The organism is Lysobacter enzymogenes (assembly GCF_023617245.1).
In the GTDB taxonomy this organism is placed as follows: domain Bacteria; phylum Pseudomonadota; class Gammaproteobacteria; order Xanthomonadales; family Xanthomonadaceae; genus Lysobacter; species Lysobacter yananisis.
This window is the reverse complement of the sequence record NZ_CP067396.1, coordinates 4665931-4781273: the sequence shown is the minus strand read 5'-3', so window position 1 is coordinate 4781273 and position 115343 is coordinate 4665931. Positions and strand designations below refer to the sequence as shown.

97 protein-coding genes, 1 tRNA gene, 3 pseudogenes and 2 riboswitches (2 of these 103 only partly in view) are annotated in these 115343 nt (G+C 68.8%); of the genes and pseudogenes, 61 read left to right on the top strand and 40 right to left on the bottom strand.

Features of this window, described 5'->3' with window-relative positions; all coding sequences use genetic code 11:
• Positions 1–524, bottom strand: partial view of a thiazole synthase gene (locus JHW41_RS19760; RefSeq protein WP_074864452.1) — the 5' portion only. It extends 271 nt beyond the left edge of the window; the window shows 524 of its 795 coding nt (coding positions 1–524); the start codon lies at positions 522–524; its stop codon lies beyond the left edge, outside the window.
• A 66-nt stretch (positions 525–590) separates the two neighbouring features.
• Positions 591–677 (bottom strand): annotated as a pseudogene (locus tag JHW41_RS27475) (DUF6053 domain-containing protein); the annotation flags it as partial.
• Between JHW41_RS27475 and JHW41_RS27470 the strand changes: the two are divergent.
• The 4 genes from JHW41_RS27470 (at position 637) to JHW41_RS19745 (ending at position 6699) form a co-directional block, all read left to right on the top strand.
• Complete coding sequence (locus JHW41_RS27470) at positions 637–756, top strand: DUF6053 domain-containing protein (protein ID WP_428995403.1); 120 nt, start codon at positions 637–639, stop codon at positions 754–756. The pseudogene JHW41_RS27475 and the gene JHW41_RS27470 sit on opposite strands and share 41 nt — an antisense overlap.
• A 102-nt stretch (positions 757–858) precedes the next feature.
• Positions 859–3471: a TonB-dependent receptor gene (locus tag JHW41_RS19755; protein WP_250444875.1), complete on the top strand. Its 2613-nt coding sequence runs from the start codon at positions 859–861 to the stop codon at positions 3469–3471.
• Positions 3472–3527: 56 nt separating this feature from the next.
• Entirely contained in the window at positions 3528–4754 is a 1227-nt protein-coding gene (locus JHW41_RS19750) for a phosphatidylinositol-specific phospholipase C1-like protein (RefSeq protein WP_250444873.1), read from the top strand.
• Between the two features lie 379 nt (positions 4755–5133).
• Positions 5134–6699, top strand: coding sequence for a CehA/McbA family metallohydrolase (locus JHW41_RS19745; protein WP_250444870.1), 1566 nt, complete (start codon positions 5134–5136; stop codon positions 6697–6699).
• Positions 6700–7043: 344 nt separating this feature from the next.
• Here the strand turns inward: JHW41_RS19745 and thiS are convergent, their stop codons facing one another.
• Entirely contained in the window at positions 7044–7244 is a 201-nt protein-coding gene (thiS, locus tag JHW41_RS19740) for a sulfur carrier protein ThiS (protein WP_057949975.1), read from the bottom strand.
• 516 nt (positions 7245–7760) lie between these two features.
• Between thiS and JHW41_RS19735 the strand changes: the two genes are divergently transcribed.
• From JHW41_RS19735 to JHW41_RS19720, 4 genes are all read left to right on the top strand, one after another.
• Positions 7761–9554 carry an autotransporter outer membrane beta-barrel domain-containing protein gene (locus JHW41_RS19735; RefSeq protein ID WP_250451138.1) on the top strand — a complete coding sequence of 598 codons (1794 nt, stop codon included), beginning with the start codon at positions 7761–7763 and terminating at the stop codon, positions 9552–9554.
• Positions 9555–9823: 269 nt separating this feature from the next.
• Positions 9824–9897 (top strand) — tRNA-Gly (locus tag JHW41_RS19730).
• Between the two features lie 342 nt (positions 9898–10239).
• A complete protein-coding gene (locus JHW41_RS19725; RefSeq protein ID WP_250444868.1) occupies positions 10240–10641 on the top strand; it encodes a hypothetical protein in 402 nt (133 codons plus the stop codon).
• A gap of 116 nt (positions 10642–10757) precedes the next feature.
• Positions 10758–11117, top strand: a complete 360-nt coding sequence (locus JHW41_RS19720) for a bleomycin resistance protein (RefSeq protein WP_250444866.1) — start codon at positions 10758–10760, stop codon at positions 11115–11117.
• A gap of 12 nt (positions 11118–11129) precedes the next feature.
• Here JHW41_RS19720 and JHW41_RS19715 read toward each other — a convergent pair whose 3' ends face one another.
• Positions 11130–12065, bottom strand: coding sequence for a hypothetical protein (locus JHW41_RS19715; RefSeq protein ID WP_250444864.1), 936 nt, complete (start codon positions 12063–12065; stop codon positions 11130–11132).
• A 124-nt stretch (positions 12066–12189) separates the two neighbouring features.
• Here JHW41_RS19715 and JHW41_RS19710 point away from each other — a divergent pair, with 124 nt between their 5' ends.
• From JHW41_RS19710 to JHW41_RS27465, 7 genes are all read left to right on the top strand, one after another.
• Positions 12190–12570 (top strand): VOC family protein, encoded by a 381-nt coding sequence (locus JHW41_RS19710; RefSeq protein WP_250444862.1) that lies wholly within the window; start codon positions 12190–12192, stop codon positions 12568–12570.
• A 148-nt stretch (positions 12571–12718) separates the two neighbouring features.
• Positions 12719–13387: a hypothetical protein gene (locus JHW41_RS19705; protein WP_250444860.1), complete on the top strand. Its 669-nt coding sequence runs from the start codon at positions 12719–12721 to the stop codon at positions 13385–13387.
• Positions 13388–13749: 362 nt separating this feature from the next.
• Positions 13750–14247 (top strand): ATP-dependent zinc protease family protein, encoded by a 498-nt coding sequence (locus tag JHW41_RS19700; RefSeq protein WP_250444858.1) that lies wholly within the window; start codon positions 13750–13752, stop codon positions 14245–14247.
• A gap of 103 nt (positions 14248–14350) precedes the next feature.
• A complete protein-coding gene (gene rimK / locus JHW41_RS19695) occupies positions 14351–15259 on the top strand; it encodes a 30S ribosomal protein S6--L-glutamate ligase (protein WP_057946467.1) in 909 nt (302 codons plus the stop codon).
• Positions 15260–15813: 554 nt separating this feature from the next.
• On the top strand, positions 15814–16494 hold the full coding sequence (locus JHW41_RS19690; RefSeq protein ID WP_057946468.1) for a response regulator transcription factor: 681 nt from the start codon (positions 15814–15816) through the stop codon (positions 16492–16494).
• A gap of 3 nt (positions 16495–16497) precedes the next feature.
• A complete protein-coding gene (locus JHW41_RS19685; protein WP_057946469.1) occupies positions 16498–17835 on the top strand; it encodes a sensor histidine kinase in 1338 nt (445 codons plus the stop codon).
• Positions 17836–17912: 77 nt separating this feature from the next.
• A complete protein-coding gene (locus tag JHW41_RS27465) occupies positions 17913–18056 on the top strand; it encodes a hypothetical protein (protein ID WP_428995582.1) in 144 nt (47 codons plus the stop codon).
• Here JHW41_RS27465 and JHW41_RS19680 read toward each other — a convergent pair.
• The 4 genes from JHW41_RS19680 to metF all read right to left on the bottom strand — a co-directional run bounded on the left by JHW41_RS19680 (position 18007) and on the right by metF (position 23447).
• The gene (locus tag JHW41_RS19680; RefSeq protein WP_078999633.1) at positions 18007–18921 is read right to left on the bottom strand and encodes a branched-chain amino acid transaminase; all 915 of its coding nucleotides are present in this window, start codon (positions 18919–18921) and stop codon (positions 18007–18009) included. The two genes, JHW41_RS27465 and JHW41_RS19680, sit on opposite strands and share 50 nt — an antisense overlap.
• A gap of 121 nt (positions 18922–19042) precedes the next feature.
• Positions 19043–19747: a DUF4124 domain-containing protein gene (locus JHW41_RS26010; RefSeq protein WP_057946471.1), complete on the bottom strand. Its 705-nt coding sequence runs from the start codon at positions 19745–19747 to the stop codon at positions 19043–19045.
• Between the two features lie 1245 nt (positions 19748–20992).
• A complete protein-coding gene (locus JHW41_RS19665; RefSeq protein ID WP_158229780.1) occupies positions 20993–22261 on the bottom strand; it encodes a M12 family metallo-peptidase in 1269 nt (422 codons plus the stop codon).
• A gap of 361 nt (positions 22262–22622) precedes the next feature.
• Entirely contained in the window at positions 22623–23447 is an 825-nt protein-coding gene (gene metF / locus JHW41_RS19660; RefSeq protein ID WP_057946474.1) for a methylenetetrahydrofolate reductase [NAD(P)H], read from the bottom strand.
• Positions 23448–23609: 162 nt separating this feature from the next.
• Between metF and JHW41_RS19655 the strand changes: the two genes are divergently transcribed.
• The 4 genes from JHW41_RS19655 (at position 23610) to JHW41_RS19640 (ending at position 29794) form a co-directional block, all read left to right on the top strand.
• A complete protein-coding gene (locus JHW41_RS19655; protein WP_250444856.1) occupies positions 23610–24326 on the top strand; it encodes a GNAT family N-acetyltransferase in 717 nt (238 codons plus the stop codon).
• A gap of 49 nt (positions 24327–24375) precedes the next feature.
• Positions 24376–24549 (top strand): LytTR family DNA-binding domain-containing protein, encoded by a 174-nt coding sequence (locus tag JHW41_RS19650; RefSeq protein ID WP_284499550.1) that lies wholly within the window; start codon positions 24376–24378, stop codon positions 24547–24549.
• A gap of 194 nt (positions 24550–24743) precedes the next feature.
• Positions 24744–29507, top strand: coding sequence for an RHS repeat-associated core domain-containing protein (locus JHW41_RS19645; RefSeq protein ID WP_250444855.1), 4764 nt, complete (start codon positions 24744–24746; stop codon positions 29505–29507).
• Positions 29498–29794, top strand: a complete 297-nt coding sequence (locus JHW41_RS19640; protein WP_250444854.1) for a hypothetical protein — start codon at positions 29498–29500, stop codon at positions 29792–29794. Before JHW41_RS19645 ends, JHW41_RS19640 begins: the two co-directional genes overlap by 10 nt.
• Positions 29795–30186: 392 nt before the next feature.
• Here the strand turns inward: JHW41_RS19640 and JHW41_RS19635 are convergent, their stop codons facing one another.
• Both JHW41_RS19635 and ahcY read right to left on the bottom strand, forming a co-directional pair.
• On the bottom strand, positions 30187–30930 hold the full coding sequence (locus JHW41_RS19635) for a hypothetical protein (RefSeq protein WP_250444853.1): 744 nt from the start codon (positions 30928–30930) through the stop codon (positions 30187–30189).
• 312 nt (positions 30931–31242) lie between these two features.
• Entirely contained in the window at positions 31243–32673 is a 1431-nt protein-coding gene (ahcY, locus tag JHW41_RS19630; protein ID WP_250444852.1) for an adenosylhomocysteinase, read from the bottom strand.
• Positions 32674–32734: 61 nt separating this feature from the next.
• A riboswitch (S-adenosyl-L-homocysteine riboswitch) is annotated at positions 32735–32811 on the bottom strand.
• A 311-nt stretch (positions 32812–33122) separates the two neighbouring features.
• Here ahcY and JHW41_RS19625 point away from each other — a divergent pair.
• Positions 33123–35762: a prolyl oligopeptidase family serine peptidase gene (locus JHW41_RS19625; RefSeq protein ID WP_428995402.1), complete on the top strand. Its 2640-nt coding sequence runs from the start codon at positions 33123–33125 to the stop codon at positions 35760–35762.
• Positions 35763–35878: 116 nt separating this feature from the next.
• Here JHW41_RS19625 and JHW41_RS19620 read toward each other — a convergent pair whose 3' ends face one another.
• Positions 35879–36589, bottom strand: coding sequence for a hypothetical protein (locus JHW41_RS19620; protein ID WP_250444851.1), 711 nt, complete (start codon positions 36587–36589; stop codon positions 35879–35881).
• Positions 36590–37018: 429 nt separating this feature from the next.
• Positions 37019–37104: riboswitch (cyclic di-GMP riboswitch) on the top strand.
• Positions 37105–37149: 45 nt separating this feature from the next.
• On the opposite strand from JHW41_RS19620, the gene JHW41_RS19615 reads away from it, so the two are divergent.
• Positions 37150–39615 (top strand): hypothetical protein, encoded by a 2466-nt coding sequence (locus tag JHW41_RS19615; protein ID WP_250444850.1) that lies wholly within the window; start codon positions 37150–37152, stop codon positions 39613–39615.
• A 34-nt stretch (positions 39616–39649) separates the two neighbouring features.
• Here the strand turns inward: JHW41_RS19615 and JHW41_RS27460 are convergent, their stop codons facing one another.
• Positions 39650–39844, bottom strand: a complete 195-nt coding sequence (locus JHW41_RS27460; protein ID WP_428995581.1) for a DUF6053 domain-containing protein — start codon at positions 39842–39844, stop codon at positions 39650–39652.
• Here JHW41_RS27460 and JHW41_RS27455 point away from each other — a divergent pair.
• From JHW41_RS27455 to JHW41_RS19605, 3 genes are all read left to right on the top strand, one after another.
• Positions 39807–39908, top strand: a complete 102-nt coding sequence (locus tag JHW41_RS27455; RefSeq protein ID WP_428995580.1) for a DUF6053 domain-containing protein — start codon at positions 39807–39809, stop codon at positions 39906–39908. The genes JHW41_RS27460 and JHW41_RS27455 overlap by 38 nt on opposite strands.
• 34 nt (positions 39909–39942) lie before the next feature.
• Positions 39943–40545 (top strand): TetR/AcrR family transcriptional regulator, encoded by a 603-nt coding sequence (locus JHW41_RS19610; protein ID WP_250444849.1) that lies wholly within the window; start codon positions 39943–39945, stop codon positions 40543–40545.
• Between the two features lie 119 nt (positions 40546–40664).
• Positions 40665–41699 carry an NADP-dependent oxidoreductase gene (locus tag JHW41_RS19605; protein ID WP_250444848.1) on the top strand — a complete coding sequence of 345 codons (1035 nt, stop codon included), beginning with the start codon at positions 40665–40667 and terminating at the stop codon, positions 41697–41699.
• 487 nt (positions 41700–42186) lie between these two features.
• Here the strand turns inward: JHW41_RS19605 and JHW41_RS19600 are convergent, their stop codons facing one another.
• The 3 genes from JHW41_RS19600 to metK form a co-directional block, all read right to left on the bottom strand.
• Positions 42187–42915: an HNH endonuclease gene (locus JHW41_RS19600; protein ID WP_250444847.1), complete on the bottom strand. Its 729-nt coding sequence runs from the start codon at positions 42913–42915 to the stop codon at positions 42187–42189.
• Entirely contained in the window at positions 42912–45245 is a 2334-nt protein-coding gene (locus JHW41_RS19595; protein WP_250444846.1) for an AAA family ATPase, read from the bottom strand. The genes JHW41_RS19600 and JHW41_RS19595 overlap by 4 nt, the downstream gene beginning before the upstream one ends.
• A 436-nt stretch (positions 45246–45681) precedes the next feature.
• Positions 45682–46905, bottom strand: a complete 1224-nt coding sequence (metK, locus tag JHW41_RS19590) for a methionine adenosyltransferase (protein ID WP_057946483.1) — start codon at positions 46903–46905, stop codon at positions 45682–45684.
• Between the two features lie 350 nt (positions 46906–47255).
• Here metK and JHW41_RS19585 point away from each other — a divergent pair, with 350 nt between their 5' ends.
• Together JHW41_RS19585 and JHW41_RS19580 are read left to right on the top strand one after the other, a co-directional pair.
• Positions 47256–49034 carry a lysophospholipid acyltransferase family protein gene (locus JHW41_RS19585; protein ID WP_082644325.1) on the top strand — a complete coding sequence of 593 codons (1779 nt, stop codon included), beginning with the start codon at positions 47256–47258 and terminating at the stop codon, positions 49032–49034.
• Positions 49035–49054: 20 nt separating this feature from the next.
• Entirely contained in the window at positions 49055–49888 is an 834-nt protein-coding gene (locus tag JHW41_RS19580; RefSeq protein ID WP_250444844.1) for a UDP-2,3-diacylglucosamine diphosphatase, read from the top strand.
• Positions 49889–50195: 307 nt separating this feature from the next.
• Here JHW41_RS19580 and JHW41_RS19575 read toward each other — a convergent pair whose 3' ends face one another.
• Positions 50196–50678: a hypothetical protein gene (locus JHW41_RS19575; protein WP_057946485.1), complete on the bottom strand. Its 483-nt coding sequence runs from the start codon at positions 50676–50678 to the stop codon at positions 50196–50198.
• Positions 50679–50927: 249 nt separating this feature from the next.
• Entirely contained in the window at positions 50928–51632 is a 705-nt protein-coding gene (locus tag JHW41_RS19570) for an aspartate/glutamate racemase family protein (protein ID WP_250444843.1), read from the bottom strand.
• A gap of 135 nt (positions 51633–51767) precedes the next feature.
• Here JHW41_RS19570 and JHW41_RS19565 point away from each other — a divergent pair, with 135 nt between their 5' ends.
• Together JHW41_RS19565 and JHW41_RS19560 are read left to right on the top strand one after the other, a co-directional pair.
• The gene (locus tag JHW41_RS19565; RefSeq protein ID WP_250444841.1) at positions 51768–52928 is read left to right on the top strand and encodes a metal-dependent hydrolase; all 1161 of its coding nucleotides are present in this window, start codon (positions 51768–51770) and stop codon (positions 52926–52928) included.
• A 175-nt stretch (positions 52929–53103) separates the two neighbouring features.
• The gene (locus JHW41_RS19560) at positions 53104–53610 is read left to right on the top strand and encodes a PEGA domain-containing protein (protein ID WP_250444839.1); all 507 of its coding nucleotides are present in this window, start codon (positions 53104–53106) and stop codon (positions 53608–53610) included.
• A gap of 332 nt (positions 53611–53942) precedes the next feature.
• On the opposite strand, the gene dusB is transcribed toward JHW41_RS19560, so the two are convergent.
• Both dusB and JHW41_RS19550 read right to left on the bottom strand, forming a co-directional pair.
• Positions 53943–54941: a tRNA dihydrouridine synthase DusB gene (gene dusB, locus JHW41_RS19555; RefSeq protein WP_057946488.1), complete on the bottom strand. Its 999-nt coding sequence runs from the start codon at positions 54939–54941 to the stop codon at positions 53943–53945.
• 230 nt (positions 54942–55171) lie between these two features.
• Complete coding sequence (locus JHW41_RS19550) at positions 55172–55507, bottom strand: YegP family protein (RefSeq protein ID WP_057949977.1); 336 nt, start codon at positions 55505–55507, stop codon at positions 55172–55174.
• A 199-nt stretch (positions 55508–55706) separates the two neighbouring features.
• Here JHW41_RS19550 and JHW41_RS27450 point away from each other — a divergent pair, with 199 nt between their 5' ends.
• The gene (locus JHW41_RS27450) at positions 55707–55886 is read left to right on the top strand and encodes a DUF6053 domain-containing protein (protein WP_428995579.1); all 180 of its coding nucleotides are present in this window, start codon (positions 55707–55709) and stop codon (positions 55884–55886) included.
• Here the strand turns inward: JHW41_RS27450 and JHW41_RS19545 are convergent.
• The 7 genes from JHW41_RS19545 to JHW41_RS19515 all read right to left on the bottom strand — a co-directional run bounded on the left by JHW41_RS19545 (position 55846) and on the right by JHW41_RS19515 (position 66072).
• Positions 55846–56967: a PepSY-associated TM helix domain-containing protein gene (locus tag JHW41_RS19545; protein ID WP_250444837.1), complete on the bottom strand. Its 1122-nt coding sequence runs from the start codon at positions 56965–56967 to the stop codon at positions 55846–55848. The genes JHW41_RS27450 and JHW41_RS19545 overlap by 41 nt on opposite strands.
• Positions 56968–56992: 25 nt before the next feature.
• Entirely contained in the window at positions 56993–59113 is a 2121-nt protein-coding gene (locus JHW41_RS19540; RefSeq protein WP_250444835.1) for a TonB-dependent receptor, read from the bottom strand.
• A 287-nt stretch (positions 59114–59400) separates the two neighbouring features.
• Entirely contained in the window at positions 59401–60381 is a 981-nt protein-coding gene (locus JHW41_RS19535; RefSeq protein WP_250444833.1) for a ribokinase, read from the bottom strand.
• A 4-nt stretch (positions 60382–60385) separates the two neighbouring features.
• Entirely contained in the window at positions 60386–61684 is a 1299-nt protein-coding gene (locus JHW41_RS19530; RefSeq protein WP_250444831.1) for a NupC/NupG family nucleoside CNT transporter, read from the bottom strand.
• A gap of 384 nt (positions 61685–62068) precedes the next feature.
• A complete protein-coding gene (locus JHW41_RS19525; protein ID WP_139381773.1) occupies positions 62069–63208 on the bottom strand; it encodes a GGDEF domain-containing protein in 1140 nt (379 codons plus the stop codon).
• A 146-nt stretch (positions 63209–63354) separates the two neighbouring features.
• The gene (locus JHW41_RS19520) at positions 63355–63945 is read right to left on the bottom strand and encodes a TMEM165/GDT1 family protein (protein ID WP_250444829.1); all 591 of its coding nucleotides are present in this window, start codon (positions 63943–63945) and stop codon (positions 63355–63357) included.
• A gap of 1185 nt (positions 63946–65130) precedes the next feature.
• Positions 65131–66072, bottom strand: a complete 942-nt coding sequence (locus tag JHW41_RS19515) for a hypothetical protein (protein WP_250444828.1) — start codon at positions 66070–66072, stop codon at positions 65131–65133.
• 76 nt (positions 66073–66148) lie between these two features.
• Between JHW41_RS19515 and JHW41_RS19510 the strand changes: the two genes are divergently transcribed.
• The 5 genes from JHW41_RS19510 (at position 66149) to JHW41_RS19490 (ending at position 71694) form a co-directional block, all read left to right on the top strand.
• Positions 66149–67114, top strand: coding sequence for a potassium channel beta subunit family protein (locus tag JHW41_RS19510; RefSeq protein WP_057946496.1), 966 nt, complete (start codon positions 66149–66151; stop codon positions 67112–67114).
• Positions 67115–67263: 149 nt separating this feature from the next.
• Complete coding sequence (gene hemP / locus JHW41_RS19505) at positions 67264–67512, top strand: hemin uptake protein HemP (protein ID WP_078995957.1); 249 nt, start codon at positions 67264–67266, stop codon at positions 67510–67512.
• Positions 67513–67800: 288 nt separating this feature from the next.
• Positions 67801–70116: a TonB-dependent hemoglobin/transferrin/lactoferrin family receptor gene (locus tag JHW41_RS19500; protein WP_250444825.1), complete on the top strand. Its 2316-nt coding sequence runs from the start codon at positions 67801–67803 to the stop codon at positions 70114–70116.
• A gap of 3 nt (positions 70117–70119) precedes the next feature.
• Complete coding sequence (locus JHW41_RS19495) at positions 70120–70677, top strand: Hemin transport protein (RefSeq protein ID WP_250444824.1); 558 nt, start codon at positions 70120–70122, stop codon at positions 70675–70677.
• 123 nt (positions 70678–70800) lie between these two features.
• Positions 70801–71694: a DUF6607 family protein gene (locus JHW41_RS19490; protein WP_078996007.1), complete on the top strand. Its 894-nt coding sequence runs from the start codon at positions 70801–70803 to the stop codon at positions 71692–71694.
• A 507-nt stretch (positions 71695–72201) separates the two neighbouring features.
• Here the strand turns inward: JHW41_RS19490 and JHW41_RS19485 are convergent.
• From JHW41_RS19485 to JHW41_RS19475, 3 genes are all read right to left on the bottom strand, one after another.
• A complete protein-coding gene (locus tag JHW41_RS19485) occupies positions 72202–73467 on the bottom strand; it encodes a PDZ domain-containing protein (RefSeq protein ID WP_250444822.1) in 1266 nt (421 codons plus the stop codon).
• Between the two features lie 133 nt (positions 73468–73600).
• A complete protein-coding gene (locus JHW41_RS19480; protein ID WP_250444820.1) occupies positions 73601–74530 on the bottom strand; it encodes a hypothetical protein in 930 nt (309 codons plus the stop codon).
• The gene (locus JHW41_RS19475; RefSeq protein WP_250444818.1) at positions 74523–75128 is read right to left on the bottom strand and encodes an RNA polymerase sigma factor; all 606 of its coding nucleotides are present in this window, start codon (positions 75126–75128) and stop codon (positions 74523–74525) included. Before JHW41_RS19475 ends, JHW41_RS19480 begins: the two co-directional genes overlap by 8 nt.
• Positions 75129–75233: 105 nt before the next feature.
• Here JHW41_RS19475 and JHW41_RS19470 point away from each other — a divergent pair, with 105 nt between their 5' ends.
• Genes JHW41_RS19470 through JHW41_RS19460 form a run of 3 tightly spaced genes read left to right on the top strand, consistent with a single transcriptional unit; the run spans position 75234 to position 77501 of the window.
• Positions 75234–76190, top strand: a complete 957-nt coding sequence (locus tag JHW41_RS19470) for an SPFH domain-containing protein (RefSeq protein WP_250444817.1) — start codon at positions 75234–75236, stop codon at positions 76188–76190.
• Between the two features lies 1 nt (position 76191).
• The gene (locus tag JHW41_RS19465) at positions 76192–76632 is read left to right on the top strand and encodes an NfeD family protein (RefSeq protein ID WP_078995960.1); all 441 of its coding nucleotides are present in this window, start codon (positions 76192–76194) and stop codon (positions 76630–76632) included.
• 2 nt (positions 76633–76634) lie between these two features.
• The gene (locus JHW41_RS19460) at positions 76635–77501 is read left to right on the top strand and encodes a hypothetical protein (protein ID WP_250444815.1); all 867 of its coding nucleotides are present in this window, start codon (positions 76635–76637) and stop codon (positions 77499–77501) included.
• Here JHW41_RS19460 and JHW41_RS27445 read toward each other — a convergent pair.
• The gene (locus tag JHW41_RS27445) at positions 77452–77577 is read right to left on the bottom strand and encodes a DUF6053 domain-containing protein (protein ID WP_428995401.1); all 126 of its coding nucleotides are present in this window, start codon (positions 77575–77577) and stop codon (positions 77452–77454) included. The two genes, JHW41_RS19460 and JHW41_RS27445, sit on opposite strands and share 50 nt — an antisense overlap.
• 239 nt (positions 77578–77816) lie before the next feature.
• Between JHW41_RS27445 and gcvT the strand changes: the two genes are divergently transcribed.
• From gcvT to JHW41_RS27435, 7 genes and pseudogenes are all read left to right on the top strand, one after another.
• Positions 77817–78953, top strand: coding sequence for a glycine cleavage system aminomethyltransferase GcvT (gene gcvT, locus JHW41_RS19455; protein ID WP_057946504.1), 1137 nt, complete (start codon positions 77817–77819; stop codon positions 78951–78953).
• Between the two features lie 217 nt (positions 78954–79170).
• Positions 79171–79809, top strand: a complete 639-nt coding sequence (locus JHW41_RS19450) for a 2-hydroxychromene-2-carboxylate isomerase (protein ID WP_250444813.1) — start codon at positions 79171–79173, stop codon at positions 79807–79809.
• A 136-nt stretch (positions 79810–79945) separates the two neighbouring features.
• On the top strand, positions 79946–80341 hold the full coding sequence (gene gcvH, locus JHW41_RS19445) for a glycine cleavage system protein GcvH (protein ID WP_057946506.1): 396 nt from the start codon (positions 79946–79948) through the stop codon (positions 80339–80341).
• Positions 80342–81599: 1258 nt separating this feature from the next.
• Complete coding sequence (locus JHW41_RS19440; protein WP_250444811.1) at positions 81600–82133, top strand: hypothetical protein; 534 nt, start codon at positions 81600–81602, stop codon at positions 82131–82133.
• Between the two features lie 582 nt (positions 82134–82715).
• Positions 82716–83138 (top strand): hypothetical protein, encoded by a 423-nt coding sequence (locus JHW41_RS27440; RefSeq protein WP_057946507.1) that lies wholly within the window; start codon positions 82716–82718, stop codon positions 83136–83138.
• A gap of 301 nt (positions 83139–83439) precedes the next feature.
• Positions 83440–83970 (top strand): SRPBCC family protein, encoded by a 531-nt coding sequence (locus JHW41_RS19430; protein ID WP_250444810.1) that lies wholly within the window; start codon positions 83440–83442, stop codon positions 83968–83970.
• 43 nt (positions 83971–84013) lie between these two features.
• Positions 84014–84067 (top strand): annotated as a pseudogene (locus JHW41_RS27435) (DUF6053 domain-containing protein); the annotation flags it as partial.
• On the opposite strand, the pseudogene JHW41_RS27430 reads toward JHW41_RS27435, so the two are convergent.
• The 4 genes and pseudogenes from JHW41_RS27430 to JHW41_RS19420 form a co-directional block, all read right to left on the bottom strand.
• Positions 84046–84096 (bottom strand): annotated as a pseudogene (locus JHW41_RS27430) (DUF6053 domain-containing protein); the annotation flags it as partial. The pseudogenes JHW41_RS27435 and JHW41_RS27430 overlap by 22 nt on opposite strands.
• 78 nt (positions 84097–84174) lie before the next feature.
• Entirely contained in the window at positions 84175–85599 is a 1425-nt protein-coding gene (locus JHW41_RS19425; RefSeq protein ID WP_078995966.1) for a serine hydrolase domain-containing protein, read from the bottom strand.
• A 142-nt stretch (positions 85600–85741) separates the two neighbouring features.
• Positions 85742–85837, bottom strand: coding sequence for a DUF6053 domain-containing protein (locus JHW41_RS27425; RefSeq protein WP_428995578.1), 96 nt, complete (start codon positions 85835–85837; stop codon positions 85742–85744).
• A gap of 117 nt (positions 85838–85954) precedes the next feature.
• Positions 85955–87589, bottom strand: a complete 1635-nt coding sequence (locus JHW41_RS19420) for a GMC family oxidoreductase (RefSeq protein WP_428995400.1) — start codon at positions 87587–87589, stop codon at positions 85955–85957.
• A gap of 396 nt (positions 87590–87985) precedes the next feature.
• Between JHW41_RS19420 and JHW41_RS19415 the strand changes: the two genes are divergently transcribed.
• The 7 genes from JHW41_RS19415 to JHW41_RS27420 all read left to right on the top strand — a co-directional run bounded on the left by JHW41_RS19415 (position 87986) and on the right by JHW41_RS27420 (position 94927).
• Positions 87986–89374: an NTP/NDP exchange transporter gene (locus JHW41_RS19415; RefSeq protein WP_250444806.1), complete on the top strand. Its 1389-nt coding sequence runs from the start codon at positions 87986–87988 to the stop codon at positions 89372–89374.
• A complete protein-coding gene (locus JHW41_RS19410; protein ID WP_250444804.1) occupies positions 89371–90255 on the top strand; it encodes a metallophosphoesterase in 885 nt (294 codons plus the stop codon). The genes JHW41_RS19415 and JHW41_RS19410 overlap by 4 nt, the downstream gene beginning before the upstream one ends.
• Before the next feature lie 67 nt (positions 90256–90322).
• Positions 90323–91459: a hypothetical protein gene (locus tag JHW41_RS19405; RefSeq protein WP_250444803.1), complete on the top strand. Its 1137-nt coding sequence runs from the start codon at positions 90323–90325 to the stop codon at positions 91457–91459.
• 180 nt (positions 91460–91639) lie between these two features.
• Positions 91640–93019, top strand: coding sequence for an NTP/NDP exchange transporter (locus tag JHW41_RS19400; protein WP_250451124.1), 1380 nt, complete (start codon positions 91640–91642; stop codon positions 93017–93019).
• Entirely contained in the window at positions 93016–94143 is a 1128-nt protein-coding gene (locus JHW41_RS19395; RefSeq protein WP_250444801.1) for an SDR family oxidoreductase, read from the top strand. Before JHW41_RS19400 ends, JHW41_RS19395 begins: the two co-directional genes overlap by 4 nt.
• A gap of 102 nt (positions 94144–94245) precedes the next feature.
• Complete coding sequence (locus JHW41_RS19390) at positions 94246–94596, top strand: DUF1304 domain-containing protein (protein WP_250444799.1); 351 nt, start codon at positions 94246–94248, stop codon at positions 94594–94596.
• The gene (locus JHW41_RS27420) at positions 94544–94927 is read left to right on the top strand and encodes a DUF6053 domain-containing protein (protein WP_428995399.1); all 384 of its coding nucleotides are present in this window, start codon (positions 94544–94546) and stop codon (positions 94925–94927) included. Before JHW41_RS19390 ends, JHW41_RS27420 begins: the two co-directional genes overlap by 53 nt.
• Here JHW41_RS27420 and wrbA read toward each other — a convergent pair.
• Complete coding sequence (wrbA, locus tag JHW41_RS19385; protein ID WP_250444797.1) at positions 94824–95423, bottom strand: NAD(P)H:quinone oxidoreductase; 600 nt, start codon at positions 95421–95423, stop codon at positions 94824–94826. The two genes, JHW41_RS27420 and wrbA, sit on opposite strands and share 104 nt — an antisense overlap.
• Positions 95424–95671: 248 nt before the next feature.
• On the opposite strand from wrbA, the gene JHW41_RS27415 reads away from it, so the two are divergent.
• The 3 genes from JHW41_RS27415 (at position 95672) to JHW41_RS19375 (ending at position 97838) form a co-directional block, all read left to right on the top strand.
• Complete coding sequence (locus JHW41_RS27415) at positions 95672–95752, top strand: hypothetical protein (RefSeq protein WP_428995577.1); 81 nt, start codon at positions 95672–95674, stop codon at positions 95750–95752.
• A gap of 239 nt (positions 95753–95991) precedes the next feature.
• Complete coding sequence (locus JHW41_RS19380) at positions 95992–97164, top strand: MFS transporter (RefSeq protein ID WP_057946519.1); 1173 nt, start codon at positions 95992–95994, stop codon at positions 97162–97164.
• A 71-nt stretch (positions 97165–97235) separates the two neighbouring features.
• Positions 97236–97838: a hypothetical protein gene (locus JHW41_RS19375; protein ID WP_250444795.1), complete on the top strand. Its 603-nt coding sequence runs from the start codon at positions 97236–97238 to the stop codon at positions 97836–97838.
• Between the two features lie 25 nt (positions 97839–97863).
• Here the strand turns inward: JHW41_RS19375 and JHW41_RS19370 are convergent, their stop codons facing one another.
• The 3 genes from JHW41_RS19370 to JHW41_RS19360 all read right to left on the bottom strand — a co-directional run bounded on the left by JHW41_RS19370 (position 97864) and on the right by JHW41_RS19360 (position 101609).
• Positions 97864–98247, bottom strand: a complete 384-nt coding sequence (locus JHW41_RS19370) for a hypothetical protein (protein ID WP_250444793.1) — start codon at positions 98245–98247, stop codon at positions 97864–97866.
• A gap of 110 nt (positions 98248–98357) precedes the next feature.
• Entirely contained in the window at positions 98358–98834 is a 477-nt protein-coding gene (locus JHW41_RS19365; protein WP_250451122.1) for a hotdog fold domain-containing protein, read from the bottom strand.
• A gap of 288 nt (positions 98835–99122) precedes the next feature.
• Positions 99123–101609: an acyl-CoA dehydrogenase gene (locus tag JHW41_RS19360; RefSeq protein WP_250444791.1), complete on the bottom strand. Its 2487-nt coding sequence runs from the start codon at positions 101607–101609 to the stop codon at positions 99123–99125.
• Between the two features lie 361 nt (positions 101610–101970).
• On the opposite strand from JHW41_RS19360, the gene JHW41_RS19355 reads away from it, so the two are divergent.
• From JHW41_RS19355 to JHW41_RS19325, 7 genes are all read left to right on the top strand, one after another.
• On the top strand, positions 101971–102651 hold the full coding sequence (locus JHW41_RS19355) for a TetR/AcrR family transcriptional regulator (protein WP_082644332.1): 681 nt from the start codon (positions 101971–101973) through the stop codon (positions 102649–102651).
• A 75-nt stretch (positions 102652–102726) separates the two neighbouring features.
• Entirely contained in the window at positions 102727–104493 is a 1767-nt protein-coding gene (locus JHW41_RS19350) for a phosphoenolpyruvate carboxykinase (GTP) (RefSeq protein WP_250444789.1), read from the top strand.
• 239 nt (positions 104494–104732) lie between these two features.
• The gene (locus tag JHW41_RS19345) at positions 104733–105320 is read left to right on the top strand and encodes an RNA polymerase sigma factor (RefSeq protein WP_057946524.1); all 588 of its coding nucleotides are present in this window, start codon (positions 104733–104735) and stop codon (positions 105318–105320) included.
• Complete coding sequence (locus JHW41_RS19340) at positions 105317–105988, top strand: hypothetical protein (RefSeq protein WP_250444787.1); 672 nt, start codon at positions 105317–105319, stop codon at positions 105986–105988. Before JHW41_RS19345 ends, JHW41_RS19340 begins: the two co-directional genes overlap by 4 nt.
• 18 nt (positions 105989–106006) lie before the next feature.
• A complete protein-coding gene (locus JHW41_RS19335) occupies positions 106007–106954 on the top strand; it encodes a DUF4097 family beta strand repeat-containing protein (RefSeq protein WP_057946526.1) in 948 nt (315 codons plus the stop codon).
• 377 nt (positions 106955–107331) lie between these two features.
• Entirely contained in the window at positions 107332–108603 is a 1272-nt protein-coding gene (locus JHW41_RS19330; RefSeq protein ID WP_231783956.1) for an aspartyl/asparaginyl beta-hydroxylase domain-containing protein, read from the top strand.
• A gap of 164 nt (positions 108604–108767) precedes the next feature.
• Positions 108768–109829 carry an IS30 family transposase gene (locus JHW41_RS19325; RefSeq protein WP_250444785.1) on the top strand — a complete coding sequence of 354 codons (1062 nt, stop codon included), beginning with the start codon at positions 108768–108770 and terminating at the stop codon, positions 109827–109829.
• Positions 109830–109918: 89 nt separating this feature from the next.
• Here the strand turns inward: JHW41_RS19325 and JHW41_RS19320 are convergent, their stop codons facing one another.
• Together JHW41_RS19320 and JHW41_RS19315 are read right to left on the bottom strand one after the other, a co-directional pair.
• Positions 109919–112822, bottom strand: coding sequence for a TonB-dependent receptor domain-containing protein (locus JHW41_RS19320; protein WP_078995984.1), 2904 nt, complete (start codon positions 112820–112822; stop codon positions 109919–109921).
• Between the two features lie 290 nt (positions 112823–113112).
• Positions 113113–115343, bottom strand: the 3' portion of a protein-coding gene (locus JHW41_RS19315) for a TonB-dependent receptor (RefSeq protein ID WP_250444783.1). The gene runs 613 nt beyond the window's last position; 2231 of the gene's 2844 nt are visible here — the last part of the coding sequence; the start codon falls outside the window, past its right edge; it ends in the stop codon at positions 113113–113115.

Below are 115343 nucleotides of genomic sequence, written 5' to 3'. Positions count from 1 at the left end.
TTGTTCTGCACGCCCAGGCCCGAGCCGATCGGCGCGGCCAGCGGCATCACCGCGACGCAGCCGATTTCCTCCAGGCGCTTGGCCAGGATCGGGTCGTCGGAGGTGTAGACCATGACGTCGAAACCGTCCTTGACCAGGGTTTCGGCCGCGGCGAGGGTCTGGATCACGTCGGGGAACAGGGTGCGCTGGTCGCCGAGCACTTCCAGCTTGACCAGGGTGTGGCCGTCGAGCAGCTCGCGGGCCAGGCGGCAGGTGCGCACCGCGTCGTCGGCGGTGTAGCAGCCGGCGGTGTTGGGCAGCAGGGTGTAGCGGTCCGGCGGCAACACGTCGAGCAGGTTCGGCTCGCCCGGGTTCTGACCAATGTTGGTGCGGCGGATCGCGACGGTGACGATTTCGGCGGCCGCGGCCTCGGTGGCCAGGCGGGTTTCGGTCAGGTCCTTGAACTTGCCGGTGCCGGTGAGCAGGCGCGAGCGGTAGGTCTTGCCGGCGATGACCAGCGGATCGGAGAAGGCGGTGTCAGTCATCGCGCAATTATGGCCGATGGGGGGCGGGCCGTGGGGCGTCGAGGTGGCCGCTGTGGCCCGACGGCTCCCTGTGGGAGGGCCTTCAGGCCCGACGCTTTCCGGTCCGATCGCGGTGATCTGGAACAAGAGCGTCGGGCCTGAAGGCCCTCCCACAAGGGCCGAAGCTGCTCCATCGGCAGCGGACTTGACCGGATCTGGCGGCAATTGCGCGCGCCGTGTCACGAATCTTTAAGCCTTGGCGTTCAGCATTCATCGCGGCTGCCGGGCGCCATGCACGGCTTCGGACGGAACCGACGGCAGCGATCCCTTCCTTCCGAATCCGCCGTCCGCCGCCATGACCTCTCGTTCCCGCCAGCTCACCCGGGCGATCCGCTTCGCCCTGGCCGCCAGCCTCGTTTGCGCTGGGTTTTCCGCCACCGTTTCGGCCCAGGAGGCGGCTTCGGGCGCTTCCGGCGCGGCGCGGGCCGACGCCGCAACGCCTGCATCGGCCTCGGACGACGAGGGCTCCGCCGCTGCGGTGGACCTCGACAAAGTCATCGTCACCGGCCGCTCCGGCACCCGCCAGCGCAGCAAGGCCGAGACCAGCTACTCGATCACCGCGATCGAGGAAGAGCGCCTGCGCCTGCAAGCGCCGACCTCGGTGACCGAGGCGATGAAATCGGTGCCGGGCTTCTGGGTCGAGGCCAGCGGCGGCGAAGCCAGCGGCAACATCCGCGCGCGCGGCATCCCGGTCGACGGCTTCGGCTCGGTGACCCTGCTCGAGGACGGCATCCCGGTGCAGCACGATCCGGCCCTGGGCTACCTCAACGGCGACCAGGCCTTCCGCCTCGACGAGACCGTCGAGCGGGTCGAAGTGGTGCGCGGCGGCCCCTCGTCGGTGTTCTATTCCAACGCCCCGGCCGGCGCGATCAACTTCATCCCGCGCAGCGTCGGCGACAGCGCCGAAGGCGTGGCCAAGCTCACCGTCGGCGACTACGGCCTGACCCGCTACGACCTGTTCTTCGGCACGCCCCTCGGCGGCGGCTGGAAGCTGGGCCTGGGCGGCTTCTGGCGCAGCGACGACGGCCTGCGCGACCCGGGCTATCCGGCCAACGACGGCGGCCAATACCGCATCAACCTGTCGCGCGCGTTCGAGCGCGGCAACTTCAGCTTCGACTACAAGCGCGTGGACGACAAAGTCGCGCTGTACCTCGGCATCCCGATGCGCAGCTACGCCGACGGCAAGATCCGCGGCGTGCCCGGCTTCGACGCCCACGACGGCACCCTGGCCGGGCCGCAGACCCGGCGCCTAGGCATGATCCAGGGCGACGGTTCGCTGTACGACTTCGACAACGCGCTCGGCACCCAGGTCAAGCGCGACCAGTACACGGCCAAGTTCGACTACGACCTCGGCGCCGGCTTCCAGCTGGCGCAGTCGCTGCGCTACAGCCGCACCCGCACCCAGCGCAACGGCGTGTTCCCGCTGACCCTGCAGAGCGACGCCAAGTTTTACGCCGATTCGGCGGTGAAGAAGCTGATCGCCTCGGTGCCCGGCGCGGTCGGCGCGCAGTTGCGCTACGTGGATGCGCCGGAACAAGCGTTCGCATCCAGCCAGAACGGCAACGGGCTGATGACGATCTCCGGCCTGCGCGGCGTGACCATGCCGGTCGACGAATTGATCAGCGACACCCGCCTGATGCGCCGCTTCGATTTCGGCGGGCAGAGCCACGATGTCACGCTCGGTTACTACTACGCCCGCTTCGACCAGGACTTCGATCGTTATTCGTCCAATGTGCTGACCGATGTGCGCGACAATGCGCGCCTGCTCGACCTGGTCGCGGTGGACGCCGCCGGCCGGCCGTTGCGCACGCTGACCGACAAGGGCGTGTACCGCTACGGCTACGAGTGGGAAAACGCCAGCGGCCGCTCCACCACCCAGGCGCTGTACCTGTCCGACGAATGGCAGGTCAACGACAAGCTGCGCATCGACGCCGGCGTGCGTTGGGAGCAGGTCAAGGTCGAGGGTTGGACCGAAGTGCGCAAGCAGGTCAACCTCGGCACCCCGGCGACTTCGCAGATACTCACCGGCTCGGGCAGCTTCGTAAGCTACGACCAGAAATTCGACAAGATCGGCTGGACCGTCGGCGCCAACTGGCAGTTCGATCCGCACCAGGGCGTGTTCGCGCGCTGGACCCCGGCGTTCCGCCTGCCGAGCCTGTCGAGCTACATCACCAAGTACTCCAACTGCGACCTGGCCAAGCTCGCCGCCTGCGCCAACGATCCCAACGGCCGCCCGGTCACCCAGACCATGGACCTGGGCGAGATCGGCTACAAGTTCAGCAACGAGCAGTTCGACCTGTTCGCGACCTTGTTCTACACCAAGTACGACAACGTCGGTTTCAGCAATTACGTGTTCGACCTGGGCAGCGGCGCCTCGACCGTGCAGCAGGGTTTCGCCGACACCAAGACCACCGGCCTGGAGCTGGAAGGCTTCTGGACCCCGGTGCGCTGGTTCGACCTGCAGGCGACCGCAACGATCCAGGACCCGAAGTACAAGGGCCTGCGCTACACCGAACTGGTCAACGGCGCGCCGGTGTTGCGCGACTTCGTCGACAACCAGCTGATCCGCGTGCCCAAGAACAGCTTCCGCGTGGTGCCGGGCCTCAACCTGCTCGACGAGCGCCTGCGCCTGCAGCTGTCGTACGAGCACGAAGGCGAGCGCTTCGTCGACACCGCCAACTCGGTGAAGCTGCCGTCGTACTACGTGATCAACGCCAGCGCGCGCTACGAGTTCGCGCCGGGGCTGAGCCTGTACCTGTACGCCGACAACCTGACCAATTCGCTGGGCCTGACCGAAGGCAACCCGCGCGCCGGCGAGCTGCAGAGCGCCGACGCCGGCAACAACACCTTCATCGCCCGGCCGTTGCTGGGGCGCGGCTACCGCGCGGCGCTGATGTACCGGTTCTGAGCGGCGGCGGTCGGGCGGTGCGCGTATCGTTGCCGGTTTCGATGCGGAGAGCGGACATGAAGGCTTGGGCATTGCCGATGTTGGCGTTGGGACTGTGCTGCGCGCTGGCGGGAACGGCGCGCGCGCACGACGAACCGGCCGCGCCGCGGCCGGTCGATCCGGCCTGCAAGCTCGACGCCGCCGATGCCGCGCAGGCCGGGCCGGACTGTGCCGAGGCCTGGATCGACCATAACCTCGGCCTCGCCGACGTCCAGGCCATCGGCACCCATAACAGCTACAAGCTGGCGATCCCGGCCGAGGAACTGGCCGCGCACCGCGCCCGCGACGCCGCCGGCGCGGATTCGCTCGACTACGTCCACGCGCCGCTGCACGAGCAGCTCGAACTGGGCATGCGCCAGTTGGAGCTGGACGTCTACTACGACCCGCAAGGCGGCCGTTACGCGCATCCGCCCGGCGCCTTGCGCCAGGGCTACGGCGAGGCCGGGCCGTGGCTGTCGGGCGTGGCCGCGCAGATGGCGCGGCCGGGGTTCAAGGTCATGCACCTGGCCGACATCGACTTCCGCAGCCAGTGCATGGTCTTCGTCGAATGCCTGCGGCAGATCCGCGCCTGGTCGCGCCAGCACCCGCAGCACGCGCCGATCCTGATCCTGATCAACGCCAAGGACGGCAAGGGCGGGCCCGGCGCGGCCGCGCCGCTGGCGTTCGACGCCAAGGCCTTCGACGCGCTCGACGCCGAAGTGCGCGCGGTGTTCGCGGCCGACGAGCTGATTACGCCCGACGACGTGCGCGGCCGCGCCGCGACCCTGCGCGAGGCGGTGCTCGCCGGCGGCTGGCCGAAGCTCGGCGCCGCGCGCGGCAAGGTCCTGTTCGCGCTCGACGAGGAACCGCGCAAGGTCGCGCTGTACCGCGGCGCGCGGCGTTCGCTGCAGGGGCGGGCGATGTTCGTCAACGGCGACGAAACCTCGGCGGACGCGGCCTATCTGACGATCAACGATCCGGTCGCCGACGGCGAGCGCATCCGCGCGGCGGTGCGCGCCGGTTTCCTGGTGCGCACCCGCGCCGACGCCGATACCGCCGAAGCGCGCCGCAACGATCCGCGCCGGCGCGAGGCCGCGTTCGCCAGCGGCGCGCAGTACATCTCCACCGACTATCCCAAGCCCGATCTGCGTTTCAGCCGCTATCGGGTGACGTTTCCGCGCAGCGAGGTGGTGCGGTGCAATCCGGTGCGGGCGGAAAGCCGTTGCGACCGGCGCGCGGTCGAGGCGCCGGAGAAGCATGACTGAGGGGCGGGTAGGGCGGGTTACCGATGCATTTTCGTCGGCTGTGCTAGCGACTAGCCTGCCGCCCGCGCACCCGCGCACCCGCGCACCCGCGCACCCGCGCAACTGCGCAACTGCGCAACTGCGCCACCGCCTGCGTGACTGTGCGCTCGGGCGACTGCGCCACCGAAGTTTTACCGAGTTGCCGATGCTTGCCAGCGAGTTGCCAATGAGCGCCGACCTGCCGATTCACCCGCGTTGTCTCAGCCGTCATTCCCGCGAAAGCGGGAATCCAGGGCTTCATCGCGGCATGACTCTGAAATTTCTGGATTCCCGCATTCGCGGGAATGACGGTCGGAAGACGCGTGGGACAAGTGGGGTCGAGCGCCGTCTCTCGCAGCCCGTGATTCGAAGCTTCGCGGCAGTCGCACTGCTGGCCGCACTGATCGCAGAGCCCGCATTCGCCCAACCCGTCGAAGCTCGCGATACCCCGACGCGCGCTGAGCCCAAATCCACCGACTCCACCGACCTGATCCTGCAAGGCCGCATCATCGGCGCCGACAACCAAACCTACCGCGAACTCCCGTTCCAGGTCCCGGCCGGCACCGCCCGCATCGAAGTCGAGTTCGACTACGACCGCAGCGACAAAACCACCATCGACCTCGGCCTGCTCGGTCCCGGCGAATTCCTCGGCCGCGACGGTTTTCGCGGCTGGAGCGGCGGCAACAAGCGCCGCTTCAGCGTCGCAGCCAGCGACGCCACCGCGTCCTACTCGCCCGGCGCGCTGACGCCGGGCGAATGGAAGCTGTTGCTCGGCATCCCCAACATCCGCGCCGGCGGCAACGCCGCTTACACCGCGCGCATCCGCCTCACTTCTGCGGCAACGCCGGATGCGGTGCCACGGGAGAGCAAGGCGCCGTTGCGCGGCGAAGCGGGCTGGTACCGCGGCGACCTGCACATGCACAGCGCCCACAGCGACGGCAACTGCGCCGGCCAAAGCGGCGCGCGCGCGCCGTGCCCGCTGTTCCTCAGCGTGCAGGCCGCCGTCGCGGCCGGCCTGGACTTCGTCGCGGTGACCGAGCACAACACCGTCTCGCACCTGCCGGCGTTGCGCGAACTGCAGCCGCACTTCGACCGCCTGCTGCTGATTCCCGGCATGGAGATCACCACCTTCCAGGGCCACGCCAACGTTTTCGGCGTGCGCGCGCCGGTCGACTTCCGCGTCGGCAGCGCGGCGGTGCCGGACTGGAACGCGGTGCTGGCGCAGATGCGCCGGCGCGGTTTGCCGGTGTCGATCAACCACCCGATCCGGCCCTCCGACGAGCGCTGCATGGGCTGCGGCTGGACCCCGCGACCGGCCGCCGACCTGGATCTGGTGAGCATGGTCGAGGCGATCAACGGCGGCGACGCCGACACGCCGGGCTCGGGCATCGCGTTCTGGCAGCGCGGTCTCGATGCCGGCCACCGCCTCACCGGCGTCGGCGGCAGCGACAACCACGACGCGCCGACCGCGGCCGAGGAACCCTTCGGCGCCAGCCGCATCGGCCGGCCGACCACGGTGGTGCACGCGCGCGAACTGTCCGAGGCCGGCATCCTCGACGGCCTGCGCGCCGGCAACGTGTTCGTGGACGCCTTCGGCAGCCGCGACCGCCTGCTGGAACTGCGGGCCCGGCACGGCGCGAACGAAGCCGCGATGGGCGGCGAACTGGTCGTGCCCGCGGTCCAGCGCGCGCGTCTGCGCGTGCAGGTGCGCAACCTCGCCGGCGGCCGGGTCGAGGCGACGCTGGACGGCGCCAAGGCGGCGTTGATCGCGCGGCCGCAGGTGAGCGCGGCGCAACAATCGTTCGAGTTCGACTGGCCCAGCGACGGCCGCCGCCATTGGCTGCGCATCGACGTGCGCGATGCGCAGGGGCGGTTGGCGCTGATGGGGAATCCGGTCTATTTCAACTGGAGCGCGCAGCGCCCTTGAGCTTGCGGATTCGGAGGGGAGGGCGAGAGCAAGAGCAACATGGATTCCGGCTTTCGCCGGAATGACGGTGCGAGGGGGCGCTGAGCAAGCGTACTCGTCGAGACGGCCGCGAGAGCCGCGCACTGTCTTACCGTCGTTCCGCTGAAAGCTGGAATCCACATCGGATTTTCCACCACGTAACCGCCACTAACGACGATCCCGCCCGCAGCCCCTGTAGGAGCGGCGCAAGCCGCGACCGCGCCACCGCATTCACGGCGAAAGTTCCATCGCCCGCGCCCCGCAGTCCCGGCTCGCGCCGCTCCTAGAGGTAGCGAACCCAACTACGCCGCCATCGGCCCCAGCGCTCAGCCCCCGCCCAGCGCGTGCACGATCTCGACCTTGTCGCCCTCGGCCAGCACCGTTTCGCCGTGACGCCCGCGCGGCACGATCTCGCCGTTGATCTCCACCGCGACCCGCCGCTCGCCCAGGCCTTCGGCCGCGAGCAACTGGAGCAAGGTGACCGGCGCGACCAGGGCGCGCGCTTCGCCATTGAGCAGAATATTCATGCCGGCATTGTCGCCGTTGCCGGGTGGCGCGGCCAGCCGCGCGGCCGAGCCGACATCGCCCGCTGCGCGCGCCGTCGCCGCGTGCCGCGCCTGTATTCGCCGCATCCGCCGCCGCCGCGCGTTCCCGGTTGCGGCGCGCCGCCGCCGCAACCGCCAAGCCCGGCAACACGGGCCGGCCCGGCCGTCGGCCCGGCCGCCGCCATTCCGCGCCGCCGCCCACGCTGCGTTCCCGCGCCGTGACCTCCGGCCCCGGTGCATCCGCGCCGGCGGGCGCATAATCCGCCGCCGGGAGCCGGCCGCGCGCCCGCGGCTTTGCCGCGCTGCGCCTTGCCAGCCTCGCCGTGACCGTGTTTCGATTCGCGCCATCCGCCGCCATGCGCTGCCGTATGCGCAGCGCCTACCGTCGGAAGCACGCCTGTCCGGCGCTCGCGCCGCCCGTTTCCGGGCCGCGGGCGCCGCCACCGCAAGCCCCATAAGAAGCAAGGAAGTGCATTGATGAAAACCGCTCGTACCGCGCTGGCCGCCGCCCTGGCGCTGGCCGCCGCCCCGGCCTTCGCCGGCGGCCCCTATTCGCAGACCGTCTTCATCGGCGACAGCCTCACCGACTCCGGCCACTTCCGCCCGGCGCTGATCCAGGCGGTCGGCCCCAACGGCGCGCTGATCGGCCGCTTCACCACCAACCCGGGCCTGGTCTGGTCGGAATGGCTGGCCGATTACTACGGCACCAACGCCGCCAGCGACAACCAGGGCGGCACCAACTACGCCGTCGGCGGCGCGCGCACCGGCACCAACACCAGCGGCGCGCTCGGCCCGATCGATTCGCTGGCGACCCAGACCACCAAGTACCTCGCCGCCAACGGCGGCCGCGCCGATCCCAACGCCCTGTACACCGTGTGGGGCGGCGCCAACGACCTGTTCGCGGTCGCCGGCGGCGCGCCGGCGCAGGCCACCATCGGCGCGGCCGTGACCGCGCAGGTCGGCGTGGTCGCCGCCCTCAACAACGCCGGCGCCCAGTACATCCTGGTGCCGAACATCCCCGACCTGGGCTCGACCCCGCAGTTCCGCGCCGGCGGCCCGGCGCAGATGGCGGCCGGCAGCCAGCTCGCCACGACCTACAACAACGCGCTCTACGGCGGGCTCAGCGCGGCCGGCCTGCGCTTCATCCCGCTGGACACCTACAACCTGATCCGCGAAGTGGTGACCAACCCCGCGCCGTTCGGCATCAGCAACGTCACCGGCACCGGCTGCAACCCGCAGATCACCGCGTCCTCGGTCACCTGCAGCCCGCTGAACTACGCCGCGCCGGATGCGCCGAACTCCTACGCCTTCGCCGATGGCGTGCATCCGTCCTCGCGCTCGCACCAGATCCTGGCCGACTACGCGATCTCGGTGCTGGAGGCCCCGCGCTTCGTCGCCGTCCTGCCGAACTCGGCCGCGATGACCGGCCGCGCCCGCGCCGACCAGGTCGCCAGCCACGCCGAACGTCCCGACGGCGACGGCATGCGCTGGTGGAGCAGCGTGCGCGGCGACTTCCAGCGCTACGGCCACGGCGACGTCTACGACGGCGCCGGCCCGGCGCTGACCGGCGGCATCGACTGGGCCCGCGGCAACCTGGTGTTCGGCGGCTTCCTCGGCTACGGCCAGCAGAAGCAGGACTTCGGCCTGCGCAACGGCGACTTCGAGCAGAAGGAAGCCAGCATCGGCGGCTTCATCGGCTGGTACGGCGAGCGCGCCTGGGTCAACGGCCAGCTGAGCTACACCAAGCTGGATCTGGACATCGACCGCAAGGCCAACCTCGGCATCGCCACCCGCACCCACCACGGCTCGACCGACGGCAAGAACGTCACCGCCGCGATCAACGCCGGCTACGAGTTCGGCGAGGCCCTGCGTCACGGCCCGGTGCTCGGCGTGGTCGCCCAGCGCATCGACATCGACGGATTCGCCGAAAGCGACCCGACCCTGTCGACCTCGCTGGCCTACCCCGACCAGAGCTACGACTCGCTGATCGGCAGCGTCGGTTACCAGGTCAACTACACCCACAGCGAGAAGTTCCGCCCCTACGCCCGCCTGACCCTGGACCGCGAGTTCGAAGACGCGCCCAAGGACGCCCACGCGCGCCTGCAGAGCCTGCCGGGCACCGGCTGGTACTCGGTCAAGAACCGCGAATTCGACCAGGACTACGGCACCCTCCTGTTCGGCGTGCGCACCAAGCTGTTCGGCCTGGACGCCAACCTCGGCGCCAGCGCCACCGTCCACCAGGACGGCGGCAACAACACGACCGTGTTCGCGCAAATCGGCGGCGGGTTCTGATGCTCGGCGCGGGCGGCTGCCGAGGCCGCCCGCGCTCGATCTCGGAGCGAGTAACAAGAAACCGGGCCGCGAGGTCCGGTTTCTTTTTGTAGGGATCGCGGCGGCCTGAGCCGAAAGCGTCGGGCTTGAAGGCCCTCGCACAAGCGCTATCGACGCTTCGGCTGCGCTTGTGGGAGGGCCTTCAGGCCCGACGCCTTTCGACCAGAACAGGACGGCCCCTCCGTCCCGATTTGCCACCCGCGCCGCCGCGTCATAGACTTCGACCCGACGCGGGTGTAGTTCAATGGTAGAACTGCAGCTTCCCAAGCTGCTAGCGTGGGTTCGATTCCCATCACCCGCTCCATCTTCTCGCTTCCCTGGCGCGCAACGCGCCGGACCGATCAGGAAGCGCATTCCAGCGTTTACGCACATTCTTCGACGACTCGCCTCCGGGCGCGGCAGCGGCTTTTCTGGCGTGGTCCGCTGCGACGGCAACGAGGCCTTCGAGATGATCCGCAAGCCGTATCGGCACATCCAGGCGCTGGTGGCGGCGCGGTACGCGCAACGTCGTCGAGGCGCGCGACCCGGACTCGACGCGGCAGGGTCGCCATGGAGCGATGTCGCCGCAATCGGCCAAGTCCGCTGCGCGTCGGCTGCCTGCCCGGCCACTATGATGAGGCCCGGATCGGATCGCTCAGGACGACACATGCAATCGAAAACGGATGCGAACGCAGCATGGGCGCTCGGTCTCCTGGACTGGAACCGCGCGCATCTGACCCACGACAGCGACTTGAGCGAGGCCGCGGTCGGCGAGCGGTTCGCGGATCGGCTCGTGGTCAAGGCCAACGGGCGCGTTTATGAGGCGGATCGGCGCGCTTACAAGGAATTCCTCGACGGGTTCCGGCGCACGATCGCGGCCATCGATTACCAAGTGCACGACACGGTGGCGAACGAGGCGTCCGCGGTCCTGGTCATGAGCGCCCGGGTCGACCGGCTCGACGGGTCGGTAGATCGCTTCGAGGCGATGCTGCTGTTGAAGTTCGACGGGTCGGGACGGGTCGAGCTTTGGCAGGAGGTCTACGTCAAGGCGGAAGGCCCGGCGGGCTGACGGGGCGACGAGGCGGCAATCGGCCACGAACCCTGGGGCGGCGGCATCGCGCCTGCCAGAGTGAGACACTGCGGCCGTAGCCCGCCACGATCGCCTCATCCCTCAGGAGCGTCCGCATGCGCCAGACCGTCATTCCGCAACTGCGCATCCTCAGCGCCGGGCGCAGCCTGCCGTTCTATGTCGGCGGACTGGGCTTCCGCGTGGATTGGCAGCACCAGTTCGAGCCGGGGTTCCCGCTGTTCCTGCAGATCACCCGCGAGGGCCAGACGCTGTTCCTGACCGAGCACCGCGACGATTGCGAAGTCGGCGGCGCGGTGTATCTGATGGTGCCGGACGTGGACGAGTGCCATCGCCGCTTCCGCGCCAACGGGGTGACGCCGACCGAAGCGCCGCACGACACGCCGTGGGGCAGTCGCGAGATGTCGGTGACCGATCCGGACGGCAACCGTTTGCGCTTCGCCACCGACGCGGACTAGCGCGGCGGCGGCTCAGTCCCGATCCGCGTCGTCGTCGGATTGCGGCCGGTCCACCATCGAGCGGATCTCGCCGCGCCGCCACTGCGCCAGGCGCTGCGAATAGCGCGGCGCGATGCGGTCGAAGTTTTCCCAATTGTCTTCGGTCATCGCTTCGTCGGGCTTGCGCCAGTAGTTGGCGTCGCCGAACAGATCGCGCGCGTCGTACAGGGCGCAGGCCGCGTCCGGCGCCATCAGGCGCTTGGCGTAGGCGTGGCAGAACGGGGCGTGGCGCGGGCGCACGTCGCCCTGCCACAGCAGGCCGCCGAGCGGACCGGACAGGAACGCGAGCGGGGTGGTCCGGCGTTCGCGCAGCGCGGCGAGGGCGTCGGCGTCGAGGCGGTCGTCGCGCAGCACGTCGTTGAGCGCGCACCAGGCGGCGAAGAAGCCGTCTTCGACCGAATGCGCGGGATCGCTGCCGGGATGGATCGTGGCGTAGTCGGATTCTTCGGCCACGCGGATCAGCAGATGACGCGGGCGGTCGCGGCCTTCGTCCAGGGTCGCCTTCGCTTCCAGCCCTTCGCGCGGCGGCGGCAGGGCGTAGCGCACTTCCTCCAGGCCGCCTTCGACGCGGCGGCGGAAACGCGCGCCCAGCGCGGCGTCGTCGAGCGACCAGTCGAATCCCGGCGGCAGCGCGCCGCGGTAGTTCGGGTAGAGGAAGGCGTGCGACACCCACGACACCCAGCGGCGGCCGTCCTTGCGCGGCGGGAAAAAGGCGCGGTTGACGATCCGCGCGGTGGCGGCCACTTCAAGGCCGAGTTTGCGGTTGCCGATATGCGCGCTGTTGTTCGGCGTGGCGTTCTTGAACGGCTTGACGCCCATCGCCTGCGCCAGGCGCGCGGCGGCGGGGTCGTCGATGCGCTGGCCGAGCGCGTCGAGCAGCAGCGCGGTGAGGTCGGTGGCGGTGGTCATGGCATCGTCCGCAGCGGGGTGTGGGCCGGTTCGCGCCGGCGGCCCGCGGATGATAGCGGCGGCGCGGTTGATCGCGGCGCCGCGCCGGCCCATTCTCGCGGTCGACTCCAGCAGGACATCGCGCATGAACCTCACCGTCGTCGAGATCAAGGCCTTCGTCCCCGCGCGCGATTTCGAGCGCGCCAAGGCGTTCTATCTGGCATTGGGCTTCGAGCTGCCGTGGTCGTCGGACGACCTGGCCTATGTGCGCCACGGCAACACCAGCTTCCTGCTGCAGCGTTTCTATGTGCCCGAGCACGCCGGCAACTTCATGATGCACCTGCTGGTGGAGAACGCCGACGACTGGCATGCGCGCGCGCTCGCCGCCGACGTGGTGGAGCGCTTCGGCGTGCGCCTGGAGCCGCCGCAGGACCGGCCCTGGGGCCTGCGCGATTTCGTCCTGACCGATCCGTCCGGCGTGCTGTGGCGGATCGGCCACAACCTGCCGCTCGCGGCGGCCGGCTGAGGCCGGCGCGGCAGCGGCGAGCCGGCGCCGTTCGGCGGCGCGCGCTGCTTGAACGCCAAGCAACCGAGGGCGTCGCCGGGCACTCGCGACGGCCCGCGCTTGTGCGCACACTCGCGCGGTTCGCACGACTCGCAGGGATGGCAGAGGGATGCAGGCTGAGCAATCGACGCCGGTGGCGCCGGCGGTGCGCGCAGGCGCGGCGCGCGACGTCTCGCGCGGCGAATCGGTGCTGGCCTGGACGGCGGTGGTGGCGTTCCACGCCGCGCTGTTCTGGCTGGCCGGCAAGGCGCTGATGCCGCGCGGCGCCGCGGTCGACGCGCAAGCGTTGACGCTGGTGTGGTTGTCGCCGCCCGCCGAGCCCGCGCCGCGCGAACCAGCGGCGGCGCCACCGGCGAACCCGCCTGCGCGTGCGCAGCCCGCGTCGCGCCATCGCGCGACGCCTGCGCGCATACCGGCCGACGCCGCCGATCCCACGACCGACGCCGGCCTGACCGCGGTGGCGATCGGTCCCGCGCCGCCAGTGCCGGTCGCGCCCGCCGCCACGGCCACGCGCGCGCCGTGGGACGCGCCACCGTCGCCGCCGGCCAAGCCCTTCGCCCGCCGCGCGCCGGACTTGCCGGGGCAGGGCGCGCAGCGTTTCCGCATGCGCCCGCCGCGTTCGATCGCGTCGACGGTCGGACAGATCGGTTTGCTGTTCGGCGGCGGCGGTCCGTCGGACTGCGCGGAGACGCGCAAGAACATCCGCGACCTGGCCGTGCTCGGCGCCGAGGCGGTAGCGCAGGAAGTGGAAGAGGAACGGCGCAACTGCCGCAACTGATCCGGCGGCCGGCGCGTGCGGGCCGGCGCTCGCGGATTCGATCGCGCAGGACGCGGCGGGGACGTCGGCGTGGCTGAATCGGTCAGCTTGGGGCGACGCCGCGGCCATCGCGGAGCGTGCCGGCCGATGTAAAAAAATCATTCCCGCCCGACGCCGCAACGAACGCATCGACGCTCGCAACGCGGCCGAGTTAGACTGCGCGCCCGGTCGCGCGGCCCGCCCGCCGTCGCGCATCGCATCGCAGCCACGGGCGCGGCGTGCGCGCCCGCTGCGCACCGGCCGGCGCGCGGCCGCGAAGCCGCCCGCCGCCGTCCCTGTTGTCGCCCCCGAGTCCTTTCAGCGTTCGCCACAACGGAGGTGCGATGTCTTCCCCGATCCTGTCTTCGCCGACGATCGCCGCGGGCCCGTCCGGCCACGCGCCGATCGTCCTGGGCTGGCGCGAATACGCCGCGCTGCCGGTCCTGGGCATCGCCGCGGTGCGCGCCAAGATCGACACCGGCGCGCGCAGCTCGGCCCTGCACGTGGAGGCGCAATGGCGCTTCGTCGAGGCCGGCGCGCCGTGGGTCGGCTTCCGCCTGCGCCCGGGCGCGGCCGGCGGCGGCGAGGTCGAGGCGCTCGCGCCGGTGGCCGACGAGCGCGAGGTCACCGACTCCGGCGGCCATCGCACCCGCCGCGTGTTCATCCGCACCGTGCTGAGTCTGGCCGGCAGCGAGCGCGAAATTGACATGAACCTGGCGGATCGTCGCGGCATGCGCTTCCCGATGCTGCTGGGCCGGACCGCGGTCGCGCACGCCTTCACCGTCGATCCCGCGCGCTCGTTCCTGCACGGCCGCGTGCGCCGCCGCCCGCCGCGCGCCTGAGCCGGCGCGTGCCGGCCGGCGCGTTCGATCCGGCATGCTTGAACCCGCGCGCACACGCCCCAACTCCGCCGAATCCCCTTCCCACCTTGCAGCCGACCCCGCCATGAAGCTCGCGATCCTGTCGCGCAACACCAAGCTCTACTCGACCCGCCGGCTGGTCGAAGCCGCGCGCGACCGCGGCCACAGCGTGCGCGTGCTCGACCCGCTGCGCTGCTACATGCGCATCGCCTCCGACGGCTTCCAGATGCATTACAAGGGGCGCGAGATCGCCGGCTACCACGCGGTGATCCCGCGCATCGGCGCCTCGGTGACCCGCTACGGCTCGGCGGTGCTGCGCCAGTTCGAGCTGATGGACAGCTACAGCCCCAACAGTTCCGACGCGATCCTGCGCGCGCGCGACAAGCTGCGCAGCCACCAGCTGCTGGCCGCGCAGGGCATCGGCCTGCCGGCGACCGTGTTCGGCGACAACCCCGACGACACCGCCGACCTGCTGTCGATGCTCGGCCCGCCGCCGCACGTGATCAAGCTCAACGAGGGCACCCAGGGCGCCGGAGTCATGCTGACCGAGAAGCTGTCGGCGTCGAAGGGCGTGATCGAGGCGCTGCGCGGGCTGTACGCGAACTTCCTGGTGCAGGAGTTCGTCGCCGAGGCCAAGGGCGCGGACCTGCGCTGCTTCGTGGTCGGCGGCAAGGTGGTCGCGGCGATGAAGCGGCAGGCGCCCAAGGGCGACTTCCGCTCCAACCTGCACCGCGGCGGCACCGCCAAGGGCGTGCGCGCCAGCGCCGCCGAGCAGGACGTGGCGGTGCGCGCGGCCCAGGTCCTGGGCCTGGGCGTGGCCGGCGTCGACCTGATCCGCTCCGCGCGCGGGCCGCTGGTGCTGGAGGTCAACGCCTCGCCCGGCCTGGAGGGCATCGAGGAGGCCAGCGGGGTCGACGTGGCGATCGAAATCGTCGACTACGTGGCCGGCCGGGTCCGGGAAAAACCGGCGCGTCGGCTCGCCGCGAGACGCTGAACGGGGCGTTTTCCCGGGGTCTGGCTTGCCCGATCCCCGGCAAATGGCAAGCCGGGCAGGTCATCTGTCGGCGACCCGCCGAACGGCAGGTCCCCGGCGCGGAAGGGCCGGGCCCGGACGACTCCAATTTCCGGTTGCGGATAACTTTTATTTAACACCGTTTTTAACGACGGTTTAATCGAAATCCGCGTAGCTTTGGCCCACCGAAGCACTGCCGCTCCACCCAATCACGCTCCTCGTCAGACGTCATCTGGGCGAACGCAGGTTACGGTAATCGGGGCAACACCTTTTGGCCCAGGCGCGGTGGCCCCGCGTCTGGGCCTTTGTTTTTGGCCGCGATCGGGGGCAAGGGGCGCGCGGACCCGGGGCCATGACTTCTGGCCCATTCGCCGCTTCGGCGCGATGCCGCCTGCTTGCGGGCAGGGGCGTTTCCCGTTCATTTTACAAACGCTCTGGCAGAATCCACCGCCTGCCGTCGCCGCTTGGCGCGCGACGCCTACGGAACCTGTTGCGTGCGGCCATGGTCGTACCGCCACCCCCATTGGGACGAGCTCATGCGCATCCTCGTAATCGAAGACAACCAGGACATCGCCGCCAACCTCGGCGACTTTCTCGAAGACCGCGGCCACACCGTCGACTTCGCCGCCGACGGCATCACCGGCCTGCACCTGGCGGTGGTGCACGACTTCGACGCCATCGTGCTCGACTTGAACCTGCCCGGCATCGACGGCCTGGAAGTCTGCCGCAAGCTGCGCAACGAAGCGCGCAAGCAGACGCCGGTGCTGATGCTGACCGCGCGCGACAGCCTCGACAACAAGCTCGCCGGCTTCGACTCCGGCGCCGACGACTACCTGATCAAGCCGTTCGCCCTGCAGGAAGTGGAAGTGCGCTTGAACGCGCTGTCGCGGCGCGGCCGCGGCGTGCAGACGCGGGTGCTCAACGCGGCCGATCTGGAATACAACCTCGACACGCTGGAAGTGCGCCGCCAGGGCAAGCTGCTGCAGCTCAACCCGACCGCGCTGAAGATCCTGCAGGCGCTGATGGAAGCCTCGCCGGCGGTGGTCACCCGGCAGGAACTCGAGACCCGGGTGTGGGGCGAGGAGCTGCCGGATTCCGACAGCCTGCGCGTGCACATCCACGGCCTGCGCGCGGTGGTCGACAAGCCGTTCGACACCCCGCTGATCCAGACCCGCCACGGCATCGGCTATCGCATCGCAGCGCCCGAAAACGGCTGACGCGTGGCCCCGTCCGATCCTTCCGCGGCGCGGCTGAGAAAGAAGAAGCGCTTCCGGCGGCGCTTGCGCAGCCGCATCATCCTGTCGTTCGTGCTGCTCGGTTTCGGGCTCACGACGATGTTCGCCTTCGCCACCAACTGGACCCGCACGCGGGTCGAGAACCAGTTGATCGAAGACGCGATGAACCGCAACATCGAGAAGGCCGCGCAGCAGTTCGAGCTGGCGCCGGGCAACCCGCAGTTCGGCTTCGACCAGGTGCGCGCGTTCGTCTATACGCCGGACAAGTTCGAATCGGTGCGGGTCAACCGGCCGGAGTGGTACGAGCTCAAGGACGGCATCGTCACCATGAACGGCGTCGGCGACGACGGCCGGCCGTTCGCCTACAAGCTGGCGGTGCGCAAGACGCCCAAGGCCTGGTTCTTCCTGGCCTACGACACCACGTCGTCGGCGCGCAGCGAGGCCCAGTTCAACCGCGCGCTGTATCTGTCGGTGCTGGTGTTCACCCTGTTCTCGCTGCTGGTGGGCTGGTGGGCGGCGTCGCGGGTGATGAGCCCGGTGTCGGAGTTGGCCAACCGGATCAAGCGCTCCGGCCGCAGCGCCCAGTCCGAAGCGCTGGCCGCGCACTTCCCCGACGACGAAGTCGGCCAGTTGGCCGAGGCGCTGGACGACTACGCGGTGCGCCTGACCAACGTGGTCCAGCGCGACCGCGAGTTCAACGCCGACGTCAGCCACGAACTGCGCACGCCGCTGGCGGTGATCAAGGGCGCGGTCGAGCTGTTGCTGTCGCGGCCGGATCTGGAAGAGAAGAGTCGCAACCGATTGTTGCGGATCCAGCGCGCCGAGCAGCAGTGCACCGACCTGATCAGCGCGCTGCTGCTGCTCTCGCGCAACGAGCGCGGGCACGGCTCGACCGACCTGGCCCGGTTGTCGGAGCAGTTGCTCGACGCGCACCGCGCGCAGATGGGCGCCAAGAACCTGGCGTTGAGCGTGGAAGGCGAGCGCGGGCTGGTGGTGGACGCGCCGGAGGCCGCGGTCGCGGTGGCGCTGGGCAACCTGATCGGCAACGCGGTCAAGTACACCACCGAAGGCAACGTGGTGGTGCGGCTGCATCCGGACTCGGTCGACGTGATCGACTCCGGCCCGGGCCTGAGCGCGGAGGACGCGGCCAAGCTGTTCGAGCGCGGCTATCGCGGCACCCATGCCGGGCACTCGCAGGGCGGCGGCATCGGCCTGTCGATCGTGCGGCGCTTGTGCGACCTGTACGGCTGGGACGTGCGGGTCAAGCCGGGCGAGGAGCGCGGGGTGGTGGCGACGTTGCGGTTCTCGCGCCCCGCCGAGTGAGCGCTGCGGCGGCTGTTGTAGGAGGGGCTTCAGCCCCGATGCTTTTCGCTCAGGTCGTCGCGATCTGAGACAAGAGCATCGGGGCTGAAGCCCCTCCCACAACAGCCAAGCGCAAAAGAAAAAGCGCCGCGTCCGCTCCCGGCGGCCGCGGCGCCCTTGTGCGCGCAGCGCTTACTTCACCGCTTCGAGCCAGCCGTACTTGTCGGCGGTCTTGCCGTTGAACAGGCCGAAGAACAGTTCCTGGATGCGCTCGGTGACCGGGCCGCGGCGGCCGCTGCCGACCTGGCGGCCGTCGACCGAACGGATCGGGGTGATCTCGGCCGCGGTGCCGCACATGAACAACTCATCGCACAGATACAGATACTCGCGCGGCAGGTCGCGCTCGATCACTTCGATGCCGGCGTCGCGGGCCAGGGTGATGATGGTGTTGCGGGTCAGGCCGTTGAGCAGCGCCGCGCTGACCGGGGTGGTGTGCAGCGCGCCGTTGAACACCAGGAACAGGTTCTCGCCGGCGCCTTCCGACAGCAGGCCGGTCGAGGCCAGGGCGATGCCTTCGCCGAAGCCCAGGCGGCGCGCTTCGCGCGCGACCAACTGACCGGAGAGGTAGTTGCCGCCGGCCTTGGCGCCGGCCGGGATGGTGTTCGGGGCGAAGCGCTGCCAGCTCGACACGCAGGCGTCGATGCCTTCCTCGAGCACGCTCGGGCCGAGGTACTGGCCCATCTTCCAGGTCGCCACGGCCACGTCGGTGGGCGTGTCGGCCGACAGGCCGAAGCCGCCGAGACCGCGGTAGGCGACCGGGCGCAGGTAGTCGGTGCTGTGGCCGTTGGCCTTGATCACTTCATGGCAGGCGGCGTTGATCTGCGCGAGCGAGTACGGGATCGGCATGTCGTAGATCTTGGCCGAGGCGAACAGACGCTGGTTGTGGTCGTTCAAGCGGAAGATGATCGGGCCGTTCGGGGTGTCGTAGGTGCGGATGCCTTCGAACACCGACGAGCCGTAGTGCAGCGCGTGCGACATGACGTGGGTGGTCGCTTCGGCCCAGCGCTTGATCGAACCGTTCTGCCAGATCCATTCGGGGTATTGCATCGTCGGCTTCCGTGGTCGGGTGGGGAAACCGCTATTGTGCCCTGCGCGGTGGCGCCTTCCCAACGCGACTGCGGCGTATGGGCTTGCGCGGCACGTCGGATGCGCCCATTCAGGCGCAAGTTCAACCGCCTTTGATCCACCAGCAGCCGAAGTGGCGGGTCAGTCCGAACACGGTGCGCGACGGGGTGACACCGTTGGCCAAGGTCTGCTCCAGGCGCAGCGCGACCGGCGCGGCGCGGCGATGGACCGGAGCCGGCGCGGCCGGCGCTTCGGCGACGGCGGCGGGATCGCTGGCGGGCGCCGGATCGCCGTCCATGCCCGCGGGGCGGCCCAGGCCGGTCGCGGGCGCGGGCGGCGGCGTGGCCGGCGGCAGCGGCGCCAGCGCGGCGTTCGGCGCGGCCGCCGGCAGCGTGGTCCACGGGCCGGGACGCGGCGGCGCGGGTTCGGGCGCGGCGCCCATCACCGGCGCGATGTCGAGCAGCGGCCGCTGGGCGATCGCGTCGAGGCGCTGGATCACCGCATAGCCCTGGTCGTCGGACATGCCGGCGAAGTGATAGACCGCGGCGAGCTTGTTGCCGTCGTGGGCGTCGATGGCGGTGGTGATCGCGCCGACCAGATCGCGCAGGTTGCGCGCGCAGCCGCCGGCGTAAGCCGCCTCGGGCTTGGCTGCCGCGGCGTTGCCGCGCGGCAGCCGATCCACGCCGCCGACCGCGGCGCAATCGCGATCGGTGTAGACCGAGTTGCCGCGCGCGTCGGTGCAGCGGTGGATCTGCGCCGATGCGGCGGTGGGCGACAGCGCCGCCGCGGCGAAGACGAGCGGCGGCAACAGGCGGAGGCTGGGACGGACGGCAGAAGGCATCGGCGAAGACTAGCGCCGGGGGCGGCGCAGGGACAGTGCAGCGGTCGCGGCGGGGGCGGCCGGCCGTTGTCGGGTTGGCGTGGTCGCGGCTTGCGTCGCGCCAGCGGTCGGTCGGGCGTATTGCGTTTTCTTTCTGCGCCGGCGATGCGGAGCGAGGCTGCGAGACGGCAATTGCGAAGGACCTCGACGGCCGTCATTCCGGCGAAAGCCGGAATCCATTTTCTGTTGCTGTTGCTGTTGTTGCATTTGCTTTCGCTATTGCTTTATCTCCTCCTGAAACGAGGCCCCAGCTGCGCAGACCCGGAGGGCGCGCGCATGGATGCGCGCGTGCGCCGTAGGGGCAGGATGCCCCTTACGGCGCATCCCTGCGCAAGGCGCTGGACCTGGTGGCTTGTGACCTTAAAAAAGCGTTTTTCTTTGGCTACTTTCTTTTGTCGCGCTGACAAAAGAAAGTAGCTCGGCCGCTTGCGGACGAAAGCATTTGATGGTGGCTTGTCATCGCGTGACATATCGATAACGGCGAAGGCAGCAGAAAAATCAAAATGGGTTCCGGCTTTCGCCGGAATGACGGACGTGGGGTCGCGTATCCGACTGTAGGAGCGGCGCGAGCCGCGACCGCGACAACACAATTACGACGAAACTTTCACTGTGTTTGCGATGGCGCGGTCGCGGCTTGCGCCGCTCCTACAGGGGGCGTGCCGCGGTGGTGGGATTCGTCTTTGCGTGTGCGTCCGCGTGATGACAAGCGGAGGTCCAAAGCTTCCGTCCGCAAGCGGCCGGGTCACTTTCTTTGTCTTAAGCCACAAAGAAAGTAACCAAAGAAAAGGCCTTGTTTTTTCGGATCAAGAGCCACTAGGGCTCGAAAGGGGCGCGGGGCCGCGCCATAAGGGGCATCCTGCCCCATGGCGCGCGTGCGCATCCATGCGCACGCCCTCCGGGGCTGCGGGACGACTGCATCGGGCTCGGGGGCGAGCACAAGCAGTGGCAACGGCAACGGCAACCGCAACCGCAAGGTCAAAATGGATTCCGGCTTTCGCCGGAACGACGGGAGCGGGGATTCGGGGGGGCGTGGTTCCCGGATGCGGCGGCGAGGCTGCGTCGCTTGGATCGATCGCAGCGGATGCGGCTCCGGCAGGGATAAGCGAACACGCACGGCCGTCGAAGCGCGCGATCCGCGCGCGGCGCCGGTGAGCGCCGCGCGCGGGGCGAAGGTCAGCGGAAGCCCGCGACCGTCGCGGCGCGCTGGTTGAGCACGCGGGCGTTGTTGCTCTTGGCCGTCGTGCCCATCGGCGAACCGTTGTAGGTGATGTTCGGGTTCGACCAGTAGTTCAGGCGCGGGCAGTTGCTGCCGCAGTTGTAGGCCATGATCGTGCGCCAGGCGTTGCCCGGGCCCCAGTAGCCGTGGCCGTAGGGGTAGATCGTGTTGTTGCCGTTGTTCGGATCGTGGTGCGCGCCGAAGTTGTGGCCGATTTCGTGGGCGAAGCTGTAGTAGCCGGTCATGCAGCTCGCGCCGACCACGCTGAAGGCGTTGGTCGCGCTCGAGTTGAGGTAGCCCAGGCCGCAGTACGCCGGGTCGGTGATGATCAGGACGTTGACGTCGGCTTTGATGGTGTTGCGGGTGGTGTGGTAGTTGTTGAGGTAAGCGTCGGTGGTGCCGGCGAAGCGGCTCAGGTCGGTGTCGAAGCCGGCGCTGACGTAGCTGTCGGTGTACTGGCCGGCCAGTTCGAAGCGCACGTTGACCGCGCTGTTGGCGAAGCTCTGGTTGCTCTCGGTGATGGCCAGGTTGGCCTTGGTCAGGGTGTTGCCGACCGCGTTGGCGGCGGCCTGGGTGTAGACCACCATCACCCGCACCACGGTCGGCGCTTTTTCGCCGGCCTTGGCTTCGTCGAACGCCGGATCGAGCTTGAGCGGCGGCATCGGCAGGGCGGCGTAGGAAGACGGATGGTCCTCGGGCATCTTCGATTCGTCGATCAGGCTGATCGCGTGGCCCTGGCCCTTGAGCGGGTCGATGCGGTACAGCTTGCCGCCGCTGCGCACGGTGCCGGAGATCTGTCCGCCCTGGCGCACCAGGATCGCCGACTCTTCCGGATCGTCGATCAGCTCGGCGCCGGTGAATTGGTTGATGCGCTTGAGCTGGGCGTTCGGGTCGCCGACCATGCCCTGCCAGACCACCACGCCGCCGGGCTTGGTTTCGGCCTGCAGCTTGTGCGCCTTGAGGCTGACGCCGGGGGCGAGGTTGAGCAGCAACTGGTCCTGGGTCTCGGTGATCTGCGCGGCGTCGGCGCGGACCAGGTCCACGCGCACGGCCGCGCGTTCGGCCTTGGCGGCCTTGAACGCGCTGTCGGCGTCGGCGCTGCGCGCGAGCGAGGCGGCCGGCGCGGCGAATAGCGGCGCCGGTTCGGCGGCCGATGCGGCGCCGGCCAGGCCGAGCGAAAGGGCGATGGCGAAGTTCAACGGCAAGAGCTTGTTGCGGACAGTCATGTGCGCACTCTCCATTGGGGACCGCTGCGCGCCGCGCGGCCCGTGGCCGGGCCGGCGGTGGCGGTCGCGAGGGCACCGCTCGTCGTGGCGATGCATCCTGGCGCCAGTGGGCGCGCGCGCGGTCGCGCGGCTCAAGACCGAACTTGTCGCAAGACAAACGCAAGCTGAGACCTGCGCGTGCAGTTCGTCATTGGTGCTGGGCAGCACGACGCATTTGTGTGCGTTGCGTCGTTTCGCTTCAGCTGGGTGAACGCGCGTCGCCGGTCGGGCGTATACGGTTACGCGCGCGCTTTCGCATCGCGATCGCCGCGAAAACCCGGCCGCCCGCAAGCGCGCGCGGGGACGCGCGCGTCGCGTCTGCTCAGGCGATGCGCGAGAGCACCGACAGCGTCGGCTTGGCGAGGTTGAGCGTGTAGAAGTGCAGCCCCGGCGCGCCGCCTTCGATCAGGCGACTGCACAGCCGCGCGACCACGTCGGCGGCGAACTCGCGGATGCTGTCGGCGTCGTCGCCGTAGGCCTGCATGCGCTGGGCGATCCAACGCGGGATCTCGGCGCCGCACAGGTCGGAGAAACGGCGCAGCTGGCTGAAGTTGGCGATCGGCATGATGCCGGGCACGATCGGTACGTCGATGCCGGCCGCGCGCACGTCGTCGACGAAGCGGAAATACGCGTCGGGGTTGTAGAAATACTGGGTGATCGCGCCGTCGGCGCCGGCGCGGACCTTGCGCTTGAAGTTCTCCAGATCCGACAGCGCGTCGCGCGCCTGCGGATGGGTTTCCGGGTACGCGGCCACTTCGATGTGGAAATGGTCGCCGGTCTCGGCGCGGATGAACTCGACCAGTTCGTTGGCATAGCGCAGGTCGCCGGCGCTGGCCATGCCCGAGGGCAGGTCGCCGCGCAGGGTGACCAGGCGGCGGCAGCCGAGCTCGCGGTAGAGCTCGAGCAGTTGGCGGATCTCGCCGCGGGTGCCGCCGACGCAGGACAGGTGCGGCGCCGCGTCGAGGCCGTGCTTGCCGCGCAGGCGGCGGATGGTCTCGGGCGTATAGCTCAGGGTCGAGCCGCCGGCGCCGAAGGTGCACGACACGTAGCTCGGCGAGAACCCACGCAGCTTGGCCGCGGTCTTGTCGAGCTGGCTGCGCTGATCGTCGGTCTTGGGCGGATAGAACTCGAAGCTGATCGGCAGCATGGGACGGTACCGTGGCGGGGTTGCCGGGATAATATCTCTTTATCGCGATGGATTGGAATATCGCCGGATGGGGCAAGGTCCGACCAAAGTCGCACTCCGCGCCGGCTTGAGTCGCCGCCGCCGCGCCGCCATTGCGATGGACAGTCCCCGCAGGCGGCCGGCATGAGCGAAGGCGATCTCGACAATCCGATCTGGGCTTCCCTGGCGAGCCGCCATCGCGCGCTGGCGCTGGGTGCGGGCGGCGTCGCCCGCTATCCGGCCGAGGTGGCGCCGTTCCTGGGCGTGGCGAGCGCCGATGCGGGCGAAGGCGCCGACGCCGATGCGGCGCTCGAAGCGCTGGTGCCCGCGGGCGACACCGCCTTGGTCCTCGGGGTGGCGCCCCGGCCCGGCCCGCGCTGGCGGTTGCGCCATCTCGCCGATCTGGCGCAGATGATCTGCCGCGCGCCGATCGCGGCGCCCGACGCCGGCGACGACGACGCGCCCATCGTCGAACTCGGCGCGGCCCGGCGCGAGGATGCGCTGGCGCTGACCGCGCTGGTCTATCCGCATTACTTCCGGCCGCGCACGATGGAACTGGGGCGTTACTTCGGCATCTACCAGGACGGCCGGCTCGCGGCGATGGCCGGCGAGCGCATGGGCACGGACGGCTACACCGAGCTCAGCGCGATCTGCACCCACCCGGATTTCCTCGGCCGCGGCCACGCGCGCCGGCTGCTGGCGTTCCTGGCCAACGACAACCACGCGCGCGGCCGCATCCCGTTCCTGCACGTGAGCCAGGAGAATCCGCGCGCGGTCGGCCTGTACCTGCGCAACGGCTTCGAACTGCGGCGCGCGATCCCGTTCTGGTCGCTGAGCCGGGCCGAGCCGGCGCGACCGTAAGCGCCGTCGTAAAGCGACGCAAGCTCAAACGCGGCGGCGATGGGCGCGGCTGGACCCGGCGCTGTTCTTCCGCGCCAACCGCAACACCCTGGTCAACCTGCGCGCGGTGAAATCGGTGGAACTGGCGGTCGGCGACGGCTACGAACTCGAACTCAAGGACGGCAGCCGGATCGAGGTGTCGCGGCGGCAGTCGCGGGAACTGCGCGAGCGGTTGTCGTTGTAGCGGCATGGCGATCGCGTCGGCGGGTCGATGCGATGGACCGATGCCGATGGAGCAGGAAACGGACGCTGCGAAGCGTCCGTTTTTCTTCGAGGTATCCATGCGGTAAATACGCCGGAAATCAGCAAAAAATCACTGTTTTTTCGAACTTGAACCGCGGCGGCGCCGGTAACGAAAATGTCGGCGGGCGATCAACGATGATCGCCCCGGCGTCGAGGCGACAGCTGTCGACGCCGCGCCCTTCGTTCTCGGGTTCGAACATGCTTACAGGGATTGGTTTCGCGCAGCGCGCCTTCGCACGCTGCGCCCGGTTTCGGTTTTCGCTGTCCATCGCGCTTTGGCTCGCGGCGGTCTTCGCTCCCGCTGCCGCCGCGCAGGAAAGCCAGATCGCATGGAAGATCGTCGCTCCGACCGGCCAGACGACGTCCTACAACACCTATCAGCAGGCGGCCGACGCGATCAAGGCGCTGCCCGGACCCAGTGACGGACCCAATCCCTATCCCTTCGTCACCGTCGTCAAGGACAACCTGCTGCGCGCCGACGGCAAAGGCACCATCACCTACTGGATGGGCTTGAAACAGCCGCTGGATCCGGACTGGGGCTACGACGCTATCCTGGGCGGCGCGCCGCACCCCAGCGAAGCGCTCGCGGTGGCGGAACTGGAGGCGTTCTACAACGATCAGGCGCCGGCCTGCCCGGCGACCGCGAAGGCCACGGCCACCGGGGCCTGGAGTCCGCCCGATCCGCAACACGCGGGGATGCTGGAGCATCGCGTGTTCGACATCGTCTACTACCGCGGCGAAAACACCCAGACCCAGCCTTGCGTGAAGGACGCGACGGATACGATGACGCTGTCGCGCACGCGCCGGATGCAGTGCCCCGCCGTCAATATGAACTGGAGCGACAAGTACGGCGCTTGCGCGAACGAGCGCGATGTCGCGACGATCAGCACCGACAAGATCCTCGAGTGCGGCGGTCACCGCGGTAATCCTTGCAACGTCAAGACCGGCGAGAAGATCGAGAACCAGACCGATTTCGACCTGGGCTGGATATCCCTCACGCGCAGCTACCATTCCGGTATCGCCGTGCGTTCCGGCAGCTTCGGTCCGGGCTGGACCCATTCGCTGGACCTGCGCCTGAGTATCTCGGCCGATACGCTCGGGCTCAGCGGCGGCAACGGCTACCAGGTCCGCTTCGCCAAGGTAGGCAACGCCTTCGTTGCCGCCGACAGCAGCGGCGACCGGATCGTCGCCTCGGGTTCGCAATGGCTGCTGCATCGCCCAGACGAGGTCTTGGTGTTCGACAGCCAAGGCCGTCTGGTGGAGCGGCAAGCCGAGGACGGAACCAAGCTGACCTATGGCTATGGCGCGTACGACCGTCTGGACTCGGTGACGCACTCGACCGGCCGGTCGGTGAAGTTCAACTACGCCGGCAACTCCGGCGACGCGCTGATCTCCTCGATCGCGTCGGGGAACACAACCCTGGCCAGCTACACCTATACGTCAGGGCGCCAAGTCGAAACCGCGGCGTTTCCCGGCGGCGGCCAGCGCAAGTACCACTACGAAGACAGCCGCTTCCCGCGCCACCTGACCGGGGTGACCCACGAAGACAACAAGCGCTACAGCACCTTCGCCTACGACGCCAAGGGGCGGGTGATCACCAGCCAGCACGACGGCGGCGCCGACAAGATCACGCTGGCCTACCGCCCCGAAGGCGGAACGGAGGTGACCGACTCGCTGGGCCAGAAGACGACCTATGGCCTGACCAGCGGCACCGGCGTGTTGCCGCGCCGGTTCGGCGACGTCGTGGACGAAAATGGCACGGTCAAGAATACGTACAACGCCGAGTCCACCGACTTCCGTGGCCGCCCGGCCGGCCTGACCGACCGCAAGGGCATCAAGTCGGAGTTCGCCTACGCCGAAGCCAACGACGCGGTGACCGGCGCGCTCGCGCGCACCGTCACGACGACCGAGGCCGTCGGCAAGCCCGAGCAGCGGGTCAGCACCGCGACGACCGATGTCGCCAGCAACCGCCTGATCCGCTCGACCGTCGGCAACCAGGAGACCCGGATCACGCGCAACGCCCGGCTGCAGCCGATCAGCGTGGCCGTGCGCGACACCGTCGCCAATGTGACTCGCACCACCGCCTACGCCTACTGCGAAGCCGCCGATGTCGCCGCCGCCAACAGCACCTGTCCGATCCTGGGCCTGCTGAAGTCGGTGGATGGCCCGCGCAGCGACGTCAACGACATCACCAAGTTCGAGTACTACGGCAGCGACGACAGCACCTGTGCTACCACACCGGCGCTGTGCACCTTCCGCAAGGGCGACCTGCGCAAGACCATCGATGCGGCCGGCCTGGTCACCGAAATCTCCGGCTACGATGCGCAGGGCCGGGTGTTGTCGGTGGTCGATCCCAACGGCGTGGTCACCGACTCCGAGTACAACACCCGCGGCTGGCTGACGGCCAGCAAGGTGCGTGGTACCGACAACGCGGTCGAGACGGACGACCTGGTCACCAAGATCGAGTATTTCCCCACCGGCCTGACCAAGCAGGTCACGCTTGCGGATGGGAACTTCACGACCTTCGCCTACGACAATGCGCAGCGGCTGACCGGCGTGACCGACCGCTCCGGCGCGACGGTGCAGTACACGCTGGACTTGGCGGGCAACCGCAAGGTCGAAGACACCAAGAACAGCGCCGGCACCGTGCAGGCGACGCTGTCGCGGGTGTTCAACGTCCTGGGTCAAGTGCAGACCTACAAAGACGGCCTGAATCACGCGACCGGCTACACCTACGATGCCGAGGGCCATCCGGACACGACCACCGACGCGCTCGGCCGCGTGACCGACCAGGACTACGACCCGCTTGGGCGATTGGTCAAAACCTTGCAGGACGTCGGCACCGGCCGGATCAACGCGGAAACCAAGATCGAGTACGACGCGCTCGATCAAGTGACCAAGGTGATCGATCCGAAGGGCCTGTCCACGGTCTACGCGCGCAACGGATTCGGTGAGTTGACCCAACTGACCAGCCCCGACACGGGCGTGACCGGCTACACCTACGATGCGTCGGGCCAGACCAAGACGCGAACCGATGCGCGCGGCATTACGACCACGTACAGCTACGACGCATTGGGCCGCCTGACCCAGCGTGCTTACCCCACCGCGGTGTTGGGCACGACCTACACCTACGACACGGTCGCGTCCGGCTGCCCGGCCGGAGAGACCTTTTCCAAGGGGCGGCTGAGCCAGTCCGTCGGCACCGGCGGCGCCTTGCGCTATTGCTACGACCGCTTCGGCCGCATGGTGCGCAAGATCGTGGTCACCACCGGGCCCGTACTGACCCTTCGCTACGCCTACACCGCGGCCGGCACGCTGAAATCGGTGACCTATCCGGACGGGAGCGTTGCCGACTACGTGCGCGGCAGCCATGGCCGGATCACCCAGATCGGCGTGACCCGTCCGGGAGCGTCGCGCGAAATCCTGCTGACCGCCGTAGGCTACGCCGCGTATGGTCCAGCGGCCGGCTGGGCATACGGCAACAGCCAACCGATGACGCGCAACGTCGACCGCAATTACGACATCTCGCGTCTGGTCGGTTCCGCGCCGGACGGCCTGTCGCTGCACCTGACCCGCAATGAAGTCGGCAACGTCAGCCGATTCAGCACCCAGAACCAATCCGCGATCCTGGCGCGCTACGAATACGACCGGCTCGACCGCCTGACCCAAACCCAGGATGGCCCCACCGCGACCCCGCTGGAGACCTACGGCTACGACGCCACCGGCAACCGCACCAGCTTCAAGAGCGGAGCGAGCGCCGCGCAGGCCTATGCCTTCCCGAACACCAGCCACCGCCTGCAAAGCGTCGCCGGCATCGCGCGCAGCTACGACGCAGCCGGCAACACCACCAGCGTCGGCGGCACGGCGAAGCAATACGTCTACAACGACCTGGGCCGCCTCGCGCAGTTCAAGGTCGACGGCGCGGTGAAGATGAACTACGCCTACAACGGGCTAGGCCAGCAGGCGCGCCGCTACAACGACACCAGCATCCGGCATTCGCTGTACGCCGAGGATGGCAGCTGGTTGGGCGAGTACGACAACGCCGGCGCGGCGCTGCAGCAGGTCGTTTGGATGGACGAGCTACCGGTCGGCGTGATCCAGGGCTCCGCCACGGCGCAGAAGCTGTACTACATCGAGCCCGACCATCTGGGCACGCCGCGGATCGTGGTCGATCCGGTGCGCAACAAGGCGGTGTGGACGTGGAACATCAAGAGCGAGGTGTTCGGTAACACGCTGCCGAATGAAGATCCGGATCTGGACGGTACGAAGTTCGTGTTCGATATGCGGTTTCCGGGGCAGCGGTTCGATGCGGCCAGCGGGTTGGTCTACAACTACTTTCGCGATTACGATTCAACTACGGGGCGATATATTCAGGGTGACCCCACAGGCCTGGATGGCGGGATCAGCTTGTATGCCTATGCACAGTCCGGTCCGTTGAAGTACTACGACCCCGAAGGTCTATGCCCCTGCGGAAATGTAGATACATTGTTGAAAAACGCGCGAGCCGATATGCGGGATTGGAGTCGCAAAGCTGATCGGAGCGAAGTCAATTCCAGTTTTGGTGCCGAAACAAACAAATGCAACTTGTTCGTAGATACTATCTATGAAGAATCAGGCTATGCGCTGCCTAATCTTGGAGGCTCGCTTTTCTCTGTAATGATGTTGAGGTATCCGCCGGGTGCCCAGACATTGTCTGACGCTAGCTATGACTTGCTTGGGTGGCCGAAGGTTTCCGGTCCTGCGCAACCTGGCGATCTGGTTGCGTATGAAGGACATGTTGGAATCTATGCTGGCGATGGAACGACGATTTCCGCATCTACCGATAAGGGAAAAGTTGAGAATAGCTGGGGCTTCAGGAAGGGGCAGAATCCGGTGATCAGGAGATGCAAATGTCCATGATTTCGAGACATATGTGGCTGTCCGTGTCGGGTGTTGCACTGGCTGTGGTGCTGCTGTTCCTCGTTTATTCGCATGCCAAGTCTTCATTTTTCCACGCGGGCTACAATGATGGATTATTGGCGGCCAATAGTGCTGTCCTCCAGAAGCTCCGTGAGCAAGGCAGCCAAAATTTTGATTGCAAGGGCTTTCCGGAAGCTGATCTTGAGGAACTGGTCAGTGTGAAAAGTGACGCCGTTTATTTGATCAAGTCAGGTGGTGCTTTGCGAATGTGTGAGTATCTGCATTGACGCGGATATCAAGAAAGAAGTTGCGCTGCATCTTTTCTTGAGTCTTTTCTTTGGCTGTCTGAGCTATGGCGCGCATGATGTCACTTCGTTCGATTGGCAGCCTGGTGGCGCGCGATGGTCGATCCTCATGAGGGCTCGCAAAAGACGGTGAATTGACCGTGCGAGGATCGCTTGGCGAATGAGGGTGGCAGATACGTACGGTCGCAGTACCGCGTCTGGTGGGAGCGGTGCTCTGCTTTGAAGTGAGCCGATCTTGGGCCTCGGGATGGCGCATCAAGAGCACGGCGCGACGTGGCAAGCGGTGCGCCGTGGCAGCAAAAAGCGGACGCTCTCGAGCGCATGTTTTGAGTTTTCGCTCGCTACCCAACCGAAGCAAGGCGACGGCAGGTGCCTCAAATAAATGGCACCCCCGGAACATCGTCCGGCAGATCGATATCCGGCACCAGATCGCGAATATCCGGCACCGCCACCGTCGGCAGCTTGTCGAGGCTGGGGAACCAGTCCTGCTCGGTCAAGCGGTCGAACAAGCGCTCGCCCTGCTTGCCCAGGCCGATGCCGAGGCCTTGCGGCGTGAACGCGAACGGGCCGGCGTCGTGCAGGTATTGCTCGGCGGTGGCGCCGAGGATGCCGGGCAGGTTGTCGATGTCGAGCTTGCCGATGGTGAGCTTGGTCTGGTCGATGCCTTCCTGGCTCAGCACGTCGTTGATGTCCGGGGTCAGCGCGATCACGGTCAGGTCTTGCGCCGACAGCTGGTACAGGCCCGAGTCGACGTAGGCGTCGGGATGGGTGCCGAAGGCGAACTCGCGGAATGCGGCGGGGTTGCGCTCCAGTTCGGCGAAGCCTTGCGGGTCGCGGATGCGGTAGTCCTCGATCGCGGTCTGCAACGCCAAGGTGGTGCGGTCGCGCCAGGCGAGTCCGGCCGGCGACAGGTCGGTGCTGTCGAGCGAGGCGAAGCGCTCCATGTACTTGTCGCCGTAACCCATGTAGTAGTCCGGCGGGGTCATGCCGGGGTTGCGCGTTTCGAAGTCGGCCAGGCGCTGCTCGTAGTATTCGCGCGTGCCGACCTGGACCGGCGCCGGAGTGTCGGCGGGCGGGGTGTAGGTCGGAAACGAAGGCGCGTCGATGGGGCGGACCATGGCGGGCTCCTGCGAAAGGATGGCGTCAGGGTAGCGGCGGGGGAGGGGGCTGCCAGCTCGGACAGACCCTAGGTGAAAGGCGCGGAGCGGAATCAGCGCAGGCGGTTCAGGTTTCGTCGGCGAGTCTTTTGCGCGCTCGCGGCTTGCGCCGCTCCTAAAACACGCGGCCCCGTAGGAGCGGCGCAAGCAGCGACGCGACCGATCGTTCGCCGACGCGATGCGAGGTCTGCACGAGGCATCCGCGCAAACGAAAAACGGGCGCCCGAAGGCGCCCGTCTTTCGTATCGGCGCATCGCCCGAAGGCGAAGCCGATCAGTAGCGGTAATGATCCGGCTTGTACGGACCGTCGACCGACACGCCCAGGTACTGGGCCTGTTCGGCGGTCAGCGTGGTCAGCTTCACGCCGATCTTCTCCAGGTGCAGGCGCGCGACTTCTTCGTCGAGCTTCTTCGGCAGGATGTAGACCTTCGCCTCGTACGTATCCTTGTTCGCCCACAGGTCGATCTGGGCGAGAGTCTGGTTCGAGAACGAGTTCGACATCACGAAGCTCGGGTGGCCGGTGGCGCAGCCGAGGTTGACCAGGCGGCCTTCGGCCAGCAGGAAGATCGAGTTGCCGGTCTTGAAGGTGTACTTGTCGACCTGCGGCTTGATGTTCAGGCGGGTCGCGCCGGACGCGTTGAGCGCGTCGACCTGGATCTCGTTGTCGAAGTGGCCGATGTTGCAGACGATGGCCTGGTCCTTCATCTTCGACATGTGGTCCAGCGTCAGCACGTCCTTGTTGCCGGTGGTGGTGACGTAGATGTCGCCGCGGCCCAGGGTGCTCTCGACGGTGTTGACCTCGAAGCCTTCCATCGCCGCCTGCAGCGCGTTGATCGGGTCGATCTCGGTGACCACGACGCGGGCGCCGTAAGCGCGCAGCGAATGGGCCGAGCCCTTGCCGACGTCGCCGTAACCGCACACCACCGCGACCTTGCCGGCCAGCATCACGTCCATCGCGCGCTTGAGGCCGTCGGCCAGCGACTCGCGGCAGCCGTAGAGGTTGTCGAACTTGCTCTTGGTGACCGAGTCGTTGACGTTGATCGCCGGGACCAGCAGCGAGCCGGCTTCGGCCAGCTGGTACAGGCGGTGCACGCCGGTGGTGGTCTCTTCCGAGACGCCCTTCCAGTGCTTGACCACTTCGTGCCAGAAGCCCGGGCGCTCGGCGTGGACGCGCTTGAGCAGGTTCTTGATGACCTGCTCTTCGTGGTTGCCCGACGGGGTGTCGACCCAGCCGTCGCCGTTTTCGAGCTCATAGCCCTTGTGGATCAGCAGGGTCACGTCGCCGCCGTCGTCGACGACCAGCTCCGGGCCCTGGCCGTTGGGGAAGCTCAGCGCGGCCAGGGTGCAGTCCCAATACTCTTCCAGCGACTCGCCCTTCCAGGCGAACACCGGGGTGCCGCTGGCGGCGATCGCCGCGGCGGCGTGGTCCTGGGTCGAGAAGATGTTGCACGAAGCCCAGCGCACGTCGGCGCCGAGGTCGCGCAGGGTCTCGATCAGCACCGCGGTCTGGATGGTCATGTGCAGCGAGCCGGTCACGCGCACGCCCTTGAGCGACTGCGCGGCGGCGTACTTCTTGCGGATCGACATCAGGCCCGGCATCTCGTGCTCGGCGATGTCGATCTCCTTGCGGCCCCAGTCGGCCAGGGAGATGTCGGCGACCTTGTAATCGCCTTCGGTCGAGAAGGTCTTCGGTACAGCGTTCATGCGGATTAGCTCCAGTGCGGGGGGAGCCGGCGGGATGCCGGGTCCGGCGAGTCGCGAAGACTCAAACCGGGCGCCGTTGGGACCTGGGCCTCGCCGAGCCTGGCCGTGTCCGTCACGGTCGCAGCGCCCCTCGGCGGGCTGAGCGCGAAGTATATCGCGCGGCCCGCGGCGGCCGAAACGCGGGCCTGAACGCGCGGCTCCGGCAAAGCTCGGCTCTGGCAAGGCTCGGTCCCGACCACGCGCGCGGCCTGCCCGCGACGAGCGACCGGCCCCAATGGCATAGGCGCCGCGGCGCGCCGGGCGGCTAAGCTCGAAGCGGGGAGCGCGCCGCCCATCGCCGCCGTCGCCGCGACGGCGCCGGGCCCGCGCTCCGACGTTCCGCATCCGCTGCGTTGCGCAGCGGTGCTTTCCCGCATCAGCGTTTTTTCGCATCCGAGGACCGACCTTCCATGAAGCCGCACGCGCGCCGCTCCGACCGCCGACCTTCCACGCCCGCGCCGGGCGGCCGCCGGCCGTTGCCGGGTTTGGCGTTGCCGGGTGTGTTGCTGCTCGCGCTGGCGCCGTGCCTGGCCGCGCAGGCCGCGCCGGCGGCCAAGCCCGCCGCCGCGCCGGCCGCCGCGAATGCGGCGTTCGGCGACGGCTACCAACTGCCGCCCAAGCCGCTGCAGGCCATCGTCGACGCGCCGCGCCCGCCGCAGATGTCGCTGAGCCCGCGCCGCGACTGGATGGCGCTGATGCGCACGCCGTCGTTGCCGGGGATCGAAGTGGTCGCCCAGCCCGAGCTCAAGCTCGCCGGCCTGCGCATCCATCCGCGCGTGCGCGCGGCCAGCCGTTTCAGTTTCGCCAGCGGCCTGGAGCTGCTCGAGATCGCCAGCGGCAAGACCGTGCAGATCGACGGCCTGCCCTCGCCGCTGTCGCTGGCGTCGCTGGAGTGGTCGCCGGACCAGCGCTGGCTCGCGTTCAACCGCGTCGACGCCGCCAGCGGCGCCAACGAGGTGTGGCTGGTGGAACTGGAGACCCGGCGCGCGCGCAAGCTCGTCGCCGGGCTCAACACCGTCGCCGGCCGCGGCTACGGCTGGACGCCCGACAGCCGTCGCCTGCTGGTGCGGTTGCAGCCCGAAGGGCAGGGCGACGCGCCGGCGGGCAGCGGCGTGCCCACCGGCCCGGCGACCCAGGAAACCCGCGCCGGCGGCGGCGTGAAGCAGATCCGCACTTACCAGGACCTGCTGCGCAACGAGAACGACGCGCGCCAGTTCGAGTACTACCTGCGTTCGCAACTGGCGACGGTCGATCTGACCGGCCAGGTCGCCAAGTTCGGCGCGCCGGACCTGTACACCGGCGTGTCGGTCTCGCCCGACGGCCGCCACGTGCTGACCACGCGCCTGCAGCGGCCGTTCTCGTATCTGGTGCCGGCGAGCATGTTCGCGCGCCGCATCGACGTGCTCGACGGCAATGGCCGGTTCGAGCACGAAGTCGCGCGCCTGCCGTTGGTGGACGGCCTGCCGACGGGTAACGACGCGGTACCCACCGGCGTGCGCGAGGTCGAATGGCGCAGCGACGCGCCGGCGACCCTGGTCTGGGCCGAGGCCCAGGACGGCGGCGACCCGGCGCGCGCGGTCGAGATCCGCGACGCGGTGTTCATGCAGGCCGCGCCGTTCGACAAGCCGCCGCAGACCCTGGCGCGGCTGGCCTCGCGTTTCGAAGGCGCGCACTGGGGCAGCGGCGAACTGGCGCTGATCGATGAGTTCTGGTGGAAGACCCGGCAGGTGCGCCAGTGGCGGATCGCGCCCGACCACGGCGATCGCGCGCCGGAGCTGATTCGCGAAGGCCGCAGCGAAGACCGCTACAACGATCCGGGCAAGCCGGTCAGCGTGCGCGACGCGGCTGGCGGCGAGCGCCTGCTGACCAGCGCCGACGGCGGCAGCGTGTACTTCATCGGCGAAGGCGCCTCCAGCGAGGGCGACCGTCCCTTCCTCGACCGCCTCGACCTCGCCGACAAGCGCCGCACGCGCCTGTTCCATTCGCAGGCGCCGTACTTCGAACAGCCGTTGGCGGTGCTCGACGACGCGGCCAAGTCCGTGCTGACCGTGCGCGAATCGCCGACCGAACCGGCCAACCTGCAGCGGCGCGAACTCGGCGGCGACGCCGCGCCGGTGGCGCTGACCCATTTCCCGCATCCCACGCCGCAACTGCGCGACATCAAGAAGGAACTGATCCGCTACAAGCGCAACGACGGCGTCGAACTGACCGCCAACCTGTACCTGCCGGCCGGCTACGACGCCAAGCGCGACGGCCCGCTGCCGATGCTGATGTACGCCTACCCGGCCGAGTTCAAGAGCGCCGAAGCGGCCAGCCAGGTGACCGGCTCGCCGTACGAGTTCAACGCGGTCAGCTACTGGGGCCCGCTGCCGTACCTGGCGATGGGCTACGCGGTGCTCGACAACCCGACCATGCCGATCGTCGGCGAGGGCGAGCGCGAGCCCAACGACACCTACATCGCCCAGCTCACCGCCAGCGCCCAGGCGGCGATCGACGAAGTGGTGCGGCGCGGCGTCGTCGACCGCAACCGGGTCGCGGTCAGCGGCCATTCCTACGGCGCGTTCATGACCGCCAACCTGCTCGCCCACACCCGTTTGTTCAAGGCCGGCATCGCCCGCAGCGGCGCGTACAACCGGACCCTGACGCCGTTCGGCTTCCAGGCCGAGGAGCGCAATTACTGGCAGGCGCAGAGCACCTACGAGGCGATGTCGCCGTTCAACTTCGCCGACAAGATCAAGGACCCGCTGCTGCTGATCCACGGCGAACAGGACAACAACTCGGGCACCTTCCCGATCCAGAGCGAGCGCATGTACGCGGCGATCAAGGGCCTGGGCGGCAACGCGCGGCTGGTGATGCTGCCGAACGAAAGCCACGGCTACCGCGCGCGCGAATCGATCCTGCACATGCTGGCCGAGACCAACCGCTGGCTGGAGACCTACGTCAAGAACGCGAAGCCCGGGAATGCGAAGGGCGAGGGCGCGAAGGCCGAGAGCGCCAAGGCCGAGAGCGCCAAGGCCGAAGCGGGGCGAGGCGCGAAGGCGGCGAAGTAAGCGCGATTCGGGCGCGCGCGGTCCGCGCGCGTCTGGCGTAAACGAAAAGCGCCGGCCGCGAGGGCCGGCGCTTTTCCGTTCTTGCGCTGCGGGATTTGGATGCGGACGGGCGGGGCTCAGTGTCCCTTGCCGTTGCCGTGTCCCTTGTCCTTGCCCCCGCCGTTGCCATGGCCCTTGCCGTTGCCGCCGCCATGGCCCTTGTCCTTGCCGCGACCCTTGCCGGGGCCGTCGTCGTAGCCGTGGCCGGAGTTGCCGTGCGCCTTGGGGCCGCCGTGGCTCTTGCCGTTTCCATTGGCGTTGCCGCGCCCCTTGCCCGGCCCGTGTTCGGCCCAATCCACCCGCACGCTCTGATCGACGCGGATCGGATAACCCCAGTGGTCGTAGGTCTGCACCGCGCCGCGCTTGAGCGCGTGGAAGGCGGGCGAGCCGGGCTTGATGCCCATGCGCTGCGCCACCGCGCCCCAGCCCTGGCCGGGATTGCGGTCGTACTCGCGCACCACGTTGAGGCAGGGCACGCCGAGCGAGCGGGCCAGGGCGCAGGCGTAGTAGACATCGCCCGGCGCCCAGCGGCGGCGGTCGAGCAATTCGTCGATCAACGAGCGCGGCGCGCCGTAGTAGCCGGTCATTTCCTCGATGAAGGGTTCGCGGTAACGGCGGCCGTAATCGTTGATCTCGCCCAGGCGGGTGTCGACCCAGACGTCGCCGGTGCGGATGTTGTAGCCGATGGTCTGGGCCTGGACGTTCGCGGCCAGGCCCAGGCCGATCAGCAGGGCCAGACTTGCGGCCTTGAGGCCGGTCCGGCGCGGGTTGTGCGGGGCAGTTCGCATTGCAGCACCTCGTCGTAGTGCGGTGGTGGCCGGGCGCCGGCTTGGGGGCGGCGGGCGCCGTGCGCGGAGCATAGCGGCGTTCGCGCTGGCGCGGACGTTGTTGGTGCCTGCGTTGCGTAGCGGTTGGGCTTCGTCCGCGCCAAGTGAATGCCAGCGGCGGGGCGCGTTGCGGCGGGCGGGGCCGGAACAGGCGCTCGCCGCGGCGGTTCCGCCCTCGGCGGCGCGGCGTTCCCCAGCGGCGCTTGCCTGGGCCGACGCCTGCGGCGGTCCATCCGGCGGTGGTCGGCGATATTGCAAAAACGCAACGCGCCGGCCTTGCGCCGGCCGTGTCCGGCGGGCGTATAGTCCGCCTCGGCAACGCAGCGCAGGGGATCGCGGGCGCTGCCGCCGGGCCCGCTGTCGAGCCGTCCGGCGCCTTTCGACCCCAGGACTCGACAAAGGCACAACCGGCGAAAGCCGGCGTCGCAAAGCTCCCGGGTACCGGCCCAGCGCGCCGGCACGGCCGAGCTACCGAGCGAACACGACGGACGGCCACGGCCGCCCCGCTCAGGAGTTCTGTCATGTCCCGCTATCGTCCCTGGCGCCCGCTGCTCGCGGCGGCGCTGCTGCTCGCATCCTCCGGGGCCTGGGCCGCCTCGGTCCTGCCGACCACGTATCCCGGCAACTTCACCAGTTGCGACGACCTTCCCGGCGTCGGCAGCTGGCAGGGGCTGGGCTACAGCACCGGCAGCGCTCCGATCAACGGCCAGAGCTACACCCTCGGCGTTCCCGGACAGAGCATCGTCTTCAACTACACCCCGCCCAGCCAGATGCAGTACATCGGCTTCGACGCGACCATGCCGATGGACTACGTCGTGGTGAAGGGGGGCAATGCCTACAACGTGTTCCATTACGCTCCCGGCGTCGCCAACGACACCAACCTGTATTCGCCCGACAACGGCAGCGGCCAGCCGGCCGGCGTCAGCCACGTCACCTTCTGCTTCACCCCGCGCCCGACCGGCGCGAAGACCGCCGACGCCAGCTGGAAGCGCTACACCGACTGGAGCATCGACAAGACCGCGACGCCGAACCAGATCGTCATGCTCGACGGCGACAGCCATGAGGTCGATTACACCGTCACCGCCAGCGCGCTGACCCGCCAGTTGTACCGCGTGTCCGGCACGATCACGGTGCGCGACCCGTTCGGCTTCGGCTGGAACGCGAGCTCGGTGGTCGACACCATGCAGTTCGGCAACGCGCCCAATCAGTTCAGCCTGCAGTGGACCGCGCAGGGCGGCGACACCGACACGCTCGATTGCAGCAAGCCCGCGCCCAACGCGGACAAGGTGATCCTCAACTGCAGTTACGCGTTCGATCTGAGCAGCCTGAGCTTCCCGTTCCTGACCAGCGCCAGCGGCGGCGTCAACGCCGCGGGCATCACCGCGACCCGAAGCGGCCAGTCGTACACGTTCTCCGCGAGCGCGCCGTTCTCGATCTCGGCCGACCCGAACGAGAGCTACGGCGACAGCTTCGCGGTCGACGATTCGATGCTGCCGGACAGCGTGGACCACAGTTTCGCGCTGGGGTCCGGGCCGTACGTGTGGACGTATCCGCGGCCCAATCCGCTGACCTGCAACGCCGACCAGGGCAACTCGACCAACACCGCCACAGGCACCTGGAGCACCGGCGCGAACACCAACGCCAGCGCCAGCGACTCGGCCACGGTGCAGGTCGCGTGCCGCACGGTCAGCGTGAGCAAGACCGCGCAGACCCGCTACGACCGCGATTACGCCTGGACGCCGGACAAGCACGTGGTGGTCTCGCCCGCCGACGCCAAGGTCACCGGCATGCAGGGCTGCCTGGCCGATCCGATCGCCACCGGCGATTACGCGGGCAACTACCTGTGCGACGACGTCGACGTGACGCTCAACGCCGGCGGCAGCTACGAGACGGTCTATCGTCTCGCCGCCACCCGTACCACCGAGGCGGAAAGCGACTTCGGCGTCAGCGGCGACATCCAGGTCTCCTGGCCCGCCGACGTCAGCCCGGTGTTCAGTCCGTCCGCGCCGAGCGACACGCTGTCGTTCGACGACGGCGGCAGCCAGTCGGTCGTGCCGACCTGCGATGCGCAGACCGCGACCTCGCTGCATTGCAGCTACAGCGCCGCGCTGAGCGGCAAGCTGGGCGGCACCAACCAGGCCACGATCCAGCGCGTGCAGCAGTGCTACGACGCGCAGGGCAACGCCAGCGCTTGCGGCTTCAAGCGCTACAGCTCGAACCAGGCGGTGGTGGCGTTCGGCGATCCGGCGGTTGAAACCGACCGCTGCGTGGCGTTGACCGATCTGTTCAACGGCACCGCCGGGCTCAACCTCGGCGCGGGCTTCGGTTGGACGGTGCAGCCGCTGCTGTGCGGCAGCTTCGCCCAGTTCGTCACCGGCGACGTCGATCCCGATCCGGGCATCGTGCGCAGCCTCGACGTGGCCGCCGCGTGGTTGCCGCCGGCCGACACGGGACCGGGCCTGAGCTGCGAGTTCATGGTGCCGAACGTGCTGACCCTGAACAGCGACAACGGCGCGAGCAAGAGCGACGAAGCGGTGCTGAGCGTCCGCGTTCCGGAACTGTGCGCGAGCGGCGGATGCACCTACACCCTGGGTTACTGGAAGACCCATTCCAAGTACGGGCCGGCGCCCTACGACGCCACCTGGGCCAAGATCAGCGAAGACACGCTGTTCTTCGGCTCGGGCCAGACTTGGTACCACGTGTTCTGGACGCCGCCGAAGGGAGGCAACGCGTACTACATCCTCGCGCACCAGTACATGGCCGCGCGCTTGAACGTGGAAGCCGGCGCGACCGCGCCTGCGCAGGTCGCCAGCGCCATCGCCCAGGCCGGCGCCTGGTTCGCCGGCCGCAGCAGCGCTGCGCCGAAGGGGCCGGCGAGGGAAACGGCGATCGCGCTTGCGGGCACCCTCGGCGCCTACAACGAAGGCGCCACCGGTCCGGGACATTGCTCCACGTCCCCGGCGACGCTCGCCAAGGCCGGGCAGTAACGGCCGGCAGCGGCCGCGATTCGGCCGCACTGCGTCATCGGCGACCCCGGCCTCGGCCGGGGTCGCTGTTTTTGCGGCGCCGGGCGGCTTTGGGCCGGAGGACTGTCGGGCCGGGCTCTTGTGGAAGGTCTTGTGGAGAGAGCTCTTGTGGCAGGGCCTTCAGGCCCGATGCCTTTCGATCCGGCGCGGCGATCTGGTCGAAAGGCATCGGGCCTGAAGGCCCTCCCACAAGAGCCGGGCTGAGGCGCAAGGGCGGCTGCTACGACACCGGCTGCCACAAGGCTGGCGACTAGACGACCGGTCTAATCGGGCGTACAGTCGCGTCCCATGAACGCCATCCCCGTCCCCCACGACGTGCGCAAGCACATCCTCGACGTCGCCTACCCGCTGATGCTGCGCAAGGGCTTCACCGCGGTCGGGCTGGCCGAGGTGCTGTCGGCGGCGCAGGTGCCGAAGGGCTCGTTCTATCACTACTTCGGTTCCAAGGAAGCCTTCGGCGAAGCGCTGCTGGAGGCGTATTTCAGCGACTACCTGCAGCACGTCGACGCGTTGATGGCGCAGCCCGGCAGCGGCGCGCAGCGGGCGATCGCCTACTTCGAGGACTGGCGCGAGGCCCAGACCGGGTCCGATCCGGACGGCCGCTGCCTGGTGGTCAAGCTCGGCGCCGAGGTCTGCGACCTGTCCGAACCCATGCGCGCGGCGCTGGAGCGCGGCACCGGCGCGGTCATCGCCCGGATCGCCCGCTGCATCGAGCGCGGCCGCGACGACGGCTCGCTGCCGGCCGGGCCGGAGCCGCAGTCCCTGGCCCAGGGGCTCTACCAGAACTGGATCGGCGCCAGCCTGCTGGCCAAGGTCCAGCGCGAGCGCGAGCCGATGGATCTGGCGATGGCCGGCACCCGGCACCTGCTGGGGCTGCCCGCGCAAGACTGAAAACCCCACAGGGCGGGGCGCCCCGGCGCACCCGCCCTTTCTTTCGCCCCGCTACTAGACGACCGGTCTAATCTATCCGGCCGAAGCGTATCTCCACCACCCACCCAGGACACCGTCCCATGCCCCAGACCGCTGCCGTCAACCGCCGTTTCGTCCTCGCCGCCCACCCGCAGGGCCTGCCGACCCCGCAGGATGTACGCCTCGAAACCAGCCCCGTGCCCGCGCCCGGCGACGGCCAAGTGTTGCTGCGCACGCTGTACCTCTCGCTCGATCCGTACATGCGCAACCTGATGGACGAAGTCGGCCCGGTCTACGCGCCGGCGGTGCCGCTCGGCGAGGCGATGGTCGGCGGCACGGTCAACCGCGTGGTCGCCTCGAATCACCCGGACTTCAAGCCCGGCGATCTGGTGCTCGGCAACGCCGGCTGGCAGGACTATGCGCTGTCCGACGGCAGCGACCTGACCGCGCTCGGCGACATGGCCGAGCCCTCGCACGCGCTCGGCGGCCTCGGCATGCCGGGCTTCACCGCCTACGTGGGCCTGCTCGACCTCGGCCAGCCGAAGCCCGGCGACACCGTGGTCGTGGCCGCGGCCACCGGCGCGGTCGGCGCGGTGGTCGGGCAGATCGCCAAGCTCAAGGGCGCGCGCGTGGTCGCCATCGTCGGCGGCGAGGACAAGCGCCGCTACGCGCTCGACGAACTGGGCTTCGACGTGTGCCTGGACCGGCGCGATCCGGAGTTCGCCGCGCAGCTCGCGCAGGCCTGCCCGGACGGCATCGACGTGTACTTCGAAAACGTCGGCGGCGAGGTATTCGACGCGGTGCTGCCGCTGCTCAACATCGGCGCGCGCGTGCCGGTGTGCGGCATCATCGCCCACTACAACGACAAGACCGCGCCGGCCGGCCCGGACCGGGTGCCGCAACTGATGTCGGCGATCCTGCAAAAGCGCATCAAGGTGCAGGGCTTCATCATCTTCGATCACTACGCCGAGCGTTTCGAAGCGTTCCGCCGCGACATGGCCGAGTGGATCGGCAGCGGCGCGCTGAAGCTGCGCGAGGATCGCATCGACGGCCTGGAGAACGCGCCGCAGGCGTTCATCGGCCTGCTGCAGGGGCGCAACTTCGGCAAGCTGGTGGTGAGGGTGGGCGAGGATTGAACTTCGCCGCCGGCGCAACGGTCATTCGCTGTTGTACTAAACGCGCATCTGAGCGCGTCGCGACGGTTACGAAGTGATGGTTCGTATCTCGATGTGTTTGTGGCAGCGTTAGCGTGTTTTCGTGCTGCGATAGCAAATGGCGCCAAACTATTGGATGGTAGCCTCGCAGCGAGTGAATCCACCAGCGAAAGACAGTTCGAACATTTCCCGTAGCCACATCCGCCGTCCCACGCTCACGAGCCAGGGAGTGTTCGCGAGCACCCTTCGACAGCAATGCAGTAGGCTTTGGTAGAAGCGCCTGCCCTTAGTTACATGATGGCCTTTAACCGCAACAATACTCGCTATGCCGACAGCGAATCCCGCGTCGGCTGCTTCGAAAATAGAGGCGACTGAACAAACTAGATGTCACCTCACGCGTGACCCGACAAAGGCTGGCCCCTGAAACCGTACTATTACAGGCTGAATAAGATAAACAGAGGGGCTGTCCTTATATTCCTGGTAGGGCAAATTTCTCCAGAGCTTCCAGGAAGTTCTCTAAGTGTTCCGCGTCTGCATGTAATTCCATTTCGTCAATCTGATTTCTGATCTTCGTCAAAGCGGCATCGAGTCTCGGGTTTGCCGAAATCGCAAGGCGCCGCGCTGCACTCTTGTGTAACAGGTCTGCACAAAGTTTCTTTCCCTGCTCTGTAGTGCCGAAATAGACGCTTAAACTCGCTCCGTTGGTCGAAATATGCAGGTACCGCACGTGATCGTCATAGATGTGGTAACGCGGGTGAAAGAACCTTCGACATCGCCTTGCAGGAATATATTTCCGTTGCGAGTTATTCCAGCTCGACCATTCGCTATTTCTCTTTACATGATTGCAGTCATAGCAGGCGACAGCCAGGTTGCGGTAATGAAACGTGAAGCGAGGGAATTTATCCTTCGGCAGCACATGATCAATCGGCTTGGCCCAGGCAATGCCCTGTAGCGATCGGCGACAGTAACAGCAGTATCCATCCTGCAGGGACACCAAGTGATTTCGCAGTTTGGTGATCAGCGAGGCCCCATTGTGCTCGGTTCCATTGACCTTAAACTTGCCGTCGCGAATCGTAGACCATGCGCCGTCTAGCAATCCGGCAGAGCGACGCCAGCTGCGAAAGAATGCACGTGCTTCGAGCGAGGGAAGGTTCTTTGCGAAAAACTCCCGCTCCTGTGCGCCAAGATCAATCTTCATCCGGCGGCTCCTGCGGAGCTTCGCTCCTCTTCCAGTTTCGATAGCACGAGTCTAGCTTGCTCGATCAAGCGAAGATGAGCGTTTGTGTGCCCTTCGCCGAGAGACGGAATGGATATCTCCACGACATGGCGCATCTGTGTGATCTCGCTCAATGCCTGGATAGCAGCCTTTTCATCGCCAAGATTTACCTGCTCAACTGCCGCCGATACAATCTCGGCGCATCGCTCATGCACCTCGCGATTGCTCTCGGTGTAGGTGCTAAATCCATCGAAAAGGATACGCTCGACGCTCCTTGCTCGCTCCGGCAGAATTTCGATCAAGCCACCTCGCGCAGTAAAGCGATAACTGCCAGTGTCTAACGCGGCGGAAAGCAAGACAGGTGAATGTGTTGCGATGGCGAACTGAACTTGGAACTCGTCGCGCACTACGTTCAGGACGCTTGGCAGGGCGCGCTGCCAAGCAACGTGAAGGCTTGCCTCAGGCTCATCAATAATGAACAGCGTGCCCTTATGCGCCTCTGCTATCAAGCGTCCCAGCATAAGCAGTATTTGTTGCTCGCCGCTGCTGAGATGGTCAAAGGGGACGATTACGGTGGATCCGTTGCGCTGAAATCCTGGTTGATCACCTTTCTGCAGTTCGGCGAACGCCTCTTCACTAATAGTCTTCAGATCCGCCAGGGATTCTGGGGTCACCTTCAGGTTTCCGGGAAGAACGAAGTGCTTACCTCTGAAGCCCACCAGTTCGGATGCTTTATCCAATACCTCCATTCGATGAGGTTCCTGATAAATTGTCTGCAGCAGCCGCAGCATTTGGCGTGCTAAAGATTTGACGTTAGTACCTGTTGCCGTCGTCCGCGCGCCCAAGTAGCGATAGTGTGGATGTTTATTTGAATCTTTGGGGTACCGGTCCGAGGCGGTCGATGAAAGTGCGCGGACCGGGCGCTCTTTCTTGACGTAATAATCAAGTAAGCCACGTAAGAGGAAGCTCTTCCCTACGCCGTTGTCCCCGATGACGTACGCACAGCAGGGCTGTGGCGAGTCAAGCAGTTCATACAGTGGAGTGGGGTCGAGCATGGTAATGGTGAGGCCATTGTCAATGGGTTCAATCCAGGCGGATGGATCGAGAGAATCCGACTCCATGTCAAGCAACTGTCGTAATCGAATCTCACGATAAAAGCCTCGAGCCTCTCGCTGTTCTTCAAAAAATAGCTTCGAAGCACGCACTGAGAGCTCCGAACCTAGCGCAGTTCGCCAGTCTGGCCAATCAAGTTCAAGGTCTTTTGAGCTTCGCGCCAAGATAGGGATGCTTAAGAAAGCGGCGATTCGCTCTAGCGGTTCATCGCGCAACGCATCGCAGTAGCGGCCGTCAATGAAGAGAATATTTTGGTCTTCCGGCAAGGAACTAGGAGCGCCCAGCACTAGTATGAATTGGCGAGTGGCTTTTGCTATGCGGCGTGGCAGTTCGATGACCGCGCGTACGTTCCCCGTTCGAATAAGCTCGCGCCTTAAGTCGCGTCGGATGCCACTCTCGCGACATTCGCGTAGGGTCAGCAGTGTTACTGCGGCCTGCCCGGTGGTGGCTCGGTGACTGAACCATGTTGCCATGGTCAGCCCGGAAGCTCCTGGTAAAGCATCATTCCAGGCCTGCTTAAGCTCTGCAACGAGAGCGTCTTTTCGGGGAGGGATGAAGTAAAGGAAGCTCGACTTCGGCAAGTTTATGTCACTGTTCAGCTGGTATCGGCTGACGTGGCGTCCGTGTACTTCCAGCTTGAGTAGCACCTCGAACTCGGCATCATGTATTAAGTCTTGAAGCCAGAGCGTCGATGCTTGGATGGCTTGCGTTCCCAGCGCACCAGAACTACTTCTGCCCAGGTCGATCAATGCGGTGTTATTTTCCACAATATGTGCGGCAAAATTCGCAGTAAATTTTTCTGTTGCTAAAGTTACATCATCCTGGAACTGCAAGCTCAGTAGTGCATCGATCATGTAGTCGAATCGAAGTATTTTTTCCTCCGCATCTCCCTTCTGAGATATTTGCAGCAAGCTGGACAAACCAAAATCGCCCAGTAGATAAAAATCCAATTGGGCAGCATATCTTGGTCTATGCGATTTTATGGCTTGCTCGTACGCATGCGCGAGGGCCTTGGTCCGTTCGTTATGTGAATTATAATTCGGAAGAAAAGCGAATTCTAGTTTGTCAGTGAGGTCTAAGTAGAGAATAAAGATCGCCATGCGAATTGCATCGGCATGCCCCAACTTATCCTTTGCGATGGAGTGAATCGTCTTGAGATATCGGGCAGATGTGAGGTTTCGCTCATCCAGATTCTCCACTTGGCCATTCTTCCTTGCTGATTTCGTTGTCACGAAGAATGCTGCATTTTGGAGGTTCCGCGCAAGATTAGGTAATGGACGGTAGAGCGGCCTGAAGAGCTTGAGATAGCATTCTTGCGTGATTGATTTGGATGTCTCGGCGTGGTGTTCGCATCTGAATTTGATGCTGTACGCAATATTTCAGTCAGACATCTGCGAGTATGCGGCCGGTTCACGGGCTTCTCCAAGAGTCCACAGAAGGGATCTGCCGGTGGAGACTTTTAGTTATTTCGCTGTGTGTCAAAATTCTTGCTCTCATATGGAGCATGCGGCTTGGCGGCGGATATAGCGGTGTATTAACGACTTTTGTTTTCAGCTACTCGGCCTACAGGTAGTTCCACAAAGAAAAAGGGCCGCTTTCGCGGCCCTTTCTTCGCTTCGCGCGATGGCACCGAGTTTACTTCTTCAGCCCGGCATCCTTGCGCAGATCCTCGGCCTTGTCGGTCTTCTCCCACGAGAAGGCGGTGGCGGTCTGCTTCTTGCCGGCGCCGTCGACGTAGCTGACTTCTTTCGGCTTGCGGCCGAAGTGGCCGTAAGCGGCGGTCAGCTGGTAGACCGGGTGGATCAGGTCGAGCATCTTGACGATGCCGTACGGGCGCAGGTCGAAGTGCTTGCGGATCAGCTTTTCGATCTTGTCGTCGCTGATCTTGCCGGTGCCGAAGGTGGTCACCGAGATCGAGGTCGGCTCGGCCACGCCGATGGCGTAGGAGACCTGCACTTCGCACTTGTCGGCCAGGCCGGCGGCGACGATGTTCTTGGCCACGTAGCGCGCGGCGTAGGCGGCCGAACGGTCGACCTTCGACGGATCCTTGCCGGAGAACGCGCCGCCGCCGTGGCGGGCCATGCCGCCGTAGCTGTCGACGATGATCTTGCGGCCGGTCAGGCCGCAATCGCCGACCGGGCCGCCGATCACGAAGATGCCGGTCGGGTTGATGTGGACCTTGTTCTTCGGCAGCTTCTCCAGCCACGCCTTCGGCAGCACCGGCTTGAGGATGTGCTCGTACACGCCCTCGACCAGGTCCTTCTGCTTGATGCCCGGATCGTGCTGGGTCGACAGCACCACCGCGTCGAGGCCGGCGACCTGGTGCTTGTCGTCGTAGCGCAGGGTGACCTGCGACTTCGCGTCCGGACGCAGCCACGGCAGCTTGGAGTTCTTCTGCTTGCGGATCTTGGCCTGCTGCTCGACCAGGCGGTGCGAGTAGTAGATCGGCGCCGGCATGTATTCCGGGGCCTCGTTGCAGGCGTAGCCGAACATCAGGCCCTGGTCGCCCGCGCCTTGTTCTTCCGGCTTCTTGCGGTCGACGCCGGCGGCGATGTCGGGCGACTGCTTGCCGAGCATGTTGATGATCGCGCAGGTGTGGCCGTCGAAGCCGACATTGGAATTGTTGTAGCCGATGTCGTTGATGACCTTGCGCGCCAGCGCTTCGATGTCCACCCACGCGTTGGTGGTGACTTCGCCGGCGACGATCGCCGCGCCGGTCTTCACCAGCGTCTCGCAGGCCACGCGCGCGCGCTTGTCCTGGGCCAGGATGGCGTCGAGGACGGCGTCGGAGATCTGGTCGGCGATCTTGTCCGGATGGCCTTCGGAGACGGATTCGGAGGTGAACAGATAGCTGGACATCGAGGCAATATCCTTCGATTCGGATAGAAAGATGGCCGAGCATTGTACAAGCTCGGCCGCGTGCGCGCATTGTGCCGTGCCCCAGGGTTGTCTGGGCGTTAAGCGCGGCTGAAGGGCCTCGGCCGGGTCGGCCGTTCGGCGGAGGCCGGGGCGGGGCGCTGCTGCCAGCCTGGACCCGCTGCCAGGATGGCCGGCTTCCACGGCGACGACGCATCGCCGTTTCGCGCTTTCCGGGCGGCGCTCCCAGGCCGGACAGGGCTGTCACCGGACTGTCCCCAAACCGCCATGTGGCTGTCGCCGCGCCGGCTCAGGCTGCGCGGCATACCGCCGCCCCCGATGCGACGAAGACCATGCTGCAACTCGAACGCCGATTGGAAGAACGTTATCCGCAGTGGTTCCGCGGCCGCAGGGCGAGGCTCGCCCGTCCGCTGGTGCGGACCCTCGGCCGTTGGTCGAGGTTCGACCAGATCGATGAATTCCTGGGCGAAACCCGGCATCTGCACGGGTTCGACTTCGTCACCGCCTCGCTGGAGTTCCTGCAGTCGCGCTACCTGGTCGAGGACGCCGAGCTGCGCCGGATCCCGACCACCGGCCGGCTGCTGATCGTGGCCAACCACCCCTCCGGCGCGGTCGACGCGCTGGCGTTGCTGGACGCGGTCGGCCGGGTCCGCAGCGACGTCAAGATCGTCGCCAACGACCTGTTGCTGGCGCTCGACGGCCTGCAGGACCTGCTGCTGCCGGTGCGCATCCTCGGCGGCCGCCCGAGCGCCGAGAGCCTGCACGCGATCGAGGCGGCGCTGGAAGCCGAGCAATGCGTGATCGTGTTCCCGGCCGGCGAAGTCGCCCGCCTGGGCCTGCGCGGGGTCACCGACGGGCGCTGGCAGCGCGGCTTCCTGCGCTTCGCCCGCCGCACCGGCGCGCCGGTGCTGCCGATCCGCATCGAGGCGCGCAATTCGGCGCTGTTCTACGGCGCCTCGGCCTTGTTCAAGCCGGCCGGCACCGCGCTGCTGGCGCGCGAGATGTTCGCCCGCCGCGCGCGCCGCATCGCCCTGCACATCGGCCGCGCGTTCCGGCTGCCGGCCGAAGGCGACGCCCAGCAGGTGCTGCGCGAGGTGCGGCGCGAGCTGCACGCGGTCGGCACCCCGCGCGAGCGGCCGGCGCCGGTCGGGCCGGAGGCGCTGATCGACGCGGTCGACCCGGCGCTGGTGCGCGCCGGGGTGGAATCGATGGAATCGCTGGGCCGCACCACCGACGGCAAGCAGATCCGGGTCGGCGCGCTGCCGGCCGGCTCGCCGCTGCTGCGCGAGATCGGCCGCCTGCGCGAGCTGACCTTCCGCCAGGTCGGCGAGGGCACCGGCCAGCGTCTGGACGTGGACGTCTACGACAGCTGGTACGAGCACATCGTGCTGTGGGACGAGGACGCCGGGCGCATCGCCGGCGCCTACCGCATCGCCCGCGGCAGCCGGGTGGTGGCCGAGCGCGGCCTGGCCGGGCTGTATACCGCTTCGTTGTTCCGTTATGCCGAAGACGCGGTGCCGCGCCTGGTCCAGGGCATGGAACTGGGCCGCAGCTTCGTGACTCCGGACTACTGGGGCAGCCGCAGCATCGATTATCTGTGGCAGGGCATCGGCGCCTACCTGAGCCGCAACCCGGGCATCCGCTACCTGTTCGGCCCGGTCTCGATCAGCGCCGCGCTGCCGATCCAGGCGCGCGAACAGATCGTCGCCTACTACGCCCGCTACTACGGCGGGGCCGGCGCGGACGCGGTGTCCAAGCAGCCGTTCGTGTATCGCGCCGCGCCGCCGCAGTTCGACGCGCTCGACGCGGCCACCGCGTTCCGCGTGCTCAAGAACAACCTCGACGCGCTCGGCAGCGCGGTGCCGATGCTCTACAAGCAGTACACCGACCTGTGCGAGCCGGGCGGCGCGCGCTTCCTCGCCTTCGGCGTGGACCCCGCCTTCAGCGACGCGGTCGACGGATTGATCGAAGTGGACCTGCAGCAGCTGCGGCCGAAGAAGCGCGAGCGCTACCTCGGCGTGGCCGTGCCGCGTCCGGCGCCGCCCGCCGACGGCGAGGCGGCGAACGACGCCGGCACCGACGCTGCCCAGGCCCACGCACCGGACACCTGACCCCGCCACGAGACCGTGCCATGAGCCCCGCCTCGATCGTGCCGTTGCCGTTACGCCGCCGCGCCGTGTTCGTTTCCGACGTGCATTTGGGCTCCAAGCACTGCCATGCGGCGGAGTTCGCCGACTTCCTGCAGGGACTGCGCTGCGACAAGCTCTACCTAGTCGGCGACATCGTCGACTTGTGGTGGATGTCGCAGCGCCGCGCCGCCTGGGGCTCGGCGCAGTACCGCGTGGTCGAGGCGCTGCACGCGCTGGCGCGCGCCGGCACCGAGCTGATCTACGTGCCCGGCAACCACGACCGCTCGATCCGCCGCTTCTGCGGGCTGACCCTGCCGCGCATGCAGGTGCGCCGCCGCGCCATCCATCTCACCGCCGACGGCCGCCGGCTGCTGGTGACCCACGGCGACGACTACGACGCGATCACCCAGTTCGGCGGCATGCAGGAGAAGTTCGGCGACTGGCTGTACGAGCGCATCCTGACCGGCAACAAGCTCACCAACCAGGTGCGGCGCCGCTTCGGCAAGCGCTACTGGTCGCTGGCGGATTTCCTCAAGCGCCGCAGCGGCGCGGCCGAGCGCTACATCGCGCGCTTCGTCCAGGCCGGCCTGGACGATGCGCGCAAGCGCGGCCTGGACGGCATCGTCTGCGGCCACATCCACCGCGCGTCGCTGTTCGAGCGCGAGGGCTGCGTCTACGCCAACGACGGCGACTGGGTCGAGAGCCTGACCGCGCTGGTCGAGGACCCCGACGGCACCCTTCGCCTGCTGACCCACGCCGGCGAGACCCGCGCCCTGCTGCCGCCGCGCGCGCCGCGGACGTTGCCGGCCGGCAAGGAACTGCCGTACGCGGCGTGAGGCGTGAGGCGTGAGGCGGCTGGAAGGCGAAAGTCAGGACCCAGTTTGTCCTTGCTCGCGAGCCCGGCTGCGCGCGCATCCGTTCCCGGACAGTGAGCAGGGCGCGCCTGACTGGACGAACCCAAAGGAAAACAGCGCGTTTTTCAGCGCTGCCTGAAGGTTCGATCAGGATCGGTCGAATCGATGCCGCACACCTCGACAGGGTTGCGGCCCGCACGGCAACCAGAGTCCCCGGCCGGACTGTTCCGACTCAGGCCGGACCGCCAATCCGCGGCCCCTCAAGCCATGATTCATGACCGCATGAAGCCTACGAAGCCCTGTGTGACTCGCCGCGCGTGCTTCGATCTTTCAACTCCGCATCCACCGAATCGACCAGCGCCTGCAAGTTTCTGGGGACGGGCGATCCTATATAGCTGCGACCTACCTCGAACGGATCGACCATAAGCGCCATGTCGTTCCACGCGGAGAATCGCCCGACCACGTAGCGTCCGTAAAAAACAGATCCTTCATCTTCGTTGACATACCAAGAGCCCTGGTATCTCTGGGCGAAATACTCCCCAACAAAATATGCCACCCTCGCGTGGAGCCATATTTTCTCGTCGTCGCCGTCCAGTTCCACGTTCTTCAAGGCAGTGCTGAGCAAAGGCAGGTAGTCGGCCGCATGGATCAGGACTTGCGGCGCAGGATTTATTCCCATCTGCCCCACGAACTCGACAAGCACGGAAATAGCCTCTGCGTAAAAATCATCGAGCTCGGACTTCCGTTGCTCGATCAACTCAGGCGAAATCATCGTTGAGTACCTTCATCCATAAAAAAAGCCCAGCGCCCTTGCCGGCGGCTTGCGCCATCATGCCTGTTCTCGCGACTCATTGGTGCGCCAGCAATGGCCGTGCCCAGTCGGCCCGCTCTAACCCGGGATGACGCTGCCGATGGACATTGCGCGCGCCGTCGGCGCGCCGGCACCGCCGTCCCGTGCGAGGAACCGATTGCCTGCGGCCAGCTACGGCGGCGAGGCCGTACCCGCCCCCAGGCCGATGCGCTAATCCACCCCCGCCACCGCCGCCCGCAACGCCGCCCGTGCCAGCAGCCGGGTCGAATCCAGCGTCGGCAGCGCCGAATTGCCGTCGTCGATGATCAGCGGGATCTCGGTGCAGCCCAGCACCACCGCGTCGCAGCCCTGCGCCTTGAGGTCTTCGATCACGCCCTGGAAGTAGGCGACGGTCTGCGGCTTGAACACGCCGTACACCAGCTCGTCCATGATCAGCCGCCCGATCCGCGCGCGCTGCTCGGCGCCCGGACGCACGTACTCCAGTCCCAACGCCGCCAGCTGCCGCGGATACACCTCGCTCTCCACCAGCCACTGCGTGCCGGTCAGGCCGATCCGGCGGAACCCGTGCGCCTGCGCCTCGCGCGCGACCACGTCGGCGATGTGCAGCCACGGCAGCGGCGAGCGCGGCCGCACGTAGTCCATCGCCTGGTGGATGGTGTTGTCCGGGCAAATCAGCAGCTTCGCGCCGGCGCGTTCGAGCTTGCGCGCCGACGACAGCATCAGTTCGCCGACGCCGTCGAGGTCGCCGCGTTCCAGGCAGGCCACGTAGTCGGCCAGCGAGTGGCCGTGCAAGGCGATGTCGGGGTGCGCGTGCGGGCCGAGCCGCGCGGCGGCTTCGGCGCAGATCGTGCGGTAGCACAGCGCCGCGCCTTCCGAGGAGCAGGCGACGATGCCGAGGGGCAGGGGAGCGGTCATGCGGATTCCATGAGAGCGCGGCGCGCGGCCGCTTGCGGCCACCATGCGAGCGCCGCCGCGGCCGCGCAAGTCCGCGCGCGCGCATGCAACGAAAAACAAACACCTTGCGCGGGCCCGCGCCGGTAGCATTCCGCGATGGATTCGCTTACCCAGATCGTGCTCGGCGCCGCGCTGAGCGCCGCCATCGCTCCTGCGCAACACCGCCGCGCGGCCCTGCTGGCCGGCGCGGCGCTGGGCACCTTGCCGGATTTGGACGTCCTGCCGGTCAACCTGCTCACCGGCGATCCGGTCGCGCGCATGACCTGGCACCGCAGCATCAGCCACTCGCTGCTGGTGCTGCCGTTCGTGGCCTGGGCGATCTGGGGTTGGTGCCGCGGCCGCGGCGGACGCGTGGCGCAATCGCCCAAGCGCTGGTTCTGGGCGATGCAGGCCGCGCTGCTGACCCATCCCGTGCTCGACGCCTTCACCGTGTACGGCACCCAGTTGTGGTGGCCGTTGCCGGCGCGGCCGACGATGTGGTCGAGCATCTTCATCATCGATCCGCTCTACACCGTGTGGCTGCTGGCCGCCTGCGTCTGGGTCTGGTTCGCGCGCGCCGGGCGCAGCGCGCAGCCGGCGCTGGCGTTGGGGCTGGCGCTGAGTTCGCTGTACCTGGGCGGCTCGCTGTGGGCCAAGCACCGGGTCGAGCAGGCCGCGCAGCCGGCGCTGGCCGCGCTGGGGCTGGAGAACGCGCCGCGTTTCTCGGTGCCGATGCCGTTCACCACCGCGCTGTGGCGGGTGGTGGCGATGACGCCGGACGGCTATGTCGAGGGCGAGCGCTCGCTGCTGGCCGACCGCGGGCCGATGCATTTCCGCCTGTATCCGTCCGACTCGCTGGCCTATTCCCAGGTCAGCGGCTATCCGGCGGTGCACCGGCTGCAGTGGTTCAACCACGGCTTCATGAAGGCCGAGGAACGCGACGGCCGGCTGGTGCTGAGCGACCTGCGCATGGGCGCCGAGCCGGACTACAACTTCCGCTTCGCGGTGGCCCGGCGCGAAGCCGGCGGTTGGCGCGAGATCGCGCCGGAACAGCTGCAATGGCCGTGGGACGCGGCCGCGCGGCTGCCGGCGATGTGGCAGCGGATCTGGCGCGAGCCGGCGCCGGTGCCGCCGGAACATACGGTGGCCGATGTGCGCCGGTTGCAGCGGGCCACGCCGATGCGCGCGCGCGCCGGCATCGACGCCCGCCCGGGCAGCGGGTTCAGCGGCGAGATGAGCGACGACCTCGGCGGCGGCGAGGCCGCGGCGCCGCGCTAGCCGCGGCCGCGGCGGCCGCCGCGAGGACGGTGCGGCGCGGACGGACAGGGGGCGCCGTGACCGCGGTCAGGGTGACAAGCGGCCAGTGTCGGCGGGCCTGCAAATCTGCATAATCGGGCCGCCGCGGCGCCGGACTGCCGCGCCTCCACGTCTCCGCCCGCCCCCGAGGTAGACCATGTTCCCCCTGCTTCCGCGATGGATCGCATTGCGGCCGATCGCGCCCGCAGCCGTCGCGGCCCTCGCGCTCGCCGCCAGCGGCTGCGCGACCTTCATCCGCGGCTCGACCCAGTCGCTGACCATCGACAGCCTGCCCGGTGCGGCGACGGTGTCGCTGTCGAACGGCGAACGCTGCTCCACGCCGTGCGTGCTCAAGCTCAAGCGCAAGCATCCGGTCGCGGTGGAGCTGTGCAAGTCCGGTTATCGCCAGGCCCTGACCCAGGTGCGCAGCGAACTCGGCAGCGCCGGCGCGGTGCGCATGGCCGGCAACGCCTTGATCGGCGGCTTGATCGGCGTCGGCGTGGACGCCGCCAGCGGCGCGGCCAAGGATCTCAATCCGAACGTGCTGGCGGTGCTGCTGGTGGAGGAAACGCCCGGCTGCACCGCGCCGGCGTTTCCGGCGGTGCCGGAAAACGGGCAGACGCCGGAGGAGTACGCGCGCGCGAAAGGCAAGGGCAAGCGCTGACCCGCGCGCAGCGAGCGGCGGGCTGTCGCGGCGGCGGATCGAAAGGCGTCGGGCCTGAAGGCCCTCCCACGGTCGCGCGCCGCCCCTGTGGGATTGGCTTCGACCCCGGTGTTCTTGTGGGAGGGGCTTGAACCCCGATGCTCTCGCGGGAGGGGCTTCAGCCCCGATGCTTTCATGGGAGGGCTTGAACCCCCGATGCTCTCGTGGAAGGGGCCTCAACCCCGATGCCTTCATGGGGGGGCTTGAACCCCGATGCTCTCGTGGGAGGGCTTCAGCCCCGACGCTCTCCGCTCAGGTCGCAGCGCAATCCCATATCGAACCGCCGACTGCGCTCAAGCCGCCGCCGGCAATTCCGGAACCACCCCAGCCACCAGCGCATCGAAGTAATCGCGCGTCAGCCGCAGCTGCTGCTCGGCCGATTCGGCGCGGTTGACCACGGCGCGGAAGGCGGCGTTCTCCGGGCGGTCCTTGGCGTACCAGCCCAGGTGCTTGCGCGCGATGCGCACGCCGGAGACTTCGCCGTAGAACGCGTGCAGGTGTTCGAGGTGGCCGAGCAGGATCTCGCGCACCTGCGCCAGCGACGGCGGCGCGCGTTCCTCGCCGTGTTCCAGGAAGTGGGCGATCTCGCCGAAGATCCACGGCCGCCCCTGCGCCGCGCGGCCGACCATGACCGCGTCGCAGCCGGTATGGGCGAGCACGAAGGCGGCCTTGCGCGGCGAATCGATGTCGCCGTTGGCGATCACCGGAATCGACAGCTGCGCCTTGATCGCGGCGATGGTGTCGTACTCGGCGACGCCGGTGTACTGCTGGTCGCGGGTGCGCCCGTGCACCGCCAGCGCGGCGATGCCGGACTGTTCGGCGATGCGCGCGATCAGCGGCGCGTTGCGCTGGTCGTGGTCCCAGCCGGTGCGGATCTTGAGCGTGACCGGCACGTCGACCGCCGCGACCACCGCCTCCAGGATCTGCGCCACCAGTTCGGGTTCGCGCATCAGCGCCGAGCCGGCCCAGGCGTTGCAGACCTTCTTGGCCGGGCAGCCCATGTTGATGTCGACGATCTGCGCGCCGTGATCGACGTTGTAGCGCGCCGCCTCGGCCATGACGCGCGGCACCGTGCCGGCGATCTGCACGCTGATCGGCGCGGGCTCGCCGGCGTGGTCCATGCGATGGCGCGACTTGGCCGTGGTCCAGAAGCGCGGATCGCTGGTGGTCATCTCCGAAACGCACAGCCCCGCGCCCAGGCGCTTGCACAGCACCCGGAACGGCTTGTCGGTGACGCCCGCCATCGGGGCGAGGATCACCCGGGGGGCGATGGAATGGGGGCCGATGCGCATGCGCGCATTGTAAGCCACCCGCCCGGGGCGGCCCCGCGGCGGCGCGGAGGCCTGCCAGGCGTGGGCGCGAGCGTCATCGGCGGATGCGCCGATGCGGGCCGTCGCAGGGGCGCGGACCCTGGCTGCCTGGCGCCGGCTCGCCGGCGCCTGCCGTTACGGCCGGCCCGAGGTCGTAGCGGACCGGCGCGACGGCGGAACCCGGCCCGGGCCCAGCCCGAGCCAAGCCGGACTCAGGGCGCGGTGTCTTCGACCTTCAGCGACGGCCCGTTCTCCTTGACCGAAGCGATGCCGCCGTCGCGGCCGCTCGCGTCCTTGTACATCTGGCTGTTGCCGATGGCCTGGCCATTGCTCGCGGTAAGCAGGAAATACAGCCGGCCGTCGGCGGCGCTCTTGCGCTCGTAGCGCGCGTCGATCTGGCTGTTCTTGCGCACCGACTCGATGCCCTCCAGCGCCGAGGCCTTCTGCTTGTAGCCCTCGCTGCTGAGGATCACCTGGCCGTTGCCGGCCTTGAGCACGAAGTGGAACTGCCCGTTGCTCTGCTTGCTGATGACGTACTTGCCTGCCATGTCCGATCCCTCGAGTTTGGCGCCGCCGCGGCGGCGGGTGTGGCCGTGTGGATGCACGCGCATAAGACGTACACGAGCTTAGAACGCGCTCGTGAAGCCGGACCGGACGGGAACGGGCGATGCGGGGACGAAACACCCGCAAGATTTTTCCGCGCCGGAAAGCCGCGGCGGCGCTTTCGTGGGAGGGCCTTCAGGCCCGATGCGTTCGCTTTATGCGGGAGGGCCTTCAGGCCCGATGCTCGTGTGTCAGTCTGCGGCGATCCGACACAAGAGCATCGGGCCTGAAGGCCCTCCCACAAAAGCCCAAGCAGTTCGCCAAGGCGGGCAACCGGTGCCGCTCAGCGACCGCGCCGGCGCCGCCAGAACAGGAAGCCGGTGACCAACAGCAACGGCGGCGCCAACCCGGTCAGCGCGATCAGCAGCTGCCACGCCCGCCCGCCGACGAAGCCGCCGTGCAGCGGATACATCGCCTCGTACGCGCGCGCGCCGGGCCCTTGCCGGGTCGCATCGCGCGCGCCCAGCAGCGCGCCGCGCCACGGATCGATCCAGATCATGCTGCGCCCGACCGGATGCCATTCGTCGACCGCGCGCGCGCGGATCGTCACCAGCCCGCTGTCCTTCTTCGGCAAGCCGATCCGGCGCAATTGCGCGCCGGGAATCGGCCCGTCCGCGGCCACCGCCGCGTCGGCCGCGCGCAGGGTCGCGGCCCAGTCGATCGGCGCGTCGGCGCGCGCCGCGAGTTTCGGCGGCTTCGCCGGTTCGGCTTCGGAAAACGCCGCGCGCAAGGCGCTGCGCGCGATCTCGTCGTAGACCATCGCGGTGCCGGTGACCGCCGCCAGCAAGGTCAGCGGCAACAGCCACAGGCCCAGGCCGCGATGCCAGCTGAACCAGCGCCGGGTCGGCGGCCCGCGATACCACTTCAGGCTCGCCGCCAGCGCCGACCAACGCGGCCACCACAGATACAGCCCGCTGAGCAGCAGGAACACCGCGGCGATGCCGACCGCGCCGAGCACCTGCTCGCCGCTTTTGCCGGCCAGCAGGTGGGTGTGCCAGTCGCGCAGCCACAGGATCAGGTCGTTGCCGGTGTTGCGGGTCAGCAGCAGCTCGCCGCTGGCCGGGTCGAAATAGCGCCGCTCGTTGTCGGGGAAGTAGCCCTGCCAGACCGGGAACTGCGGCGAGGGCAGGTCGAGCGAGGTCATGCCCTGGGCCTGCCAGTGCGCGACGATCCGCTCCAGCGCCCGCGCGCGCTGCTGCGGCGCGATGTCGGCATCGCGCTGCAGTTGCGGATACGCCCACAGCGCCAGCTCGCGCTGGAACGCCAGCACCGTGCCCGACAGCGCCACCAGCGCGAACGCGCTGCCCAGGGTCAGCCCCAGCCACAGGTGCAGCCACTTCAAGGCCGCGCGCAGTCGGCGCGGCGCGGGGGCGTGCGGAGCGGGGGCGGCCTGGCTGGAATTCATGGCTCGGCGTGCGCGGCGGCGGGGATCAGAACCGGTGCGACCAGCTCAGGTTGAGCACGCGCCCGCGTCCGGCCACGTAGGTGTCGTTGCGCGGCGTGCTCTGCGAGTAGTAGGTGATGTACTGCTCGTCGAACAGGTTCTCGATGCCGACGTTGAGCTGGCCCAGCGGCAGCTTGAACCGGCCCTGCAGGTCGACGGTGGTGTAGCCGTCGGTGCTGGCCACTTGCACGCCCTTGGAATCGAAGTCGCGGTCGATCGCGCGGCTGCCCTGCAGGCGGGTCGAGAACCAGTCGTTCCAGGTCTGGTCCCAGAACGCGGTGATGCGGTCGGGGCTGATGTTGATGCCGGGCAGGTCGGAATCGACGCGGTCGTCGCCGTCGCTGTCGTAGCGGCCCTTGCCGCGCGCGTAGCCCACGCCGGCGCGGCCGTTGTCGGAGAACTGGAACGCGACGTTGCCCTCGATGCCGCGGATTTCGGTACGCTCGCGCACGACGAAATAGCTCTGGGTGTTGCGGTCGAACTGCAGGCGCGAGCCGAGGTCGGAATCGGACCAGTACGCGGCCAGGTGCGCCAGCCAGCGGCCGTTGTCGAAGTCCACGCCGATCTCGCGGTTGTCCGACACCACCGGCGACAGGTCGACCAGCTTGTCCACGCTCTGGTTCGGCGTGGTGATGCCGCGCAGCACCCGGCCGATGTCGGCGACGGTGTAGCCCTCCGAATACGAGGCGTAGAACTTCAGCGCGTCGGTGGCTTCGAACACGACGCCGTAGTTGGGCAGGGTCTCGCGGGTCTTCGGCGAGCCGCCGCGGACGAAGCGGCTGCCGCCGGCGTTGGACGGGATGGTGGTGAAGTCGCCGACTTCGAGCTTGCCGCGCTCGTGGCGCACGCCCGCGGTCAGCATGACCTTGTCGGTCACCCACCACTCGGCCTGCGCGAACGGCGACCAGGATTCGTAAGTGGTCTGCGGCACCCACTTGAGCTTGGCCACCACCAGTTCCTGGTAGGTCTTGTCGCGGTTCCAGTCCAGGCCGAAGGTCGCGCGCAGGCGCTGGCCGAACAGGTTGTCGCGCGACCAGCCGAACTTGCCGCCGATCTTTTCCGACACGTTCTGCGACTGGTCCCACCAGTGCGGATCGCGGCCGTCGCGCCAGAAGTCTTCCCAGTCGGTGGCGCCGTACAGGCCGTTGAAGTCGACCCAGAACAGCTGCGCGTTGAAGTAGCCGCCGGCCAGCGACTTGTCGGTGTAGTCCAGCACCACCGAGGTCGAGCGGTTCTGCGCGCCGCGGCCCTCGCGGCTGCCGCGCGCGGACGTCGCGAGCTTGCCGGTGCGGATGTCGCCATTGACGGTGATGTAATCGTTGTTGCCGCGCAGCTGGTAGCGGTTGGCGGTCAGCTGCAGGCGCTTGTCTTCGTCGATGTCCCAGCCGGCCTTGGCGAACAGGTTGTAGCTGCGCGCGTCCATCAGGTCGCCCTGGATGTCGTTGACCGCGATCGCGTCGCCGTTGCCATCGTAGAACAGCCCTTCGCTGGCGTACGACGCGCCGCCGACGAAGTCCACATCGCCGCTGCGGGTGCCGAACAGGTAGGAGGCGCGGTAACCGACGCTGTCGCTTTGGTTCGGCAGCGCGCTGCTGACGCCGATGTTGACGTCCTGGAAGCTCTCGCCGTCGCGGCGCGGCGCGCGCTTGGTGATGATGTTGATGATGCCGCCCGATGCGCCCAGGCCCTGCAGCGCGTTGGCGCCGTGGATGACCTCGATGCGCTCGATCATCGCCGGATCGATGGTGTGGCCGTCGCGGCCGCCTTCGCGCAGCGGGGTCGACTGCGGCACGCCGTCGACCAGGTACAGCGGCTTGCGTCCGCGCAGGGTTTCGCCGCCGTTGGTCAGCTTCTGCCGCGAGGGCGAGAACGAGGGGATCAGGTTGGCGAGGATCTGCGACACGTCCTGGGTCACCGCCAACTGCTGCTTGAGCTGTTCGGCGTCGATCACGGTGATGGTGTTGGCCAGCGCCGCTTCCGAGTTGGGCGTGCGGCTGGTGCTGGCCGAGACGGTGACGCGATCGAGGTCCTTGGCCTCCTCGGCCTGGGCGATGGGCGCGATGAGGACAGCCAGCACGGCGCTGGCGAGAAGCTGGGGACGGAGCATGGGGAGGGCGGCCTGGGAACTGCGACAGGGATCGCATGTTAATGCGAACCATTCTCAAGTCAAAGGCCGTGGACGGCGCTGCGGTCGCGCAGGCTGCGTGCGGAGAGCCGAAAATCCAGGCGTTTCAGTCGTTTAGGTGCTGCCAGAACGACAGTGGGAGGGCCTTCAGGCCCGATGCTTTTCGGCCAGGTTGCCGCGACCTGAAACAAGAGCATCGGGCCTGAAGGCCCTCCCACAGAAGCAGATCCTGGCGAGGGCCCTGCCGCGACCCCGGTGCGGCTCTCAGCTCAGCCGAACCGCGCCCGCAGCTCGGCGTCGCTCGGCATCGCCGCCGCCGCGCCGGCGCGTTCGGTCGACAGGCCGGCGAAGCGCACCGCGTAGCGCACGTGTTCGCCGAACGCCGCGTCCGGATCGCGCGCCAGCGCCGCCGCCAGCGCGCCGTTGAAGGCATCGCCCGCGCCGGTGGTGTCGATGGCCTTCACCGCCGCGGCGGGGACGCGATAGAACGCCTGCTCGTCGCCGCGCAGCGCGCCGTCGGCATGGGAGACGAAGCAGCCCGACTTGCCCAGGGTGATCACCACGCTGCCGTGCGCCAGCAAGCGGCGGCAGTGCGCGTGCAGCGCCGCGTCGTCGAGGCCGGCGAGCGCGTCGGGGTCGAGCGCGTCGCCGCCCCGGCGCTGCAACTGCGCGCAGAACTCGGTTTCGTTCGGCGTGGCGATGTCGGTCAGCGCCCACAGCGCGTCGCTGGCGACCGCATCGGCCGGGGCCGGGTTGAGCAGGGTCGATCCGCCGGCATCGCGCGCGCGCGCGAACGCGGCGATGGCCGATTCGAGCGGGGTTTCCAGTTGGGTCAGCGCGACCTGGGCGGCGTCCAGGGCGGCCGCGTGCTCGCCGACGAAGGCCGGCGACAGCTCGGCGTTGGCGCCGGGGCCGATCACGATGGTGTTGCGGCCGTCGGCGTCGACGTAGATGCCGGCGGTGCCGGTGGGCTCGGCGCTGCGCAGCGCGCGCAGGTCCAGGCCGTCGCCGGCGGCGAGCTCGCGCGCCAGGCGGCCGCCGGCGTCGTCGCCGAGCGCGCACACGAACGCGGTCGTCGCGCCCGCGCGCGCGGCCGCGGTGGCCTGGTTGAAGCCCTTGCCGCCGGGGCCGGTGCGGTAAGTGCCGGCCAGGGTCTCGCCCGGGCGCGGCAGCGCGGGCAGCGCCCAGACGTGGTCGACGTTGAACGAGCCGACCACGACGACGCGGCCTTTGTTGGCGGAATCGCTCATGCGCTTACGAGGCGAAGTGGGTCAGCACGCCGGCGATGGTCGCGGTCATGAAGGTGGCGATCGAGCCGCCCAGCACCGCGCGCAGGCCGAAGCGGGCCAGGTCCTGGCGGCGTTCCGGGGCGAGCCCGCCGATGCCGCCGATCTGGATCGCGATCGAGGAGAAGTTGGCGAAGCCGCACAGCGCATAGGTCGCGATCAGGCGACCCTCGTCGCTGAGGCTGACGCCGGCGACCTTGCCGTTCACGATGTCGGCCAGGTGGGTGTAGGCGACGAACTCGTTGAGCACGACCTTCTCGCCGATCAGGCCGCCGACCACGTTGGCGTCGGCCCACGGCGTGCCGATCACCCAGGCGATCGGCGCGAGCAGGAAGCCCAGGATGGTGGACAGGTCGGTCGGCTTGCCGATCGCCGCGGCCAGGCCGGTGTGCTCGCCGATCCAGGTCAGCGGCGCGTTGATCAGCGCCATCAGCGCGATGAAGGCCAGCAGCATCGCGCCGATGTTCAGCGCCAGGCGCAGGCCGTCGCCGGCGCCCGCGGCGGCGGCGTCGATGATGTTGGCGGTGTTCTTCTCCACTTCCATCTTGATCGTGCCGCGGGTCAGCGGCTCGCCGGTTTCCGGCACCAGGATCTTGGCGATCACCAGCGTGGCCGGCGCGGCCATGATCGAGGCCGCCAGCAGGTGCTTGGCGTAGAACGCCTGGGATTCGGGGTCGCCGGCGCCGAGCATGCCGACATAGGCCGCGAGCACGCCGCCGGCGATGTGGGCCATGCCGCCGATCATCATCGTGATCAGCTCGGACTCGGTCATCTTCGGAATGTAGGGGCGCACGGTCAGCGGCGCCTCGGTCTGGCCGATGAACACGCTGGCGCAGACGCTGGTGGTCTCCGCGCCGGACACGCGCATGACCTTGGTGATCGCCCAAGCCATGCCGCGCACCACCGCCTGCATCACCCCCAGGTGGTACAGCACGCCCATCAGCGCGGAGAAGAAAATGATCGTCGGCAGTACCTGGAAGGCGAAGATGAAGCCGAATTTGCTGACGTCCATGAGGTCGCCGAAGATGAACTTCGAGCCGGCGCCGACGAACTCGAGCACGTGCACGAAGCCCTTGCCGATGGCGTCGAACACGTCCTTGCCGCCCGGCACCAGCAGCACCACCGCGGCGAAGGCGATCTGCAGGGTGATGCCGATGGCGACCAGCTTCCAATCGACCTTGCGGCGGTTGACCGAGAACACCCAGGCGATGGCGACGAGCACCGCCAGACCGAACAGGCCGAAGCCCACGCGCGAAATCGAATCCACTCCACTCTCCCCGGGCGCCGGAGCCCCGGCGGCTTTAGACGTCTAATAGTTAGTCGGCGCAGCCTAGAGGCACAGCGATCCAGCGGCAAGCCGCGGCGCAGCGCAGGGCGCGAAAACCGGCGATTTTAGCGGTCCGCGAGGGCGTTGGGGCGGGGCGGCGGCGAAACGGCACGGTCGGTGCGGTCCGTGGGTGGCCGCGCAACGGCGGCGAAAACCGCGGCCGGGCGCAGCCGCGCCCGCGTTTGCGGCGGTCGCGGCGGGTGTTTTGGAGCGTTCGGGCGCCGGTTCCGGCAAAACGGGCGCGGGCGGGCCGGAACCGGCGCCGCCGTGGTCCGCAGCATCAGGCCCAATCGGGCCGAATCGTTCAGCCGGCCCGCGCGGCGGTCAAAGATCGCGCGCCACTACCCGGTTGCGGCCGGATTGCTTGGCCCGCTGCAGGCGCAGGTCGGCGCGGCGCAGCAGCCGCGACAGGTCGCCGCCTTCCTGCGGGAAGGTCACCAGCCCGGCGCTGAAGCTCAGCCACAGCGGCTCGGCGCCGCGGCCGGGCTCGAACGGGCGCTCGGCGACGGTGCGGCGGATCGCGTCGACTTCCTCGAACGCGGTGCCCAGCGGCTTGCGCATCACCAGCAGGAATTCGCCGCCGGACAGCCGCACCAGCCATTCGCTGGGCTCGGCCTGCTCGCGCAGCACCGCCACCAGGTGGCGCAGGCTGCGGTCGCCGAGGCGGTGGCCGTAGTCGTCGTTGATGCGCTTGAAGTGGTCCAGGTCGATCAGCGCCAAGGTCAGGCTGCCGCCGTCGCGGCGCACCGCGTCGAACAGGCGCGGGATGCGGTGGGTCAGCCAAGTCCGGTTCGGCAGCCGGGTCAGGCCGTCGGTGCCGGACATCTCGATCAGCCGCTGCATGCGGTAGACCACCATCGAGGTGGCCAGGGTCATCATCGCCAGCAGCAGCAGGCGCTGGGTCTGGCTGCCGACGGTGACCGCGCCGTAGTCGCTGGACATCAGGTCCTCGGGCGAGCCGGCGACGGCGAACACCCACAGCACCAGCAGCCCGTACTGCAGCAACGCCAGCACGCCGGAGAACAGGGTCACCCGGCCGTCGCTGCGCAGCGCGGTCATCAGGATCGCCAGCAGGTAGCCGCACCACACGATCAGGCTGTTGAGCCCGGCCGGCAGGTGCTGCACCGCCAGCATCGCCAGCACCGCGGTGGTGGCGGTGACGTCGAAGGCGGCGGTGCAGAACGGCAGCCAGCGGTAACGGCGCTGGCGCCGCGCCAGCGCCAGCCACAGCTGCGAGAACACGTTGACGAACACCGCCCCGCCCAGGCCGATCAGGGTCTCCTTGACGCTGCCGCCGCCGAGCGCGTTGAACAACGGCAACAGCAGCAGCATCGCCGCCAACACCGCGCGCAGCCGCGCCACCAGCAGTTCGCCGCCGGCGCCGATCTCGAGCATGATTTCGTCCGGCCGCGCCAGCAGCGCGATCAGCACGCTGCGCATCCGTCCGCCTACGCCCTGGTACATCCCCGTCCTTCCGTCCCGGCGGCCCCGCGCGAGCATAGCGCGAGAGCGGCCCGCCGCCGCGCGCACGGCGGCGCGATTCGCGCCGGCGGCCGCGGCCGCGGCGACGGCCGGTCGCGCGCGCCGGCCGGGACCGGCGCCGGCGGGGCTCAGCCGATGCCGCGGATCGCCACCCACAGCGCCAGCGCGGCGAACACGGCCGCGGCGACGAAGCGGGCGGTCTTCAGCGGCAAGCGGTCGGCGAAGCGGGCGCCGAGCAGGGCGACCGGGACATTGGCCAGCAGCATGCCGACGGTGGTGCCGACGATGACCGCCCACAGCGGCTCGTAGCGGGTCGCCAGCAACACCGTGGCGACCTGGGTCTTGTCGCCGATCTCGGCGAAGAAGAACGCGATGGTGGTGGCGATGAAGGCGCCGCGCGCGGAGAACTGGGTTTCGCCCTCGTCGAGCTTGTCGGGCTTGAGCGTCCACAGCGCGACCGCCAGGAAGCTCGCGGCGACCACCCAGCGCAGGACTTCGGGCTTGAGGAACGCGGCGACCAGCGTGCCGAACCAGGCCGCGAGCGCGTGGTTGAGCAGGGTGGCCAGGAGGATGCCGAGGATGATCGGCACCGGCTTGCGGAAGCGCGCGGCCAGCAGCAGGGCCAGCAGCTGCGTCTTGTCGCCGATTTCGGCGAGCGCGACGGTACCGGTGGACACGGCAGTGGCGACGACCCAGGCCGGGAAGTGGGACAGATCCATGGGAACTCCAGGGCCGGGCATTCGCGTGGACGCGAAGGCAAACGCCGCGCGGCCCGACCCGGGTACGCACAACGCCTGCCTTCGGTCTTGCCCGTGGTCGCTGGCTCGAGGTCGATGGACGCTCGCGCTGGCTGCCGCTCATGCGCCATGGCCTGCTGGCCAAGTGTGTTGACGCATGCCCCCGCGAGCTGACGCCGGCGGGTGGGCTACTCCCCGGAGGAGGAAAGTGTGCGCATTGTAGCCATATCGATCGGGCGATGCAGCAAATGAGAGGCTTTCGCGGTTGAGCGGTTGAGCGGTTGAGCGGTTGAGCGGTTGAGCGGTTGAGCGGCCGAGCGAGTGGCGAGGGTGTGCGTCGCGTCGTTCGCGGGCGGCAGGGGCGATGTGCGTCTGCGGCGGAGTTTCGAAAGGAGCGTTCGTCGCCGGTGAAGTGTCGCGGTCGCGGCTCGCGCCGCTCCTACAGGGGCTACGGCGGGTTTCGTGTCCGGCTGCAGGAGCCGAGCGAGTAGCGACCGCGTCAAGCCTTCCGCGCCGCCGCCACACCCACCGTCATTCCGGCGAACGCCGGAATCCATTGTGATCTTGCTGTTGCCGTTGCTAGTGCTCGCCCCCGAGCACGATGCAGTAGTTCCGCAGCCCCGAAGGGCGTGCGCATGGATGCGCACGCGCGCCATGGGACAGGATGTCCCTTATGGCGCGGCCCCGCGCCCGGTACTGGACCTAAGTGGCTTTTGATCCGAAAAAACAAGGCCTTTTCTTTGGTTACTTTCTTTGTGGCTTAAGACAAAGAAAGTGACCCGGCCGCTTGCGGACGGAAGCTCTTGATTGCGGCTTGTCATCACTCGTTGCAACGGAAAAAGCAGGAGCAACGGCAAAGTCAAAATGGATTCCAGCTTTCGCTGGAATGACGACCTGGAAGGCCCACGCTCCGGGATGTTCCGGCGGAGCTACGCAACCTCGGTTGGTTCCAACTTCCGCTGGAATGACGGCCTGGGAGATCCTCGTCCCGGAATGTTCCGGCGGAGCCCTGTCGCTTCGGTTGGATTCCGGCATTCGCCGGAATGACGGACAGGGGCCGAGACGTCGCGGACGAAACCGGTGCACGAAGGACGAATGCGCAGACAGCCGATACCGCACAAACCCGATCCGCAAACCACGTCACCCCGCAAACACCGCACAGCCCCCTCACTGCGAACAAGCCGACGCCTCGCTCCCCTCTTCCCCGTACAACGCCGCGAAACTCGCCGGCATCACCCGCGGCATCCGCTGCAACGGCGTCTTCACCGCTGCGAAGTAGTCGCGCTGCCACTGCGCCGCCAACGCCGCCGCCGCCGGCTCCAGCGTCGCATCGCGCGAGGCCGGCGGATCGGCCGGGTTGCCGCTCAGCCGCGCCACCAGCAAGCGCATCGCCCGCGCCTTGGTCGGGTCGTCGGCGATCAGGCCGGTGATCGGCGAGGAATTGTCGCTGTAGGCGGTCATCAGATCGAACAGCGCCGGGGTGTAGCCGGCCTCGAACGAGAGCTGCAGCAGATTGCCGGCTTCGGCGCGCCAGCGATCGAATTCGGGCGTGTTGAGATGGGAGTAATCCAGCAACACCGAATCGCCGCGCGCGTAGCGGTACATCGCCTCGGGTTCGCCGGCCAGCGCGGCCTGGCGCAGGTAGCGGTTACCCTGGCGCCAGGCGTCGCTGCGCGCGTCGCGGCATTCGGCGATGAGCTGGCGCGCGCGGTCTTCCATCCGGGTCATGTAGGCGCGTTGTTCCGGTGCCAGGCCGGCGCTGGCGTTCTGCTCGGCGCCGGCGAGGAGCTGCTGCGCGGCGGAGGTGTCGGCGCAGCGCAGCAGGTCGACGCCGAGCTGGCAGGCCGCGCGGCTGTCGCCGGCGTCGGCGCGTTGGCGCAGTTCGTCCTGGCGGCGTTGGCGGTATCCGGCCTGGGCCGGATCGGGCGGGCGCGCGGGCCGCGCGATCGGCGCGGCCGCCGTCGGCGCCGCGATGTCCGCCGGTGCGCTCGCGGCCGGCGCCGGCGTCGGCGCGTGCACCGCCTCGCGCGCGCGCCACCACTGCCAGCCCGACACCGCGATCGCGGCCGCGGCCACCGCCGCGAGCAAGCCCCGGGTGCCCGGATTCATCGGCCGCCGCCGCGCGTGGTCGTCGCATTCATCGGCGTAGCATGCCCGCAATCGATCATCGGATGGGAGGCTTGTTATGCAATACCGTCGACTGGGTTCGTCCGGCTTGCAGGTATCCGCGCTGTCGTTCGGCGCCTGGGTCACCTTCGGCGCGCAGATCGGCCGCGACACTGCGCGCGAGCTGATCGCCGCGGCGTGGGACCACGGCGTCAATTTCTTCGACAACGCCGAGGGCTACGCCAACGGCGAGGCCGAGCGGGTCATGGGCGAGGCGATCGCCGAGCTGGGCCTGCCGCGCGACGGCTATTGCGTGTCGAGCAAGGTGTTCTTCGGCGCCGAGGCCGAGCCGCGGCCGACCCAGCGCGGCCTGTCGCGCAAGCATGTGGTCGAGGCCTGCCATGCCGCGCTCAAGCGGCTGCGGGTGGAGCACCTGGACCTGTATTTCTGCCACCGCCCCGACCCGGACACGCCGGTGGAGGAAACGGTGTGGGCGATGGATTCGCTGGTGCGCCAGGGCAAGGTGCTGTACTGGGGCACGTCGGAATGGCCGGCGGCGCTGATCCGCGAAGCGCACAAGATCGCCCGCGCCCATCATCTGCAGCCGCCGAGCATGGAGCAGCCGCAGTACAACCTGCTGCATCGCGAACGCGTCGAGCTCGAATACGCGCCGCTGTACGCCGAACTCGGCCTCGGCGCGACGATCTGGTCGCCGCTGGCCTCGGGCCTGCTGACCGGCAAATACCGCGCCGGTTTCGAGGGCGAGAGCCGGCTCGGCCACGCCGACAAGGAGTGGTTGCGGCGGGTCGCGGTCGGCGAGAGCGGGCAGCGCCGGCTGGAGCGGGTGACGGCGTTCGTCGAACTGGCGCAGGAACTGGGCGTGGCGCCGGCGTCGCTGGCGATCGCCTGGTGCCTGCGCAATCCGCACGTGTCCACCGCGATCCTCGGCGCGAGCCGAGTCGAGCAGTTGCTGCAGAACCTGGGGGCGCTGGAAGTGAAGCTGGAAGACGCGCAATGGCAGAGGGTGGAAGCGGTCACACGTTGAGCGCGGCATCGAGGCCGCCGGCCGGGGGTTCGGGCGGGCGGCCGACGAACGGTGGGACCGGGCACGCAATTTCCTGCAATCGCGTGTTGACTGGCAAATGAGAATCATTATCATCATTCGGGAGCCCACCCCCCGAACGAGTCGCTGCCATGTCTCTGCGCAACCCCGTGCTGCAGTTGAAGCCCCGTACTGATCGTTCCCTGGCCGTCGTCGCCCCGCCGGTGGCGGCGGTCGCGCCGGCCGCCGCGGCGGCCTCGGCCGTCGTCGCCGCCGCCCAGGGCGGACTGGTCGAAAGCGCCGCGCTGCTCCGCGGCGCGCGCGAAGTCCTGATCCGCCACGGCGGCGAGGTCTATCGCCTGCGCCATACCCGCAACGACAAGCTGATCCTGACCAAGTAACCCCGCGCACGGCGCGCCCCCGGCCAAGCCCGCTCGGCAACATCCCCTCCCACGTCGGTCCAGATTCCCAAGCCCGGGACGCCCAAGCGCCCTCGGCAAGGAACCTCCACCGCGTTGCCGAGCCCGCCGCCTGCCGGCCCGCCCCACCGCAAGCACCACCCGCACCGCGCCCACCCCGGGCGCGGCGCGGTGCGTCCCGCCAGCACCTCTCTCCCAGGCTGCCAGCCCCGACTCTCTCCGGATGCCAGCTCGCCTCGGTCTCACCGTTCCATTCAACCGAGTCGAAGAATGTCCCGCGTCCATACCCCGGCTGCGTCCGCGCGCCCTGTTTCCGTCTCCGTCCTCCCCGCGCGCTCCGCGCTGGCCCTCGCCCTGTTGCTGGCGCTGCCGGCCGCGCAGGCCGCAGACGCGCCCGACGCCGCCGGCGGCGAAGTCAACGAACTCAACCGCGTGGTCGTCAGCGCCACCCGCACCGAGCGCGCCGTGCAGGACGTGCCGGCCACGGTCAGCGCGATCGACCGCGAGCGCATGGACAACGAACTGACCCGCAACATCCGCGACCTGTTCCGCTACGAACCCGGCATCGACGTCGGCGGCAACCGCGAGCGCTTCGGCCTGGGCGACATCCGCATCCGCGGCCTCGGCGGCAACCGCGTGCGCGTGCTGGTCGACGGCGTCTCGGTCTCCGACGGCTTCTCGATCGGCAGCTTCTCCAACGCCGGCCGCAATTTCGTCGACCTGGATACGGTCAAGGAAGTCGAGATCGTGCGCGGCCCGTCGAGCGCGCTGCACGGCTCCGACGCGCTCGGCGGCGTGGTCTCGTTCGTGACCAAGGACCCGGCCGATTACCTCAAGGACGGCGCGACTTCGTACTTCGGCCTCAAGCTCGGCGCCGAAAGCCAGAACGAAGGCCTCTACGGCAGCGTCACCGCCGCGTTCGGCGGCGACCGCTGGTCCGGCCTGGTCGTGGTCAACCACCACCAGGGCAAGGAGACCGAGAACCAGGGCGACAACGACGCCCACGACGGCAGCCGCACCCGCGCCAACCCGCAGCGCTTCGAAGGTCGCAGCCTGCTGACCAAGCTGGTGTACGCGCCGAGCGACAACCAGCGCTTCCGCCTGACCGTGGAAGGCAGCGAAGACCGCACCACCACCGACGTGTTCAGCGCCCTGGGCCTGAGCGCGCTGACCCCGGGCCTGCCGCCGACCGCGCCGCGCACGCGGGTGGCGTCGATGGCCGGCAACGACCACCAGACCCGCGCGCGTGTGGCCTTCGCCCACGAGATCGACTCGCTCGACAGCGTCCTGGCCGATTCGCTGCGCTGGCAGGTCTACCGCCAGGACAGCGAGACCACCCAGCGCACCCGCGAGCAGCGCGCCAGCGTGGTCGCCGGCCGCGACACCAGCCCGAGCCTGCGCCTGCGCGAGTTCAATTTCGACCAGCGCGTCTACGGCGCCGAGGCCACCGCGCACAAGGATTTCGCCACCGGCTCGGTCGAGCACACGCTCACCTACGGCTTCGAGTACGAGCAGACCGAGTTCCGCCAGAAGCGCGACGGCCGCTCGATCAACCTGACCAACGGCGTCGTCAGCAGCACGATCTCGCCCGACGCGTTCCCGGTGCGCGATTTCCCGATCAGCAAGACCCGCAACGCCGGTGTGTTCGTGCAGGACGAGATCCGCTTCGCCGACGGCGCGTTCCGGCTGGTGCCGGCGGTGCGCGTGGACCGCTACGAACTCAAGCCGCAGAGCGACGCGATCTGGAACGGCGACAACCCGGGCGTGAAGATCAGCGACCTCAGCAAGACCAGCGTCTCGCCCAAGCTCGGCGCGGTCTGGCACTTCGCCCAGGACTGGTCGCTGTACGGCGGCTACCAGCGCGGCTTCCGCGCGCCGCCCTACAGCGACGTCAACCTCGGCTTCACCAACCTGCAGTTCGGCTACACCGCGATCCCCAACGCCGACCTCAAGCCCGAGACCAGCAACGGCTACGAGCTGGGCCTGCGCTACAGCGGCAAGGCGGTGTACGCGCAGCTGTCGGGCTATTACAACGACTACAAGGACTTCATCGAGTCCAACCGCCAGGTCAGCGCCCCGCCGCAGACGCCGTTGATCGTGTTCCAGTCGCAGAACGTGGACAAGGCGCGCATCCGCGGCGTCGAGTTGCGTGGCGGCGTGGACTTCGGCGCGCTGTATCCGTCGCTGGCCGGCTGGTCGACCCGCTTCGCCGCCGCCTACAGCAAGGGCGAGGACAAGACCGACGACCGCCCGCTGGAATCGATCGCGCCGCTGACCGCGACCGTCGGCGTGGCCTACGACCGCGAAAGCTGGGGCGTGGAGCTGGCCGGTCGCTTCGCCCGCCACAAGACCGACCTGCCCGAGGCCAACCGCTTCGCGGCGCCGGGCTACGGCGTGCTCGACTTGCTCGCGCACTGGGACTTCGCTCCGGGCGCCAAGTTCAACGTCGGCGTGTTCAACCTCGGCGACAAGAAGTACTGGGACAGCGGCGACGTCCCGGGCGCGCTGACCGCGTCCAGCGCCATCCTCGACCGCTACACCGCGCCGGGCCGCAACGTCGGCGCCAGCGTGGCGGTGAGCTGGTAAGCCATGCGCGCCGCGCCGGCGTCCGCCTTCGCCTTGTTGCCGCAGCGCGGCGGCGCGCGCGCCGCGCTGCCCGCGCCGGAGCGGCTGGCGGCGGTGGCGACGGTGCTGTGCGTGCATCCGCGTCGCCAGCGCGACGCCCTCGACGGTTGGCTGGCGGCGCGCAGCGCGCAACGCCTGGGCGACGGCGGTGGCGAAGCGCTGCGTTTTTGCGACGCCGGCGGGCGCGAGTGCTGGCGGCTGTACCTGCTGCCGGACAGCGACTTCCTGGCCTGGGACGACGTCGCCGCGGCGATGCCCGACGCGGCCGCGGCGATCCGCCCGGCCGTGGTCCCGGCGCTGGCGCGCTGGTGGCGGCGCCTGCGCGGCGGGCGCCGCGCGCAGGCGCTGCGCTTGCGGGTGCTGCGCGATGCCGACGGCCACTGCGTACTGCTCGCCGATCCGGCCGAGCTGTCGCCGCTGGGCCTGGCCCAGGCGCGGAGGATCGCCGCCGGCGAGGGCGCGCGCCTGGACGAATGCGCCGACGCCTGCTGTTGCCTGGCCTCGGGCGCCGGCCGGCGTTGAGCGCGGATGTTCCCTTCCTTTCCGTTTTCGTTTTTCAGCCAAAGAGCCAAGCGAGATTCCATGAACCTCCGTAACTTCCGCGCCAGCGTGCTGGCGATCAGCCTGTTCTCCAGCCTGTCAGCGATGGCCCAGACCGCCGCCGCCCCGGCCGCCGACCCGGTCCGCGACCGCGCCTCGATCCTGGCGATGCAGGGCGAATACATCGTCGACTTCGCCTTCGACGAAACCGTGCTGCTCAAGCCCGGCTACGAGCGCGCGCCGGCGATGCGCAGCGGCGGCAACGAGACCGTGATCGTGGTCGAGGACACGCCGACCAAGCTGGTGCTGCAGCACATCCTGGTCGACGGCAAGAGCGGCCACGTGACCAAGCACTGGCGCCAGGATTGGACGTTCGAGGCGCCGCAACGCTTCGAGTTCAGCGCCGACCAGACCTGGCACGTGCGCAAGATCCCGGCCGAGCTCAATCGCGGCGCCTGGACCCAGTGCGTGTACGAGGTCAGCGACGCGCCGCGCTACTGCGGCACCGGCCGCTGGGACTACGCCCATGGCAACGCCACCTGGACCAGCGACCCGAGCTGGCGCCCGCTGCCGCGGCGCGAGTACACCAAGCGCAGCGACTACAACGCCATCGTCGCGATCAACCGCCACACCCTGACCCCGAACGGCTGGACCCACGAGCAGTTCAACACCAAGGTGCTGCGCAAGCCCGACGGCAGCCAGCAGGAACTGGCGCGCGAGTTCGGCTTCAACGATTACGTCAAGACCAAGGACATCGACTTCAAGCCGGCCTACACCTACTGGCAGGCGACCCAGGGCTACTGGGCCAAGGTGCGCCAGCGCTGGGACGCTTACCTGGGCAAGGCGCCGGGCGTGCGGCTCAAGACCAAGGTCGACGGCATGGCGATGATCATTCCGTTGTTCGAGCAGGCCGGCAAGCTGGAAGAGGGCAAGAAGGTCGCCGACAAGGACATCGACGCGGTGTTCGCCAAGTGGGTGGTCGCGGCGCCGGCCGAGTAAGCGGCGCGAGGTGACGCAACGGTTTCCGGCCAGGCCCGCGAAGGAGCGCAGGTGCCGGAGCGAGGATCGGAACAGGCCGGGCAGGGATGCCCGGCCTTTTTCTTGGCCGCGAGTCGGTATCGGTGCGAGAGGGATCGGCTGCGGTGTCGCTGCCGGTCGCGTGGACCGAATGATTGGCGGCGCGAAAAAAAAGGGGCCGGGCGCGCTGGGCGGCCGGCCCCGAATGGGGAAACTGGCTGGGCGGGGCGGGACGATTGCGGTCGGCGGGAGTCGGATCGTGCGGCTCGAACCCGGCGGCTTGTGCCGCACGAGTCGAGTCGTGCGACTCGAAGCAGGCGACTCGAAGCAGGCGACTCGAATCGGGCGATTCGAATCGGGCGATTCGAATCAGGCGATTCGAATCAGGCGATTCGCATCACGCGACTCGAACCGCGCGATTCGATCCGCGCGATCCGGCCCACGCGCCGCATCCATGCGATCGGCGCGGCCGGGTTGGCGCGGCGCGATTCAATCGACGCGGTAGCCCTGCGCGCCGCGCGCAAACTGCACCGGCGCGGGTGGCGCCGGCGGCGCCGACGCGACCTTGCCCTTGGGCGGCGGAGGCGGAGGCGGGGGCGGCGGCGGTGCGGGCGGTGCGGGCGGAGCAGGCGGCGCGACCGCCGGCGCCGGCGGCACCGGGGCGGTCGGCGGCGCGGGTGGAGCGGGCGGCGCCGGCGGCGGAGGCGGCGGCACCCAGGCCACCGCCTTGGGCACGGTCAGCTTGAGCTTGGCGCTGGCGCGATCGCGCAGGTAGCCGATCTCGACCTGGGCGCCTTCGCGCTTGCCGCGCAGCGCGTCCATCGCCTCGCGCGGGGTGTCGACCGCGCGGCCGTCGACGTTCTGGATCACGTCGCCGGCTTCCAGTCCCTTGAGTTCGAGCGGCGCGCTGATCACCAGCACGCCGCGCTGGGCGCCGAAGTAGCGGCCGAGCTTGGGGTCGACCGAGGCCAGGTTGAGGCCGTTCCAGCGCATCGCTTCGCTGATCAGCGGCATGCTGCAGGCCGCGCGCTTGTCCTTGTCCTTGCCGGCGCAATCCAGATCCGGCCCGATCCGGTAGATCTCGGTGCGCAGACCCGGCGCCACCGCGACTCCGGCCTCGCCGACGCCGGCGCGGCCGTCGCGGTCGATGCGCATGCTGCGCATTTCGGTGTTGAGCACGTAGCGGCTGCCGTCGGCGTTGCGGAACATCATCACCCGCTCGCCGGCCTGCGGTTCGACCTCGAGCGTGGCCTCCTGCTTGCCGCGCTGGTAGAGGATGCGCGCGGGCTGGCCGAGCTTGAGCGCGCCGAGCAGTTCGCGCGCGTTGCCCAGCCGCGCCTCGCCGTCGGCGCCGGCGATCTTGCGGCCGTCCACCGCGAGCAGGCGGTCGCCGCTGTGCAGGCCGGCGCGCGCCGCGGCGCTGCCGGGCGTGACCGCGAGGATCGACACGCCGCTGCGCGCGTCCGGCGCGAGGATCACACCCAACTGCGGCCGTCGTTGGTTGTCGCTGATCAGCACCGGGCCGAACGGCGCCGGCTGCGGCATCGCGCCGCGCGGGTAGGCGCCGCTGCGCGGCGGTTCCGGCGCCAGTTGCGCCAGCACCTGCGGCGCGCCGTCGCCGCTGTAACGGTAGACATAACTATAGGTAGTGGTGCGCGCCGGGGCGGCGGCCGTCGGCGCGGCCACGGCCGGAGCCGCGAGCGAGCCGGCGACCGCGGCGGCCAGCGCGGCGGGGAGCAGGAAATGGAACGACATGGCGGCCTCCGGGCGGGTGGGCGTGGATGGGGTGCGACGGGCGTTGCGGTTCGGCGGTGCGAAGGCGGACGGCGGCTCGCAGGCGGGCGTCGCGCAGTGGGGCAGGGCGGGCTCGTGCATGGGCATTCGGCCTTCAGTCCACGCGCACCAGTGCGCCGTCGTAGCGCTCGCCGCCGCGCGCGGCGAACCAGCGCTGGGTGCTCTCTACGCCGGCCAGCGCGCGCAGCGAGTCGACCCGTTCGCGCCACAGCGCCACGCGCGAGACGGCCGGCAGGGCGCCGTCGATCAATGCGGTGTCGATCAGGCGCAGGCGCTGGTCGAGGTCGGCGCTCATGACCGCGGCGGCGGCGCTGGCGACGCGCTCGTCGCGCGCGGCGGCCACCAGCGCTTCCAATTGCGCCGACTCGGCCTGCAGTTCGCGCAATTGCGCGGCGAAGCGGGCGTCGTCGGAGGCGCGGGCAACGTGGTCGGGCGCTGCGGATGGCGTCGCGTCGGACGGCGCGGCGGCGGTCGCGCGCGGTTGCGGCACGACCTTCGCGGCCGTCGCCAAACGGCGCTCGGCGGTAGCGGTGCGGGTGGGTTGCGTCGTGTCGGCTGTCGCCGGTGCCGGCGTCGGACGCGCTTCGGAGGCGCTGTCGCGGCCGCGATCCGCGGTTCCGGCGACGCTTCGGTTTCCGCCGTCGGCCTGTCCGCTCGCGGCGATGCGTTGGTTACCGTCGTCGGTTCGCGTCGGCGCCGTAACCGCATCGCGCTGCGGCGCTGCGGCCGGCGGAGCCTGCCGCACCAGCGGTTCCGACACAGGGCCTTGCGCCGGCCGCTGCGCGCGCAGGCCGAGCCACAGGCCCAGCGGCAGCGCCGCGGCAAGCATCGCCGCCAGCGCCCAGCGCTGGCGCGAGCGGCGCGCGGTGGCGGCAACGGACGCCGACGCGGTCGCCGCGGCGGCGACGGGGTGTTCGGCCAGACGTTCGGCCAGGCGCGTCCAGCCGCCGGCGGGCGGCGTTTCGGCGGGCAGCGCGGCGAACGCGCCGGCCCAGTCGGACGGGGTAGGGGACTGCTCAGGCATGGGCCTGCTCCGGTTCCAGCAACTGGCGCAGGCGACGGCCGCCGCGCGCGAGTTGCGACTTGGAAAAACTGATCGAACGCTGCATCAGCGTGGCGATCTCCTCATGGGTGTAGCCCTCGGCGTGGTACAGCCACAGCACGCTGCGGGTGGCCTCGGGCAATTGCGCCAGCGCGCGCCCGAGCGCGGCGGCGTCGGCCGCGGCCGGCGGCGGCGGAGCGCGTTCGTCTGCCAGGTGTTCGTCCTCGCTGTCGGCGTGCTCGTGGCGGCGCCGGCTGCGCAGGCGCATCAGCGCCTCGTTGACCGCGATCTGGCGCAACCAGCCCCAGAACGGCGTGCCGCTGCCGTCGCGGTGGCCGCGGAAGTCGCCGATCCGCGTGAGCACCTTGAGCATGGTCTCCTGCAGCACTTCGGTGGCTTCGTCGCGGTCGCCGGCGATGCGCACCGCCAGGGTGAACACCGGCCGTTCGAACCAGCGGTAGATCTGCTCGAACGCGGCGCCGTCGCCGGCGCGGGCGCGCGCCAGCAGCGTCTCCGGGACGTCGATGGCGAAGCTCGACACGGGCCGGTCGGCGGCGGGCGCGGGCGGCGGCAGGGGCATGGGTTCGGGTGGCATTCCCAGGCAAGGATGCACCGGGGGCGTGAAGGGTCGCAGCCGGCGCCAAGGCCTATACTGCGCCTATCTATAAGGACGAAGGGGGACGACATGGGCGCTGCCGGTTCGATTCTGGCGCTGGTCTTGGTATTCGCCGGCGTGGTGTTGTTGTTCAAGACCGTGCGCATGGTCCCGCAGGGCTACCAGTGGACGGTCGAGCGCTTCGGCCGCTACACCCACACCATGGACCCCGGCCTGCACTTCCTGATCCCGGTGATCTACGACGTCGGCCGCAAGATCAACATGATGGAGCAGGTGCTGGAGGTTCCCAGCCAGGACGTGATCACCAAGGACAACGCGGTGGTCAAGGTCGACGGGATCGTGTTCTTCCAGGTCCAGGACGCGGCCAAGGCGGCGTACGAAGTGGCCCAGCTGGAGATCGCGATCCTCAACCTGGTGATGACCAACATCCGCACCGCGATCGGTTCGATGGACCTGGACGAATCGCTGTCCAAGCGCGACGAGATCAACACCAAGGTGCTCAACGCGGTCGACGCGGCGACCCATCCGTGGGGGCTGAAGGTCAACCGGATCGAGTTGAAGGACATCCAGCCGCCGCGCGACCTGGTCGATTCGATGGCCCGGCAGATGAAGGCCGAGCGCGAGAAGCGCGCCAACATCCTCGAGGCCGAGGGCCACCGGCAGTCGGAGATCCTGCGCGCCGAGGGCGACAAGCAGGCCGCGATCCTGGAAGCCGAAGGCAAGCGCGAGGCCGCGTACCGCGAAGCCGAGGCGCGCGAGCGCCTGGCCGAAGCCGAGGCCAAGGCGACCCAACTGGTGTCCGACGCGATCGCCGCCGGCAACGTGCAGGCGATCAATTACTTCGTCGCGCAGAAGTACATCGAGGCGTTCAAGGCGCTGGCGCAGGCGCCGAACCAGAAGTTCGTGATGATGCCGATGGATTCCTCCGGCGTGATCGGCTCCATCGCCGGCATCGCCGAACTGGCCAAGGATGCGATGGCCCAGCAGGCCGCTCCGAGCGCGCGGCCGCCGCGCAGCGGAGGCTGACATGAGCTGGAACTGGCCGACCGTCGCCTGGGCCGCCGTCGCGCTGCTGCTGTTCGCGGCCGAGGCGATGGCGCCGGGGGCGTTCATGCTCTGGCTCGGGCTGGCCGCGGCGGCGGTGTTCGTGCTGGTGCTGGCCTTGCCGGAACTCACCGTACTGACCCAGGTCGCCGCGTTCGTGGTGCTGAGCTTCGTTTCGGTGCAGGTCTACCGCACCTGGTTCCGCAAGCGCGAGCCGGCCAGCGACCAGCCGCTGTTGAACCGCCGCGCCGAGCAACTGATCGGCCGGGTGGTGCCGCTGGAGCGCGGCATCGTCGCCGGCCGCGGGCGGGTGCAGATCGCCGACGCGTTCTGGGACGTCAGCGGCCCGGACTTGCCGGTCGGCGCGCTGGTGCGCGTGGTCGGCGCCGAGGCCATGGTCCTGCACGTGGAAGCGGCGGGCTGAGCATGGGCCCGCGCTGCGCCAGACCGTGGTCGCGCGCAACCGCGCGCCGACGCGCGTCGGCGGCGCTGGGCGCGTGCGCGCTGGGCCTGTGCCTGGCCGCGCAGGCGGGGCCGACCGTGCCGGCGCCGGCCAAGCCGGCGCAGAGCAAACCGGTCGACAGCAAGCCCGCTAGCAGCAATCCGATCCGCGACAAGATCGCCCAGGACAAGGCCGTCCAGGGCGGGGCGACGCAAGCCAGGCCGACGCAAGCCGCATCGCCCCAGAACGCATCCGCGCAGAGCGGCGCGGCCCGCGGCGCGCCGGTTCAGAACCCGCCGACCCAGGCCGGATCGAAGCCCAACGCCTCGGCTGCGGCCGGCCCGGTCCCGAGCGGCCCGATCCTCGCCCGGCCGCCGGCGCTGCGCGACGACAAGATGGCGACGCGCGACTGGATCGGCCGGGTGGTGCCGCCGTATCCGGACGGCTATCGCTCCAACACCGGCGGCTGCGTCGGCAGCGGCCGCAGCGCCGAACAGATCTGCGCGCGCAGCATCGGCACCATCGACGACAACGAAGACCGCTCGCAACTGTTGTACGCCGCCGAACTGATCGGCCGCGCCGGCAACGAAGCGCGCTGGAAGATCACCGACGTGGTCGCGTATCCGCGGCTGCAGCGCGGCGAACGCGTGTCGATCTCGACCTGCCTGTACGACGGCGCCGGCGATCCGGGCGTCATCGCCGTCGTCGACACCCTGGTGGAGAACGCCGCCGCGCGCGAGACCTTCGACGCGGTGCGCTGGGCGGTGCGCCTGGACCGCAGCAAGGGCCGCTTCGTCGAGATCAAGGCGGCCGAGGTGCAGTGCTACAACGAAGGCGCCGAGGGCGAGTGAGCGCCACTTCGTGCGATCGGGCCGCGCGCGGCGCGGCGAACTGATCGCAAAGCGTCGGGCCTGAAGGCCCTCCCACAACAGCGGACCTTTCTTTTTGTGAGGGGCCTTTCTTTTGTGGGAGGGCCTTCAGGCCCGACGCTTTTGTTCCCGCCGCGAAGGACTTTCACCGCGACCGCGGCCCAATGCACCGCGACCGGCGTCCCGGCGCGAGCCGCCACCATTCGCCGGGGTACCGAAATACGGCAAACCCGCACGCCGCGCGCTTGAGGGATAATCCCGGGTTCCCACCCCCACCCAGCAGAGCAGGCCGCGCCCATGAGTCAGAAGACCATTCTCAACGACGCCCATCGCGCACTCGGCGCCAAGATGGTCGATTTCGGCGGCTGGGACATGCCGATCAGCTACGGCTCGCAGATCGAGGAGCACCATCAGGTGCGCCGCGACGCCGGCATGTTCGACGTCAGCCACATGACCGTGGTCGACCTGCGCGGCGCGCGCGTGCGCGAGTTCCTGCGCCGCCTGGTCGCCAACTCGGTCGACAAGCTGCAAAAGAGCGGCAAGGCGCTGTACACCTGCATGCTCAACCAGGACGGCGGGGTCATCGACGACCTCATCGTCTATTTCCACGACGAGGAATACTTCCGCCTGGTGGTCAACGCCGCCACCCGCGACAAGGACCTCGCATGGATCGGCCAGCAGGCCGCCGCGTTCGGCGTCAGCGTCACCGAGCGTCCGGAGCTGTCGATGATCGCGGTGCAGGGCCCGAACGCACGCGAGAAACTCATCGGCCTGCTGCGCGAGGACGACCGCGCGCGCATCGGCAAGCTCGGCAAGTTCGTCGCCGGCCAGGCGCAGACCGCCGACGGCATCGAACTGTTCGTCGCCCGCACCGGCTACACCGGCGAGGACGGCTTCGAAGTGATCGTGCCCGAAGACCGCGCGGTCGCGCTGTGGGACGCGCTGCTCGCCGCCGGCGTGAAGCCGGCCGGCCTGGGCGCGCGCGACACCCTGCGCCTGGAAGCGGGCATGAACCTCTACGGCCAGGACATGGACGACACGGTCTCGCCGTACGAGGCCGCGCTGGCCTGGACCGTCGCGCTCGACGTGGATGCCGATGGAAAGCCGCGCGACTTCATCGGCCGCGCCACGCTCGAAGCGCACAAGGCCGGCGGCGCGCCGCGGCAGATGATCGGCCTGGTGATGGACGAGAAGGGCGTGCTGCGCCACGGCCAGAAGGTGCTGACCGCGCACGGCGAGGGCGAGATCCTCTCCGGCACGTTCTCGCCGACCCTGGGCAAGTCGATCGCGTTCGCGCGCGTGCCGGCCGGCGAGATCGCGCTCGGCGCGGCCGGCAACGTGCGCGTGGACATCCGCGGCAAGGAAGTCCCGGTGCGCGTGGTCAAGTTCCCGTTCGTGCGCGACGGCCAGGCGCAGGACGGCGTGCTCGGCTGATTCGCGCCCGCGCGGCCGGCATCGCGCGATCGTCGTCCGCGCACCGCGCACCGCGCACCGCCCGATTCCGAACCGCTTCGCCTCGCCCGATCCGCCCGCCCGCCCGATCCAGGCGGGCCTACCCAGCCAGCGGCCCGGCGCAGCGCCCGGGTCGCGACGCCACCTTCCCGATCCGGCCGCCGCGCCGGACCGGGCATCGAAATGAACGGAGCCGTGCATGAGCGTCGCCGTCGACTACTACTTCAGCCTGATCTCGCCCTACGCCTACCTCGGCCATGCGCCGCTGCTGGCGCTGGCGCGCGAGACCGGCGCGCACCTGCGCTACAAGCCGGTGCGCATCTTCGAACTGTTCTCCGCCAACGGCGGCCTGCCGCTGGGCCAGCGCGCGCCGGCGCGGCAGCGCTATCGCGTGGTGGAACTGCAGCGCGCGCGCGCCGAGCGCGACGTGCCGCTGAACCTGACGCCGAAGCACTTCCCGGTCGACCCGGGCCTGGCCGACCGCTGCGCGATCGCGCTGGTGCGGGCCGGGCGCGATCCGGCGCAGTACATGGACACGGTGTTCCGCGCGATCTGGGCGCACGACGAGGACATCGCCGACCGCGGCGTGCTGGCGCGCGCGTTGCGCGACGCCGGTCACGATGCCGATGCGATCCTCGCCGCGGCCGATACCGGCGCGGTGGCCGAGGTCTATCAGGACAACACGGCCGCGGCGATCGCCAACGACCTGCCGGGCCTGCCGGGTTACGTCTTGAACGGCGAGCCGTTCTGGGGCCAGGATCGCGTCGACGCGCTGCGCGCGGCGCTGGTCAGCGGGCGCGCGCCGTTCCTGGCCGGCGCCGGCGCGGCACCGCGTTGAACCGCGGCGTCGGCCGCGGCGGCGCCTGAACTGCGCCGTCGCCGCCGATCGTCGTCAACCCCTCCCATGACGCGCCAGCATCGTTAAACTACGCGCCATCATCCGCGGCTCCCCGCAACGTCCGAGGCCCCCTGCCATGAGTGAAATTCCCGGCGATCTGAAGTTCATGAAGTCCCACGAGTGGGCCCGCGTCGAAGGCGACGGCAAAGTCACCGTCGGCATCTCCGACCACGCCCAGGGCCTGCTCGGCGACCTAGTCTACGTCGAGCTGCCCAACGTCGGCGACCGCGTCGAAGCCGGCAACGCGTCGGCCGTGGTGGAATCGGTCAAGGCCGCCTCGGACGTGTACGCGCCGGTTTCGGGCACCGTCACCGCGGTCAACACCGAGCTGTCCGACAAGCCGGAGACCATCAACGAAGACGCCTACGGCGAAGGCTGGATCTACACCGTCGAGATCGACGAGCCCGATCAGCTCAACGAACTGCTGTCGCCGGACGACTACGCCGAGCTGCTGGAAGACGACGACCACTGAGCCGTCCGCCGCGGCCGATCCCTCGGCCATGGCCCCACGGGGAGCGCAGGACCGGACCGCGACGCGGTACCGGGACTGGCTCCCCGTTTCGTTGTGGGCGGGCCTTCGGGCCCGATGGTCTTGTTTCCGCTGTGGCGGACCTGCCTCGCGACCTGCGCCGAAAGCGCGACCGAACCTTTCTCGCGGCCTGAGCCGAAAGCGTCGGGGCTGAAGCCCCTCCCACAACAGTCGGCGTCGTTGCCTTGGCGGCGAGACCTTCGTCGCGGCGTTCCTGTGGGAGGGCCTTCAGGCCCGATGCTTTTCTTTCCGCCGCGGTAAAACCTGCCCAACTGCATGCGCCAGAAGCGCGGTCGAACCTTCCTCGCAAGCTGAGCCGAAAGTGTCGGGGCTGAAGCCCCTCCCACAACGGCCGGCGTCGTTGCCTTGGCGGCGAGACCTTCGTCGCGGCATTCCTGTGGGAGGGCCTTCAGGCCCGATGCTTTTCTTTCCGCTGCGGTAAAACCTGCCCAACCGCATGCGCCAGAAGCGCGGTCGAACCTTCCTCGCAAGCTGAGCCGAAAGCATCGGGGCTGAAGCCCCTCCCACAACGGCCGGCGTCGTTGCCATAGCGGCGAGAGCTTCGCAGCGGCATTCCTGTGGGAGGGCCTTCAGGCCCGACGCTTTTCTATCCGCCACGGCGGAACCTTCCTCGCGAGCTTGCTCGGCCGAAGCCATCGTGGCCCAAACCCTCCCACGACGGCGGTGTTCGTCGGCGGGAGCGGCTTCAGCTCCGACGCGCTTCGATCCGCCGCGTCGTCGCGCCGGCGATGGCCGGATACTCACCGCGCGTGCCGCCGCTCAGCATTCGAATGCGAATACGAGGTGGCATTCGCGGGCGCGTCGTTGACGCCGGCATAACGCGATCGCGCGCGCCGCGTCGCCGTCGCCGCCGGTCGCTCCCCGCTCGACGACGATGCTTCGATGCCAGCGAGCAGCGTGGGTGCGCGCGTCGCGCGGGTGTTGCCAGGCGGCGCTGGCGGCGTCTGCGGTAGCGGCGATGCCGCCGCGCCACGAGCGAGGATGGCGCCGGCGTCATCGGCGCCGCCACGCGCATGCATCGTTTTCGCTCGGGAAAATCCACGCGACCGCGCTCGCGGTCGCGTGCCGTCGCGGTCGGCGCGACGGTCGTGCGCCGCGGTCGCGATGCAGCGCGCCGGCAGCGCTGGTGCGGGTGCCGAGGCGGGAGCGCGCTCGTGCGTCGCCGCCGCCGGCAGCGCCGATGCTGGCCGCCGGATCGGACGACGCAACGCATGTCCGGCCGCGCGCGCTCCACTTTCGCGTAGCGTTTCGAACGGATCGCCGCGTCGCCGCCGCTGCGCTCGCGGCAACGCCGCCGTGGCGTTCGCGCGCGACCGGCGCGCGCGCCGCGCGCTGCGCTCGCGTCGGCGAACCGCGGCGGCGACGCGGCGATGGCGGCGCGTCGTTGCCGCCGACGCCCGCGCGTCGCGCGTCCGCACCGGCGCGTTCGCGCGTGCCGGTCGCGGACGCGGCGGTCGTCGCCGCCGACCTTCCCGACGCCGGTCGCGGGGAAAAAAAGTTCGCGCACTTTCGCGCATTCGGGCTTGTGCGACGCCAAATCGGCGGCGTCGGCGGAAGGGAATTTTTCTTGCCGGTACAGGTCGCCGCGAACGCTTCGCGCGCGTCGGCGAACGCGCGCGCGCATCGCGCGATGCGCGAAAAGAAAAAACGCGACAACGCGGAAACCCGCGCCACGCTTGGGTTTCAGCGTAGTAGTCGAAATTCTTTCGCGTAGCCTTCGATGCGCGCGCGCGTTGCCGCGCGATGCGCGCGCGCGCGCCGTCCGCGCCGGGCCGGTCGGGCCGGCGAAGAAAAATCCGCCGGGGTTGTTGACAGTTGCAAAAAGCGTGATTAGGTTTCGCCCAGCAGACGTTCACTGCCACGAGAGTGAGAACAGCCAGCGCGACAACACGCAGCACAAATCGAACCTCCGCCCGGACAGTCAAAACGGTGGACGCAGGATTCGCTTCCTCTGCAGAAATGTTGGCCCCGCTCTCTTCGCCGATGACATCCAAAGTCCCGATGACATCGCTGGCGTCTCGCAAAGCACCCGGTACGCGTTCGGCGGCCCGGGTTTTTGTTTGGTCGCGCGGTTGCGCGGCCGCTTCCGCCCCGGCTCGCCACCCGGGCGGGCCAGCCATCGGTCCTGCCGCCGCCACGGCCGGACGCGATCCCCGATCCGTTCCGACGCGCCTCGCGCGCCGGCGGTTGCACGCGGGTCCGACTCCCGCGGCTCTGCCACCACAGAGTCTTTATAACTGGGCTTACCGCTACACCCCTGATCATCCCTGATCGACCACTGACGAGGAGCCATCCCATGGCCGTTAAGAAAGCCGCTAAGAAGTCCGCCGCCAAGAAAGCGACGAAGAAGGTCGCCAAGAAGGCCGGCGCTAAGAAGGTCGCCAAGAAGGCCACCAAGAAGACCGCCAAGAAGGCCGTGAAGAAGGTCGCCAAGAAGGCCGTCCGCAAGACCGCCAAGAAGGCCGCCAAGAAGACCGCCAAGAAGGCCGTGAAGAAGACCGCCAAGAAGGCGGCGAAGAAGGCGACCAAGAAGACCGCCAAGAAGGCCGTGAAGAAGACCGCCAAGAAGGCGGCGAAGAAGGCCACCAAGAAGACCGCGAAGAAGGCTGTCAAGAAGACCGCCAAGAAGGCCGCGAAGAAGGCCCCGAAGAAGGCCGCCAAGCGCGCCCGCAAGCCGAAGGCCGCCGCCATGCCGGCGACCCCGGCGCCGCTGATCTGAATCAGCGCCCCGATTAAGCCGTAACCCGACTCTCTCCCCGCAGCCCAGGCGGGGGGAGAGTTTTTTATTTGGGCCGGCGGAAAGCGCGCCGGCCGGCCGCGAGCGTCCTCGCCTTCGGCCGATGCGCGGCCCGGGCCGTCCCGCGGCGCTTGCCCGTCGCGCCATCGCGCACCGCACGTCGCGCCGCCGCTGCATCCGCCCGCGCCGCCTTCCGCCTTCCGTCGGCGAACCGCGCCGCTCACCTCGCTTCCCGCGCGACGGCGCTAGCATCGGCGCAACGCCACCGGAAGGGGACCGCGTCGTGAAAGCACTGCTCAAGGGCCTGCTCTATCTGATTCTGTTGCTGGCGCTGGTCTGCGTCGGCGGCGGACTGCTGTTGCCGTCGACGACCCATGTCGAGCGCTCGATTTCGATCGACCGGCCGCCGGCGCAGGTGTACGCCATGATCGATTCGTTCAAGCGCTTCAACGAGTGGTCGCCGTGGTACGCGATGGAGCCGGAGGCGAAATACAGTTACTCCGGGCCGGAATCCGGCGTCGGCGCGCGCATGGCCTGGGACGGCGAGACGGTCGGGCGCGGCAGCCAGCAAATCGAGGCGTCGGCGCCGCAGAAGATCGTCTTGGCGCTGGAGTTCGACGGCAGCCGGGCGACCGCCAGCTACGCGCTCGCGGCCGAGGGCGACGGCACCCGGGTGACTTGGGCGCTGGACAGCGACCATGGTTACAACCCGATCGCGCGCTGGTTCGGGCTGCTGATGGAAAAGATGGTCGGCAAGGACTACGAGCAGGGGCTGGCGCGGCTCAAGCAGGTGCTGGAGAACGATCCGCGCTGAGGGTGCGAGCTGCGCCCAGAGCTCCGGTTCGGCATCCGCTCTTGTGGGAGGGACTTCAGTCCCGACGTTTTCGGCTCCGATCGCCGCGATCCGAAAGAAAAGCGTCGGGACTGAAGTCCCTCCCACGACAGCACCGCTATGGGGTGGCCGCCAACGAAAAGGCCCGCCGAAGCGGGCCTTTCGATTCGTGCCGCGCGCGAGCGTTTACCGCGGCGCCGCGGTCGACTTCTGCGCGTTGCTGCCGTTGACGTCGCGCGCCGGGCCGACGCCCTCGGACGCGTACAGGCCCGGGTCGTCGAAGCCGTCGACGTCGAGCCAGCGCTGCACCGGCATGCCGATGGCGCGGTCGAGGATGGTCGGCAGCATGCCGGTCGGCAGGCCGCTCTCGCTGTTCCACAGCACCGCGATGCCGAGGTCGCGCTCGGGGACCATCGCGACCATGCCGCGATAGCCCTGCACCGCGCCGGCATGGAACACCACGCGGTGGCCGGCGTAGTCGAACACCCGCCAGCCCAGCGCGTAGCCGGCCGAACCGATGCGCTGGCGGCGCCAGCTGGAGCCGCGGATCTCGCTGGGCGTGTCGACCAGCGGCTGGTGCAAGGTGGCCAGCAGCGGCAGCGGCAGCACGTCGGGGCGGTGGCCGGTCTGGGCGATCAGCCACTGCGCCATGTCGCTGGCGCTGGCGTTGACGCCGGCGGCCGGCGGCAACTGGTAGTAGGTCGGCTTCGGCGTCACCGAGGCCCAGCCGCCGCGCGCGCGCACGTGCGGCTTGGCCCAGCGCGCGCTGGCGGTGATGCCTTCCAGGCCGAGGCTGGCGTCGTTCATGCCGAGCGGCTTGAACAGGCGGCGCTGCACTTCCTGGCTGTAGAAGTCGCCGGTGGCGGCGAAGACCACGTCGCCGATCAGGCTGAAGGCGATGTTCTGGTAGCCGTAGCAGGTGCCCGGCTGGCAGGTCATCGGCGCGTAGGCGAGCTTCTGGGTGAGCACGCGGTAGTCGGCGTAGTTCTCCAGGTCGCGGTCGTAGGTGTTGTGGCTCAGGCCGACGCGGTGGCTGAGCACGTCGGCGACGGTGACCGTGCGCGCGGCGTTGGCGTCGACCATCTGGAAGCCGGGCATGTAGTCGACGACCTTGCTGTCCCAGCGCAGGGTGCCGTCGTTGACCAGCAAACCGGTCAGGGTGCCGGCGAAGCTCTTGGACAGCGAGGCCAGGCGGAACACGGTGTGGGCGTCGATCGCCTCGGCGTTGCGCACGTCGGTGATGCCGTAGCCGCGCGCGCTGAGGATCTGGCCGTTGTGGACGATGGCCATGGCCATGCCCGGGATGCGCTGGTCGGCGACCATGGCCTGGGCCATGGCTTCGAACTGCTGCACGTCGAAGCCGGCGGCCAGCGGTTGCACGCGCAGGTTGGTATTGGCCGGCGCGCCGATGCCCAGTCCCTGCGGCGCGGTGCCGTCGACGCCCTGGCCGCGCGCGACCGCATCGGTGGAGACCGGCGTGGGCAGGGAAGGATTGGCGGGCTGCCAGCGCAGCGAGGTCTGCGCGGTCGAGCCGAGGGTCAGGGTCAACAGGCCGGCGAGGGCGCCCAGGCGCCACGGGTTGAGTGAGCGTCGGGAAAGATCGCGTTTCATCGCTCAGCGCCTGCAAAGACCGGGGTGTCCCGATTCTAGCTCCGATCTCAGGGAGTTGCGCAACAACCGTATTCAGGTTGATGTTTTTTCAGGGATTAATTGTTTTTCTGCAAACCGCGGCCCGGTCTGGGGATGTGGCTTTTCAGTGGTGAGAAAGTGCGAGGCTGGGCCGCGGCGAGGCCGGGCGGGTGGAGGCTGTTGTGGGAGGGGCTTCAGCGCCGATGCTTTTCGGCCAGATCGCCGCGACCGGAGCGAACAGCGTCGGGGCTGAAGCCCCTCCCACAACAGCGGAGCCCGGCATCCTCGGACCGATTCCCGATTCCCGATTCCCGATTCCCGATTCCCGATTCCCGATTCAAGCCCGCCCGCGGATGAGGTCCGCCGCGCGCTCGGCGATCATCATCGTCGGCGCGTTGGTGTTGCCCCCGATCAGGGTCGGCATCACCGACGCGTCGATCACCCGCAGCCCTTCGACACCGCGCACGCGCAGTTGCGGGTCGACCACCGAGGCCTCGTCGCGGCCCATGCGGCAGGTGCCGACCGGGTGGTAGATGCTCTCGGCCTTGGCCCGGACGAAGGCTTCCAGGCCGGCGTCGTCGAGGTCGTCGCGGGCGGGGAAGATCGGCGCGCCGCGGTAGGCGTCGAAGGCTTTCTGCCGGAGCAGGTCGCGCGAGAGCTTGGCGCATTCGATCGTCATCTTCAGATCGAAGCCGTCGGCATCGCCGAGATAGTTCGGATGCAGGCGCGGCTTGTCGCCGGCGCTGGCGCTGGCGAGTTCCAGATGGCCGCGGCTGCGCGGACGCAGGAAGCAGGCATGCACGGTGTAGCCGTCGCCGGCCAGGCGGTGGCGGCCGTGGTCGTCGAGCATTGCCGGGACGAAGTGGAACTGGATGTCGGCGCGCTCGTCGCTCGCGTACCGCGAGCGCACGAAGCCGCCGGCTTCGGCCATGTTGCTGCTGCCGATGCCGCTGTGGCCGCGCATGAAGTAATCGAAGATCACCTTGAGCTCGCTGGCGCGGTCGTAGGTGATGCGCTGGGTGGAATGGTGCAGGGTGCAGATGTCGAGATGGTCCTGCAGGTTCTGCCCCACGTGCGCGGCGTCGGCCAGCACCTCGATGCCGTGCTTGCGCAACTGCGCGGCCGGGCCGATGCCGGACAGCATCAGCAGTTGCGGCGAGTTGATCGCGCCGCCGCACAGCAGCACTTCGCGGGTCGCGCGCTGGTGCAGCGCGTTGCCGCCGTGGCGGTAGACCACGCCGGTGGTGCGGCCGTGTTCGAAGGTGATGCGGTTGACCAGCGCGCCGGTGACGACCTGCAGGTTGCGGCGCTCGCGCGCCGGGTCCAGGTAGGCCACCGCGCTGGAGCAGCGCGCGCCGTTCTTCTGGGTCACCTGGTAGAAACCGAAGCCTTGTTGTTGCGGGCCGTTGAAGTCGCGGTTGCGGGCGTAGCCGGCCTGCTCGGCGGCATCGACGAAGACCGACGACAACGGGTTGGTGTGGCGCAGATCCGACACGTACAGCGGGCCGAGGCTGCCGTGCAAGGCGTCGTCGCCGCGGCTGTTGCGTTCGCTGCGCTTGAAATAGGGCAGCGCGTCGTTCCAGCCCCAGCCGTCGGCGCCGAGCGCGGCCCATTCGTCGTAGTCGCCGGGCACGCCGCGGATGTAGCACATGGCGTTGATCGAACTGGAGCCGCCGAGCACCTTGCCGCGCGGCCACCACAGGGTGCGGCCGTCGAGCTGCGGCTCCGGCGCGGTGTCGTAGTCCCAGTTCACGCCCTTCTGGTTGACCAGCTTGGCGATGCCGCCGGGCATGTGGATGAAGGGGTGGTAGTCGCGCGGGCCGGCTTCGATCAACAGCACCCGGGTGTCGGGGTCCTCGCTGAGGCGGTTGGCGAGGACGCAGCCGGCCGAGCCGGCGCCGATGATGATGTAGTCGAACTCGGTGGGCACTGGCGGTTCCCGCTGCGGCGCCGCGTGGCGTGCGGCGCTCATCGGGCGACCGTAAGCGCCGGGGCTAGAGCAAATGCTCCCAACATTGGGGCCTGGCGCGGCGGCGCCGCGTTTCCGGCACGCAGGAGCGGCGCGAGCCGCGACTGCGGGGGTGCAGGTCGCGTCGCATATGCGGTGTCGCGGTCGCGGCTCGCGCCGCTGCTACAGGGAGATACGCGGCCTGCGGCGCGAAGGTGAGGCCTCGACCCACACGCCACGCCCGGTGGTAGCGGCGGCCGACGCCTTTGGGCTACCGTGCCGGCAATCGCGTCGCCGCCACGGCGGCGCGGGGCGGCGGCGGCCGCGACGGCCCGGGGACGAACCCGCCAGGGCGCGCGGCCGACCACGATCTGCAGGACCGGCGGCGCGCCGCCGCCGGTCCACTCATGGAGCGACGCGATGTCGGCAGTGCAAGGCGCCACCCTGTCCGGCGGACGGGTCCACACCGGGGAATGGCGCGCGGTGGCCTTGTCGCTGGCCTATTTCTTCTGCGTGCTGACCGCGTACTACGTGATCCGGCCGGTGCGCGACCAGCTCAGCGCCGCGGTCGGCTCGACCCAGTTGCCGTGGTTCTACGCCGCCTCGTTCCTGGCCACGCTGGCGCTGACGCCGGCGTTCTCGGCGCTGGTCTCGCGCTATCCGCGCCGGGTGGTGGTGCCGGTGGTGTACGGTTTCTTCATCGCCTGCCTGATCGGTTTCGCGCCGCTGTTCGGCGACGGCGGCCCGCTCAGCGCGCATGCGCTGGGGGTGGTGTTCTTCGTCTGGATCAGCGTGTTCAACCTGTTCGTGGTGTCGGTGTTCTGGAGCTTCATGACCGACATCTGGAGCGAGGGGCAGGCGCGGCGGCTGTTCCCGATCATCGCCATCGGCGGCACGGTCGGCTCGCTGGTCGGGCCGGCGCTGACCCGGCAGCTGGTCGGCACGATCGGGGTGGCGCCGCTGCTGCTGGTCTCCGCCGGCCTGCTGGCGCTGGCGCTGGTGTTGGTGCTGGCGCTGGGGCAGTGGTCGCGCGTGCACGGCACCCGCCGCTTCGAGGGCCAGCACGAGGCGGCGATCGGCGGCGGCATGTTCGACGGGCTCAAGCAGATCTTCGCCAATCCGTTCGTGCGCTCGATGGCGATCCTGATGCTGCTGGGCGACTGGATCGGCACGGTCAACTACGGGTTGGTCGTGGACTACTCCAAGGCCACGTTCACCGACGCGGTCTCGCGCACCCGTTTCGCCGCCGACCTGGACCTGATGACCAACATCATCGCGCTCAGCACCCAGGTGCTGATCACGCCGTGGCTGCTGTCGCGGCGCGGCGCGGCGGCGGTGATCGGGGTGTGGTCGGTGGTGACGGTGGCGGTGTTGAGCCTGGCGGCGTGGGTCGGCAACGCCTATGCGCCGCTGACCGAACTGTTCCCCGGCTACGGCGCGCTGGTGGCGATGCTGCCGTCGGGCATGGCCGGCTTGGTCGGGCCGCTGCCGGCGGTGGCGGTGGCGCTGGTGGTCAGCCGCGGCCTGTCCTACGGCATGGTCGGGCCGGCGCGCGAGAGCCTGTTCGCCAGCGCCGCGCGCACCCTGCGCTACAAGGGCAAGAACGCGGTCGACACCGCGGTGTGGCGGTTCGGCGACGTGATGGTCGCCAGCACCATGGTCGCCCTGCGCGGCGCCGGCGCCGGCGTGGCCGGGTTGGCCGGGATCAGCGCGGCGGTCGCGCTGGGCGCCGGCGTGGTCGGCTGGAACCTGGCGCGCTGGGTCCAGCGCGGCGGCGCGGACGAGGCGGCGAAGGACGCGCGCGGGTGAGCCCGCGCGGCTGGCGGCCGTGGCCGCGCAACCCGTGGCTGCAGCGCCTGTTCGTCGGCGCGACGCTGGTCGTGCTGGGCTGCCTGGCCTGGGGCTTCTTCTGGGAACCGCGGCAACTGGTGGAACGCGATTACGACTTCGCCCTGCCGCACTGGTCGCGCGAGTGCGAAGGCCTGCGCCTGGACGTGGTCGCCGACCTGCACACCGGCTCGCCGCACAACGGCCTGGACAAGCTCGACCAGATCGTCGCCCGGCTGATCGCCAGCGACGCGCCGGCGGTGCTGATGGCCGGCGACTACGTGATCCTCAGCGTGCTCGGCGGAACCTACATCTCCGCCGACCAGTTGGCGCCGCACCTCAAGCCGCTGACCGCGCGCAAGCCGGTGTACGCGGTGCTCGGCAACCACGACTGGTGGAAGGACGGCGGCAAGGTCCGCGCCGCGCTGGAATCGGCCGGCGTGGTGGTGCTGGAAGACCAGGCGCGCAAGGTCGAACTGGGGCGCTGCACACTGTGGATCGTCGGCATCGGCGACAAATGGGAAACCCGCCACGACATCGCCGGCGCCTTCGCCGGCGTGAGCGACGACGCTCCGGCGATCGCCCTGACCCACAACCCCGACCTGTTCCCCGAGATCCCGCCGCGCGCGTCGCTGACGATCGCCGGCCACACCCACGGCGGCCAGGTGCAACTGCCGTGGCTGGGCACCCCGGTGGTGCCGGCGCAGATGCGCTACGCCGGCGGCTACCTCGTCGAAGACGGCAAGTCGCTGTTCGTGTCCACCGGCATCGGCACCAGCATCCTGCCGGTGCGGTTCGGGGTGCCGCCGGAGATTTCGCGGCTGACCTTGCGCGCGGCGGCGAGGGAGCCGGTGCGGCATTGAATGTTTGCGCCAAGGCGGCCGCACCGCCTTGAAGGACGAGGAGCGCGATCCGATGGAACGTACTGCGATGTTGGGCGCGCTCATGCTGATGCTGGCGGGCTTGTTGCCCTGGCGGCCGGCGCGGGCCGACACTTTTTTACCGCCGCGCGTCGAGACTTACCTGTCCGGCAATGGGCGCTACCGGCTGACGGTGACGCCGTCGGCGGACATTTCCTTGCCCGCACGCGAGGACGTCGCGCCCGCAAACGCAGCGCAAGCGCGGGTGGAACGCCGGCAAGGGACGGGCTGGGCGCAGGTGTGGCGCGGGCCGCTGCGCAATCCGGTGGCGCCGTCGTGGAGCGTGGTGTCGAATACCGGCCAGGTGGCGACCTTCGACGATTACGCCGCCGCGGGCCATGGACCGCGCGTGGTCGTGCTGTACGGCCCGACTGGCCGCAGCGTGCGCACGCTGAGCCTGGCGCAGTTGTTGCCGGCCGACTACATCCGCGCCTTGCCGCGTTCGGTCAGCTCGATCGGCTGGGGCCGCGAGCACGCATTCTCCGCCGATGGGCGCAGCCTGCGGCTGCGGGTGAGCATTCCCAGCAACAAGGAGGGAGGGCTGAGCCCCGCCGGCTATGTCGAACTGTCCCTGGACGCCGCGACCGGACAACGCGCGCCCGGCTACGCGGCTGCGTTGCAGCGTGCGTATGCCCAGGCTGCGCCGGCCATCGCCCGGGAGCAACTGCGTTGGGAGGCGGCGAAGGCGTTCCTGCGCGCGCCGCTGCTGGCGCCGGAAACCGGCGATTACGGCGCCTGGAATCGCTACCTCATCGAAGCCTATCGGCGCCTGGACTCCGGTGGACGCGAGACCTCGCCGAAACTTATGCGGGTGCAGCTGCAGGCCGGCCGTGCCGACCTGCCCGAACACCGGCGGATCGTCGAAGCCTTGTCGAACCCGGGCAAGGACCCACGCGCCTTGGTGTTCGCCACGACCTTCGCCCAGCCGCCCGAACAGGAAGGGCTGATCGCATCCCTGGCCAAGGCCGCGCGGGACGCGCCGGCGGGCTGTCAGGCCGGCCGGCGCGTATATGTGCTGGCCGACGACCAAGGCGCCGCCGCCGCCGTCGCGGCGCTGGCGCGCACCGGTGCGACCGTTGTGCGGATCGATCCCTCCCGGCCGATCGCCCAGCGCGCACAGGTGCTGCGGGCGCTGGAGCGCGATTGAGCGACGCGTCCGCGGCCTATGCCGAAGGTCGGGATGACCATCCGCAGACGCCGCCGCGGTCGGCGCGGCGCTAGCTTGTCCGCGGGAAACGGGAGTGGCGGCCATGCGCGAGCCTTGCGGGCGGTGCGAATGCGGTCGTGCGCGTGCGCCGGACGGTGCGCGGCGCGGCGTGGATGAGCGCTGGGCGAGGGTTCGCCGCCGCGGAGCGCGCGCATGAGCGGCCTGCGTCGCGCCCTGGCCCGGACGCCGCCGTTGTGGTGGTCGCTGCTCTACTTCTTCTGCCTGCTGTGCGGCTACTACGTGCTGCGCCCGGTGCGCGACGCGATGGGCGCCTCGGCCGATGCCGCCACCGTGTTCCCGCACGCCTGGATCGAATTCGCGCGCGGCCACGGCTGGGAGCTCAAGGACTTCGCGCTGCAAGTGCTGTTCACCTGCACCTTCGTGGCGATGCTGGCGCTGCAGCCGGTGTACGGCGCGCTGGTCGCGCGGTTCCCGCGGCGCGCGCTGCTGCCGCTGGTGTACGGCGTCTTCATCGTCTGCCTGTTCGGCTTCCACTGGGCTTTCCATGCGCAGGTGCCGGGCCGCGGCATGGCGTTCTTCGTCTGGACCGCGATCTTCAACCTGTTCGCGGTGACGGTGTTCTGGAGCTACATGGCCGACGTATTCGACGACCGCCAGGCGCGGCGCGTGTACGGCTACATCGGCGCCGGCGGCACCGCCGGCGCGGTGCTCGGGCCGATGCTGACGCAGTGGCTGGTGCAGCCCTTGGGCGTGGCGAACCTGCTGTTGGTCTCGGCCGGGTTCCTGTCGGTGTGCGTGTTGTGCGTGGTGCGCTTGCGGCCGTGGGCGATGGCGCGCGAGCGCGCGCACGGGCTGGCCAGCGGCGAGGGCGCGATGGGCGGTTCGGTGTGGGCCGGCCTGCGCCTGGTGTGGCAGCGGCCGGCGCTGCGGGCGATGGCGATCACCCTGTTTTTCAGCGTCGGCGCGGCGACCTTGCTGTACAACCAGCAGTCGGCGATCGCGCGCGAGTTCTATCCCAGCGCCGAAGCCGCCACGCGCTACTTCGCCCGCATCGACAGCGCGGTCAATCTGCTGGCGATCCTGACCCAACTGCTGCTCACGCGCTGGCTGCTCAATCGCCACGGCGTCGCGCCGGCGCTGCTGATGCCGGGGCTGATCCTGATGCTGGGCTTCGCCGCGCTGATGGCCTCGCCGCTGCCGATGATGGTTGCGGTGGTGCAGGTCGCGCAGCGCGCCGGCGAATTCGCCCTGTCCAAGCCGGCGCGCGAGACGCTGTACACGCGCATGGATCGGCCTTCGCGCTACAAGGGCAAGGCGGTGATCGACACCGCGGTGTTCCGCGGCACCGACCTGGCCTTCGTCTGGGTGCATAAGGCGGTGGCCTTGCTCGGCACCCAGGCGGTGTTCGCCGCCGGCGCGCTCGCCGCCGCCGGCATGACCGCCGGCGCGTGGAGCATCGTGCGCGCGCAGCGCGGGCTGCCCGGCGCGGCCGGTCCCGTTCCTTCCGTTACCGAACCCAACCCACGAGGTGCCGCATGACCATCGATCGCCGCGATTTCCTCGCCGCCGGCGCGGCTGCCGCGAGCCTGCTCGCGCTGCCCGGCGGCGCGCTCGCCGCCGCCAAGCCGCAACCGCTGAAACTGCTGGTGCTCGGCGGCACCGGTTTCCTCGGCCCGCATTTCGTCGAGGCGGCGCGCAAGCGCGGGCACACGCTGACCTTGTTCAACCGCGGCAAGACCAACCCGGACAAGTTCTCCGGTGAGGACTACCGCGACATCGAACAACTGCACGGCGACCGCAAGACCGATCTTTCGGCGCTGGAAGGCGAGCGCAAGTGGGATGCGGTGCTGGATACCTCCGCCTACATTCCCGCCGACGTGACCCGCTCGGCGAAGTTGCTCGCGCCGAAGGTCAGGCAATATCTCTTGGTCTCGACCATTTCGGTCTACGCCAAGAACGACGTGCCGTCCGAGGAGACCTCGCCGCTGGCGGTGCTGTCCGATCCCAACGTCACCGAAGTCACCGGCGAGACCTACGGCGGCCTCAAGGCCTTGTGCGAGAAGGCGGCCGAGGCAGAACTGCCGGGCCGCACGACCGTGGTGCGGCCGGGGCTGATCGTCGGTCCGGGCGACAACAGCGACCGTTTCACCTACTGGCCGGCGCGCGCCGAGCGCGGCGGCGAGATCCTCGCGCCCGGCAGCGCCCAGGACCCGACCCAGTTCATCGACGTGCGCGACCTCGCCGCGTTCCTGCTGGCGTGCATCGAGCGCGGCCACGTCGGCATCTACAACGCCGACGCCGAGCCGGGCGCGCTGACCATGGGCGCGCTGCTGCGCGAATCGCAGAAGGCCGCAGGCAAGAAGTCGACGCTGACCTGGGCGCCGGCCGATTTCCTCGAAGCGCAGAAAGTGGCGCCGTGGAGCGACATGCCAGTGTGGATTCCCGCGCGCGGCGAATATACCGGCTTCGGCCGCACCTCGGTGCGCAAGGCGCGCGCGGCGGGCCTGAGCTACCGGCCGCTGCGCGACACCGTGCGCGACACCCTGGCGTGGTGGCGCAAGCTGCCCGATGAACGCCGGGCCAAGCCCAAGGCAGGCCTGTCGGCGCAGCGCGAAAGCGAGGTGCTGGCGGCGTGGCATGCGCAGGAGAACAAGGGCGGTTGAGGCGGGCGCCGTCCGCGTCGGCGCCGCGTCCCGCGATTGCCGCCACGGCGCAAGCGCGGCGCCAGGGCTTATGCTGCGCGCTCGCACCCATGAGTCCGCCCCATGCCCTGGCTAGCCGTCGTCCTGACCGCCCTGGTCGCCGTGTTGCACACCTGGTTCCTGGTCCTGGAAATGTTCCTGTGGACCAAGCCGCTGGGCATGAAGACTTTCCGCATGAACCCGGACAAGGCCGAGCAGACCAAGGTGCTGGCGGCCAACCAGGGCCTGTACAACGGCTTTCTGGTCGCCGGCCTGGTGTGGGCGCTGGTGTGCGCGCGCCAGGACGTGGCGACGTTCTTCCTGGCCTGCGTGGTGGTCGCCGGCGTGTTCGGCGCGGCGACCGTCAGCCGCCGGATCTTCTATGTGCAGGCGGTGCCGGCGATCGCTGCGTTGGCGGCGTGGTGGTTGCTGTAATCGCGGCGGCCGCTCAGGCCGCCGGCATGCGGGACCTGTAGCACGACCCGCTATTGTGGGAGGGCCTTCAGGCCCGACGCTTTTCGATCAGGTCGGAACGAAAAGCGTCGGGCCTGAAGGCCCTCCCACACACGCCGAGCGTTCCTGCAACACTCGCGCCGGCGAACCGAATCGCCGCATCCGCAACCGGCGCCTCGCCGCGCGCCGGTCGCGAACCCGACGCCGGCTCAGCCGTGCAGCTTCTTCGCCGTCTCCGCCACTTCACGGCCCTGGTAACGCGCCGCGTCGAGTTCGTTCTGGGTCGGCTGGCGCGAGCCGTCGCCGCCGGTGATGGTGGTGGTGCCGTACGGCGAGCCGCCGGTGACCTCGTCCAGGCGCATCTGCCCGGCATAGCCGTAGTTCAGGCCGACGATCACCATGCCGAAGTGCAGCAGGTTGGTGATGATCGAGAACAACGTGGTTTCCTGGCCGCCGTGTTGGGTCGCGGTGGAGGTGAACGCCGCGCCGACCTTGCCGTGCAGCGCGCCCTTGGCCCACAGCCCGCCGGCCTGGTCGAGGAAGTTGGCCATCTGCGAGGACATCCGGCCGAAACGCGTGCCGGTGCCGACGACGATGGCGTCGTAATGCTCCAGATCGGCGATCTGCGCGACCGGCGCGGTCTGATCGAGCTTGTAGTGCGACTTGCGCGCGACCTCTTCGGGCACCAGCTCGGGTACGCGCTTGATGTCGACCTGCGCGCCGGCTTCGCGCGCGCCTTCGGCGACGGCTTCGGCCATCTTTTCGCAGTGGCCGTACGCGGAGTAATACAGAACCAGGACTTTCGCCATCGTCGTCGCCTCGGGTTGGGACAGGGCGTCGAGCCTAGGCCGGCGATGTTTCAGGCGGTGTGACGGGCGTCGGCGAACTTGTGGGAGGCCCTCAGGCCCGAGGATCACCGCTTTTGTGTGGGGGCCTTCAAACCCGAGGCCCTCTAGCTTTTGTGGGAGGGCCTTCAGGCCCGATGCTCCCTGGCTTTTGTGGGAGGGCCTCAGGCCCGATGCCCTTGTTTCAGATCGCTGCGACCTGAGCGAAGAGCATCGGGCCAGAAGGCCCTCCCACAAGCGCCGCCCACTCTGCCGCACCCGGTCGCGCGCGACTAGTTCGCGATCCGGGATAAACAGTCCCGATCCGCGCCGAACTCGCCAAAGCCCGCAACGCCAAGGCTTGCGCGCATTGTCCCCGCTCCGGAACAATGCCGATGCGGCGCCGCGGTTTATCCCGCCCTCGTGCCCGCCTACAGTGCACTCACTCACCGGCCACGCCACGCCGGCCCGGTTCCCTGCGAATCCCCTCTCTTCCCCGCCGCACCGGCGCGCCATTGCGCGCGCCGGCGACGTTCCGTCTTTGGAGTCCGCCGTGTTGCTCCCCCTAATCCTGCTCTCGGCCGCCGGTTTCACCGTGCTGACGACCGAATTCATCCTCGTCGGCCTGCTGCCCTCGCTCTCGCGCGACCTCGGCGTGAGCGTGTCGCAGGCCGGCCTGCTGGTGACCTTGTTCGCCTTCGCGGTCGCCGCCAGCGGCCCGTTCCTGACCGCCTATTTCGCCCGCTTCGAACGCAAGCGCCTCTTCATCGTCGTGCTGCTGCTGTTCGCCGCGTCCAACGTGGTCGCGGCGATGGCGCCGAATCTCGGGGTGATGGCGTTCGCGCGCTTGATTCCCGCGCTCGGCGTGCCGGTGTTCTGGGCGCTGGCCAGCGAGACCGCGGTCGACATCGCCGGCCAGGATCGCGCCGGCAAGGCGATCTCGATGATCTCCTTCGGCGTGATCTGCGCCACCGTGATCGGCGTTCCCACCGGCACGTTGATCGCCGACGCGTTCGGCTGGCGCGCCGCGTTCGTCGCGCTCGCCGTCGCGTCGTTGCTCAAGGCCGGCATGCTCTACGCCTTCCTGCCCGACAGCCGCGGCGCGCAGCCGCCGAAGCTCGGCGAACAGTTCCGGGTGCTGCGCGATCCGCGCGTGGTCGGCCACGTGCTGATGTCGGTGATCCTGTTCGCCGGCATGTTCACCGCCTACACCTATCTCGCCGATATGTTCGAGCGTCTGGCCGGCCTCAACGGCGCGGTAGTCGGCTGGGCGCTGATGGCCTTCGGCGCGGTCGGCCTGATCGGCAACACCCTGGGCGGGCGCATCGTCGACCGCCACCCGCTGCGCGCCTCGCTGATCTTCAGCGTGCCGTTGGCGATGGGCCTGGTGCTGGTGGTGCCCTCGGTGCAGACCCTGCCGCTGTTCGCCGTCGCGTTGGCGCTGTGGGGCATCACCCAGGCCGCGCTGTTTCCGGTCAGCCACGTGCGGGTGATGAAGTCGGCCCCGCAGGCGCCGGCGTTCGCCGCGGCGCTCAACGTGTCCGGCGCCAACCTCGGCATCGGCGTCGGCGCGATCGTCGGCGGGCGGGTGATCGACGCGGTCGGCGTCGGCGGCGTTGGCTATGCCGCGGCGGCGCTGGTCGGACTGTCGGTGGTGGTCGGATTCGTGCTGATGTCGGTGGGGCAGCCGGCGCAGGCCGATGCCGAACCGGAATGCGCGTCCTGACGAGGTAGGTCGCGCCCGGTTGCGGCACAGTCGCATGGCATTGAGCGCCCGAGCCCACGGACGCCGTAAGCTTGGCGCTCGAACAGGGTCGCCAGACCCGGGAGCGCGCGGTGGCTTGGTGGGAAAACAGCTCGTTCTTCCGGAAGCTGTGGAGCTATCTGGCGATGGCCGGGGTGTTCGCGCTGGGGCAGGCCTTGATGGCCTGGGTGTTCCTGTCGAGCCCGCGTCTGACGTTTTGCTTCCTCGCCGTTGAGCTGGTCTTGGCCGGCGTGGCGATCGTCGCGAGGCCGTTGGCGAGTTCGCGGGCGATGGCGCTGGCGTGGTGCAAATGGGCGCTGCTGGGAATTTATGCCTTGCTCACGGGCTACTTCGCTTTCGTGTTCGCGCTGGGTTGCTATTGGTTCGGGACAGCCAACGGCGCGTGGTCTGCGTTGGCGCTGACCCTGGCGCTCGTGGCCGTGCATTGCGCGGCGCGGTACAGGCCCCGATGGTCCGGATGGGCGCAGTCGGCAGCGAGCCTGTCGATCATGGGCACGAACGCGTGGATCTCGGTCAAGGCCGGCCAGGCGTCGATTCTGCCGTTCGCGCTGGCGCCGATGTTCTGTATCGCGTCGGCGGTGTTCATGGTGGTGGTTTGGCGCGAGGCGGCCAAGCCGAGATCCTGGGACGGCTGATCGCTATCTTGCCGGCAACGATGGCTCAAGCCGGCATCCACAGCGGCACCGCGAACAACACCGCACCCAGCACGAACAGCGCCGTCAGCGCATGCACCATCGGCCGGTTGATGCGCAGGAACACGAACTGCTCGATGGTCCGCCCGACCCAGAACAACGACATCCCCAACAACACCGCGCGGCCCAGCGCGGTGCTGTGCAGCTCGTCGGCGAACAGGAAACACAGCGCGGCGACGCCCGACGCGATGTAGATCAGGCGCAGGTTGAGGATCTGAATGATCGCGCGGTCGGCGACGGTCGCGGTGCGCAGGGTCTTGCGCCAGCCGAAGATCCGCCAGAAGGCCATGTGGAAGACGGCGAAACCGAGGCTGTGCAGGCCGGCGAGGTAGATCCACTGGGTGGCGGTCATGGCGTGGCCGATGTGGGGAGCGGGGGCGATTGTGGCACCGGTTGCGGTGCCGATGGCGCGCGGATGTTTCGTTTCCGACTGTGGGACGCCGCCCCCACAGGTGGCTGCGGCTAATTGCGTTGGGGCTTGGGCGAAACGCGCATGGCGATGCGGGCGCGGAACACGGGTTCGCCGGCGGGGTTGGCGATTTCGACGTTTACCGGCAGGTCGTAGGGCGCATCGGACTCGACGATGGGCGCGGCCGGCGTCGCGACGGCGCGCAGGGTGCCGACGGCTTTCTTCAGGTACTCGACCTGCATGCCGATCGGAATCCAGCGCATCGACTTGGGAATGCTGACGTCGGTCATCACCCCGCCGGTGAGTTCGGCGAGGTTGCACATGGCGATGGCGTGGACGGTGCCGAGGTGGTTGGTGACGGCGCGGCGGTGTTTGATCGTCGCGGTGCAGCGGTTGGGTTCCAGCGATTCGAAGCGCGGCTTGATGCTGCCGAAGTAGGGCGCTTTCATGCAGACCGCGCGCGAGAACAGCCAGTGCCCGGCGGGGTAGCGGGTGAGTTTTTTGTAGAGGGCGAGGACGTTGGCGCTCATGGCGATGGGCTCGTCTTTGAAGGGGGAGTTCGCGCCGTCCTTATCTATCGTCATTCCCGCGAAGGCGGGAATCCAGGGCTTCACCGAGGCATGACTCTGAAGTCTCTGGATGTTCGGCTTCGCCGAAGTAAAGCGGAGCCCGCCTTCGCGGAAATGACGTTAGGGGGGCGGTGTCGCGGTTGATCGATGACGGTCGGGCGCTGCCAGCGCCGCATACCAAAACGGCGAGCCCGAAGGCCCGCCGTTCCAGTCACGCTGCGCTGCACATGGGCGCGTCTTGTTACCGGCTTACGCCGCCGCGCGCGTGTCGCCGCGGCCGGCGCTGTCCTGCGGATACGGCTTGTAACCCGCCGAGCGCAACTCAGCAGCGTCGAAGTCGTCCACGCTGATCGCGTCGATGGTCATCTCGCGCAGTTCCTCCAGCTGCTTGCGCTCCTCGGCGGTGATCCAGCCCTCGCGCACGCCCTCGTCGAGCTGGCCGGCGAAGTCCAGCGCCTGGATGTCGCTGTTCTTCAGCGCCTTGAGGAACTTGCGCTCGACCGGCTCGGCCAGGATCACCTTCTGCAGGTAGCTGTTGATGCGGCCGGCCGGGTTGTTCGCGCACGGGGTCAGGAACACGCCTTCGGCGAGGCGGTCGCGGGCGTCGTTGGGCGACATCAGCAGCGCCGCGGCGCGGTGGCCGAGGCGGTCGCTCGGCGCCTGCGCGCGACGGCCCCAGGGGAAGATCAGCGCCCACAGCAGGTAGCCGACCGGACGGATCGGGAAGTTGCGCAGCGCGCCCGACAGCGCCAGCTCGATCTTGTGCACGGCGTCGTGGAAGGCCCAGGCCAGTAGCGGCTGGTCGCCGACCGGACGGCCTTCGTCCTCATAGCGCTTGAGCATCGAGCTGGCGATGTAGAGCTGGCTCAGCACGTCGCCCAGGCGGCCCGACAGCGATTCCTTGAACTTGAGCTTGCCGCCGAGCAGCAGCATCGAGGTGTCGGCCATCAGCGCCAGCGTGGCCGAGTAGCGGTTGAGCTTGCGGTAGTAGCGGCGGGTGTAAGTGTCGCCCGGGGCGGCGCCGATGCGCGAGGCGGTTAGGCCGTACCACAGGCTGCGCACCGCGTTGGAGATGGCGAAGCCGATGTGGCCGAACAGGTTCTGGTCGAACTCGCGCAGCGCCTGCTTCTTGTCGGGCAGCATCGCCGCCTTCATTTCCTTGAGCACCCACGGGTGGCACAGGATCGCGCCCTGGCCGAAGATCATCAGCGAGCGCGTCATGATGTTCGCGCCTTCCACCGTGATCATGATCGGCACCGCCTGCCAGTTGCGGCCGGCGTAGTTCTTCGGGCCGAGGATGATGCCCTTGCCGCCGTGGATGTCCATCACGTCCTTGGCCACGTCGCGGGCCATGTCGGTGCAGTGGTACTTGGCGATGGTCGAGGGCACGGCCGGGTTTTCGCCGCGCGCGACCGCCGCGGCGGTGGCCTGCGACAGCGCGCTGACCGCGTAGGCGTGGCCGGCGATGCGCGCCAGCGCTTCCTCGACGCCTTCGAAGCGGCCGACCGACAGGCCGAACTGCTTGCGGATGCGCGCGTACGCGCCGGTGACGACCGCGCCCATCTTGGCGCCGCCGCTGCCGGACGAGGGCAGGGTGATCGAGCGGCCGATCGACAGGCATTCGACCAGCATCTGCCAGCCCTTGCCGGCGTAGGCTTCGCCGCCGATCAGCTGGCTCAGCGGAATGAAGACTTCCTTGCCGTGGATCGGGCCGTTCTGGAAGGTGCAGTTGAGCGGGAAGTGGCGGCGGCCGACTTCGACGCCGGCGGTGTCGCGCGGCACCAGCGCCAGGGTGATGCCGATGTCGCGCTTGTCGCCGATCAGGCCGTCCGGGTCGTACATGCGGAACGCCAGGCCGATCAGCGTGGCGACCGGGGCCAGGGTGATGTAGCGCTTGTCGAAGGTCAGCTTGACGCCGACCACGCGCGCGCCGTTCCACTCGCCCATGGTGACGATGCCGTAGTCCGGGATCGAGGTCGCGTCCGAACCCGCCCATGGGCCGGTCAGGCCGAAGCAGGGCACTTCGCGGCCGTCGGCCAGGCGCGGCAGGTAATGGTCCTTCTGCTCCTGGGTGCCGTAGTGCATCAGCAGCTCGGCCGGGCCCAGCGAGTTCGGCACGCCGACGGTCGAGCTGACCACGCTCGACATCGACGCCAGCTTCTGGATGACCTTGTGGTTGGCCAGCGCGCTGAAGCCCAGGCCGCCGTATTCCTTCGGGATGTTGAGGCCGAAGAACTTGTTCTTCTTGATGTAGTCCCACAGTTGCGGCGACAGATCGGCGTCCACGTGGGTGATCTGCCAATCGTTGGTCATCTTGCACAGCTCTTCGGTCGGGCCGTCGAGGAAGGCCTGTTCCTCGGCGGTCAGCACCGGCTTGGGCTGGCTCAGCAGCTGCTGCCAGTCGGGCTTGCCCGAGAACAGCTCGCCTTCGAAGCCGACCGTGCCGGCCTCCAGCGCGGTGCGCTCGGTTTCCGACAGCGGCGGCAGGATCTTGGTGTAGAAGCCCAGCAGCGGCTTGGTGATCAGCGGCAGGCGGATCGCCGGGATCAGCAGCGGCAGCGCGATCAGCGCGACCAGCGCCGCGGCGACGATGGTCGCGGTCGGGTTGGCGCCGAGCAGCCAGCAGGCGACCAGCGCGGTCGCGGTCAGCGCGGCCCACACCGGCAATCGCAGCCGGTGGTAGGCGGCGATCGCGCCGATAAGCAGGAAGGCGAGGAAGGGGATCGCGATACTCATGACGGCGCTCCAGGGGATGCGGCTGGATTCGATCTGGCGGTGAAGGCCGGACTTTGGGAGCCAGGCCCCATTTAGGGCTTGTGCGGGTGGTTCGCGCGTGATGCCGGCCATTCAAACGCTGGCATCAAACGCATAACATACGGTCGAGTATGGGTTCGCCCTTGGAGTGCTGTCAACCGACTGACCGCGGTTTTTCGCGCAACGCTGCGTTCGCGCGCCCGCCGCTGCGGCCATCGGGCGTTTTCGCCGAAGTTCTGTTGCATTGCAGCAATTTCCCGGGCCGTTGCGAACCTGACTCAATGCCGGGTTTGCTGCACTGCGTACTGTCCCCGACCGAGGCGTATGGATAAACTTGTCGTCCATGAACCAGCCCGCCTCGAACAAGCCTGAGCCCGCGCTCGACACCGCGTCCGCCGACGCCAAGTCCTCCGCGCCGTCCGCTTCCGCCAAGAGCGAGGGCAAGGCCGACGCCAAGCCCGAACGCAGCGGACGCCTGAGCGCCGACGACTGGGCGCAGGCCGCGCTCGACCTGATCGCCGAACAAGGCGTCGCCGCGGTCGCGGTGGAACCGCTGGCGCGCCGCCTCGGCGTGACCAAGGGCAGTTTCTACTGGCACTTCCCTTCGCGCGACGCGTTGCTGGTCGCGGCGCTGGAGCGCTGGGAAAAGGTCGAACAGGAAACCGTGTTCGGCCAGCTCGAACCGATCCCCGATCCTCGCCAGCGCCTGCGCTCGCTGTTCCACCTCGTCGCCCACGAGGTCAAGTCGCACATCATCTATTCCGAGTTGTTGAAGGCGCTGGACCATCCGGCCGTGCAGCCGGTGATCGGCCGCGTGTCGGAACGCCGCCTGGACTATCTCACCGCTTCGTTCCGCCAGGCCGGCCTGAGCCGCACCGACGCGCAGCACCGCGCGCGCCTGCTCTACGCCGCCTACGTCGGCTTCCTGCAGCTCAACCTGCAGCTGCACCAGACCCGCATGCAACACGACGAGTTCGAGGCCTATGTCGAACACATGATGGCCACGCTGATTCCCTCGTCGTAAACCGCTTCCTTTTCCGATCCCCCGGAGAGCACTGCCGTGAATGCCAATTTGAAAGATCCCGCCCCCGCGACGTCCGTGCCGGGGAGCGCGGGCAGCGCGTTGCCGGCGCTCAACCAGTGGGTGGCGCAGGTCGCCGCGCTGACCCGTCCGGACACGATCCAGTGGTGCGACGGCAGCGACGCCGAGTACCAGGCGTTGCTGCAGCGGATGCTGGCCGACGGCACCCTGGAGACCTTGAACCAGGACACCCATCCGGGCAGCTACCTGCACCGTTCGCATCCGGAGGATGTGGCGCGGGTGGAGCACCTGACCTTCGTGTGCACCAACGAGCGCGAAGACGCCGGCCCGAACAACCACTGGATGGCGCCGCGCGAAGGCCACGCCAAGATGGACGCGCTGTTCGAAGGCTGCATGAAGGGACGCACGATGTACGTGATCCCGTATTGCATGGGGCCGATCGATTCGCCGCTGGCGCGTTGCGGCGTGGAAATCACCGATTCGCCGTACGTGGTCGCCAACATGCGCACGATGACGCGCATGGGCGCCGCGGCGCTCAAGCGCATCGAGAGCGGCGACTCGTTCGTGCGCGGCCTGCATTCGATCGGCGAGCTCGATCCCGAGCGCCGCTTCATCATGCATTTCCCCGACGAGCTGGCGATCAAGTCGTTCGGCTCGGGCTACGGCGGCAACGCCCTGCTCGGCAAGAAGTGCCACGCGCTGCGCATCGCCTCGCACCAGGCCCGCCACGAAGGCTGGCTGGCCGAGCACATGCTGATCGTCGGCATCGAGAACCCGCAGGGCGAGACCCATTACGTCGCCGCCGCGTTCCCGTCGGCCTGCGGCAAGACCAACCTGGCGATGCTGATTCCGCCGGAAGGCTATCGCCGCGATGGCTGGAAGGTGTGGACGGTCGGCGACGACATCTGCTGGATGCGTCCGGGCGCCGACGGCCGGCTGTACGCGATCAATCCCGAGGCCGGTTACTTCGGCGTCGCGCCGGGCACCTCGGCCAAGTCGAACCCGAACGCGCTGGCCTCGATCCAGACCAACACCATCTTCACCAACGTCGGCGTCACCGCCGACCACCAGCCGTGGTGGGAAGGCCTGGACAACGGCCAGACCCCGGTCACCGACTGGCGCGGCAACGCGTTCGACGCCGCCAAGGGTCCGGCCGCGCATCCCAACGCGCGCTTCACCGTCTCGGCCAGGCAGTGCCCGAGCTATTCGCCGGAAGCGGAGAACCCGGCCGGCGTGCCGATCTCGGCGATCGTGTTCGGCGGCCGCCGCGCCTCGCTGGTGCCGCTGGTGTTCGAGGCCCGCGACTGGACCCACGGCGTGCTGATCGGCGCGGCGATGGGCTCGGAAACCACCGCCGCCGCGACCGGCGCGGTCGGGGTGATGCGCCGCGATCCGATGGCGATGAAGCCGTTCTGCGGCTACAACTTCGCCGACTACTTCGCCCACTGGCTGTCGTTCGACCAGGCCGGCGCGAAGCTGCCGAAGGTGTTCCACGTCAACTGGTTCCGCAAGGGCGACGACGGCAAGTTCCTGTGGCCGGGCTTCGGCGACAACCTGCGCGTGCTGGAGTGGATGATCGGCCGGGTCAAGGGCGAGGCCGGCGCGGCCGACACTCCGATCGGCCACCTGCCCAAGGCGTCCGACCTCAACCTCGACGGCGTCGCGCTCAGCGACGAGGCCCAGGCCAAGCTGTTCGGCTTCGACCCGACCGGTTGGAGCGCCGAGTTCGACAGCATCGGCGAGTACCTGCGCGAGTACGGCCCGCGCATGCCGCAGGCGCTGCACGACGAGCAGCAGCGCATCGCGGCGGCGTTGAAAGGCTAAAAACCAGGAGTGAGCGGAGAGGAGTGAGGAGCGAGCGGGGCGTGTCGGCCTGCTCGGGCCTTGCTCCTCTTCCTTTTTGGGCGGCCCGAGCCGCCTGTGGGCCGCCCGGACCGACCCGCCCGCGGCTCCTGGGCCGAAGCGACGTCGCGGCCGGCCGCCGCGCCCCCACTCACTCCTCACTCCTCTCAGCTCGCTCCTAGCCCTTAAACCCTGAGCCCCGACCCCGCATCGGACTCAGTATGCTGACCGCCGTGAACGACACCATGCCCGACGCCGCCCCCGCGCTCGACGCCGACGCCGACCAGGAACTGGTCGCGCAGGCCGCCGCCGGCGGCGTCGCCGCCTTCGAGGCGCTGTACCGGCGCCACGCCAGCCGCGTGCACGGCGTGATCGCGCGCCTGGTCGGCTACCACGGTGCCCGCGCCGAGGACCTGACCCAGGAAGCCTTCGTCCGCGCCTGGCAGGCGCTGCCGAACTTCCGCTTCGAATCGGCCTTCGGCACCTGGCTGCACCGGCTGGCGGTCAACACCGCGCTGATGGAGCTGCGCGGCCGCCGCGGCCGTCCGTTCGAGGACAGCGACGAGGACGTGTTCGACACGATCGGCAGCGCCGATTCGGCCGGCCACGTCACCGCCCTGTCGATGGACCTGGAACGCGCCGTCGCCAGCCTGCCGCCGCGCGCCCGCGCGGTGTTGGTGCTGTACGACGTGGAAGGCTGGAAGCACGAGGAGATCGCGGCCGAACTCGGCATGGCGGTCGGCAGTTCCAAGGCGCAATTGCATCGCGCGCGCAGCCTGCTGCGCGCCCGGCTCGGAGAACAGGCATGAACGAGAACGAGCTCCACCCGCGCGGCCCCGAGCGCGCCGGCGAGGGCGAACTGCCCGATACGCTGCGCTGGCAGTTGCGCGCGCTGCGCCGCGACCAGCCGCCCGCGCGCGACCTGTGGGCCGGCATCGCCGCGCGCCTGGGCGAACAGGCCCCGGCCGGCGCCGATGGCGCCGCCGCCGCGGCCGAACCGCCGTCCGCCGGCGCAGCCGCGGCCGCCGCCCGCCCCGCGCCGGAACCGGCCGCGATCGTCGCTTTGCCGCGCCCCGCCGGCGCGCGCCGCAACTGGATGGCGCCGCTGGCCCTGGCCGCGAGCGTGGCCGCGCTCGCGGTCGGCATCGGCGCGCACTTCCATGCGCAGGGCCCGGCCGCGCCGGCCGCCGATGCGGTCGCCGGCCGTGCCGTCGCCGCCCAGACCGCCGCGCCGAGCCTGGTCCAGCGCGAAGCCCAGGGCCTGACCCTGCAATACCAGGCCGCGCTGCGCGAAGTCGAGCCGGTGTCGTCGGCCACCGTGGCGATGAAGCCGGCCTTCGACGAACTCGACCGCAACGCCGCGCTGATCCTCGATGCGCTCTCGCACGACCCCGATTCGCGGATGCTGCTGGAACAGCTGCGCCGCACCTACGCACGCCGTCTCGCGCTCGCCCAGCGCCTGGTGGCCTACACCTGATCCGAGGAGAACGCTCCGATGATGTCCGCCGCCTTCCGCCACCGCAGCGCCCTGCGCGCCTGCTCCGGCAGCCTGCTGGCCCTCGCCCTGGGCGCCGCGCTGCCGGCCTTCGCTTCCACTCCGATCAACGAAAGCCGGCCGCTCGACGGGCTCGGCAGCGTCGAGATCGACAACGTCAAGGGCTCGATCCAGGTCCGCGTCTGGGACCGTCCCGAGGTCAAGATCGAAGGCGAGCTCGGCGACGGCGTGGAGCGGCTGCAGATCGAAGGCGATCGCCAGCAGTTGTCGATCAAGGTGCGCTATCCCAACCGCGGCAGCGGCATCGGCTTCCTCGCCGGCGGCGACAAGAGCGAGCCGACCGACCTGCGCATCACCGTGCCGCTGCGCGCGAAGCTCGACATCGACGCGGTCTCGGCCGACGTCGACGTCACCGGCGTGGCCTCGCGCGAGCTCAAGATCGAAAGCGTCAGCGGCGACGTGATCGTGGCCGGCGCGCCGCGCGAGGCCGAGATCGAGAGCGTCAGCGGCGACCTGCGGCTGACCCTCAACAGCCCCAAGGTCTCGGCGCAGACGGTCAGCGGCGACCTCGACCTGCGCGGCCGCCTCAGCGGCGAGGTCTCGGTGGAGTCGGTGTCGGGACGGGTCGAACTCGCGGCGCACGAATCGCGCTTGTACAAGATTTCCGGCGAATCGGTGTCCGGCGACCTGCGCATCGACGCGGCCCTCGCCGACGGCGGCGAGATCGGCCTGAAGACGGTCAGCGGCGATGTCCGCCTGCGCTTGCCGCGCGGCCTGTCGGCGGTGGTGCGCGGGGAGAGCTTCAGCGGCGACCTGCGCGCGCCGGACGCGCAGATCCAGCGGCCCAAGCACGGCCCGGGTTCGAGCTTCGAGCAGCGCTACGGCAGCGGCGCCGGCCGGGTGCGGATGGAAACCTTCTCCGGCGATGCGAGTCTGGATCTGAACTGACCGGCGCGGGTCCGTGCGCCTGCCGCGTACGGCAGGCGCAATGACGGCGCACGGGGCCTGCGACGGGCGCGAACCGATCCGGTTCGCGCCCGTCGTCGTTTTCGCGCCGGCGCGGCGGGCGAGATCGTGCCGTACAGGCCGCCGCGCCGGGTTCGTGCGCCATGGCTACGCTCGCCGATTCGCCGATTCGCCGATTCGCCGATTCGCCGATTCGGTGGTTTGCTGGTTCGCCGCGCCGCCGCGCCGCCGCGCCGCCGCGCCGATGAGCCGATGAGCGGCCAAGCCGATCCACCGGCCGCGCCCGCTGCGCGATACGCGAAGCGCGCCCGGCGGTGTATGGTCTGGCCGATCACCATCACCCGGGGCAGGGCGCGGTCTTGAGCGAACAGGTCAACCAACTGGTCCAGGCCGCCGGCCTGGCCTCGCGCGCGGGCCGCTGGCAGGAGGCCGAGCGGCTGTGGCAGCAGGTGCGCGCGCTCGCGCCGCAGCACCCGCAGGCGCTTTACAGCCTCGGCGTCCACGCGCTGCAGCGCGGCGACGCCCAGGGCGCGATCGAACTGCTGCAGGCGGCGCATCGCGCCGCGCCGCGGGATCCGATGATCCTGCTGTCGATCGGCATGGTCGAGCGCGAACGCGGCAACCTCCAGGCCGAATCCGAGGCGATCCAGGCCGCGCTGGCGCTGGATCCGTACTTCCTCGCCGGCCTGCTGGCCAAGGCCTCGTGGCTGGAGCGCCAGGGCCAGGCGCGCGCGGCCGCGCAGGCCTGGCGCAACGCGCTGACGGTGGCGCCGCCGCAGCCGCATTGGCCGGACATGCTGCGCTCGCAGCTCGAACACGCGCAGCGTAAGGTCGAGGAATACCGCGACGAGTTCGCCGCGTTCCTGGAGCACCGCGTCGGCGGCACGCGCGAGGCGCTGGAATTCGGCGCGCGCGGGCGCTGGCAGGAAGCGGCCTCGATCATGGTCGGCCGCAGCACGCCCTACCTGTCGCAAAGCAACCAGCTGTGCGTGCCGCGGCTGCCGGCGATTCCGTTCTTCGAACGCGAACAATTCGCCTGGGCGCCCGAGCTGGAAAGCCGCACCCACGACATCCTGCGCGAGATGCGCCAGGCGCTGCGCGACGAACAGGCCGAGTTCACGCCCTACATCGAGTACCAGCCCGGCGACCCGGTCAACCAATGGCGCGAACTCAACCATTCGCGGCGCTGGAGCACCTACAAGCTGTGGAGCTACTCGCAGCCGGTCGATGCGCACCTGGCGCGCTGCCCGGCCACGCGCGCCGCGCTGGAGGCGGTGGACATGGCCGACATCGCCGACGTCTGCCCGAACGCGATGTTCTCCGCGCTGGCGCCGCACACCCACATCCCGCCGCACCACGGCGAGACCAACGCGCGCCTGGTCGCGCACCTGCCGCTGATCGTGCCGGAGAAGTGCAGCTACCGGGTCGGCTTCGAGCGCCGCGAGTGGAAGGTCGGCGAGACCCTGATCTTCGACGATTCGATCGAACACGAAGCGCGCAACGACAGCGACGACCTGCGCGTGGTGCTGATCTTCGACGTGTGGAACCCGCTGTTGTCGCTGGCCGAGCGGGCGATGGTGGACGCGATGATGGCCGCGCATCGCGAGTTCCTGGCCGGCGCGCAGCGTTGAGGGGTTAGGCGAGGGGGCGGGGGCGGTGTCGAGGCCTGAGCGGAAAGCGTCGGGGCTGAAGCCCCTCCCACAAGAGCCGCGGCGTCGCTGCGGGCGCGGGCTTCGAGCGTCGAAAGCCCGCTGGTCTCTAACCTCAAGTGCATCACCTCAGTGAGGCACTGTGAATGGGCCAGCAGTATTCACATCTGAGCGCAGAAGAGCGCGGGGCCATCATGGTCTTGATCGCCCAAGGGGCGAGCGGACGGCAAATCGCCCAGACGTTGGGTCGGGCGCAAAGCACCATCGCTCGCGAGTTGCGCCGTAATGGGTTTCGGTCCCATTCGGGGCCGCCGCTGCGCGGACGCCCCCGTTTCGATCCTGGCTACGATGCGACTCGGGCGGGCCGGCGGGCCCAGCGACTGCGGCGACGGGCGCGGGTGCGCCGCAAGCTGCGACGCGACACCGTGCTGTGGCGACGCGTGCGCTATTGGCTGGAACGGTGCTGGTCGCCGCAACAGATTGCCGACAAACTGCGCGATCTATACCCGGACCGGCCCTGGCTGCGCGTGTCGCACGAAACGATCTATACCGCGATTTATGCGATGCCGCGCGGCGAATTGCGCCGCCAGGTGACCCGTCTGCTGCGGCAGGGGCGCAAGTCCGGCCGCCGCACGCGTCAGGGAAGCGACGCCCGCGGCCATCTGCCGGATCTACCCAACATCCGCCTGCGGCCGCCGGCGGCGCATGAGCGCCTGATGCCGGGGCATTGGGAGGGCGACCTGATCGTGGGCGCGCACAATCGCTCGGCGATCGGGGTGCTGGTCTGCCGCCGCACCTTGTACGTCAAGTTGGTCAAGCTCGCCGACGCGACCGCGCACACGGTGCTGGAGGCCTTCAGCTCGGCGTTCGAAGGCGTGCCGGAAAGTTTGAAGAAGACCTTGACCTACGACCAGGGCAAGGAAATGGCATCGCATCGGCAGTTGAGCGAACGCACTGGTTTAGCGATCTACTTCGCCGACCCCCATAGCCCGTGGCAACGCGGAACCTGCGAAAACACCAACGGCTTGTTGCGGCAATACTTTCCCAAGGGCACCGATCTGTTGGTGCATTCTGCGCAGCGCCTCAAAGAGGTGGCGTGGGAAATGAACAACCGCCCCCGTCGTAGCCTGGGCAGGCGCTCGCCCGTCGAGGTGCTCTATGAGGAACTCAAAAACCCGCGGGCGCAGGGTGATGCACTTGGACCTTGACTCCGCCCCCAGTAAAAACATCGAAGGCCCAATAAAAAAGGAGGCGGGCCAAGGCCCGCCTCCAACGACTCGGAGCTTTCTATTTCTTATTAGAACCGCATCGTCAGGCCCAGGGTGTAGTAACGGCCCAGGGTGTCGTAGAACTGCGGGAAGGTGTTGCCGCTGTTGTAGGTGGTGCTGCCGATGTTGCCGCCCACGACCGGCGGCGTCTTGTCGGCCAGGTTGGTCACGGTGAAGTTGATGCGGGCGTTCCACGGCAGCTCGTACGCCATGGTCAGGTCGAAGTAGTCGTAGGCGTCGATCGAGGTGTAGGGCTTGTACCAGGTGATCGGGCCCGGCTCGACGTCGACCGAGCTCAGGTGGCGCCAGTTCAGGCCCAGCTCGAAGTCCTTGATCGACCACACCGCGCGGAAGTTCGACTTGTAGTCGTAGATGATGCCGGCGGCGACGTTGCACGAGACGCCGTAGACGCCGACGCAGTCGTGCTTGTACACCAGCGGATCGGCCTGGTAGTCGTACGAGTCGGTCTTGGTCAGGTCCAGGGCGAAGTCGATGCGGCCCCATTCGTTGGCCAGCGGAATGCCGTAGCGCACGCCCAGATCCCAGCCGTCGGTCTTGATCCGGCCCTTGTTGGAGCGGTCCAGGAACGGGCCGCGCGCGCCTTCGTTGAGCGAGCCGTCGGTGGGATGACGCGCACCGATCATCAGCTGGCACATCGGATGGTTCACGCTGAGGGTCGGGTTGAGCGCCTGGTCGTAGCAGCCGAACAGGGCGTCGCCGAGCAGCGGACGGGTGATCGCGTCCTTGATGTCGATCTTCCAGTAGTCCAGCGTGACCGAGAAGTCGTTGGTCGGCTGCCACACCAGGCCCAGGGTCTGGGTGTTGGCCTTTTCCGGGCCCAGGATCGGGTTGCCGCCGATGTAGGCGTAGGCCTGGCCGGAGTTCGGACCGTCGATGCCGTTGGCGCTGTTGAGGATCGCCGCCGGCACGCCGGTGGCGACGCACAGCGCGCCGGTGGCGCTGGTCGGACCGCCGACCTTGGCCAGCTCCGAAGCCTGGCAGGGATCGACCGCGCTGTTGTCCAGGCTGCTGGTCAGCGGCTGGAACAGCTCGTTGACGTTCGGGGCGCGGGTCGCGCGCTGGAACATGCCGCGGAAACGCAGGGTTTCGATCGGCGCCCACTCCAGGCCGTACTTGTAGCTGCCGTAGTCGACGTCGGTCTGACCCGACTTGAACTGGCTGTGGCGGTAGCCGGCTTCGAAGTTCAGCGCGTAGGCGCCGCTCTTGCCGCTGACGAGCGGAACGATCGTCTCGACATAGGCCTCGCGCAGGGTCAGGTTGCCGCGCACGTCGGGGTTGGCGCCGCCGGCGCCCTGGACCTCGTTGGGATCGCGCGACGCGGCGTCGGCCTGGTTCATCGCCTCGACCTTGCGGCCTTCCAGACCGAACGCCAGGCCGATCGGGTACTCGGCCCACGGGCTCTTGAACTCGTCGCCCAGGTCGCCGTTGACCGTGCCCGACCACACTTCCTGCTCGACCCGCTGGGTCGCGAAGGTGATCACTTCCAGGAACTTCTTGGCGCCGGTGCCGAACGAGCCTTCCGGACCCCACAGGTTGATCGGCACGCAGCCGCCGCTCGGATCGACGCAGTTGACGCCGTCGCGGGTCAGCAGCGCCTGCTGGCTGCGGGTGTAGGACAGGAAGCCGCCGTTGACGACGAGCTGGTCGGCTTCGCCGTGCGACCAGTAGGCGTCGTAGCGCCAGTTGTCGTTGATCTTGCCGCGCACGCCCAGGGTGGTCTGGAAGACCTTGTTCTGGAAGTCGGTGCTGCGGGTGCCCAGCTCGGTGGAGCGGCGCAGCACGGACGAGTTGAAGGTCGCGGCGCTGCCGACGACGCAGTCGGCGGCGGCGATGTTGAAGTTCGCGCACAACTGCTGGCGGGCCGGCTCGGGCAGCATCGGGTTGCCGATGCTGACGTCGAACCCGGCGCCGAACAGGCCGCCCGGGGCGATCTGCGAGGTCACGTCGGAACGGGTGTAGAGCACCTGCGCATAGGCTTCGGCGTGCTCGTTGAATTCGTAGCGGCCCAGCGCGGTGGCCTGCCAACGGTCCAGTTCGGTCTGGAAGTAGTTGAAGGGGTTGTAGTTGAAGCGCTGGTTGATGCCGCCGAACGCGCCGGTGGCCGGATTGAACTGCCCCATCGGGCCGATGCGGGTCGGGATGCCGACGCTCGAACCGCCCTGGCTGCCGTCGGTGGAGTCCAGGGTGAACACGCTGTACTTGCGGCCGCCCTGCAGCAGCGGATCGTTGTCGGTCTTGCCGACGCTCAGCACCACGTTGCCCTTGCCGTCGTCCAGGTTCACGCCCATGGTGACGGTGGTGTTGCGGCGGTCGGCGTCCTGCTTGCTGGACTGGCCGTAGCTGGTGTTGAGCTCGACGCCTTCGAAGTTGCGCTTGAGCACGAAATTGACGACGCCGGACACCGCGTCGGCGCCGTACACCGCCGAAGCGCCGCCGGTGACCAGATCGACGCTGTCGATCAGCGCCAGCGGGATCACGTTGGTGTCGACCACGCCGAACAGGTTGAACGGCACCACGCGGCGGCCGTCCATCAGCACCAGGGTGCGGTTGTCGCCGAGGCCGCGCAGGTTGATGGTGGCGCCGCCGTTGGCGCCGTTGTTGACGCCGGGACCGATCGCCGGAGTCGCGCCCGGCAGCACCTTGAGGAAGTCCTCGGCGGTGACCGGCTGGTTGCGGTTGATCTCTTCGCGATCGACGGTCATCACCGGGCTGTTGGTGGTGAGGCCGGGAATCGAAATATGCGAACCGGTGACCTGGATGCGATCCAGGGTCGTCGCCTCTTGAGCGGCGGCCGGCGCGGCGGGGGTTGCGCCGTCCTGAGCGTTGGCCAAGCCGATGCCGGCCAGGCTGGTAGCGCCCACGCACAACGCGAAGGTGATCGCGTCGCGCAACTTGTTGGTCTTCAGGGTCATCTCTCTCTCCAAGTGTCCTGAATGATTCGGGGGTCGGCAAAGGCGTTGGCCAGCGGGCGAAAAGGTTTGCGCCCAAATTGGCAAAGCCGGTCCGATAGTAGTCCTCCTGTTCCAGTAATTAAAGTGTCGTTAAGAACAATGACCCGCGCCGATTTGTGCTAATCGCCACGGCGGCGACGTCGAGCCGGGGGCGCGTGGCGCAACGGGAGAGAAGGCGCGGCGAACGGCGGACGCACAAAAACTACGGCCCCTTGCGGGGCCGTAGTCAAAGCGTCAGGAACCTAGAAGGCTCAGAAACGCTGGGTGTAGCGCATGTAGTAGAAGCGGCCCGGAACTTCGAACGCCGGGTCGAAGCTGTTGGCGAACGTGGTCGCCGAACCCGGCGGGTCGCGGTCGAACACGTTGTTGATGCCCACGGTCACCTTGGCGTTCCACGGCACCTGCACGTAAGCCGACAGGTCGGTGTAGGTCACGCTGGGGATGTGGTTTTCCGGATCCTTGCCTCCCGAAGTGACGCGGTTCGGGTCCGAGCACAGCAGCGGGATGTTGGCTGCGTTGGCGAGGTTAGCGCCGACGCAATCCTCGGTCTGGCTGGAGTAATAGCGCAGGTTGGCGCTGGCGCCGACCGAGCCCAGCTCCCAGTTGACCGACAGGTTCGAACGCAGACGGAAGTAGTTGTCGCGCGCCGAGCCGCCGCGGTATTCGCCTACGCGGTTCTTGCCTACGGTGATGGGATCGCTGACCGTGTAATCGGTCATGTAGGTGGAATCCCAGACCAGGCTGAGCTTGCCCCAGCTGAACTCCGGCAGTCGATAGCCGACGGTCAGATCGTAGCCTTCAACCTGAATCTCGCCGACATTGTTCGGCACAGCGAGCATGTTGGCGATTTCGCCGGTCGTCGGGTCGCGCTGGATCAACTGGCAGACATCTGCGTTTCCGCGCAGATAGCAGGTGTTGAGCATTTCCTGCGCAGTTTGGGTGTAGACGGCGTCTTCGATCTTGACCTTCCACCAGTCAAGCGAGACGTCCAGCCCGGTAGCCCAGCTCGGGCTATAGACGAAGCCCAGCGTCTTGGAGGTGGACTTTTCCGGCCCGAGGTTCGGATTGCCGCCGACCGTGGTGCGGATCTGCGGGTTGGACTGAATATAAGCCGGAGTGGTGCAGCTGGCAGGACGGGCATTGCCGGCTGCGCACGGATCGGCCACGTCTTCGAAGGTGTCGCTCACGCCCGAGAACAGTTCGCTGATCGACGGAGCGCGGAAGCCCTCCGACCAGTTGCCGCGGATCAGCAGGTCGTCGATCGGCTTCCAGCGGAAACCGAACTTGCTGTTGAGGGTGTCGCCGAAGTTGCTGTAGTCCGAGTAACGGGTGGCCAGGCTGAAGTCGAGCAGCTTGGCGCCCGGGACGTCGGCCAGCAGCGGGATCGCCAGTTCGAGGTAGGCCTCGTCCAGGTCATAGCCGCCCTGAGTGGCGGTACGGGCGTTGCCGGTGGTGTCGCCGGAGTTGATCAGGCCGTCCGGATGGTCGAAGCCCGACTCGGAGCGGTGCTCCAGGCCGAACGAGAACGCCATCGCGCCGCCCGGCAGGTCGAACAGGTCGCCGCCGATATTGGCGTAGTAGGTCTTCTGCTCGTAGCCGTACACGTCGTGCGCTTCGAAGCCGACGTAGTCGAGCATCTCGCGGGTGATGGTGCCGGCGCCGCCGAGCAGGTTCAGCGGGACGCAGCGGTCGATCGCGACGCCGTTGCTGCCGCAGCGTAGCTGGCCGTTGGCGGGATCGACGAAGCTCGGGCCGAGCGCGTTGCGCAGGGCCGAGATGTTCTGGAAGCCGCTGGTGGTGTCGGTCTGGTCGTTCTTGCCGTAGAACATGCCCGCTTCCCAGGAGAAGTTGCGGGTGCCGACGTCGAACGAGCCTTCGAACACGCCGTTGAAGGCGTAGGTCTTGACGTTCTGGTTGTAGATGCGGCCGCCGGTCTCGACGAAACGGCGCTGAATGTAATCGATGTCGCGGCCGGTCGGGTTGTAGGCGTTGTCGGCGCTGATGACGATGTTGGCGCCGTTGGTGCCCGGTGCGGCGCGGCCCAGGGTCACCGGCATCGGTGCCAGGACCTGCGTGGACTTGCGCTCGTTATAGGTCACGGTGGTGCGGAACGAAACCTTGTCGGTGATGTTCAGCGTGGCATCGCCGAAGACCGAGGTGCGCTCCTGCGGAGTAAGGAGGTAGTTGCCGGGCGCGTGATTGAAGGAGTCGGCGCCAGTGTAGGGACGGCCCGTCGCGGTACCGTTGGGAACGAAATAACCTTCGCTGCCATCCGCTCGGGTCGAGCCGTAAATCGGATTGCCGTCGTCGTCCACGCCGGTCTGGCCGTAGAAGCCGTATCGGCCGTTCGGGGTGGTCGAGCTGTTGCCCGTGCCCGGCAGCGCGCCGTAGACCGGCACGGCCGAGATCTTGCGGTCGCCCGCCCAGATCGGCTCTTCCTTCACGTAGCCGACGCCCAGCATCGCCGACCAGCGGTCGGAGC

Excerpts from the sequence above, each read along its gene's own strand:
- thiS (WP_057949975.1), bottom strand. The coding sequence starts at position 7,244 with ATGAATATTCTGCTCAATGGCGAAGCGCGCGCCCTGGTCGCGCCGGTC.
- JHW41_RS19705 (WP_250444860.1), top strand. The coding sequence starts at position 12,719 with ATGCAGGCTGAGCAATCGACGCCGGTGGCGCCGGCGGTGCGCGCAGGC.
- JHW41_RS19345 (WP_057946524.1), top strand. The coding sequence starts at position 104,733 with ATGCTGACCGCCGTGAACGACACCATGCCCGACGCCGCCCCCGCGCTC.
- JHW41_RS19425 (WP_078995966.1), bottom strand. The coding sequence starts at position 85,599 with ATGAAACGCGATCTTTCCCGACGCTCACTCAACCCGTGGCGCCTGGGC.
- gcvH (WP_057946506.1), top strand. The coding sequence starts at position 79,946 with ATGAGTGAAATTCCCGGCGATCTGAAGTTCATGAAGTCCCACGAGTGG.
- JHW41_RS19320 (WP_078995984.1), bottom strand. The coding sequence starts at position 112,822 with ATGACCCTGAAGACCAACAAGTTGCGCGACGCGATCACCTTCGCGTTG.
- JHW41_RS19475 (WP_250444818.1), bottom strand. The coding sequence starts at position 75,128 with ATGCCCCTGCCGCCGCCCGCGCCCGCCGCCGACCGGCCCGTGTCGAGC.
- JHW41_RS19625 (WP_428995402.1), top strand. The coding sequence starts at position 33,123 with ATGAAGCCGCACGCGCGCCGCTCCGACCGCCGACCTTCCACGCCCGCG.
- JHW41_RS19605 (WP_250444848.1), top strand. The coding sequence starts at position 40,665 with ATGCCCCAGACCGCTGCCGTCAACCGCCGTTTCGTCCTCGCCGCCCAC.
- JHW41_RS19415 (WP_250444806.1), top strand. The coding sequence starts at position 87,986 with ATGTCGGCAGTGCAAGGCGCCACCCTGTCCGGCGGACGGGTCCACACC.
- JHW41_RS19655 (WP_250444856.1), top strand. The coding sequence starts at position 23,610 with ATGAGCGAAGGCGATCTCGACAATCCGATCTGGGCTTCCCTGGCGAGC.
- JHW41_RS19620 (WP_250444851.1), bottom strand. The coding sequence starts at position 36,589 with ATGCGAACTGCCCCGCACAACCCGCGCCGGACCGGCCTCAAGGCCGCA.
- JHW41_RS19480 (WP_250444820.1), bottom strand. The coding sequence starts at position 74,530 with ATGCCTGAGCAGTCCCCTACCCCGTCCGACTGGGCCGGCGCGTTCGCC.
- JHW41_RS19755 (WP_250444875.1), top strand. The coding sequence starts at position 859 with ATGACCTCTCGTTCCCGCCAGCTCACCCGGGCGATCCGCTTCGCCCTG.
- JHW41_RS19470 (WP_250444817.1), top strand. The coding sequence starts at position 75,234 with ATGGGCGCTGCCGGTTCGATTCTGGCGCTGGTCTTGGTATTCGCCGGC.
- JHW41_RS19585 (WP_082644325.1), top strand. The coding sequence starts at position 47,256 with ATGCTGCAACTCGAACGCCGATTGGAAGAACGTTATCCGCAGTGGTTC.
- JHW41_RS19520 (WP_250444829.1), bottom strand. The coding sequence starts at position 63,945 with ATGGATCTGTCCCACTTCCCGGCCTGGGTCGTCGCCACTGCCGTGTCC.
- gcvT (WP_057946504.1), top strand. The coding sequence starts at position 77,817 with ATGAGTCAGAAGACCATTCTCAACGACGCCCATCGCGCACTCGGCGCC.
- JHW41_RS19490 (WP_078996007.1), top strand. The coding sequence starts at position 70,801 with ATGGCCCAGACCGCCGCCGCCCCGGCCGCCGACCCGGTCCGCGACCGC.
- JHW41_RS19725 (WP_250444868.1), top strand. The coding sequence starts at position 10,240 with ATGCAATCGAAAACGGATGCGAACGCAGCATGGGCGCTCGGTCTCCTG.
- JHW41_RS19510 (WP_057946496.1), top strand. The coding sequence starts at position 66,149 with ATGCAATACCGTCGACTGGGTTCGTCCGGCTTGCAGGTATCCGCGCTG.
- JHW41_RS19550 (WP_057949977.1), bottom strand. The coding sequence starts at position 55,507 with ATGGCAGGCAAGTACGTCATCAGCAAGCAGAGCAACGGGCAGTTCCAC.
- JHW41_RS19535 (WP_250444833.1), bottom strand. The coding sequence starts at position 60,381 with ATGAGCGATTCCGCCAACAAAGGCCGCGTCGTCGTGGTCGGCTCGTTC.
- JHW41_RS19645 (WP_250444855.1), top strand. The coding sequence starts at position 24,744 with ATGATCGCCCCGGCGTCGAGGCGACAGCTGTCGACGCCGCGCCCTTCG.
- JHW41_RS19600 (WP_250444847.1), bottom strand. The coding sequence starts at position 42,915 with ATGAAGATTGATCTTGGCGCACAGGAGCGGGAGTTTTTCGCAAAGAAC.
- JHW41_RS19665 (WP_158229780.1), bottom strand. The coding sequence starts at position 22,261 with ATGACTGTCCGCAACAAGCTCTTGCCGTTGAACTTCGCCATCGCCCTT.
- JHW41_RS19335 (WP_057946526.1), top strand. The coding sequence starts at position 106,007 with ATGATGTCCGCCGCCTTCCGCCACCGCAGCGCCCTGCGCGCCTGCTCC.
- JHW41_RS19495 (WP_250444824.1), top strand. The coding sequence starts at position 70,120 with ATGCGCGCCGCGCCGGCGTCCGCCTTCGCCTTGTTGCCGCAGCGCGGC.
- ahcY (WP_250444852.1), bottom strand. The coding sequence starts at position 32,673 with ATGAACGCTGTACCGAAGACCTTCTCGACCGAAGGCGATTACAAGGTC.
- JHW41_RS19500 (WP_250444825.1), top strand. The coding sequence starts at position 67,801 with ATGTCCCGCGTCCATACCCCGGCTGCGTCCGCGCGCCCTGTTTCCGTC.
- JHW41_RS19610 (WP_250444849.1), top strand. The coding sequence starts at position 39,943 with ATGAACGCCATCCCCGTCCCCCACGACGTGCGCAAGCACATCCTCGAC.
- JHW41_RS19715 (WP_250444864.1), bottom strand. The coding sequence starts at position 12,065 with ATGACCACCGCCACCGACCTCACCGCGCTGCTGCTCGACGCGCTCGGC.
- JHW41_RS19405 (WP_250444803.1), top strand. The coding sequence starts at position 90,323 with ATGTTGGGCGCGCTCATGCTGATGCTGGCGGGCTTGTTGCCCTGGCGG.
- JHW41_RS19395 (WP_250444801.1), top strand. The coding sequence starts at position 93,016 with ATGACCATCGATCGCCGCGATTTCCTCGCCGCCGGCGCGGCTGCCGCG.
- JHW41_RS19700 (WP_250444858.1), top strand. The coding sequence starts at position 13,750 with ATGTCTTCCCCGATCCTGTCTTCGCCGACGATCGCCGCGGGCCCGTCC.
- hemP (WP_078995957.1), top strand. The coding sequence starts at position 67,264 with ATGTCTCTGCGCAACCCCGTGCTGCAGTTGAAGCCCCGTACTGATCGT.
- JHW41_RS19465 (WP_078995960.1), top strand. The coding sequence starts at position 76,192 with ATGAGCTGGAACTGGCCGACCGTCGCCTGGGCCGCCGTCGCGCTGCTG.
- JHW41_RS19710 (WP_250444862.1), top strand. The coding sequence starts at position 12,190 with ATGAACCTCACCGTCGTCGAGATCAAGGCCTTCGTCCCCGCGCGCGAT.
- JHW41_RS19575 (WP_057946485.1), bottom strand. The coding sequence starts at position 50,678 with ATGATTTCGCCTGAGTTGATCGAGCAACGGAAGTCCGAGCTCGATGAT.
- JHW41_RS19525 (WP_139381773.1), bottom strand. The coding sequence starts at position 63,208 with ATGTACCAGGGCGTAGGCGGACGGATGCGCAGCGTGCTGATCGCGCTG.
- wrbA (WP_250444797.1), bottom strand. The coding sequence starts at position 95,423 with ATGGCGAAAGTCCTGGTTCTGTATTACTCCGCGTACGGCCACTGCGAA.
- JHW41_RS19580 (WP_250444844.1), top strand. The coding sequence starts at position 49,055 with ATGAGCCCCGCCTCGATCGTGCCGTTGCCGTTACGCCGCCGCGCCGTG.
- JHW41_RS19640 (WP_250444854.1), top strand. The coding sequence starts at position 29,498 with ATGTCCATGATTTCGAGACATATGTGGCTGTCCGTGTCGGGTGTTGCA.
- JHW41_RS19325 (WP_250444785.1), top strand. The coding sequence starts at position 108,768 with ATGGGCCAGCAGTATTCACATCTGAGCGCAGAAGAGCGCGGGGCCATC.
- JHW41_RS19440 (WP_250444811.1), top strand. The coding sequence starts at position 81,600 with ATGCTGGCCGCCGGATCGGACGACGCAACGCATGTCCGGCCGCGCGCG.
- JHW41_RS19360 (WP_250444791.1), bottom strand. The coding sequence starts at position 101,609 with ATGAGTATCGCGATCCCCTTCCTCGCCTTCCTGCTTATCGGCGCGATC.
- JHW41_RS19340 (WP_250444787.1), top strand. The coding sequence starts at position 105,317 with ATGAACGAGAACGAGCTCCACCCGCGCGGCCCCGAGCGCGCCGGCGAG.
- rimK (WP_057946467.1), top strand. The coding sequence starts at position 14,351 with ATGAAGCTCGCGATCCTGTCGCGCAACACCAAGCTCTACTCGACCCGC.
- JHW41_RS19460 (WP_250444815.1), top strand. The coding sequence starts at position 76,635 with ATGGGCCCGCGCTGCGCCAGACCGTGGTCGCGCGCAACCGCGCGCCGA.
- JHW41_RS19720 (WP_250444866.1), top strand. The coding sequence starts at position 10,758 with ATGCGCCAGACCGTCATTCCGCAACTGCGCATCCTCAGCGCCGGGCGC.
- JHW41_RS19450 (WP_250444813.1), top strand. The coding sequence starts at position 79,171 with ATGAGCGTCGCCGTCGACTACTACTTCAGCCTGATCTCGCCCTACGCC.
- JHW41_RS19370 (WP_250444793.1), bottom strand. The coding sequence starts at position 98,247 with ATGACCGCCACCCAGTGGATCTACCTCGCCGGCCTGCACAGCCTCGGT.
- JHW41_RS19420 (WP_428995400.1), bottom strand. The coding sequence starts at position 87,589 with ATGAGCGCCGCACGCCACGCGGCGCCGCAGCGGGAACCGCCAGTGCCC.
- JHW41_RS19615 (WP_250444850.1), top strand. The coding sequence starts at position 37,150 with ATGTCCCGCTATCGTCCCTGGCGCCCGCTGCTCGCGGCGGCGCTGCTG.
- dusB (WP_057946488.1), bottom strand. The coding sequence starts at position 54,941 with ATGCGCATCGGCCCCCATTCCATCGCCCCCCGGGTGATCCTCGCCCCG.
- metF (WP_057946474.1), bottom strand. The coding sequence starts at position 23,447 with ATGCTGCCGATCAGCTTCGAGTTCTATCCGCCCAAGACCGACGATCAG.
- JHW41_RS19355 (WP_082644332.1), top strand. The coding sequence starts at position 101,971 with ATGAACCAGCCCGCCTCGAACAAGCCTGAGCCCGCGCTCGACACCGCG.
- JHW41_RS27420 (WP_428995399.1), top strand. The coding sequence starts at position 94,544 with ATGTGCAGGCGGTGCCGGCGATCGCTGCGTTGGCGGCGTGGTGGTTGC.
- JHW41_RS19485 (WP_250444822.1), bottom strand. The coding sequence starts at position 73,467 with ATGTCGTTCCATTTCCTGCTCCCCGCCGCGCTGGCCGCCGCGGTCGCC.
- JHW41_RS19545 (WP_250444837.1), bottom strand. The coding sequence starts at position 56,967 with ATGAATTCCAGCCAGGCCGCCCCCGCTCCGCACGCCCCCGCGCCGCGC.
- JHW41_RS27440 (WP_057946507.1), top strand. The coding sequence starts at position 82,716 with ATGGCCGTTAAGAAAGCCGCTAAGAAGTCCGCCGCCAAGAAAGCGACG.
- JHW41_RS19680 (WP_078999633.1), bottom strand. The coding sequence starts at position 18,921 with ATGCAATACCCCGAATGGATCTGGCAGAACGGTTCGATCAAGCGCTGG.
- metK (WP_057946483.1), bottom strand. The coding sequence starts at position 46,905 with ATGTCCAGCTATCTGTTCACCTCCGAATCCGTCTCCGAAGGCCATCCG.
- JHW41_RS27450 (WP_428995579.1), top strand. The coding sequence starts at position 55,707 with ATGCGTTCGCTTTATGCGGGAGGGCCTTCAGGCCCGATGCTCGTGTGT.
- JHW41_RS19565 (WP_250444841.1), top strand. The coding sequence starts at position 51,768 with ATGGATTCGCTTACCCAGATCGTGCTCGGCGCCGCGCTGAGCGCCGCC.
- JHW41_RS19365 (WP_250451122.1), bottom strand. The coding sequence starts at position 98,834 with ATGAGCGCCAACGTCCTCGCCCTCTACAAAAAACTCACCCGCTACCCC.
- JHW41_RS19690 (WP_057946468.1), top strand. The coding sequence starts at position 15,814 with ATGCGCATCCTCGTAATCGAAGACAACCAGGACATCGCCGCCAACCTC.
- JHW41_RS19560 (WP_250444839.1), top strand. The coding sequence starts at position 53,104 with ATGTTCCCCCTGCTTCCGCGATGGATCGCATTGCGGCCGATCGCGCCC.
- JHW41_RS19635 (WP_250444853.1), bottom strand. The coding sequence starts at position 30,930 with ATGGTCCGCCCCATCGACGCGCCTTCGTTTCCGACCTACACCCCGCCC.
- JHW41_RS19750 (WP_250444873.1), top strand. The coding sequence starts at position 3,528 with ATGAAGGCTTGGGCATTGCCGATGTTGGCGTTGGGACTGTGCTGCGCG.
- JHW41_RS19570 (WP_250444843.1), bottom strand. The coding sequence starts at position 51,632 with ATGACCGCTCCCCTGCCCCTCGGCATCGTCGCCTGCTCCTCGGAAGGC.
- JHW41_RS19540 (WP_250444835.1), bottom strand. The coding sequence starts at position 59,113 with ATGCTCCGTCCCCAGCTTCTCGCCAGCGCCGTGCTGGCTGTCCTCATC.
- JHW41_RS19390 (WP_250444799.1), top strand. The coding sequence starts at position 94,246 with ATGCCCTGGCTAGCCGTCGTCCTGACCGCCCTGGTCGCCGTGTTGCAC.
- JHW41_RS19515 (WP_250444828.1), bottom strand. The coding sequence starts at position 66,072 with ATGAATCCGGGCACCCGGGGCTTGCTCGCGGCGGTGGCCGCGGCCGCG.